Source organism: Salipiger sp. PrR003 (assembly GCF_010500785.1).
GTDB lineage: Bacteria > Pseudomonadota > Alphaproteobacteria > Rhodobacterales > Rhodobacteraceae > Salipiger > Salipiger pacificus_A.
The window spans coordinates 1-113,260 of sequence record NZ_JAAGOV010000010.1 but is presented as its reverse complement, the minus strand read 5'-3'; the positions used below and the strand labels follow the sequence as shown (position 1 = coordinate 113,260).

101 protein-coding genes and 5 tRNA genes (1 of these 106 cut by a window edge) are annotated in these 113,260 nt (G+C 66.7%); 46 read left to right on the top strand and 60 right to left on the bottom strand.

The features are described from left to right. Positions 1–2,759, bottom strand: partial view of a pyruvate carboxylase gene (locus G0D83_RS00620; RefSeq protein ID WP_164188669.1) — the 5' portion only. The gene continues 685 nt to the left of window position 1, outside the view; 2,759 of the gene's 3,444 nt are visible here — the first part of the coding sequence; its start codon is at positions 2,757–2,759; its stop codon lies off the left edge, out of view. A gap of 347 nt (positions 2,760–3,106) precedes the next feature. Between G0D83_RS00620 and G0D83_RS00615 the strand changes: the two genes are divergently transcribed. From G0D83_RS00615 to G0D83_RS00605, 3 genes are all read left to right on the top strand, one after another. Then, entirely contained in the window at positions 3,107–5,554 is a 2,448-nt protein-coding gene (locus tag G0D83_RS00615) for an ATP-dependent helicase (RefSeq protein ID WP_164188667.1), read from the top strand. Positions 5,555–5,845: 291 nt separating this feature from the next. Then, positions 5,846–5,920, top strand: a tRNA-Gly gene (locus G0D83_RS00610). Positions 5,921–6,005: 85 nt separating this feature from the next. Beyond that, a tRNA-Gly gene (locus tag G0D83_RS00605) sits at positions 6,006–6,080 on the top strand. 164 nt (positions 6,081–6,244) lie between these two features. Here G0D83_RS00605 and G0D83_RS00600 read toward each other — a convergent pair. Next, positions 6,245–6,484, bottom strand: coding sequence for an Lrp/AsnC ligand binding domain-containing protein (locus G0D83_RS00600; protein WP_108964664.1), 240 nt, complete (start codon positions 6,482–6,484; stop codon positions 6,245–6,247). Positions 6,485–6,628: 144 nt separating this feature from the next. Here G0D83_RS00600 and hisB point away from each other — a divergent pair, with 144 nt between their 5' ends. From hisB to G0D83_RS00580, 4 genes are all read left to right on the top strand, one after another. Then, a complete protein-coding gene (gene hisB, locus G0D83_RS00595) occupies positions 6,629–7,216 on the top strand; it encodes an imidazoleglycerol-phosphate dehydratase HisB (RefSeq protein ID WP_164188665.1) in 588 nt (195 codons plus the stop codon). Positions 7,217–7,326: 110 nt separating this feature from the next. After that, complete coding sequence (hisH, locus tag G0D83_RS00590) at positions 7,327–7,962, top strand: imidazole glycerol phosphate synthase subunit HisH (protein WP_164188663.1); 636 nt, start codon at positions 7,327–7,329, stop codon at positions 7,960–7,962. 102 nt (positions 7,963–8,064) lie between these two features. After that, positions 8,065–8,787: a 1-(5-phosphoribosyl)-5-[(5-phosphoribosylamino)methylideneamino]imidazole-4-carboxamide isomerase gene (gene hisA / locus G0D83_RS00585; protein ID WP_164188661.1), complete on the top strand. Its 723-nt coding sequence runs from the start codon at positions 8,065–8,067 to the stop codon at positions 8,785–8,787. Beyond that, positions 8,784–9,080: a hypothetical protein gene (locus tag G0D83_RS00580; RefSeq protein WP_164188659.1), complete on the top strand. Its 297-nt coding sequence runs from the start codon at positions 8,784–8,786 to the stop codon at positions 9,078–9,080. The genes hisA and G0D83_RS00580 overlap by 4 nt, the downstream gene beginning before the upstream one ends. On the opposite strand, the gene G0D83_RS00575 is transcribed toward G0D83_RS00580, so the two are convergent. From G0D83_RS00575 to G0D83_RS00560, 4 genes are read right to left on the bottom strand one after another with little or no spacing between them, the layout of a single operon-like run. Then, a complete protein-coding gene (locus tag G0D83_RS00575; protein WP_164188657.1) occupies positions 9,059–10,162 on the bottom strand; it encodes a class I SAM-dependent RNA methyltransferase in 1,104 nt (367 codons plus the stop codon). The two genes, G0D83_RS00580 and G0D83_RS00575, sit on opposite strands and share 22 nt — an antisense overlap. 11 nt (positions 10,163–10,173) lie before the next feature. Next, on the bottom strand, positions 10,174–10,512 hold the full coding sequence (gene arsC, locus G0D83_RS00570) for an arsenate reductase (glutaredoxin) (protein ID WP_164188655.1): 339 nt from the start codon (positions 10,510–10,512) through the stop codon (positions 10,174–10,176). After that, a complete protein-coding gene (locus G0D83_RS00565) occupies positions 10,509–11,567 on the bottom strand; it encodes a quinone-dependent dihydroorotate dehydrogenase (protein ID WP_164188780.1) in 1,059 nt (352 codons plus the stop codon). The genes arsC and G0D83_RS00565 overlap by 4 nt, the downstream gene beginning before the upstream one ends. Further along, positions 11,567–11,908 carry a DUF952 domain-containing protein gene (locus G0D83_RS00560; protein WP_164188653.1) on the bottom strand — a complete coding sequence of 114 codons (342 nt, stop codon included), beginning with the start codon at positions 11,906–11,908 and terminating at the stop codon, positions 11,567–11,569. The genes G0D83_RS00565 and G0D83_RS00560 overlap by 1 nt, the downstream gene beginning before the upstream one ends. 348 nt (positions 11,909–12,256) lie before the next feature. Here G0D83_RS00560 and G0D83_RS00555 point away from each other — a divergent pair, with 348 nt between their 5' ends. The 3 genes from G0D83_RS00555 (at position 12,257) to G0D83_RS00545 (ending at position 15,054) form a co-directional block, all read left to right on the top strand. Next, entirely contained in the window at positions 12,257–13,816 is a 1,560-nt protein-coding gene (locus G0D83_RS00555; protein WP_164188651.1) for a bifunctional UDP-sugar hydrolase/5'-nucleotidase, read from the top strand. 144 nt (positions 13,817–13,960) lie between these two features. Further along, positions 13,961–14,719: an imidazole glycerol phosphate synthase subunit HisF gene (gene hisF, locus G0D83_RS00550; RefSeq protein WP_164188649.1), complete on the top strand. Its 759-nt coding sequence runs from the start codon at positions 13,961–13,963 to the stop codon at positions 14,717–14,719. A 20-nt stretch (positions 14,720–14,739) separates the two neighbouring features. Continuing rightward, positions 14,740–15,054: a phosphoribosyl-ATP diphosphatase gene (locus tag G0D83_RS00545; RefSeq protein ID WP_164188778.1), complete on the top strand. Its 315-nt coding sequence runs from the start codon at positions 14,740–14,742 to the stop codon at positions 15,052–15,054. A 171-nt stretch (positions 15,055–15,225) separates the two neighbouring features. Here G0D83_RS00545 and G0D83_RS00540 read toward each other — a convergent pair whose 3' ends face one another. The 3 genes from G0D83_RS00540 to G0D83_RS00530 all read right to left on the bottom strand — a co-directional run bounded on the left by G0D83_RS00540 (position 15,226) and on the right by G0D83_RS00530 (position 19,432). After that, positions 15,226–15,678 carry a CoA-binding protein gene (locus tag G0D83_RS00540; RefSeq protein ID WP_108967508.1) on the bottom strand — a complete coding sequence of 151 codons (453 nt, stop codon included), beginning with the start codon at positions 15,676–15,678 and terminating at the stop codon, positions 15,226–15,228. 253 nt (positions 15,679–15,931) lie between these two features. Further along, entirely contained in the window at positions 15,932–18,223 is a 2,292-nt protein-coding gene (locus G0D83_RS00535) for a xanthine dehydrogenase family protein molybdopterin-binding subunit (RefSeq protein ID WP_164188647.1), read from the bottom strand. 81 nt (positions 18,224–18,304) lie between these two features. Continuing rightward, positions 18,305–19,432 carry a type III PLP-dependent enzyme gene (locus G0D83_RS00530; protein ID WP_164188645.1) on the bottom strand — a complete coding sequence of 376 codons (1,128 nt, stop codon included), beginning with the start codon at positions 19,430–19,432 and terminating at the stop codon, positions 18,305–18,307. 87 nt (positions 19,433–19,519) lie between these two features. Between G0D83_RS00530 and G0D83_RS00525 the strand changes: the two genes are divergently transcribed. Beyond that, entirely contained in the window at positions 19,520–19,978 is a 459-nt protein-coding gene (locus G0D83_RS00525) for an Lrp/AsnC family transcriptional regulator (protein WP_203595011.1), read from the top strand. Positions 19,979–19,998: 20 nt separating this feature from the next. On the opposite strand, the gene G0D83_RS00520 is transcribed toward G0D83_RS00525, so the two are convergent. Then, positions 19,999–22,188, bottom strand: a complete 2,190-nt coding sequence (locus tag G0D83_RS00520; RefSeq protein WP_164188643.1) for a primosomal protein N' — start codon at positions 22,186–22,188, stop codon at positions 19,999–20,001. A gap of 107 nt (positions 22,189–22,295) precedes the next feature. Here G0D83_RS00520 and fsa point away from each other — a divergent pair, with 107 nt between their 5' ends. Continuing rightward, entirely contained in the window at positions 22,296–22,949 is a 654-nt protein-coding gene (gene fsa, locus G0D83_RS00515) for a fructose-6-phosphate aldolase (protein WP_108964650.1), read from the top strand. A gap of 175 nt (positions 22,950–23,124) precedes the next feature. Here the strand turns inward: fsa and G0D83_RS00510 are convergent, their stop codons facing one another. Together G0D83_RS00510 and parA are read right to left on the bottom strand one after the other, a co-directional pair. Continuing rightward, the gene (locus G0D83_RS00510) at positions 23,125–23,976 is read right to left on the bottom strand and encodes a DUF6206 family protein (RefSeq protein WP_370457112.1); all 852 of its coding nucleotides are present in this window, start codon (positions 23,974–23,976) and stop codon (positions 23,125–23,127) included. A 20-nt stretch (positions 23,977–23,996) separates the two neighbouring features. Next, on the bottom strand, positions 23,997–24,638 hold the full coding sequence (gene parA / locus G0D83_RS00505) for a ParA family partition ATPase (protein WP_164188641.1): 642 nt from the start codon (positions 24,636–24,638) through the stop codon (positions 23,997–23,999). 184 nt (positions 24,639–24,822) lie between these two features. Between parA and G0D83_RS00500 the strand changes: the two genes are divergently transcribed. After that, complete coding sequence (locus G0D83_RS00500; RefSeq protein ID WP_164188639.1) at positions 24,823–25,491, top strand: hypothetical protein; 669 nt, start codon at positions 24,823–24,825, stop codon at positions 25,489–25,491. A 57-nt stretch (positions 25,492–25,548) separates the two neighbouring features. Here the strand turns inward: G0D83_RS00500 and G0D83_RS00495 are convergent, their stop codons facing one another. Continuing rightward, positions 25,549–27,837, bottom strand: coding sequence for a right-handed parallel beta-helix repeat-containing protein (locus G0D83_RS00495; RefSeq protein ID WP_164188637.1), 2,289 nt, complete (start codon positions 27,835–27,837; stop codon positions 25,549–25,551). A 187-nt stretch (positions 27,838–28,024) separates the two neighbouring features. Continuing rightward, positions 28,025–29,602: a lysine--tRNA ligase gene (locus tag G0D83_RS00490; protein WP_164188634.1), complete on the bottom strand. Its 1,578-nt coding sequence runs from the start codon at positions 29,600–29,602 to the stop codon at positions 28,025–28,027. A 121-nt stretch (positions 29,603–29,723) separates the two neighbouring features. On the opposite strand from G0D83_RS00490, the gene G0D83_RS00485 reads away from it, so the two are divergent. Beyond that, a complete protein-coding gene (locus G0D83_RS00485) occupies positions 29,724–30,149 on the top strand; it encodes a tellurite resistance TerB family protein (RefSeq protein WP_092423805.1) in 426 nt (141 codons plus the stop codon). 31 nt (positions 30,150–30,180) lie between these two features. On the opposite strand, the gene dacB is transcribed toward G0D83_RS00485, so the two are convergent. Together dacB and G0D83_RS00475 are read right to left on the bottom strand one after the other, a co-directional pair. Further along, the gene (gene dacB / locus G0D83_RS00480) at positions 30,181–31,779 is read right to left on the bottom strand and encodes a D-alanyl-D-alanine carboxypeptidase/D-alanyl-D-alanine-endopeptidase (protein ID WP_164188633.1); all 1,599 of its coding nucleotides are present in this window, start codon (positions 31,777–31,779) and stop codon (positions 30,181–30,183) included. Between the two features lie 58 nt (positions 31,780–31,837). Beyond that, on the bottom strand, positions 31,838–32,473 hold the full coding sequence (locus G0D83_RS00475) for a nicotinate-nucleotide adenylyltransferase (RefSeq protein ID WP_164188631.1): 636 nt from the start codon (positions 32,471–32,473) through the stop codon (positions 31,838–31,840). Positions 32,474–32,646: 173 nt separating this feature from the next. Between G0D83_RS00475 and ettA the strand changes: the two genes are divergently transcribed. After that, positions 32,647–34,302: an energy-dependent translational throttle protein EttA gene (gene ettA, locus G0D83_RS00470; RefSeq protein ID WP_108964642.1), complete on the top strand. Its 1,656-nt coding sequence runs from the start codon at positions 32,647–32,649 to the stop codon at positions 34,300–34,302. A gap of 266 nt (positions 34,303–34,568) precedes the next feature. On the opposite strand, the gene G0D83_RS00465 is transcribed toward ettA, so the two are convergent. Next, positions 34,569–35,045, bottom strand: coding sequence for a DUF2938 family protein (locus tag G0D83_RS00465; protein ID WP_164188629.1), 477 nt, complete (start codon positions 35,043–35,045; stop codon positions 34,569–34,571). Positions 35,046–35,391: 346 nt separating this feature from the next. Between G0D83_RS00465 and G0D83_RS00460 the strand changes: the two genes are divergently transcribed. Beyond that, positions 35,392–35,598, top strand: coding sequence for a cold-shock protein (locus G0D83_RS00460; RefSeq protein WP_066104551.1), 207 nt, complete (start codon positions 35,392–35,394; stop codon positions 35,596–35,598). Positions 35,599–35,827: 229 nt separating this feature from the next. Here the strand turns inward: G0D83_RS00460 and G0D83_RS00455 are convergent, their stop codons facing one another. The 8 genes from G0D83_RS00455 to G0D83_RS00420 form a co-directional block, all read right to left on the bottom strand. Further along, positions 35,828–36,433 (bottom strand): CDP-alcohol phosphatidyltransferase family protein, encoded by a 606-nt coding sequence (locus G0D83_RS00455; protein WP_164188627.1) that lies wholly within the window; start codon positions 36,431–36,433, stop codon positions 35,828–35,830. 61 nt (positions 36,434–36,494) lie between these two features. After that, positions 36,495–37,196 (bottom strand): glycosyltransferase family 2 protein, encoded by a 702-nt coding sequence (locus G0D83_RS00450; protein WP_164188625.1) that lies wholly within the window; start codon positions 37,194–37,196, stop codon positions 36,495–36,497. Continuing rightward, positions 37,193–37,801: a VTT domain-containing protein gene (locus tag G0D83_RS00445; protein ID WP_164188623.1), complete on the bottom strand. Its 609-nt coding sequence runs from the start codon at positions 37,799–37,801 to the stop codon at positions 37,193–37,195. Before G0D83_RS00445 ends, G0D83_RS00450 begins: the two co-directional genes overlap by 4 nt. A gap of 4 nt (positions 37,802–37,805) precedes the next feature. Next, the gene (locus G0D83_RS00440) at positions 37,806–38,963 is read right to left on the bottom strand and encodes a ceramide glucosyltransferase (RefSeq protein ID WP_164188621.1); all 1,158 of its coding nucleotides are present in this window, start codon (positions 38,961–38,963) and stop codon (positions 37,806–37,808) included. Next, the gene (locus tag G0D83_RS00435; protein WP_164188619.1) at positions 38,963–39,799 is read right to left on the bottom strand and encodes a UDP-2,3-diacylglucosamine diphosphatase; all 837 of its coding nucleotides are present in this window, start codon (positions 39,797–39,799) and stop codon (positions 38,963–38,965) included. Before G0D83_RS00435 ends, G0D83_RS00440 begins: the two co-directional genes overlap by 1 nt. A 209-nt stretch (positions 39,800–40,008) precedes the next feature. Next, positions 40,009–40,809, bottom strand: a complete 801-nt coding sequence (locus G0D83_RS00430; protein WP_108964635.1) for a hypothetical protein — start codon at positions 40,807–40,809, stop codon at positions 40,009–40,011. A 223-nt stretch (positions 40,810–41,032) separates the two neighbouring features. Further along, a tRNA-Trp gene (locus tag G0D83_RS00425) sits at positions 41,033–41,108 on the bottom strand. Between the two features lie 112 nt (positions 41,109–41,220). Next, positions 41,221–41,412: a DUF3329 domain-containing protein gene (locus G0D83_RS00420; RefSeq protein ID WP_164188617.1), complete on the bottom strand. Its 192-nt coding sequence runs from the start codon at positions 41,410–41,412 to the stop codon at positions 41,221–41,223. Between the two features lie 137 nt (positions 41,413–41,549). Here G0D83_RS00420 and G0D83_RS00415 point away from each other — a divergent pair, with 137 nt between their 5' ends. After that, entirely contained in the window at positions 41,550–41,987 is a 438-nt protein-coding gene (locus tag G0D83_RS00415; protein ID WP_108964633.1) for a PPC domain-containing DNA-binding protein, read from the top strand. An 84-nt stretch (positions 41,988–42,071) separates the two neighbouring features. Here the strand turns inward: G0D83_RS00415 and G0D83_RS00410 are convergent, their stop codons facing one another. After that, positions 42,072–42,842: a sulfite exporter TauE/SafE family protein gene (locus G0D83_RS00410; protein WP_108964632.1), complete on the bottom strand. Its 771-nt coding sequence runs from the start codon at positions 42,840–42,842 to the stop codon at positions 42,072–42,074. A 146-nt stretch (positions 42,843–42,988) separates the two neighbouring features. Between G0D83_RS00410 and G0D83_RS00405 the strand changes: the two genes are divergently transcribed. Further along, positions 42,989–44,677 carry an acyl-CoA dehydrogenase family protein gene (locus G0D83_RS00405; RefSeq protein ID WP_164188615.1) on the top strand — a complete coding sequence of 563 codons (1,689 nt, stop codon included), beginning with the start codon at positions 42,989–42,991 and terminating at the stop codon, positions 44,675–44,677. Positions 44,678–44,773: 96 nt separating this feature from the next. On the opposite strand, the gene pheT is transcribed toward G0D83_RS00405, so the two are convergent. Further along, entirely contained in the window at positions 44,774–47,170 is a 2,397-nt protein-coding gene (gene pheT / locus G0D83_RS00400; RefSeq protein WP_164188613.1) for a phenylalanine--tRNA ligase subunit beta, read from the bottom strand. A gap of 202 nt (positions 47,171–47,372) precedes the next feature. After that, complete coding sequence (locus G0D83_RS00395) at positions 47,373–47,978, bottom strand: malonic semialdehyde reductase (protein ID WP_164188611.1); 606 nt, start codon at positions 47,976–47,978, stop codon at positions 47,373–47,375. A 387-nt stretch (positions 47,979–48,365) separates the two neighbouring features. Between G0D83_RS00395 and G0D83_RS00390 the strand changes: the two genes are divergently transcribed. Continuing rightward, positions 48,366–48,857: a flavin reductase family protein gene (locus G0D83_RS00390; protein ID WP_164188609.1), complete on the top strand. Its 492-nt coding sequence runs from the start codon at positions 48,366–48,368 to the stop codon at positions 48,855–48,857. A gap of 31 nt (positions 48,858–48,888) precedes the next feature. Here the strand turns inward: G0D83_RS00390 and G0D83_RS00385 are convergent, their stop codons facing one another. After that, the gene (locus tag G0D83_RS00385; RefSeq protein WP_164188607.1) at positions 48,889–49,761 is read right to left on the bottom strand and encodes an MBL fold metallo-hydrolase; all 873 of its coding nucleotides are present in this window, start codon (positions 49,759–49,761) and stop codon (positions 48,889–48,891) included. Between the two features lie 105 nt (positions 49,762–49,866). Continuing rightward, a complete protein-coding gene (locus G0D83_RS00380; protein WP_235940126.1) occupies positions 49,867–50,298 on the bottom strand; it encodes a MarR family winged helix-turn-helix transcriptional regulator in 432 nt (143 codons plus the stop codon). Positions 50,299–50,399: 101 nt separating this feature from the next. Here G0D83_RS00380 and G0D83_RS00375 point away from each other — a divergent pair, with 101 nt between their 5' ends. From G0D83_RS00375 to G0D83_RS00325, 11 genes are all read left to right on the top strand, one after another. Next, positions 50,400–52,259, top strand: coding sequence for an FAD-dependent monooxygenase (locus tag G0D83_RS00375; protein ID WP_164188605.1), 1,860 nt, complete (start codon positions 50,400–50,402; stop codon positions 52,257–52,259). A gap of 110 nt (positions 52,260–52,369) precedes the next feature. Further along, positions 52,370–52,843 (top strand): MarR family winged helix-turn-helix transcriptional regulator, encoded by a 474-nt coding sequence (locus G0D83_RS00370; protein WP_164188603.1) that lies wholly within the window; start codon positions 52,370–52,372, stop codon positions 52,841–52,843. 57 nt (positions 52,844–52,900) lie between these two features. Beyond that, positions 52,901–54,004 carry a C4-dicarboxylate TRAP transporter substrate-binding protein gene (locus tag G0D83_RS00365; protein ID WP_108964622.1) on the top strand — a complete coding sequence of 368 codons (1,104 nt, stop codon included), beginning with the start codon at positions 52,901–52,903 and terminating at the stop codon, positions 54,002–54,004. A 75-nt stretch (positions 54,005–54,079) separates the two neighbouring features. Further along, the gene (locus tag G0D83_RS00360) at positions 54,080–54,628 is read left to right on the top strand and encodes a TRAP transporter small permease (protein WP_164188601.1); all 549 of its coding nucleotides are present in this window, start codon (positions 54,080–54,082) and stop codon (positions 54,626–54,628) included. Beyond that, entirely contained in the window at positions 54,628–55,908 is a 1,281-nt protein-coding gene (locus G0D83_RS00355; RefSeq protein ID WP_164188599.1) for a TRAP transporter large permease, read from the top strand. The genes G0D83_RS00360 and G0D83_RS00355 overlap by 1 nt, the downstream gene beginning before the upstream one ends. An 11-nt stretch (positions 55,909–55,919) precedes the next feature. Next, entirely contained in the window at positions 55,920–56,684 is a 765-nt protein-coding gene (locus tag G0D83_RS00350; RefSeq protein ID WP_164188597.1) for an SDR family NAD(P)-dependent oxidoreductase, read from the top strand. Between the two features lie 32 nt (positions 56,685–56,716). Beyond that, a complete protein-coding gene (locus tag G0D83_RS00345) occupies positions 56,717–57,490 on the top strand; it encodes a crotonase/enoyl-CoA hydratase family protein (RefSeq protein WP_108964618.1) in 774 nt (257 codons plus the stop codon). A 26-nt stretch (positions 57,491–57,516) separates the two neighbouring features. After that, positions 57,517–59,385, top strand: coding sequence for a feruloyl-CoA synthase (locus G0D83_RS00340; protein ID WP_235940123.1), 1,869 nt, complete (start codon positions 57,517–57,519; stop codon positions 59,383–59,385). A gap of 10 nt (positions 59,386–59,395) precedes the next feature. Then, the gene (locus G0D83_RS00335; protein ID WP_164188593.1) at positions 59,396–60,271 is read left to right on the top strand and encodes an amidohydrolase family protein; all 876 of its coding nucleotides are present in this window, start codon (positions 59,396–59,398) and stop codon (positions 60,269–60,271) included. A gap of 113 nt (positions 60,272–60,384) precedes the next feature. After that, complete coding sequence (locus G0D83_RS00330) at positions 60,385–61,872, top strand: acyl-CoA dehydrogenase family protein (protein ID WP_164188591.1); 1,488 nt, start codon at positions 60,385–60,387, stop codon at positions 61,870–61,872. Between the two features lie 95 nt (positions 61,873–61,967). Further along, entirely contained in the window at positions 61,968–62,906 is a 939-nt protein-coding gene (locus tag G0D83_RS00325) for an MYG1 family protein (RefSeq protein WP_164188589.1), read from the top strand. 16 nt (positions 62,907–62,922) lie between these two features. Here G0D83_RS00325 and G0D83_RS00320 read toward each other — a convergent pair whose 3' ends face one another. The 11 genes from G0D83_RS00320 to G0D83_RS00270 all read right to left on the bottom strand — a co-directional run bounded on the left by G0D83_RS00320 (position 62,923) and on the right by G0D83_RS00270 (position 80,843). Beyond that, positions 62,923–64,098: a polysaccharide biosynthesis/export family protein gene (locus G0D83_RS00320; protein WP_164188587.1), complete on the bottom strand. Its 1,176-nt coding sequence runs from the start codon at positions 64,096–64,098 to the stop codon at positions 62,923–62,925. A 12-nt stretch (positions 64,099–64,110) separates the two neighbouring features. Next, entirely contained in the window at positions 64,111–65,271 is a 1,161-nt protein-coding gene (locus G0D83_RS00315; protein WP_164188585.1) for a glycosyltransferase, read from the bottom strand. Next, entirely contained in the window at positions 65,268–66,389 is a 1,122-nt protein-coding gene (locus tag G0D83_RS32685; RefSeq protein ID WP_164188583.1) for a glycosyltransferase family 4 protein, read from the bottom strand. Before G0D83_RS32685 ends, G0D83_RS00315 begins: the two co-directional genes overlap by 4 nt. A 49-nt stretch (positions 66,390–66,438) precedes the next feature. After that, positions 66,439–72,597, bottom strand: coding sequence for a malectin domain-containing carbohydrate-binding protein (locus G0D83_RS00305; protein ID WP_164188581.1), 6,159 nt, complete (start codon positions 72,595–72,597; stop codon positions 66,439–66,441). 140 nt (positions 72,598–72,737) lie between these two features. After that, complete coding sequence (locus G0D83_RS00300) at positions 72,738–73,826, bottom strand: sugar transferase (protein ID WP_164188579.1); 1,089 nt, start codon at positions 73,824–73,826, stop codon at positions 72,738–72,740. Positions 73,827–74,357: 531 nt separating this feature from the next. Further along, the gene (locus G0D83_RS00295; protein ID WP_164188577.1) at positions 74,358–75,560 is read right to left on the bottom strand and encodes a polysaccharide lyase family 1 protein; all 1,203 of its coding nucleotides are present in this window, start codon (positions 75,558–75,560) and stop codon (positions 74,358–74,360) included. 101 nt (positions 75,561–75,661) lie between these two features. Next, complete coding sequence (locus tag G0D83_RS00290) at positions 75,662–76,651, bottom strand: UDP-glucuronic acid decarboxylase family protein (protein ID WP_203595009.1); 990 nt, start codon at positions 76,649–76,651, stop codon at positions 75,662–75,664. Positions 76,652–76,712: 61 nt separating this feature from the next. After that, positions 76,713–77,705: a sulfotransferase gene (locus G0D83_RS00285; protein WP_164188575.1), complete on the bottom strand. Its 993-nt coding sequence runs from the start codon at positions 77,703–77,705 to the stop codon at positions 76,713–76,715. A 142-nt stretch (positions 77,706–77,847) separates the two neighbouring features. Next, positions 77,848–78,129 (bottom strand): hypothetical protein, encoded by a 282-nt coding sequence (locus tag G0D83_RS00280; protein ID WP_159099537.1) that lies wholly within the window; start codon positions 78,127–78,129, stop codon positions 77,848–77,850. A gap of 240 nt (positions 78,130–78,369) precedes the next feature. Then, positions 78,370–79,614, bottom strand: coding sequence for a glycosyltransferase (locus G0D83_RS00275; RefSeq protein WP_164188573.1), 1,245 nt, complete (start codon positions 79,612–79,614; stop codon positions 78,370–78,372). Positions 79,615–79,676: 62 nt separating this feature from the next. Further along, positions 79,677–80,843, bottom strand: coding sequence for a hypothetical protein (locus G0D83_RS00270; RefSeq protein WP_159099536.1), 1,167 nt, complete (start codon positions 80,841–80,843; stop codon positions 79,677–79,679). Positions 80,844–81,165: 322 nt separating this feature from the next. Here G0D83_RS00270 and G0D83_RS00265 point away from each other — a divergent pair, with 322 nt between their 5' ends. After that, a complete protein-coding gene (locus G0D83_RS00265) occupies positions 81,166–82,611 on the top strand; it encodes a lipopolysaccharide biosynthesis protein (protein ID WP_164188571.1) in 1,446 nt (481 codons plus the stop codon). A 199-nt stretch (positions 82,612–82,810) separates the two neighbouring features. Beyond that, entirely contained in the window at positions 82,811–84,289 is a 1,479-nt protein-coding gene (locus G0D83_RS00260; protein WP_164188569.1) for an O-antigen ligase, read from the top strand. 230 nt (positions 84,290–84,519) lie between these two features. Here G0D83_RS00260 and G0D83_RS00255 read toward each other — a convergent pair. Next, a tRNA-Lys gene (locus G0D83_RS00255) sits at positions 84,520–84,595 on the bottom strand. A gap of 23 nt (positions 84,596–84,618) precedes the next feature. Then, a tRNA-Lys gene (locus tag G0D83_RS00250) sits at positions 84,619–84,694 on the bottom strand. 179 nt (positions 84,695–84,873) lie between these two features. On the opposite strand from G0D83_RS00250, the gene dapF reads away from it, so the two are divergent. The 4 genes from dapF to G0D83_RS00230 are packed head-to-tail and all read left to right on the top strand — an operon-like array spanning position 84,874 to position 88,341. Then, positions 84,874–85,707 (top strand): diaminopimelate epimerase, encoded by an 834-nt coding sequence (dapF, locus tag G0D83_RS00245; protein ID WP_164188567.1) that lies wholly within the window; start codon positions 84,874–84,876, stop codon positions 85,705–85,707. After that, on the top strand, positions 85,704–86,966 hold the full coding sequence (mtaB, locus tag G0D83_RS00240; protein WP_164188565.1) for a tRNA (N(6)-L-threonylcarbamoyladenosine(37)-C(2))-methylthiotransferase MtaB: 1,263 nt from the start codon (positions 85,704–85,706) through the stop codon (positions 86,964–86,966). Before dapF ends, mtaB begins: the two co-directional genes overlap by 4 nt. A gap of 4 nt (positions 86,967–86,970) precedes the next feature. Next, positions 86,971–87,597, top strand: a complete 627-nt coding sequence (locus tag G0D83_RS00235) for an FMN-binding negative transcriptional regulator (protein WP_164188563.1) — start codon at positions 86,971–86,973, stop codon at positions 87,595–87,597. A gap of 39 nt (positions 87,598–87,636) precedes the next feature. Then, entirely contained in the window at positions 87,637–88,341 is a 705-nt protein-coding gene (locus tag G0D83_RS00230; protein ID WP_108967501.1) for a phosphatidylcholine/phosphatidylserine synthase, read from the top strand. An 82-nt stretch (positions 88,342–88,423) separates the two neighbouring features. On the opposite strand, the gene G0D83_RS00225 is transcribed toward G0D83_RS00230, so the two are convergent. Next, positions 88,424–89,233 (bottom strand): ABC transporter permease, encoded by an 810-nt coding sequence (locus G0D83_RS00225; RefSeq protein WP_164188561.1) that lies wholly within the window; start codon positions 89,231–89,233, stop codon positions 88,424–88,426. Positions 89,234–89,356: 123 nt separating this feature from the next. Here G0D83_RS00225 and G0D83_RS00220 point away from each other — a divergent pair, with 123 nt between their 5' ends. The 3 genes from G0D83_RS00220 (at position 89,357) to rimO (ending at position 93,482) form a co-directional block, all read left to right on the top strand. Then, on the top strand, positions 89,357–89,962 hold the full coding sequence (locus G0D83_RS00220; RefSeq protein ID WP_164188559.1) for a GcrA family cell cycle regulator: 606 nt from the start codon (positions 89,357–89,359) through the stop codon (positions 89,960–89,962). A gap of 178 nt (positions 89,963–90,140) precedes the next feature. Then, the gene (locus tag G0D83_RS00215) at positions 90,141–91,922 is read left to right on the top strand and encodes an SLC13 family permease (RefSeq protein WP_164188557.1); all 1,782 of its coding nucleotides are present in this window, start codon (positions 90,141–90,143) and stop codon (positions 91,920–91,922) included. 195 nt (positions 91,923–92,117) lie between these two features. Further along, positions 92,118–93,482, top strand: a complete 1,365-nt coding sequence (gene rimO / locus G0D83_RS00210; protein WP_164188555.1) for a 30S ribosomal protein S12 methylthiotransferase RimO — start codon at positions 92,118–92,120, stop codon at positions 93,480–93,482. Positions 93,483–93,485: 3 nt separating this feature from the next. Here rimO and G0D83_RS00205 read toward each other — a convergent pair whose 3' ends face one another. Further along, complete coding sequence (locus G0D83_RS00205; RefSeq protein WP_164188552.1) at positions 93,486–94,382, bottom strand: hypothetical protein; 897 nt, start codon at positions 94,380–94,382, stop codon at positions 93,486–93,488. Here G0D83_RS00205 and G0D83_RS00200 point away from each other — a divergent pair. Then, a complete protein-coding gene (locus G0D83_RS00200; RefSeq protein WP_370457108.1) occupies positions 94,279–95,373 on the top strand; it encodes a glycosyltransferase family 32 protein in 1,095 nt (364 codons plus the stop codon). The genes G0D83_RS00205 and G0D83_RS00200 overlap by 104 nt on opposite strands. Positions 95,374–95,411: 38 nt before the next feature. Continuing rightward, a complete protein-coding gene (locus tag G0D83_RS00195) occupies positions 95,412–95,999 on the top strand; it encodes a thymidine kinase (protein ID WP_164188549.1) in 588 nt (195 codons plus the stop codon). 37 nt (positions 96,000–96,036) lie between these two features. Here the strand turns inward: G0D83_RS00195 and G0D83_RS00190 are convergent, their stop codons facing one another. The 4 genes from G0D83_RS00190 to G0D83_RS00175 all read right to left on the bottom strand — a co-directional run bounded on the left by G0D83_RS00190 (position 96,037) and on the right by G0D83_RS00175 (position 98,585). Further along, positions 96,037–96,990: a D-glycerate dehydrogenase gene (locus G0D83_RS00190; protein ID WP_164188547.1), complete on the bottom strand. Its 954-nt coding sequence runs from the start codon at positions 96,988–96,990 to the stop codon at positions 96,037–96,039. After that, positions 96,987–97,325 (bottom strand): tRNA-binding protein, encoded by a 339-nt coding sequence (locus tag G0D83_RS00185; protein WP_164188545.1) that lies wholly within the window; start codon positions 97,323–97,325, stop codon positions 96,987–96,989. Before G0D83_RS00185 ends, G0D83_RS00190 begins: the two co-directional genes overlap by 4 nt. Further along, positions 97,318–98,133 (bottom strand): pyrroline-5-carboxylate reductase, encoded by an 816-nt coding sequence (gene proC, locus G0D83_RS00180; RefSeq protein ID WP_164188543.1) that lies wholly within the window; start codon positions 98,131–98,133, stop codon positions 97,318–97,320. Before proC ends, G0D83_RS00185 begins: the two co-directional genes overlap by 8 nt. A gap of 227 nt (positions 98,134–98,360) precedes the next feature. After that, complete coding sequence (locus G0D83_RS00175) at positions 98,361–98,585, bottom strand: YdcH family protein (protein WP_092423670.1); 225 nt, start codon at positions 98,583–98,585, stop codon at positions 98,361–98,363. Positions 98,586–98,744: 159 nt separating this feature from the next. Between G0D83_RS00175 and G0D83_RS00170 the strand changes: the two genes are divergently transcribed. Genes G0D83_RS00170 through G0D83_RS00160 form a run of 3 tightly spaced genes read left to right on the top strand, consistent with a single transcriptional unit; the run spans position 98,745 to position 100,293 of the window. After that, on the top strand, positions 98,745–99,155 hold the full coding sequence (locus G0D83_RS00170) for an Hsp20 family protein (RefSeq protein WP_066104369.1): 411 nt from the start codon (positions 98,745–98,747) through the stop codon (positions 99,153–99,155). A 3-nt stretch (positions 99,156–99,158) separates the two neighbouring features. Continuing rightward, positions 99,159–99,386 carry a DUF1150 family protein gene (locus G0D83_RS00165; RefSeq protein ID WP_164188541.1) on the top strand — a complete coding sequence of 76 codons (228 nt, stop codon included), beginning with the start codon at positions 99,159–99,161 and terminating at the stop codon, positions 99,384–99,386. A gap of 22 nt (positions 99,387–99,408) precedes the next feature. Continuing rightward, on the top strand, positions 99,409–100,293 hold the full coding sequence (locus G0D83_RS00160; protein WP_164188539.1) for a PhzF family phenazine biosynthesis protein: 885 nt from the start codon (positions 99,409–99,411) through the stop codon (positions 100,291–100,293). An 18-nt stretch (positions 100,294–100,311) separates the two neighbouring features. Here G0D83_RS00160 and G0D83_RS00155 read toward each other — a convergent pair whose 3' ends face one another. Together G0D83_RS00155 and trxB are read right to left on the bottom strand one after the other, a co-directional pair. Continuing rightward, positions 100,312–101,220, bottom strand: a complete 909-nt coding sequence (locus tag G0D83_RS00155) for an autotransporter domain-containing protein (protein ID WP_164188537.1) — start codon at positions 101,218–101,220, stop codon at positions 100,312–100,314. Between the two features lie 290 nt (positions 101,221–101,510). Further along, positions 101,511–102,515 (bottom strand): thioredoxin-disulfide reductase, encoded by a 1,005-nt coding sequence (gene trxB, locus G0D83_RS00150; protein WP_164188535.1) that lies wholly within the window; start codon positions 102,513–102,515, stop codon positions 101,511–101,513. Positions 102,516–102,706: 191 nt separating this feature from the next. Between trxB and G0D83_RS00145 the strand changes: the two genes are divergently transcribed. Next, entirely contained in the window at positions 102,707–103,207 is a 501-nt protein-coding gene (locus G0D83_RS00145; RefSeq protein ID WP_095881146.1) for an Lrp/AsnC family transcriptional regulator, read from the top strand. Positions 103,208–103,237: 30 nt separating this feature from the next. Here the strand turns inward: G0D83_RS00145 and G0D83_RS00140 are convergent, their stop codons facing one another. The 4 genes from G0D83_RS00140 to lgt form a co-directional block, all read right to left on the bottom strand. Further along, the gene (locus G0D83_RS00140; protein WP_164188533.1) at positions 103,238–103,918 is read right to left on the bottom strand and encodes a Hint domain-containing protein; all 681 of its coding nucleotides are present in this window, start codon (positions 103,916–103,918) and stop codon (positions 103,238–103,240) included. 363 nt (positions 103,919–104,281) lie between these two features. After that, a complete protein-coding gene (gene pgeF, locus G0D83_RS00135) occupies positions 104,282–105,037 on the bottom strand; it encodes a peptidoglycan editing factor PgeF (RefSeq protein WP_164188531.1) in 756 nt (251 codons plus the stop codon). Then, positions 105,034–106,098, bottom strand: a complete 1,065-nt coding sequence (locus tag G0D83_RS00130) for a class I SAM-dependent methyltransferase (protein ID WP_164188529.1) — start codon at positions 106,096–106,098, stop codon at positions 105,034–105,036. The genes pgeF and G0D83_RS00130 overlap by 4 nt, the downstream gene beginning before the upstream one ends. Beyond that, entirely contained in the window at positions 106,095–106,982 is an 888-nt protein-coding gene (lgt, locus tag G0D83_RS00125) for a prolipoprotein diacylglyceryl transferase (protein ID WP_164188527.1), read from the bottom strand. Before lgt ends, G0D83_RS00130 begins: the two co-directional genes overlap by 4 nt. Before the next feature lie 94 nt (positions 106,983–107,076). Between lgt and G0D83_RS00120 the strand changes: the two genes are divergently transcribed. Further along, positions 107,077–107,322 carry an accessory factor UbiK family protein gene (locus G0D83_RS00120; protein WP_066104340.1) on the top strand — a complete coding sequence of 82 codons (246 nt, stop codon included), beginning with the start codon at positions 107,077–107,079 and terminating at the stop codon, positions 107,320–107,322. Between the two features lie 88 nt (positions 107,323–107,410). Here G0D83_RS00120 and G0D83_RS00115 read toward each other — a convergent pair whose 3' ends face one another. From G0D83_RS00115 to G0D83_RS00095, 5 genes are all read right to left on the bottom strand, one after another. Then, positions 107,411–108,649 carry an efflux RND transporter periplasmic adaptor subunit gene (locus G0D83_RS00115; protein WP_164188526.1) on the bottom strand — a complete coding sequence of 413 codons (1,239 nt, stop codon included), beginning with the start codon at positions 108,647–108,649 and terminating at the stop codon, positions 107,411–107,413. Between the two features lie 4 nt (positions 108,650–108,653). Further along, positions 108,654–111,014 (bottom strand): ABC transporter permease, encoded by a 2,361-nt coding sequence (locus G0D83_RS00110; RefSeq protein WP_164188524.1) that lies wholly within the window; start codon positions 111,012–111,014, stop codon positions 108,654–108,656. Positions 111,015–111,018: 4 nt separating this feature from the next. Next, positions 111,019–111,732: an ABC transporter ATP-binding protein gene (locus tag G0D83_RS00105; RefSeq protein ID WP_164188522.1), complete on the bottom strand. Its 714-nt coding sequence runs from the start codon at positions 111,730–111,732 to the stop codon at positions 111,019–111,021. Positions 111,733–111,806: 74 nt separating this feature from the next. After that, a complete protein-coding gene (locus G0D83_RS00100; protein ID WP_164188520.1) occupies positions 111,807–112,694 on the bottom strand; it encodes a LysR family transcriptional regulator in 888 nt (295 codons plus the stop codon). A 6-nt stretch (positions 112,695–112,700) separates the two neighbouring features. Next, a partial coding sequence (locus tag G0D83_RS00095; protein WP_203595557.1) for a hypothetical protein occupies positions 112,701–113,260 on the bottom strand: 560 nt, incomplete at its 5' end.

The window sequence follows — 113,260 nt, the reverse complement described above, 5'->3', positions numbered from 1 at the left end:
AGGTTGCCGCGCATCATGTCGATCACCGAGTCGGGGAAGCTGACGTCGCTTTTCGGGTCCTCGACCTGCGCCCGGGTGAGCCCCTGGCTGACCATCATCAGCGCCATGTCGCCCACGACCTTCGACGAGGGCGTCACCTTCACGATGTCTCCGAACATCATGTTCACGTCGGCATAGGTCTTGGCGACCTCGTGCCAGCGCTCTTCGAGCCCCAGCGAGCGCGCCTGCGCCTTGAGGTTGGTGAACTGCCCGCCCGGCATCTCGTGCAGATAGACCTCGGACGCCGGGGCCTGCATGCCCGATTCAAACGCCGCGTATTGCCCGCGCACCGCCTCCCAGTAGTTCGAGACCTCGCGGATCACATCGACGTCGAGCCCGGTGTCGCGATCGGTGTGGCGCAGCGCCTCGACGATCGAGCCCAATGTGGGCTGCGAGGTGTTGCCCGAGAGCGCGTCCATCGCCGCGTCGACCGCGTCGACGCCCGCTTTCGAGGCCTCCATGATGGTGGCGATGGCGGCGCCCGAGGTGTCATGGGTGTGGAAGTGGATCGGCAGGCCGACCTCTTCCTTCAGCGCCTTGATCAGCGCGCCGGCGGCGGAGGGTTTCAGCAGGCCCGCCATGTCCTTCAGGCCCAGCACATGCGCGCCGGCGGCCTTCAGCTCCTTGCCCATCTCGACGTAGTACTTGAGGTCGTACTTGGCGCGCGCCGGGTCGAGGATGTCCCCGGTGTAGCAGACGGTGCCCTCGCAGATCTTGCCGCTCTCGATCACCGCATCCATGGCGACGCGCATGTTCTCGACCCAGTTGAGCGAGTCGAAGACGCGGAAGACGTCGACGCCGCTCTCGGCCGCCTGCGCCACGAAGCTCTGCACCACGTTGTCGGGGTAGTTCGTGTAGCCGACGCCGTTCGAGGCGCGCAGCAGCATCTGCGTCAGGATGTTGGGCATCTTGGCGCGGATGTCGCGCAGCCGCTGCCACGGGCATTCCTGCAAGAAGCGATAGGCCACGTCGAAGGTCGCCCCGCCCCAGCATTCCACCGAGAAGAGCCCGGGCAGGTTCGCCGCATAGGCCGGGGCCACCTTGATCATGTCGATCGAGCGCATCCGGGTCGCCAGCAGCGACTGGTGACCGTCGCGCATGGTGGTGTCGGTGATCAAAAGCTGCTTTTGCGCCGCCATCCAGTCGGCCACCGCCTGCGCCCCCTTCTCTTCCAGCAGCGTGCGGGTGCCCGGCGGCGGCGTCTCGGCGCGCAGTTCGGGCGCGCGGGCGGGCTTCAGCTCGGCATGCGGCTTGGGCCGGCCCTGCACCTCGGGGTGCCCGTTGACGGTGATGTCGGCGATGTAGGTCAGCACCTTGGTGCCGCGGTCGCGGCGCTTCTTGAAGTCGAAGAGCTCGGGCGTCGTGTCGATGAACTTGGTGGTGTACTGGTTGCTCAGGAAGGTCGGGTGCTTGAGCAGGTTGATCACGAAGTCGATGTTCGTGCTCACGCCGCGGATGCGGAACTCACGCAGGGCGCGGTCCATGCGGGCGATGGCCTTCTCCGGCGTCGGCGCCTTGGCGGTGACCTTGACCAGCAGCGAATCGTAATAGCGGGTGATCACCCCGCCCGCGTAGGCAGTGCCGCCGTCGAGCCGGATGCCCATGCCGGTGGCCGAGCGGTAGGCGGTGATCCGGCCGTAGTCGGGGATGAAGTTGTTGGTCGGATCCTCGGTGGTGATCCGGGTCTGCAGCGCGTGGCCGGTGAGGCGGATATCGTACTGGCTGGCCTTGCCGGTGGCCTCGGCGAGGCTCTTGCCTTCGGCGATCATGATCTGCGCCTGCACGATGTCGATGCCGGTCACCTCTTCGGTGACGGTGTGCTCGACCTGCACGCGCGGGTTCACTTCGATGAAGTAGAACTTGCCGCTGTCCATATCCATCAGGAACTCGACGGTGCCGGCGCACTCATAGTTCACATGGGCGCAAATCTTGCGGCCAAGCTCGCAGATCTCCTCGCGCTGCGCTTCGCTGAGATAGGGCGCGGGGGCGCGTTCGACGACCTTCTGGTTGCGGCGCTGCACCGAGCAATCGCGCTCGTAGAGGTGGTAGATATTGCCCATCTTGTCGCCGAGGATCTGCACCTCGACGTGGCGGGCGCGGGTGATCATCTTCTCGAGATAGCCCTCGCCGTTGCCAAAGGCCGCCTCGGCCTCGCGCCGGCCCTCGAGCACCTTCTCCTTCAGCTCCTTCGGCCCCTCGATCGGACGCATGCCGCGCCCGCCGCCGCCCCAGGACGCCTTGAGCATCAGCGGGTAGCCGATTTCTTCGGCCTCCTTGGCGATGGCCTTGAAGTCGTCGCCCAGCACCTCGGTCGCGGGGATGACCGGCACGCCGGCCTCGATGGCCACCTTGCGGGCGCTGGCCTTGTCGCCGAGCGCGCGCATGGTCGCCGCCCTGGGGCCGATGAAGGTGATGCCCGCCGCATCGCAGGCATCGACGAACTCGGGGTTCTCCGACAGCAGCCCGTAGCCCGGGTGAATCGCGTCGGCGCCCGACTCCTTGGCCACGCGGATGATCTCGGGGATCGAGAGGTAAGCCGCGACCGGGCCCAGCCCCTCGCCGATGCGATAGGCCTCGTCGGCCTTGAAGCGGTGGAGCCCCAGCTTGTCCTCTTCGGCGTAGACGGCAACGGTCTTCTTTCCCATCTCGTTCGCCGCACGCATGATGCGGATCGCGATCTCGCCACGGTTGGCGATGAGGATCTTCTGGAACTCGGGCATCAAATCTTCCTCCTTTGAATGCGAAATGCCGCTCCCGGAGGCATCGCATTCCGAACTCAAGGGCATGCCGCGCTGCAGCGCAAGAGGCTTTGCAAATTATGCTAATGTTAGCGCATGATTTGCAAAGTTGACTTGATCGACGCGGCGGGGCCGCGACCTTTTCCCAGGCTTCTGCGACTTTCTCCGGGGTGTGATCTTGCTGTCGAGGGACGCGAATCCCCACGACGTGGCACGCCGAGGGCCGGTATCAGGCCGCGGAGGGCGAGAGGGGTGGCCGCGCGATCAATTTGATGAACAAACAAAGAACGCACCTTTCGCAGCGCCCTGTGCCGCGCTAAGTTTGGCGCATGAGCAGTTTCGACGACATGGATGCATTCGAGGGGGCCTCGCTGTCGGCGCGGGCCATGGCGGCGCGTCCCGCGCCCTATCTCGACGATCTCAACCCGGCGCAGCGCGAGGCGGTGGAGCGGCTGGACGGCCCCGTGCTGATGCTCGCGGGGGCGGGCACCGGCAAGACCAAGGCGCTCACCTCCCGCATCGCGCACCTGCTGACCACCGGCCGGGCGCGGCCAAACGAGATCCTCTCGGTGACCTTCACCAACAAGGCCGCGCGCGAGATGAAGGAGCGGGTCGGCCGCCTGCTCGGCCACGCGGTCGAAGGCATGCCCTGGATGGGGACCTTCCACTCGATCTGCGTCAAGCTGCTGCGCCGCCATGCCGAGCTGGTCGGGCTGAAGTCGAACTTCACCATCCTCGACACCGACGACCAGATCCGCCTGCTGAAGCAGGTGATCGCGGCCAACAACATTGATGAAAAGCGCTGGCCCGCGCGGCAGCTTTCGGGGCTGATCGACAACTGGAAGAACCGCGCCTGGACGCCCGACCGGGTGCCCGCTGCCGAGGCTTCGGCCTTCAACAACCGCGGCACCGAGCTTTACGACCAGTACCAGACCCGCCTGCGCGAGCTGAACGCCTGCGATTTCGGGGATCTCTTGCTGCATGTGGTGACGATCTTCCAGCAGCACGCCGATGTGCTCGAGCAATACCAGCGATGGTTCCGCTTCATCCTGGTGGACGAGTATCAGGATACCAACGTCGCCCAGTACCTCTGGCTACGGCTCCTGGCGCAGGGGCATACCAACATCTGCTGCGTCGGCGACGACGACCAGTCGATCTACGGCTGGCGCGGCGCCGAGGTGGGCAACATCCTGCGCTTCGAAAAAGACTTCCCCGGCGCCCACGTGGTGCGGCTGGAACAGAACTACCGCTCGACCGCGCATATCCTCGCCGCCGCCTCCTCGGTGATCCGCGGCAACGAGAACCGGCTCGGCAAGGAGCTGTGGACCGAAGCGCAGGGCGGCGAGAAGGTCCGCCTCATCGGCCATTGGGACGGCGAGGAAGAAGCCCGCTGGATTGGCGAGGAGATCGAGGCGGCGCAGCGCGGCTCGCGCGGGATGCACGCCTTCTCGCTCGACGACATGGCGATCCTCGTGCGCGCGTCGCACCAGATGCGCGCCTTCGAGGACCGCTTCCTGACCATCGGCCTGCCCTACCGGGTGATCGGTGGCCCGCGCTTCTACGAGCGGCTCGAGATTCGCGATGCCATGGCCTATTTCCGGCTGGTGGTCTCGCCCGAGGACGATCTTGCCTTCGAGCGCATCGTCAACACCCCGAAACGCGGCCTCGGCGACAAGGCGCAGCAGAAGATCCAGCTCAAAGCGCGCGAGCATGGCGTGCCGCTGCTGGTGGGCGCGCGGCTGCTGCTGCGCGACAAGGAGATCACCGGCAAAGGCGCGGCCAAGCTTGCCACCTTCGTCGATCAGATCGAGCGCTGGCACGAGGTGGCCCGGCAGCAGCTCGGCCTGCCCTCGGAGGTGCAGCAGGACGACGACGACCTTGTGTTGATCGACGAGGACAAGCCGCTGAGCAAGGTGGTCAGCCACATGGAACTGGCCGAGACCATGCTCGACGAAAGCGGCTACACCGAGATGTGGCAGCTCGACAAGAACCCCGACTCGCCGGGACGGCTCGAGAACCTCAAGGAACTGGTGAAAGCGCTGGAAAGCTTCGACAACCTGCAGGGTTTCCTCGAGCACGTCGCGCTGATCATGGACAACGAGACCGAGGAGACCGGCGCCAAGGTCTCGATCATGACGCTGCACGCGGCCAAGGGGCTCGAGTTCCCGGCGGTCTTCCTGCCGGGCTGGGAGGACGGGCTCTTCCCCTCGCAGCGCTCGATGGACGAAAGCGGCCTCAAGGGCCTCGAAGAGGAGCGGCGCCTCGCCTATGTGGGCATCACCCGCGCCGAGGAGCTCTGCACCATCTCCTTTGCGGCGAACCGCCGGGTCTTCGGACAGTGGCAATCCGCCCTGCCCTCGCGATTCATCGACGAGCTGCCCGAGGCACATGTCGAGATTCTCACGCCGCCCGGGCTCTACGGCGGTGGCTACGGCGCGGCCGGCATGAGCGGCGGCTTTGGCGGCGGCTCCGGGCTCGAAACCCGTGCAGCCGAGGCCAATGTCTACAATTCGCCGGGTTGGAAGCGGCTGCAGGAGCGCTCATCGAGCGCGCGCCCAGTCAGCCAGCCGCGCGAGAGCCGCAACACGGTGATCGACCTGCAAGCGGTCTCGGCCTTCGAGATGGGCGAGCGGGTCTTCCACCAGAAGTTTGGCTACGGCGAGATCATCGGCCTCGAGGGCGACAAGCTTGAGATCAGCTTCGAGAAAGCCGGGGTGAAGAAGGTGGTGGCGCGTTTCGTCACGGCGGCGGATTCGGCGGGCGACGTGCCCTTCTGATCCGATCGCCCGCTTTCGGGGCTCTGTCCCCGCCGCCGCAACCCCTCCGCCGCGACATCCGACCCTAGAAGAAGGCCCGGGGCAGCGCCCTCCGGGCTTTCTTTTTTGGCAAATGCGGCCGCCGCCTCGTCGCACCTCTCCTCTGCCGTTAAGGGGATCGCGGCGCGGCGGTTGGGTTTCCGTCGCGTCTTATTGGGTTTTTTCGCCGCGCGGGAAATTTCCCGGAAAAAGGTCATTTTTCCTCTTGCGGAGGTCCGCGGGAAACTCTAAATCGCCCACACCAACAAGGAAGCGGGCGTAGCTCAGGGGTAGAGCATTACCTTGCCAAGGTAAGGGTCGGGCGTTCGAATCGCCTCGCCCGCTCCAGTTGGACCTCCGGCGCAAGTCGGACCGGTGAGAGGCCGGCTGGCTGAAAGGCCAAGGGTCGAAAGACCCACATGATGAATGGTATGCGGGCGTAGCTCAGGGGTAGAGCATTACCTTGCCAAGGTAAGGGTCGGGCGTTCGAATCGCCTCGCCCGCTCCATTCACCACTTTCCCTCCGAAAGATCTCTTCAAGATACGACACGCGATTGTCCGGCCGCGGTGACGCGACGCCGGGTGTTTCGCGTCTGCGCGAATGCGCGCACTCCGCCCAAGGCACAGGGCGACCCTAGGCAGAGGGCGACCCTCAGGCCGCCCGGCTCCGGCTCAGAAGGCCTTGAAGGTCAGCGTGGTCAGCGTGCGCTCGATTCCCGGCACCGTGAGAAGGTTCTCGTTGATGAAATGCCCCACGTCGGCACCCTCGGGGATATAAAGCTTGAGCAGCAGGTCCCACTCGCCCGACGTCGAATAGAGCTCGGAGTGGATCTCCCGGAGCGCGATCTGGTCGGCCACCTCATAGGTGGCACCGGGCTTGCAGCGGATCTGGACGAAGACGCAGGTGGTCATGGCGGGCCTCTCGATGATATGCGCGCAAGCTGTCACAGCGCTCCCGCCGCCGCAAGCGCGCCCGGCCTCTCACGCGCGCGCGGGGCTTGGCCTGCGCCCTGCCCCGCCCTATAAGCCCCTGCGAGACATCGAGGAGTATGGTCCATGCGCAAGGCCGAGGTGAGCCGCAGCACCGCCGAGACGAAGATCGAGGTCGCCCTCGATCTCGACGGCACCGGCAGCTACGACATGAAGACCGGCGTGGGGTTCTTCGACCACATGCTGGACCAGCTGGCGCGCCATTCGCTGATCGACATGGTGGTGCGCGCCGAGGGCGACCTGCACATCGACGACCACCACACCGTCGAGGACACCGGCATCGCCATCGGCCAGGCGCTGGCCAAGGCGCTTGGAGACAAGCGCGGCATCCGCCGCTACGGCGCCTGCCTCTTGCCGATGGATGACGCGCTGGTGCGCGCGGCGCTCGACCTCTCGGCGCGGCCCTTCCTCGTCTGGAAAGTCGATCTGCCCACCGAGAAGATCGGCTCCTTCGATTGCGAGCTGGTGCGCGAGTTCTTCCAGGCGCTGGCGACTCACGGCGGCATCACCCTGCACATCGAGGCCATCGACGGCGTCAACTCGCACCACATCGTCGAGGCGGCCTTCAAGGCCGTGGCCCGCGCCCTGCGCGAGGCGGTCGAGCCCGACCCGCGCAAGGGCGACGCGATCCCCTCGACCAAGGGCGCGCTCTGAGAGCTTACGACCGAGCCGAGGGGCCAACCCCTCGCGCTCACCGGGGTCTTTGATCCCACTAGACACACCCATGACACTTGGGCGGACCCGCCGCCCGGACAGGAGGCGAGATGCTGACGGCGATCATCGATTACGAGAGCGGCAACCTGCATTCCGCCGAAAAAGCCTTTCAGCGCATGGCGCGCGAGCTGGGCGCGGGCGACGTCGTGGTCACCGACGCGCCCGAGGTGGTCGCCAAGGCGGACCGGATCGTGCTGCCCGGCGACGGCGCTTTTCCCGCCTGCGCAAAGGCCCTGCGGCTCTCGGGCTGTTTCGACGCCATGGTCGAGGCGGTGACCGTCAAGGGCCGGCCCTTCCTCGGGATCTGCGTCGGCATGCAGCTGATGGCCCGTGTCGGCCACGAATACGAAGAAACGCCCGGCCTCGGCTGGGTCGACGGCGAGGTCGAGAAGATCCTGCCCTCGGACACGTCGCTGAAGGTGCCGCACATGGGCTGGAACGAGCTGGTCATCGACCGCGCGCACCCGGTGCTGGACGGCGTGAAGACCGGCGATCACGCGTATTTCGTGCATTCTTACCAGATGCGCATGCTGACCCCCGAGCACCGTCTGGCGCATGTCGATTACGGCGGCACGATCACCGCCGTCGTCGGGCAGGGCAACATGCTCGGCTTCCAGTTCCACCCCGAAAAGAGCGCCGACACCGGCCTGCGGATGATTGGCAACTTCCTCACCTGGGCGCCGTAAGCGCGGTGCCCGGAACGCACCCTCGCATCGGGGCGGCGCGCATTGCAAAGCGCGCCCCGGCGCGGCTATAGGGGGCCGTCACAGAATTTGCGGAGCCGCGCCATGATCCTCTACCCCGCCATCGACCTCAAGGACGGCAAGGCCGTGCGCCTGCTGCGCGGCGACATGGAGAAGGCCACGGTCTTCAACGACGATCCCGCCGCGCAGGCGATGGAATTCGTCGAGGCGGGCTGCGACTGGCTGCACCTTGTGGATCTCAACGGCGCCTTCGCCGGAGAGCCGGTGAACGCCGCGGCGGTCGAGGCGATCCTTGCCCGCACCAAGGTTCCGGCGCAGCTCGGCGGCGGCATCCGCGACATGGCGACCATCGAGCGCTGGCTCGACAAGGGCCTCGCGCGGGTCATCCTCGGCACGGTGGCAGTCGAGAACCCCGCACTGGTGCGCGAGGCGGCAAAGGCCTTCCCCGGGAAGGTCGCCGTGGGCATCGATGCACGTGACGGGCGCGTGGCGACCAAGGGCTGGGCCGAGGTGACCGATGTCGATGCGGTGGATCTCGCGCGCAGCTTCGAGGACGACGGCGTGGCGGCGATCATCTACACCGACATCAACCGCGACGGCGCCATGCAGGGCCCGAACATCGAGTACACCGCCGCCATGGCGCGCGCCGTGTCGATTCCGGTGATCGCCTCGGGCGGCGTGTCGAAGCTGGCGGACCTCATTGCGCTGCGCGACTGCGGCGCCGAGCTCAATGGCGCGATCTCGGGCCGGGCGCTCTACGACGGGGCGATCGACCTGAAAGAGGCGCTGACCGCGCTGAAGGGGTGAGCCGCGCGCTCACCCTGATCCTGCTTGGGGCACTGCTGATCTGCCTGCTGCCCGTCGCGGGCGTTCTCGTGTCCACGGCCATCGCCGAATTGGCAGGCTGCCGCCTCGACGAGGCCGGCGGCTATCCCTGCGTCGTGCTCGGCCATGACCTCGGCGGGCCGCTCAGCACACTTTTCGTGTCGGGCTGGTTCGCGCTGCTCACCCTGCCCTTTGCCGGGCTCATCGTGATGGTGCTGGGGGCGCTCTGGCTGGTCCGGCGGATCCGGCGCCGTCAGAGCGGCTCGGTGCGGTAGAGCTTCACCTTCAGACTGCCATGCGCCACCGGCGCGCCGGTCGGCAGGAAGCGCAGGCCGGTCGCCTTGGCCAGCCCCGGCTCGGTGGTGATGATGCCGACGCGCCAGCCCGCGAACCTCTCCTTCAGCACCGTGCCGAGCGAGGCGTGCAGCGCGTGCAGCGGGCCCTTCTCGCCGATCCGCGCGCCGTAGGGCGGATTGACCATGACAAGACCCGGAGGCCCCTCGGGGCGTTCCAGATCGGCCACCGGGCGGCAGTCGAAGCGGGTCCAGTCGGTGACGCCCGCGCGCGCGGCGTTCTCGGTGGCAAAGCGCACCGCGCCCGCGTCCCGGTCCGAACCATAGTAGCGCGAGCCGGGTGCCCGCAGAGGCTCCTGCCGCTTCAGGCCCTTGAGGTCGGCGGGCGCGAAGACCGCCAGACGCTCGAAATCGAAGGCGCGCGCCCGGCCCGGCAGCAGGCCGGCGGCGATCTCGGCGGCCTCGATCGGGAAGGTCCCCGAGCCGCACATGGGATCGAGCACCGGCTCGCTGCCATCGTAGCCGCAGGCGCGCAGGAAGAGCGAGGCCAGCGTTTCGCGCATCGGCGCCTTGCTGACCGCCTGCTTGAGCCCGCGCCGGTGCAGCGGCTGGCCCGAAGTGTCGACGGAGAACGACACGAGATTGTCCTCGATCCGCGCGAGGATGCGCACGCCATCGTCGGCGAGCGGCGCGCCAAGCTCCTCGGTGATGGCGCGCTCGATCCGCTGCTTGGCGGCCCCGGCGTGGTAGATCTTCGACTTGCGGCTCAGCGCCTCGACCCTCACCGGCACGTCGGGCCGCAGGACATCGCCCCAGGGGAACTTGCGCGCCCGCTTGTCGAGCTGCGCCAGATGCACCGCCGGGAAGCCGCCGATGCGCGCCAGCACCCGAGCCGCGCCGCGCAGCTCGAGGTTGGCGCGCGCCACTTGGGGCCAGCCGCCCTGGAACGACACGCCGCCCTGTTCGGGCTTCAGCGGACCGAAGCCGAGCGACTTTGCCTCGGCCACCAGAACGGGCTCCAGCCCCGGCGCGCAGGCCAGGAAAATCTCGAAGGTCTTGTCCATCACATGTCCCGTCAGAGCAGCTCGAGCACGCGCTCGGGCGGTCGGCCGATCACCGCGCGCCCGCTGGCAAAGGCCACCGGACGCTCGATCAGCTTCGGCGTTTCGGCCATGGCGCGCAGCAACGTCTCGTCGTCGCTATCCCTGCTCAGCCCCGCCGCCTTGAACTCGGCTTCCTTTGTGCGGACCATCTCGATCGCCGGAACGCCGAGCGCGGCCTGCGCCGCCTTCAACTCATCGACACTCGGCGCGTCCTCGAGGTAGCGCCTCACCTCCGGCTCGATGTCCTTGGCCTGCAGCAGGGCCAGCGCCTCGCGCGACTTGCTGCAGCGCGGGTTGTGCCAAAGGATCATGTCCAGTCTCCGCGCCCGGTGCCGACGGCTTCCTCGACCGAGGCGAAGCCGTCCCGCGCCAAGAGCGCGTCCAGCCCCTCGGCGATGTCCTGCACCAGCGACAGCCCACCAAAGACCAGCGCCGTGTAGACCTGCACCGCAGAGGCCCCCGCGCGTATCTTCTGGTAGGCCTGCTCGGCCGAGCCGATGCCACCGACGCCGACCAGTGGCATCTGGCCCCCGGTCAGCTCCGAGAGCTTGGCCAGGACGCGGGTGGATTTCTCGAACAAGGGCTGGCCTGACATGCCGCCCGCCTCGGACGAGAAGGGCGAGGAAAGCCCCTCGCGCGAGAGAGTGGTGTTGGTGGCGATCACCGCGTCGACCTTGGAGGCCATGGCGACCTCGGCGACGTCCTTGAGACCCTGCTCATCGAGATCGGGCGCGATCTTGAGGAACACCGGGATGCGGTCGTCGAGATGCGCGCGCGCGTCCATGACCCCGCCCAGCAGCGCCGCCAGCGCGTCCTTGCCCTGCAGGTCGCGCAGCCGCTCGGTGTTGGGCGAGCTGACGTTGACGGTGGCGAAATCCAGATGCTCGCCGCAGCGCGACAGCACCTTGGCGAAATCCGCCGCGCGGTCCTCGCTGTCCTTGTTGGCGCCGAGGTTGAGCCCCAGCACCATGCCGCTCGGGCGCTGGACCAGCCGCTGCGCGACGACCTCCATACCCTCGTTGTTGAAGCCGAAACGGTTGATCGCCGCGCGGTCCTCGGTCAGGCGAAAGAGCCGCGGCTTGGGGTTGCCCGGCTGCGGGCGCGGGGTGACCGCGCCGACCTCGACGAAGCCGAAGCCGGCCCGCGACAGGCCCTGCAACGCGGCGGCGTTCTTGTCGAAGCCGGCAGCCAGCCCGATCGGGTTGGGCAGCTTCAGCCCCGCCAGCTCGCAGCGCAGGCGGTCCGAGGTGATCAGCCCCGGCGCCGGGGCCATGCCCATCTTCAGCGCCATGATCGCCAGCCCGTGCGCCTGCTCGGGGTCGACCTTGTGCAAGAGCGGCAGACCCGCCTTTTCAAGAAATCTCATCATGCCAGATCGTCCGGAAACTCATGCGCCCCGCCCTCGCCCACCGGCAGCGGACGCGACCACAGTAGCCCGGCCAGCGGCAGCGCGGAATAGAGATGCGGGAAGAGCGCCCCGCCACGCGACGGCTCCCAGGTGATCCTGTCGCCGAAATCCTCGACCTCGTAGCAGAGCAGGTACAGCCCCTCGACACCGGCGAAGTGCTTCGCCGCCGTCTCCCGCACCTGCTCGGCGGTGGAGAAATGGATGTAGCCATCGGCCACGTCGATCGGCGCACCGGCGGTCTCGCCCTGCGCCTGCAGCGCCGCCCATTCGTCGGCCCGGAGGATTTTGTAGATCAGCATGCAGGGCTGATGCCGCGGAACCCCGTCCCGGTCAATCCCCGCAGTCAACCCTCATTGGGCGAAACCGCGCTCAGCGTCGGCCCCGGCAGCGCCCCCGGGACATACGTGGCAGTCATCCGGGTCACCGTTTGGGCTGTGAGCAAGACCCGCGGCAGGTCGCGGACAGAAGGGGGCGCGGCGACAGTTTGACCGCCGGCCCTCCGGAATATGCGTGGGTCCATGGACACTTGCCCGCGTTCTGATCCATCGCCGGGCATTGCGCCAAATTTTCGCCCAACGTGTTTTGACAGCCCGTAAAACCCGTTGCAGGATCGGGAGATAAGAAAAAACCCGACAGAGAGGATTCCCATGTCGCTTCGTCTTCTGACCAGCGCCGCCGCGCTCGCCCTGACCGCCGGCGCCGCCAGCGCGGACTATTCGATTACCATCCTGCACACCAACGACTTCCACGCGCGGTTCGAGCCGATCAGCAAGTACGATTCCACCTGCGGCGAGGAAGACAACACCGAGGGCAATTGCTTCGGCGGCTCGCCCCGCCTGCAGACCGCGATCACCGAGGCCAAGGAGCGCGCCGGGAACTACCTGCTCGTGGATGGCGGCGACCAGTTCCAGGGCACGCTCTTCTACACCTACTACAAGGGCAAGCTCGCCGCCGAGATGATGAACCAGATGGGTTACGACGCGATGACCGTGGGCAACCACGAGTTCGACGACGGCCCCGAGGTGCTGCGCGGCTTCGTCGATTCCGTCGACTTCCCGGTGCTGATGTCCAACGCCGACCTCTCCGGTGAGGACTTGCTGAAGGGTGAGATCCAGAAATCGACCATCATCGAGAAGGACGGCGAGAAGATCGGCCTCATCGGCCTCACCCCGCAGGATACCGACGAGCTTTCGAGCCCCGGCAAGAACGTGATCTTCACCAATCCGGTCGACGCCGTGCAGAGCGAGGTCGACAAGCTGACCGAAGAGGGCGTGAACAAGATCGTCGTGTTGTCGCACTCGGGCTACAACGTCGACCTCAAGGTCGCAGAAGAGACCACCGGCGTCGACGTGATCGTCGGCGGCCACTCCAACACGCTGCTCGGCGACATGGACGGCGCCGAGGGCCCCTATCCGACCATGGTCAAGGACACCGCCATCGTCTCGGCCTATGCCTATGGCAAGTTCCTCGGCGAGTTGAACGTCACTTTCGACGACGAGGGCAACATCACCGAGGCCTCGGGCGCGCCGCTAATCATGGATGCCGCGGTGACCGAGGATGCCGCCACCAAGGAGCGCATCTCGGAGGCCGCCAAGCCGCTCGACGAGATCCGCAACAAAGTGATTGGCGAATCGACCGACGAGATCAACGGTAGCCGCGACATGTGCCGCGCCGAGGAATGCCCGATGGGCAACCTCGTGGCCGACGCCATGCTCGACCGGGTCAAGGACCAGGGAATCGAGATCGCGATCACCAACGGCGGCGGGCTGCGCGCCTCGATCGACTCGGGCGAGGTGACCATGGGCGAGGTGCTGACCGTGCTGCCCTTCCAGAACACGCTTTCGACCTTCCAGGTCACCGGCGCGGTGATCAAGGAAGCGCTGGAGAATGGCGTCAGCGAGATGGAGGAAGGCGGCGGCCGCTTCCCGCAGGTCTCGGGGATCAGCTTCACCGTGACCCCCTCCGCAGAAGTCGGCAGCCGGATTTCCGACGTGATGGTCGGCGACGCCGCGCTCGACGAGGCCAAGACCTACGGCGTGGTCTCGAACAACTTCGTGCGCAACGGCGGCGACGGCTACAAGATGTTCATCTCCGCCAAGCAGGCCTACGACTTCGGGCCCGACCTCGCCGACGTGGCCGCAGAGTTCATCGCCGCCAACACGCCCTACACGCCCGCCACCGACGGCCGGATCACCATTTCCGAGTGATCCGCTCCGAGGGCAACAGGACGCGGGGGCGTGCCGGAGACGGCGCGCCCCTTTTCACACCGGGGTTCACGCCGGGGTCCACACCGGGGATCGTCTCCGCAACATCCTCTTCCCCCCGGGGAAATTCCGCACTATCAGGGCCTCATGCTGAAGACGCGCATCATCCCCTGCCTCGACGTGGCCGATGGCCGCGTGGTCAAGGGCGTCAACTTCGTCGACCTGCGCGATGCGGGCGACCCGGTCGACGCTGCCCGAGCCTATGACGCCGCCGGCGCCGACGAGATCTGCTTCCTCGATATCCACGCCACGCATGAAAACCGCGGCACGATGTTCGACGTGGTCACCCGTACCGCCGAGCAATGCTTCATCCCGCTCACCGTGGGCGGGGGCGTGCGCACCGTCGGCGACGTGCGGGCGCTGCTGCTGGCCGGGGCCGACAAGGTGTCGTTCAACTCCGCCGCCGTCGCCAATCCCGACGTGGTGGCCGAGGCCGCCGATCACTTCGGCAGCCAGTGCATCGTCTGCGCCATAGACGCCAAGACCGTCGCGCCCGGTCGCTGGGAGATCTTCACCCATGGCGGCCGCCGCCCCACCGGCATCGACGCCGTTGAATTTGCCGTCACCATGGCGCGCAAGGGCGCGGGGGAAATCCTGCTCACCTCGATGGACCGCGACGGCACCAAGGCGGGGTTCAACCTGCCGCTCACCCGCGCCATCGCCGATGCGGTGCCGATCCCGGTGATCGCCTCGGGTGGCGTCGGCACGCTCGACCATCTGGTCGAGGGCGTGACCGAGGGCCATGCCTCGGCGGTGCTCGCCGCGTCGATCTTCCACTTCGGCACCTACACCATCGCCGAGGCCAAGGCCCATATGGCCGCCTCCGGCGTTCCGGTGCGGCTCTGAGAGGCCCTGACATGACCGAGATGACGCTCGAGAAACTCGAAGAGGTGGTCGCCGCCCGCGCCGCCGCCTCGCCCGACGAGAGCTGGACCGCCAAGCTGCTCGCCAAGGGTCCGGAGAAATGCGCCGAGAAATTCGGCGAGGAAGCCATCGAGGCGATCATCGAGGCGGTCAAGGGCGACCGCGAGAAGTTCGCCTCCGAGGCCGCCGACGTGCTCTTCCACTTCCTCGTGATGCTGCGCGCCCGCGAGCTGCCGCTGTCTGAGGTCATGGCCGAGCTGCAGCGCCGCCAAAGCCGCTCCGGCCTCGCCGAAAAGGCCGCCCGCCCCAAGGACTGATCCCCGCGCACTGGGGCGCTGCCCCTCGCCGTTGCGCGGCGCATCCCTGGCGTATTTACAAAGAGACGAAAAGCGCTGCGCTGCGGCGGATCCTGTTCCACCTGCCATCTGAACAAGAATAGTCGGAGGGGAACACGCGCAGCGCGGCGGGGCCAGCGCCCCCTACCGAGGTCAGCCGCCGGTCACCTCGGCCAGCGGCACGGCTGCGCCGAGGAGCCGTTCGTATTCGATCTTGGTGCAGCGGTCCTGCACCACGTCAACGCCCTTGCCCTCGGCCTTCGCTGCGGCCTCGGCATGCGCGACGCCGAGCTGCATCCAGATGGTGCGCAGCTGCGGCAGGTGTGACAGCGCCGCGCCGACCACCGAGGGCACCGCGTCGTGACGGCGGAAGATATCCACCATGTCCACCGGTGCGTCGATCTCCGAGAGCCCGGCGCGGAACTCCTCGCCGAAGATTGTCTGGCCCACATGCGCCGGGTTGACCGGGATGATCCGATAGCCGCGCTGGTGCAGGAACCGCGAGACGTAGTGGCTCGGCCGCACCGGGTTGGTCGAGATCCCGACCACGGCGATGACCCGGGTGCGGGTCAGGATGTCTTTGAGGAAGGTGTCGGAGTAGCTCATGAACCTCAGCCTGTCACAGCGCCGCGGGAAGAGGAAGGCACGAAGCGCGGGCGCGGCGCGGCCTCCCACAAAAAGAAAAAGCGTCCGGGTAAAACCCGGACGCAAGTTACGGAACGAGGGACAGTGAAGGGGTCGCGGAGGTTCCAGTTCCGCGCCTCTGCATCAGAGATAGGCGAAAATGACACAGATTGAAGGGTCCTCGCGATCATGTGATGAATAATTCTTGACCTTCCGTCCGCGACGTGCTGGCGCATCATTCTGCGGCAATCGCCTCATTGGTCAACATCTGCCACACCCGGTGCGGGGTGAAGGGCATGTCGGCCTGACGAATCCCTCTCTCCCAGAGCGCATCCTGCACGGCATTGGACACGGCGGCCATCGAGCCGACGGTACCGGCCTCGCCGCAGCCCTTCATGCCCATGGGGTTGCCGGTCGACGGCACCGGCTCGACATCGAAGGCGATCCACGGCGAATCCTTGGCGCGCGGCATCGCGTAATCCATGAAGGTCGCAGTCAGCAGCTGGCCGTCCTCGTCGTAGACCGTGTGCTCGGTCAGCGCCTGGCCCAACCCCTGCACCACCCCGCCATGCACCTGTCCCTCGGCCAGCATCGGATTGATGAGATTGCCGAAATCATCGACCACCGTATATTTCACCACCTGCGTGACGCCGGTCTCGGGGTCGATCTCGACCTCGCAGAAATGCGCGCCATTGGGATAGGAGCGGGCGTCGATCGCTGTGCGGGCCGACCAGCTCAGCAGATCCTCGCGGCCCTTCTCGCGCGCCAGCGCGGCGGCCTCGAGCATGGTCGGGTGCAGGTTCGAGCCATCCGCGCGGAACTGCTCGTCGTCGAATCGCACCTCGTCGGGATCGACCCCCATCTCGCCCGCAAGAAACTCCGAAAAGCCCGCGATCATGTCGCGCACCGCGGTGAGCGTCACCGTCGCCTGCGTGGTCACCGAGCGCGAGCCCCCCGTACCGCCGCCGCGCGGGATCAGGTCGCTGTCACCCTGCACGAAGCCGATCTTCTCGGCCGGGATGCCGGTGTGATCCGACAGGAACTTGGCAAACACCGTCTCGTGCCCCTGCCCGTTCGACTGGGTACCGACATAGATGGTTGCACCGCCATCCTCGGTGAACTCGACCTTCACGTCCTCGGCGGGATCGCCGAGGATGCTCTCGATGTAATAGCACAGCCCCAGCCCGCGCAGCTTGCCCTGCGCCTCCGACGCGGCCTTGCGGGCGGGGTAGCCCTTGATGTCGGCATCCTCCTCGGCATGCGCCAGCACGCGGGAAAAATCGCCCACGTCGTAATTCTCGCCCGTGACGGTCTTGTAAGGGAACTCCTGTACGAAGTTGATCCGGCGCAGCTCCATCGGATCGACGCCGAGCTCGCGCGCCGCGCGGTCCATGATCCGCTCGAGCGTGTAGATCGCCTCGGGGCGGCCCGCTCCGCGATAGGCGTCGACCTGCGTGGTGTTGGTGTAGAAGCCCTCGACCCGCATGTAGGCGGCCTTGATGTCATAGGTGCCGGTGAGCACCTTGGCGTAAAGCGCGGTCTGGATCGCCTGCCCGAAGTTCGAGTTGTAGGCACCGAGGTTGCAGCGGGTGTGGTTGCGGTAGCCGAGGATGCGGTTGTCCGCGTCGAAGGCCAGCTCGGCCAGCGTCACCAGGTCGCGCCCGGCGTGGTCCGAGAGCATCGCCTCGGTGCGGTCCGACATCCAGCGCACCGGGCGGCCGAGCTCCTTGGCGGCAAAGGCGATGGCGAAATACTCGGGATAGCCCGGGGCCTTCATGCCAAAGCCGCCGCCGACGTCGGGATTGGTGACGCGGATCTGCTCGACCGGCAGGCCGAAGGCCTGTGCCAGCTCGGATTTCAGCGCCCAGACACCCTGCCCGTTGAAGGCGACGTGCAGTTTCTCGCCGTCCCATTCGGCGTAGGCGCCGCGCGGCTCCATGGCGTTGACGATGACGCGGTTGTCTCCGACCTCGAGGCTGACCACCTTGGCTGCCTTGGCAAAGGCCTCCTCGGTTTCGGCCTCGTTGCCGAGCCCGAAGTCGAAGGCGCGGTTGTCGGGTGCCTCGGGGTGGATCGCGTCGCCACCCGCCTCCAGCGCCATGTGGACTGGCAGTTCGTCGAAGTCGAAGACGATGGCCTCGGCGGCATCCTTGGCCTCGATCATCGTCTCGGCGACGATCAGCGCCACCGGCTCGCCGACGTGGCGCACGCGCCCCTGCGCCAGGATCGGGCGCAGCGGATCGGCGGCCTTGCTGCCGTCGCGGTTCTTGATCACCGTGCCGCCCATCGAGATGTCCATGCCCGAGGCGACCAGGTCCTCGACCGTCGCCACCATGTGCACCCCCGGCATCTCGCGCGCGTCCGACACGTCGAGCTTGGCGATCTCCGCATGGGCGACCGGCGAGCGCAGCACATAGGCATGCAGCGCCCCGTCAGGTGCGATATCATCGACATAACGGCCATGCCCGGTGAGGAAACGTACGTCCTCGCTGCGCTTAAACGACTGGCTCTTGCCGAATTTTTCCATCTGACTGATCCTCCCGCGACGGCGTATTTGTCGCGACTGTAGAGGCCGCAGCCGCAGAGTCCAGCGCCCGGGACTGTGATCTCAGTCCTGATTTTCGATTTCCACGACTCTGCGCACGCCGTAGCCATTGAACCCGGTGACGAGCGCCCGGGAATAGGCTCCCATGCCCTCGAAGAGCAGGTAGTCGCCTTCCGTGAGGTCGCATGGCAGTGGCAGCAATTCGGGCAGCCGGTCGATGCTGTCGCAGGTCGGGCCGAAGACCACGCGGCGGGTTTGTGCTCCGGTCAGGGGGGCGCCGCTGCGGCTGACCGCGCGGACCCGGTCCATCGGCGCGATGTCGCGCCATTCGGCCAGACCGCCGTAGACGCCGTCGTTGAGAAAGACCGCCTCGTCGTGCACCCCCTTGACGCGCGTGGCCAGCGTCAGCGCCTCGGCGGCCAGCGCGCGCCCCGGCTCGCAGACCAATTCCGGCGGACTGTCGAAGGCGCCCTGCGCCGCCTCGCGGATGGTGTCGAAGATGGCCTGCAGGTCGGGCTTGCCCGTGTCGCGGTGCGCGGGGAAGCCGCCGCCGACGTTGAGCCGGTGCAGCGTGACCCCGGCCGAGCGCGCCACCGCGGCAGCCTCGTTGATGTAACGTCCCCAAGGCGCGGGGCTGGTGCATTGCGTGCCCGGGTGGAAGGTGATCGACGGGGTGAACCCCAGCGCCTCCACCCGCCGCAGCAACTGCACGGCCTGCTCGGGCGTGGCTCCGAACTTGGCGCCGAAGTCATAGGCCGCCCCAGCCACAGGCAGCTTGAGCCTCACGGCGATCTCGGTGCCGCGCGGCAGGCCCGCCAACTTCTCCAGTTCGGCCATCCGGTCCACCGACCACGAGACGCAACCCGCCTCCAGACCCGCCACGATTTCCGCCGCCGAGCGCACCGGGTTGTGGTAGTGCAAGATCGCCCCCGGCGCCTCGGCCCGGACCAGCGCCATCTCGGCGGGCGAGGCCACGTCGAAGGCGGTGATGCCCGCCGCATGCAAGACGCGGATCATCTCGGGCGCGGGATTGGCCTTGACCGCATAGGTCACGAGACCCGGAAAGCCGGTCAGGAACTCGCGGGCAACCTCCGCAAGCCTCCCCGGGTGGAAGAGGAACACCGGTTCGTCTGGGGCATTGGCCGCGAGCCAGGATTCCGGGGTCGGGGAAAGGGTGGGATCGATCCGCATGGGCACTGCCTCCTGTCGCTTTTCTTCCCAGACTGACGCAGAAAACGCTCGGATTCGCGTGGCAGATGGCACAGAATGTCAGGCGTGATGCGACAGATTGACGAAAAGACCATTCAGATTGACGAAACCGACCGGCAGCTCATCGCGCTGCTCGAGGCGGATGCACGGCTGCCGGTGGCCGATCTCGCCCGAAAGCTGGGGCTGGCGCGGACCACGGTTCAGGCGCGCATCGATCGGCTGCTGGCACGCGGCATCATCGCCGGCTTCACCCTGCGCCGCGGTGCCGCGCTAATGGCGCCGATCCGCGCCACGGTCCTCGTGTGCATCGAGCCGCGCAGCCAGCCCGAAGTGCTCGCCCGGCTGCGCCAGATGCCGGCGGTCGAGGCGGCGCATACGACCTCGGGGCGGGTCGACCTGCTGGTGCAGGTGAGCGCCCGCAGCACCGAGGAGCTGGATGCCACGCTCGACAAGATCGCAGAGGCGCGCGGGGTAAGAAGCTCCGAGAGCCTGATCCATCTCAGCACGAAGCTGAACCGGGCGGGCTAGCGGCGCGCGCTGCCCTGCCTTCAGAAAAAGCTCTGCGGGTCGATGTCGATCGCCATGCGCAACTCGCCCTTCAGACGGAACTGCCCGGCCCATTCGGCGAGCGCCGCTTGCAGCGCCACGCCCTTCGGCGCCTTGACCAGCAACCGCACCCGGTGCCGCCCGCGCACGCGGGCGATGGGCGCCGGCGCCGGCCCGTAGACCTGCGCTCCGATGCGCCGCAGCGGCCCGTCCTGCCGTGCCATCGCCGCGCCGAGATCAAAGACCTCCTGCACCTCGGTCGAGGACAGGATCACCCCAGCCAGACGGCCATAGGGCGGCATCCCGGCGGCGCGGCGCTCGTCGGCCTCGGCCTTCCAGAACCCCTCCTCGTCGCCCGAGAGGATCGCCCGGATCACCGGGTGCTCGGGCTGGAAGGTCTGCAGAAGCGCCGTGCCCGGCTTCTCGGCCCGACCGGCACGCCCGGCCACCTGCCGCATCAGTTGGAAGGTCCGCTCCGCCGCCCGCAGGTCCGAGCCCTGCAGCCCGAGGTCGGCGTCGATCACCCCCACCAGCGTAAGGTTGGGAAAGTTATGCCCCTTGGCGACAAGCTGCGTGCCGATGACGATGTCGGCCCCGCCCATGGCGATCTTCTCGATCTCGGCCTTGAGCTGCCGCGCCGAGCCGAAGAGGTCCGACGACAGCACCGCCAGCCGGGCGTCGGGAAAGACCTCGGCTGCCTCCTCGGCCAGCCGCTCGACCCCCGGCCCCACCGCCGCCAGCTTGCCCTCGACCTCGCAGGAGGGGCATTTTTCGGGCTTCGGCGTGCTCTCGCCGCATTGGTGGCAGATCAGCCGCTGCTGGAAGCGGTGCTCGACCATGCGCGCGTCGCAATGCGGGCAGGCGATCTGGTGGCCGCAGGCGCGGCAGATGGTGACCGGGGCATAGCCGCGCCGGTTGAGAAACAGCAGCGACTGTTCACCCTGCGCGATCCGCCGCTTCACCGCCGACTGCAAGGAGGGCGAGATCCAGCGGCTGCCCGGCAGATCCTCGCCGCGCATGTCGAGCGCCCGCATCTGCGGCATCACCGCCGGACCGAAGCGCGAGACCAGATCGAGCCGCTGGTACTTGCCCGCGTCGGCATTGGCCCAACTTTCCAGCGAGGGCGTGGCCGAGGCCAGCACCACCCGCCCCGCGCAGATCGAGGCGCGCAGCACCGCCATGTCGCGGGCGTTGTAAAGCACGCCCTCCTCCTGCTTGTAGGAGGTGTCGTGCTCCTCATCGACGACCGTCAGGCCCAGGTCGCGGAACGGCAGGAAGAGCGCCGAACGCGCGCCCACCACCAGCTGCGCGCCGCCCTCGGCCACCTGCCGCCAGACCCGCCGGCGCTCGGTCACCGTGACGCCCGAGTGCCACTCGGCAGGGCGCGCGCCGAAGCGGGCCTCGACCCGGGTGAGGAACTCAGAGGTGAGCGCGATCTCGGGCAGCAGCACCAGCGCCTGTCGGCCCCTGCGCAGGCATTCGGCCACGGCTTCAAGGTAGACCTCGGTCTTGCCCGAGCCGGTCACCCCCTTCAGAAGCACCGTACCATAGCTGCCTGAACGCACACCGTCGCGCAGCACCTCGGCGGCGGCGGCCTGATCCTCGGTCAGCGCCTTGCCGCCGTAGTCGGGATCGAGCCGGGCAAAGGCGGTGTCGCGCGGCGCCTCCTCCTCGCGCACCGCCCCCTGCTTGGCGAGACCCTTGACCACCGAAGATGTCACCCCGGCGGCATCGGCCAGCTCCTTGAGCGTCAGCGACAGGCCGCCCATCTCGTCGAGCACCTCCAGCACCCGGCGCCGGGCATCGGTCATCCGGTCGGGCTCGGCGTCGCCGCGTCGGTAGATCTTGCGCATCGCCGGCCCGTCGCCGAGCCCCGGCGCGCGGGTGGCAAGGCGCAGCATGGCGGTGCGCGGGGTCAGCGTGTAATCGGCGGCACGCTCGAGAAACTCGCGCAGCTCGGCACGCATGGGGGGCGCATCGAGCACCCGGAAGGCGGCGCGGACCTTGGCCGGATCGAACCCACCCTGCCCCGGCCCCCAGACCACGCCCAGCACCTTGCGCGGCCCCAGCGGCACCTCGACATAGGACCCCTGCGCGCAGCCCCCCACCGGCGCCTTGTAGTCCAGCAGCCGGTCAAGGGGCTGCGTGGTCAGCACCGAGATCAGCGTGCCTTCGTCGTAGAAGTCATCCATTGAGGGCAGGTCCGTTAGCGCTATTTCCAAGGGGGTTTTCGCCCCTCACTGCATGAGGTAAGACAGGCGCGACCGAATGCCAAGCCAAGCCTGGAGGGCTTACTCAGATGAAATTCTTTGTCGATACCGCTGACGTCGACGCAATCCGCGAGCTTCACGAGCTCGGCATGGTGGATGGCGTCACCACCAACCCCTCTCTGATCGCCAAGTCCGGCCGTGACATCCTCGAGGTCACTAAGGAAATCTGCGAACTGGTCCCCGGCCCGGTCTCTGCGGAAGTGGTCGCAATCGACGCCGAGGCGATGATCGAGGAAGGCCGCAAGCTGGCCGAGATCGCGCCGAACATCGCCGTGAAGGTGCCGCTGACCTGGGACGGGCTCAAGGCCTGCAAGGTGCTCTCGGAAGAGGGCAACATGGTCAACGTGACGCTCTGCTTCTCGGCCAACCAGGCGCTGCTCGCCGCCAAGGCCGGCGCGACCTTCATCTCGCCGTTCATCGGCCGCCTCGATGACCTGAACCTCGACGGTCTGCAGCTGATCGCCGACATCCGCGCGATCTATGACAACTACGGCTACGAGACCCAGGTGCTGGCCGCCTCGATCCGCTCGGCCAACCACATGTCGGAATGTGCCAAGATCGGTGCCGACGTCTGCACCGCGCCGCCCTCGGTGATCAAGGCCATGGCGAACCACGTGCTGACCGACAAGGGCCTCTCCGCCTTCCTCGCCGACGCCGAGAAGGCCGGAATCAAGATCGTCTGATTCGGCAAACCCGGACATCAGGGCCCGTCTCTTCGGAGGCGGGCCTTTTTCTTTGCACCCACTCCTGCCCTGCGCGGGGCTCCTCGTCTTGCGGTCATCGGCTCGCGAGCCTCTACCGCGCGGTCAACCTGCGCGCAGATTGGTTAATTAATGGTTAGTAGGGCCGGCGGCGCGCTCAGAGGTTGGGCTCACCCTGCAGGCCCAGCAGCTTGCGGAAGCCGGTCCAGTAGCCCGGCAGGCGCGGCGGCTGCGACAGCCCCTCGAGCGCCTCCTCGGCGAAGCGCGGCATGGCGCGCGGGGCGAAGTCGCGGCCCCAGTCGAGATAGGCATCGGCGTGCTCGGGGCGCAGCCGGCAGGCCGAGCCGACGAGGCCGACGAGCGTCTCGGGGGCCGAGTACCATTCGTCCTGGATGCCGGTCACCTTGGACTTGAGGAAAGGCCCGACCCAGCGCATCAGGCGCTTTTCGGAGAACTGCAGCAGCAGCTCGCCCATCTCGTCGCGGCTGTAGCCGATCAGCGGCGGGAAGGTGTCGTAGAAGATCGCCTGCCCCTCCACCACCGCGAAGTTGCGGATCGAGGGATGAAAGCCGATGCGGCCCTCGATCTGGTCGGCGTTGTTCCAGAACTGCGCGATCACCTGCCCGGCGCTTTCCATCATCGCCAGCGTCGAGGCCAGATCCTCGCGCTGCATGCGCGGGCGCATCAGCGCGCTCTCGGGCAGCGCCTCCTGCAGGATCACCGGCACCCGGCCCTGCTCGCTTTCCATCAGCAGGAACTCGGTCTGCGGCAACGGCACGCCGGTTTGCTGCAGCGCGGCGACATAGGCATCATGCGCCCGCGCCAGCCGCTCCAGCGCCGCGCCGTCGGGCAGGCCCCGGTAGACCTTGACCACCTTGTCGGCGAAGGGGCCGTCCACCGGCCGGAAGGGGGCGCAGAAATACCCAAGGCGCGAGATCGGCTGACCCTGCCCCTGCTGGTGGCGGCGGATGGTCTCGGCGAGCGCGGCGTGATCGGTCATCTGGGTCATGTCTCCTGTTGCCGCCCGCTTTACCCGTTTGCCAGCGCCTCCGCCACCTCTGCGGTCAGGGCGGCGATCTCGGCGCGGGCCGGGGTCTTGCGGCCCTCGGCGGCGCTCTGGCCGCGGCCGAAGGCCTCGGCATAGCCCACCCGGTTGGCCAGCTGCGCAGCGGCGATGGGCACTTCCATGGCCTTCACAGCCTCGGCGATCTCGCCCGACAGCCGGGTGCCGGGCCGGGTGCGGTTGAGCACCACAAGCGCCGCGCGATTCTCCCGGCGGGCGAGGTCGAGCACCCCCTCGGTGGCCCAGAGGTCGAGATGGCTCATCGAAACGGGCACCACCACCAGGTCGGCGGCGCGCAGCGCCGGGCGCAGATCGCTGTCGGCCTTCGGCGGGGTGTCGACGATCACCACGTCGTGGCTCGCCGCCAGCTTGCGGCATTCGTAGGTCACCCCCCAGGCCGAAGATGTGGCGAACTCCAGCGTCCCGAGCGCGCCGGGGTCGCGCTCCAGCCGGGTCATGAACCAGCGCCCGAGGCTGCCCTGCGGGTCAATGTCGACCAAGGCCACGGATTTGCCCTGCGCAAGGAAGCCGATGGCGAGATTGGCCGAGAGCGTGGTCTTGCCCGAGCCCCCCTTCTGCTGCGCGACGGTGATCACCGATCCGGTCATGAAAGCCCCCCATGCGATGCGACGGCCCGCGCCGGGCCATTTCGCACCTGCAGCATAGCCGAAGACGGCCCCCCGTCCAGTGGCCAGATGACGCGGGGTGAGGCGTTCTGCCGGAGCGCTTCGGCGCAGGGATTCACCCGACCTTAAGGACAATTCCGCCATGCTGCCTGGCAGGAGGCTTCTGATGCGGCACCTGCTCTTGCACGCCCTGATCTGCACGCTGCTCGGCACCGCCGCCACGCCGCTGCGCGCCGGAGCCTGGCTGCAGCCGCCGGGGCGCGGATTTGCCAGCACGACCACCCGGCTCTCCTGGGCGCAGGATCAGCCAGTGCAGAACTGGCCGCGCGCCGAGATGCGCTATGACACGTTCTATCTCGAATACGGGGCCAGCCGCCGGCTGACCTTCGGCACCGATCTGGGGCGTGCGATCTCGGGCGGCGGCAAGGCCGTGGCCTTCGTGCGGTTTCCCCTGCTCGGCACGGGTCCGCTGCGCGTCGCCGGCGAACTGGGGCTGGGCCAGATCGAGGGCGTGCGGGCCCTGCGACCGGGGCTCTCGGTTGGCTTCGGGCTGGAGCAGGGCTGGCTCAACGCCGATCTGCTGGCGGAGATTCGCGAGGCCGAGGGGACCGACTACAAACTCGACCTCACACTGGGGCTGCGCCTGCCGCGCAAAGCGCGGCTCATCCTGCAAATCCAGAGCGGCGCGCAGCAGGGAGACGAAGCCTTTGCGCGCTTGGCCCCCTCGCTGGTTCTGCCCCTGCGCAGACGCCTGCAGATCGAGATCGGCGCCAACCAGGGGCTGACCGGCGATGACAGCTCGGGAATCTTCATGGGACTCTGGAGCGAGTTCTGAAGGGCGGGAGGCCGGCGCACCGCGGCACCGGCCCGCCCGTCTGCATCGCGGCACGGCTCAGTAGTCCATCCGCACCATCATCGTCAGATCGCCCCGCAGCGGCTCGGGCCAGACCACATGCACCTCGTCCTTTGCGCTGCCGCCCTCGGTGACAGCATAGGGTGTGACAAAGGTGCTGGCATCGCCCGCATCGCGCGGGCGCGAGCGCAGCACGAGGCTCTGCACCTCGCGCGTCTGCCCGCCAAAGGGCAGCCGGTTGCCGGTCTCGACGACCCATGTGCTTGCGTGGCTGTTCTGCGCATGGGCGACCTGCAGCGGGTTCTCGGTCTGCAGTTCGACATTGTGAAAGGTGTTCGCGCTGAAAAAGACCCGCCGCATCGCATTCAGGTTCAGGGGGGCGAAGGAGGTGTCGACCCGGTCCACCCGCACGATCGTCCCGCCGACGCAGCGAAAGAGGTTCCCCGACAGGGTGAGCCCGTTGACCATGTGGCCCGCGCCATAGGGCTTCACCACCAGAAAGGAGAACCACTCGGCGACATCCGAGCAGAGCATGACATTGCCGGTCAGCGACAGGCCCGCGAAACCGAAGCCGCCGGTAAAATCGGGCTCCGGCTCGCGCTCGTTGGTCCATTCGATAAAGCAGTTGTCGATGTAATTTCCGGTGATCGTCGTGTTGCAGGCGCGCAGGCAAAGCACGATCCCCGCCGAGCGAATGCCCACGCCGCTGTCGTCGCCCTGGAAGAAATGATTGCCCGAGATCACCGCATGCGCCCCCGAAACCACCGCGAAATGCCGGAACTGCGAGGCGCGATTGTTGCGGATCTTCACGTCGTTGGCGTTGGTGTTGATCGCCACTGACTGGCGGCTCGTGGTGGCAAGATCGGCCTCGGCGCTCAGGAACTGGTTGTGATCGACCAGCAGCCCCTGACAGCCGTCGCCCGGCGAGGTGATGCCGCGGTGACCGGGACGGTTGAAGACGCAGCTGCGGATGACGTTGACCGTGCCTGCGGGCGGCAGCATCACCCCGCTCGCCACTTCAGAGCACTGGAATTCCACGCCCTCGATCTCGAATTTCTCGAGCTTGGTGAAGCCCGAGAAATCGAGCAGGTAGCGGAAGCGGGTGAAGGTATAGCTCTGCGTGCCGATGGCGTCCGAGAGCGGCTGCGACAGGGTGATCGTCGCGGCGCCGACGTTCTTGTCCTTCACGTAGATCTCGCGCCCCACCCCGGCGCCGGTCACCAGGCTGCCCACCTCGATATTTGCGACGTTCGACACATTGGTCAGCTGCCAAGGGTTGGCGGCCGCGTAGGTCGCGGTTCCGGTGACGCTGGCCGGGTCCCAGCCTCCGCCCGCCTCGGCACGGAGCTGACCGTTGCGCAGAACCCGGCGCTGGGAATAGGTGTCGCGATTGTTGACTGCCGCCCGCACGTCGAGCGGCGCGCTCAGCGACACCCGTCGCCCGCAGAGATCGAAGCTCTCGTGGTCGGCGTTGTTGAGCAGCGACTGCAGCCCCTTGGCCAGCGCCAACGCCTCGTCGCAGCCGAAGGCCGCGAGATAGGCGGAGAAGTGGAAGTCCCGGGTCAACGACAGGATCGCCGAGGCGGGCATGCTCACCTGCCCCTCGAAGCGCACGGGGTTCTCCAGCGTCACCGAACTGGCGAGCCGGTAGGTCCCCGCGGGCACCACGATCTGCCGCCCGTCGGCCGCGGCGTCGGCAGCCTCGAAGGCCGCGCTGTCGTCGGTGCTGCCATCGCCGCGTGCGCCGTAGTCCCGCACATCGACGCTGGCCATCATGCCGCGCAGGAAGTCCCCGGTCACATCCTCGATCCGAAGGTCGTCGATCCGCACCACCCCGCCGCTGAGCCCGGTCAGGTCGAGCCCGAAGTGGCCATAGCTTGGCGCCATGCCCCAGGCCATGTCGACGCCGCCGCGCGATCCGGTTCCGACGATGGCCGAGACCTCGACCACCTCGCCGTAGCTGGTCAGCGCGACCGAAGGCCCAAGCATCGGCAGGCCGGTCACCTCGACATCGCTGCCGCTGCCCGCCCAGCCTGCGATACGCACCGAGGGCAGGTTGCCCGAGACCGCCTTCACCCGTGCAGTGATCCGCAGGTACACCCCGGGCAGGATCGGCGTCTGCCCCATGTAGCGCAGCTTCTGCGTCGGCTCGGCCTTCTGCAGTTCGAGACAGCCACCGAAATCCGCATCCGCCGGGACAAAGGCCGCCGAGGGATAGGAGGCATAGGTGTCTGATCCGGGCCGCCCGTCACCCCGCGACCAGACACCCAGCCCTTCGGAAAAGGGCGTGGGGGTCAGCACCACCCCGTCGGTCACCGCAATGTTCATGGCTTGCACCTCTGCTCTCTGTCGCCTCGCGGGGTCGTGCCGATCCCACGGAAGACAAGGCTGACGGGCAGAGGTTAAAGCGCTCTGGCAGTACCGTGCCCTGCCCGCGCAACGGCGGGGCCAAGCAATGCAAAAGGGCCTCCCCGATCGCTCGGGAAGGCCCTTTCAACTCATGCTGTCAGAAACTTCAGCCCAGCTCGCCCGCCAGACCCTTGCGGATCAGTGCGGCGGTCTCGGTGACGCCGTAAAGCGCGATGAACCCGCCAAAGCGCGGCCCCTGGCTCTGACCCAGCAAGACCTCGTAGAGCGCCTGGAACCATGCGCGCAGGTTCTCGAAGCCGTGCTCCTTGCCGACCGAGAAGACCAGCGTCTGCAGCGCCTCGTCGTCGACCGCGCCGTCGTAGCCCTCGAGCTGCGCCGCGAGGTCCTCCATCGCCGCCCGCTCCTGGTCGGTGGGCGCGCGGAACTGCTTGGTCGGCTTCACGAAGTCGTTGAAGTAGCGCACCGCAAAGCCCGCTGCGGCGTCGAGATCCGGGTGGGTCTTCGGCGCGGCGTCGGGCGCGTAGCGGCGAATGAAGCCCCACATCGCATCCTTGTCCTCGGCACCTGCGGCCGAGGCGAGGTTGAGCAGCATCGAGAAGGGCACGACCATCTTCGATTCGGGCACATCGCCGCCGTGGATATGCCACACCGGGTTGGCGAGCTGCGCCTTCACGTCCTGCGTCGGGTAGGCGCGGAGCTGCTGGTGGTACTCGTCCATCGCCTTGGGGATCACGTCCCACCAGAGCCGCTTCGCGGTCTTCGGCTTTTGGAACATGAAGTAGGACAGCGACTCCGAAGAGGCATAGGTCAGCCACTCGTCGATCGACAGCCCGTTGCCCTTGGACTTCGAGATCTTCTCGCCGTTCTCGTCGAGGAAAAGCTCGTAGGTGAAATGCTCGGGCGCGCGCACGCCCAGCGTGCGGCAGATGCCGTCGTAGATCGGCGTGTTGGTCGAGTGATCCTTGCCGTACATCTCGAAGTCGACGCCGAGCGCCGCCCAGCGGGCGCCGAAGTCGGGCTTCCACTGCAGCTTCACGTTGCCGCCGGTCACCGGGACTGTCCACTCCTTGCCGTCGTCATCGTCAAAGGTGATGGTGCCCTCGGCAGCGTCGACGTGTTTCACCGGCACGTAGAGCACGCGGCCGGTCTCGGGGTGGATGGGCAGGAAGATCGAATAGGTCGAGGCCCGCTCCTCGCGCAGCGATTTGAGCATGATCTTCATCAGATCATCGTATCTCTCGCAGCAGCGCAGCAGGATCTCGTCGAACTGGCCGGACTTGTAGAAATCGGTGGCCGAATAGAACTCGTACTCGAACCCGAAGGTATCGAGGAAGCGGCGCAGCATGGCGTTGTTGTGATGACCGAAGCTCTCGAACTCCTCGAAGGGGTCCGGCACCGAGGTCAGCGGGCGCTGCAGGTTCTCCTGCAAGAGCGCCTGGTTCGGCACGTTCTCGGGCACCTTGCGCATCCCGTCCATGTCGTCCGAGAAACAGATCAGCCGGGTCGGAATGTCCGAGATCACCTCGAAGGCGCGGCGGATCATCGTCGTGCGCGCAACCTCGCCGAAGGTGCCGATATGCGGCAGCCCCGATGGACCGTAGCCGGTCTCGAACAGCACGTATCCCTTCTCGGGCGGCGTCTTCTCGTAGCGTTTCAGCACCCGGCGCGCCTCTTCAAAGGGCCAGGCCTTCGAGCTCATTGCTGCGTCGCGCAGTTCGGACATGAGAAAACACTCCTTAGGGGAAGAAACGCCCACGATCACGGGGCAGTGCGCCAGCCTCCTATTGCAGGCGGGGCACGGGGTCAATAAATTGCCCGTAGCATGATTTTTCCGGAGTATTCCAGTGCCCGACGCCGCCCCGCACCCGATGACACCGCAAGACTGTCTTGTCGCGCTGATGATCGCCGTCTCGGCCTCTGACGAGAACATGCGCACCGCAGAGCTGGTGAAGATCGAATCCGCCGTCAACATGCTGCCGATCTTCAGCGATTATGACATCGACCGCATGCGGGTGATCACCGATCTGGTGTTCGACCTCTTCGAGCAGGAAGACGGGCTCGACGCGCTCTTCGGCCTGCTGCGAGACAACCTGCCGGAACGGCTGAACGAGACCGCCTACGCGCTGGCCTGCGACGTGGCCGCCGCGGATGGCACGCTGCGCGAGGAAGAGCTGCGGCTGCTCGAGGAAATCCGTTACGAGCTCGACATCGACCGGCTTCATGCCGCCGCCATCGAGCGCGGCGCCCGGGCGCGTCACCTGCGCGCCTGACGCCGGCCCGGCTGACAAAAGCCTTCGGGCGTCAGGGCTCCGCGGTTCCCGTGAAGGCCATGGCGCCCGACGAGGTCTGCGTGGTCGGAGTCACCCCGGGCAGCCCCACGGCCTCGAGCCCCTTGCCCTCGGGGAAAAGGTCGCCCCAGCGCCGGATCAGATCCTGCTGCAGCATCTTGGCGCGGGTGTTCCACTCCATCATGCCCGGCGGGCGCTCGCGCGCCTCGATCGGGATCGCGTCACGACGCGGCACGTCCCCGCAGAAGATCGCAAAGACCAGTTCCTCGCCACTCGGCAGATCGACATAGCCCGCCAGCCCGCTGACGAAGTTGAGCGTGCCTGTCTTGGCGTGGACCTTGAGCGAGGTGTCTTTCACCGGGCGACCGCGCTTGTCGAGCACGGTGATCGGCTTCATCAGCGGTTTCAGGTTCAGTCGCCGCTCGGCCTGCAGCACAGCCAAGGCCACATCCGCGGCGGCCACACGGCTGTCGCCGCCCAGACCCGAGTGATCGACCATCGCCACATGGGTCAGCCCCATGCTCTCGCGCGCCCAGGTGTTCATCTCTTCTGCCGACTGCTTGATCGACAACGCATGACCGAGCCGCTTGCGTGTGGCTGTCAGCCCCACCAGCTCGGCGGTGAGGTTGGTCGAGTACTTCAGCATATCCTTGAGCACGACGTGCAGCGGCTCGCTCTCGACGCGGCCGATGAAGTCCACCCGCTCGACCCCGTGCTCGATCACCGGCTCGGGAAGCTGCAGCCCCTTCGAGCCGGCCAGCGCCTGGAAGACCTCGCCCACGTAGAGCTCGGGCTTGCGCACCGGCAGCCAGCGCGAGCCCCCCTTGCCGAGCGCATGTTTCGCCACGCTCCACGCGTCGCGGCCGTTGAGATCGTCATAGGTGTAGATCGGCCCGTTGCGGTCGGCGACCGCCATATGCGCCATGCGCACCGCCTGTCGCCCCGCCATCGAGGGGGCGTCCATGCTGACCTCGTAGCCGTCGCCGGCCTTCTCCCACTCGAAGCTGACGCGGTTGTAGTTGAGGTTGATGCCCGCGACGGCGGGGTTGTAGGCGACATGCACCGGCTGCTCGGTGTCGATGACCGGCGAATAGGGCAGCACGCCACCGTCCACGATGAAGCGCCCGGTGATCGACTTGATCCCCACTTCCTCGAGGCTGCGCGCCAGCTTGGCCAGCCCATCGGTGTCCAGCGTGGGATCGCCGCCCCCCACCAGCACCAGATCGCCCTTCAGCTCACCGCCGACGATGGCGCCGGTCGTCCAGAGTTCTGTCGAGAAACGGTAGTCCGGCCCCAGCAGGTCGAGCCCGTAGGCGGCGGTCAGCGACTTGGCGACGCTGGCCGGCGGAAGGCCGAGCGTGCCGCGATGGCTTTCGAGCAGCTTGCCGGTGGCGGCGCTGAGCACGGCATAGCCCACGATCCCGTCACCGAGCCGCGCCTTGGCGATCAGCTCCTCCGGGGTGTCGAGGGTGCGCACGGCGACGTTGTCGCCGCGCCCCAGCGGCCTTAGCGAGCGTTCGGGCGCCTCCGCCAAAGCCGGGGCAGCAGCCGAGGCAAGCCCCGATGCAGCAAGGGAGAGCAGGAAGTGACGACGAGAGAGACCGCGGTTCATTCCGCCGATCTAACCGATGCACACAGAGCGCAGCAAGCGTGCAGGCGCTCGGATCGCTTCACATTTCCGCCGGTTCCGCGCTCGCTCGTCGCGGTGCACGCGCCCGCAGGGCGGTCGAGCTGAGATCTGACATCGGCAGGTTGACGAAGCACCAGCTTGGCGGCGCGCTGAGCGGCAGCAGCGGCGCGGCGCTGCCCGGCAGGCGGGCGTGGCGGAAGACCGAGGCCGCCACCGAGCCCTGCGCGGCAAGCCGGCTGCCGGGGCGCGCCAGCACGCCCACGGGCACGCGGCGCATGATCTCGCGCCAGTCCTCCCAGCGATGCAGCTGTGCAAGGTTGTCCGCGCCCATCAGCCAGACGAAGCGCACGCCGGGGTGGCCCTTCTGCAGCAGCTCCAAGGTGCGGGCGGTGTGACGGGTGCCGGCCAGAGCCTCGAAGCCGCTGATGCGCACCCGCGGATGCTGCATCAGATCGCGGGCGGCGGCGATGCGCGCCTCGAGCGGCGCGGGGCCCTTTGGTTTCAGCGGGTTGCCAGGACTGACCAACCAGAGGACGCGGTCGAGCCGGAAGCGTTTCAGCGCCTCGAGGGTGATGCGGACATGGCCCTCGTGCGGCGGGTCGAACGATCCGCCGAGCAATCCGATCCTCTGCCCGGGTGCCAGATGAAACCCGGTCTGATGCGCATTCCAGAGCATCCCGCCCCTTCCTTCAGGAATGAATGCCCAAAGGCACAGGATTTTGCTCAGGGATCAACCGGATTTTTCCGGCTGCCGCCCGCCAGCCCCCTCGGCTCCTGCAAAACAAGGCATTTGCTTTCCCCCCTTGCGGTGCCATACACGCCCGCAAAGCTTTTTCACCGGAGGAACCGATGGCCAGCTATCAGTACGTCTACCACATGGACGGCGTCTCCAAGACCTATCCCGGCGGCAAGAAGTGCTTCGAGAACATCCGTCTCAGCTTTTTGCCCGGGGTGAAAATCGGTGTCGTCGGCGTCAACGGCGCCGGTAAATCGACCCTGCTCCGCATCATGGCGGGCATCGACAAGGACTTCTCGGGCGAGGCCTGGGCCGCCGAGGGCGCCAAGGTCGGCTACCTGCCGCAGGAGCCCGTGCTCGACCCGTCGCTCGACGTGCGCGGTAACGTCATGCTCGGCGTCGCGGCCAAGAAGGCCAAGCTCGACCGGTTCAACGAACTGGCGATGAACTACAGCGACGAGACCGCCGACGAGATGGCGCAATTGCAGGACGAGATCGATTCGCAGAACCTGTGGGATCTCGACAGCCAGATCGACGTCGCCATGGAAGCCCTGCGCTGCCCGCCGGACGATGCGGATGTCAGCACTCTCTCGGGCGGTGAGAAGCGCCGCGTCGCGCTCTGCAAGCTGCTGCTCGAAGCGCCCGAGATGCTGCTGCTCGACGAACCGACCAACCACCTCGACGCCGAGACCATCGCCTGGCTGCAGAACCACCTCATCGAGTACAAGGGCACGATCCTCTGCGTCACGCACGACCGTTACTTCCTCGACGACATCACCGGCTGGATCCTCGAGCTCGACCGCGGCCGCGGCATCCCCTACGAGGGCAACTACTCGAGCTGGCTCGAGCAGAAGGCCAAGCGCCTCGAGCACGAGGCCCGCGAAGACAAGGCCAAGCAAAAGACCCTCGAGCGCGAACTCGAGTGGATGCGCCAGGGTGCCAAGGCGCGCCAGGCGAAGTCCAAGGCCCGTATCGCGGCCTACGAGGAAATGGCAGGCCAGTCCGAGCGCGAGAAGGTCGGCAAGGCGCAGATCATCATCCCCAACGGCCCGCGCCTTGGCAGCAAGGTGATCGAGGTCGAGGGCCTGAAGAAGGCCATGGGCGACAAGCTTCTGATCGAGGATCTGGACTTCTCGCTGCCGCCGGGTGGCATCGTCGGTGTCATCGGCCCGAACGGCGCCGGTAAATCGACGCTGTTCAAGATGCTCACCGGGCAGGAACAGCCGGACGAGGGCTCTGTGAGCTACGGCGACACGGTCAAGCTGTCGTACGTCGATCAGTCGCGCGACGATCTCGCCAGCGACGCCACGGTCTGGGAAGCAATCTCCGGCGGTGCCGAGATCATCCAGCTCGGCGACGCGCAGATCAACAGCCGCGCCTATTGCGGGGCGTTCAACTTCAAGGGCGGCGACCAGCAGAAGAAGGTCGGCCTGCTCTCGGGTGGTGAGCGCAACCGCGTGCACATGGCGCGTCTGCTGAAAGAGGGTGGCAACGTCCTGCTGCTCGACGAACCGACCAACGACCTCGACGTGGAGACCCTCCGCGCGCTTGAGGACGCGCTTGTCGACTTCGCCGGCTGCGCCGTGGTGATTTCGCACGACCGCTTCTTCCTCGACCGTATCTGCACGCACATCCTGGCCTTCGAGGGCGAGGCGCATGTGGAATGGTTCGAAGGCAACTTCGAGGACTACGAGGAAGACAAGAAGCGCCGCCTCGGCGCCGCAGCGCTCGAGCCGACCCGCGTGAAGTTCAAGAAATTCGCGCGCTGAGCCGGTTTCCGCCGCTCGAACTTCACGAAGCGATCAGCCCCACGCACGTCACCGTGCGTGGGGTCTTTCGTTTCCCCCGACGACGGATTACCTGCCCCGCCACGGGAGAGGCGATGACTCGCAAGCTCCCGGGCAAACAGCAATGAGTCTGAGAATTTGATATGAGCACGCAGTCCGCACAGGCATCGCAGCAGACGGCCCGCAAGCAACCGGAGCCCCAGCAACAGCCGGAGTTCCGCTTCACCGACTGGGCGATGATCTGACGCTCAGGTGGCGAGCAGCGCCACCGCCCACATGCCCAGGCCGAACACCGTGTGGGCCAGCAGACCCAGCGCCCGCCCCTTCCAGGGGGTGGGCGTTTTCGACAGCGCCCAGCCAAGCCCCATGCCCGGCTGCATCAGGAACCATCCCGCGCCGATGGTGACCAGCGCGAAGAGCCACAGCGGCAAGAAGCGCGGCGCCTCCAGCCATCCCGGCCCCGCGAGGACCATGAAGATCACCCCATAGGCGATGCCCACCGCGTAGTGGAAACTCCATCCGATGGCGCTCTCATTCGGAATCCGGGGAGTCGCGGTGATGTCGTCGTGGAAGACATTGCCCCCGAGCGCGCGGAGCACCCAGCGCCCCTGGTTATGCCACGCGGGCTTTGGGGTCCCCTGCAGAAGATGAAGAAGCAGCGCCCAGAGGTCCATGGCGACGGTTCCCCCCAGCCCCATGGCAATCCCGACAAACACTTGCTGCATCACGTCCCTCCCTTGGCGCGACAGGCTTGCCGCAGGGGCAGCCGGAGCGCAAGGGCCGAAGCGCCGGGGGGCTCTGATCCGTGCCACCGTACCCTGAGTGCGCAGCCGCCGCGCGGAAAAACCTCGAGAGCCGCAGTGGCTATCCGGCACTGCCGCTGGCGGAGACCCGCGCCACCAAACTCGAATCCCCTTGATTTTCGGGCCTAAACATGGCAATTTGCTGCCCGCTTAGGCTTCTATTCGACGACCCAGTTCCGACCCGGCACGCAGTCTATCGATACAGACGTTTCTACGCCGGGCTGCCGCAGTTCCGTGGGCAGCAGATTGACAGGAAGGGGTTTATCCCATGGCAACTGGTACCGTGAAGTGGTTCAACACCACCAAGGGTTATGGCTTCATCGCTCCCGATGGCGGCTCCAAGGACGTTTTCGTCCACATCTCTGCAGTCGAGCGTTCGGGCCTCACTGGCCTCGCCGACAACCAGAAGGTGACCTACGAGCTGCAAGCTGGCCGTGACGGCCGCGAAAGCGCCGTGAACATCCAGCTCGCCTGAGCACCGGATTTCGCGGGGGCCTTCCCCCGCAACGCGAAGGGGCGGCCCGTCTGGGACCGCCCCTTTTGCTTGCCTGCTTCTATTGTTTGGTTGCCCGCTTGGCCGCCGGTCAGGCGCTTGCTCAAGACGGCGCCGCACGATCTGCCCACCGCTTGCGAAAGACGCGCGCGGCAAAGGGCAATCCAGCCGACGTCGCACCCAGACTGGACGATCGGATGTTGCCAGCGCGTCAGCCGAACAGCCGCCAGCCCGCCACCATCCGCGTCGCAGTGGTTATGGCGCAGGCCGCAGAAAAGACCCAGGCGAGCGGCACAAAAGCCGAGGGGACGAGGCAGAAGGCTGCGAAAAGCAGGATGGTCTCCGCCCCCTCGGTCAGCCCGCCGAGGTAATATATGCCCTTGCTCGGGTAGTCTTCCGCCGTCATCTTGCGCCGCTCGGCGATCAGCGAGAAGGCGAGGAACGAAGACCCGGTGCCGATGAAACTGGCGATCAGCGCCGCCGCGGCGAGCGCATTGGCCTGCGGGTCGGCCAACGCGAAGCCGAGCGGGAAGAGCGCGTAGAAGAGGAAATCGAGCGCGATGTCGAGAAACGCGCCGCGGTCCGTCGGCCCGGCGCGCCGGGCGATCTCGCCGTCGAGCCCGTCTGCCAGCCGGTTCGCCGCCAGCCCGGCCAGCGCCAGCCCGAAGGCGCCGCAGGCCGCGGCCCCTGCCCCCGCGAGGCCGCAGGCGAAGCCCGCCAACGTGACCCAGTCGGCCTTGATGCCCCGCTCGTGCAGTGCGCGGGCGATGGGATGCAGCACGCGGCGCTGCAACGGCAGGAGGTAAGCGTCGATCATGACGGCAAGTCTTGGACCGGCTTTGCGCGGGGTTCAAGCGCTCGCAAACAGCGCAGCGCGGTCAGGAGACCCGGCGCGCCCGCAAGGCCAGCACCTGCCGCAGCGCCTCGTCCGGACGCACGGTGCGGAAGATGTCGCCCATCATCGCCGCATCCGCGCGCAGCCCGGCGATCCAGCCGCCGCGCTTGTCGTGCTTCCACGGGCTTTCCACCTCGGGCCAGCGCACCACGGCGACACGCAGCCCGGCCTCGATCCACAGGCGGTTCATGTAGACCTCGAGCCCGAAGCGCGGCAATGCGTGCAGCGCCTCCAACTGCGCGGCCAGCACCGCGCGGGGCATGACCCTCTCGCCCGAGATGTAGTCGATGCCGATCACCCGCCACAGCAGCGGCGCATTGCGACGGAGGCTCATGGCAGCATCGGCGCGGCCTTCGAGCACCGGCCTGGCCAGCGCGGTCAGGTGCCCCTCGCCCAGCCCCAAAAGATCGCTGTCCAGCAGCAGCACATGCCCACCCCGAGCCGCGGCAATGCCTCGGGCCACGGCGCGGGTCTTGCCGCCGTTCTGCGACTGGCGCAGCACGCGCAGCTTGGCGTGTCCCTGCCCCGCCGCCTCGGCCACCTCGGCGGTGCCGTCCGACGAGCCGTCGTCGACGACCACCACCTCGCCGATCAGCGGGTGATCCAGCACCACGGAGAGCACCGCCGCGATGCGAGGTGCCTCGTTGTAGGCGGGGATGATGCAGCTGAGCGCGCAGGTCGTCACGGTCTGCCTCCGATCCTGAGACCCGTCTTCCAACCGCCCTTCACGCCCCGGCGCAGCACCCAGCCAAGGCCGAAGAGCACCAGCCCGCCCAGCAGCACAAGCGAGGCGCGTGCAATCCAGTTGTCAATCTGGCTATAGGCCGAGCCCAGCGTATAGCCGAGCGCGACGAAGAACAGGCTCTTGGGAATGGTCGCCAGCGTGTTGACCCAGAAAAAGCGCCAGATCGACATATGTGCGAGACCCGCCGCCACGAGGATCGGCGCCCCGGCGCTGTGGGTGATCTTGCCGATCACCAGCGTGCGTCCGCCCTTGTGGTGGAAATGCCCGGCCAGCGCCGAGAGCCGGGCGCGGTTGAGACCCATCTTCATCAGCCAGCCCTGCGGCAGACGGTTCAGCCCCCAGCGTCCGATGGCGTAGTATAGCATGTCACCGGCGATGTCGGCGGCGATCACCACCAGCGTCACGCTCCAGATGTCCAGCAAGCCTCGGCTCGCCAGCCAGGCAGCGATCACGGTGACGATCGGCCCCTCTAGCATGGCAATGGGCGCGAGGATCGCCAGGCCTTCCTTGGCGATGAGGGCTGTTACGGTTTCCAGTCCGATCACGTCTTTACTCCGCGGCCCCCGCAGTCGATTTCGCAGCGTTGCCAGACGCCATGCCTGGGACCATGTCTGGGGCCATGTCCGTTCCGCGCCAAGAGATGCCGCGCCCCACCCATGTGGCCACCCAGATCGCCGGGAGCAAGAGGTCGCGGACCAGCATGGCGGCGATATCCCGCGGCGCGGCGGGCCAGCCCGCCACGCGGCAGAGCGCCCATTCCACAGCATACCACAGCGCCAGGAGCAGCGGCAGCGTCCAGAAGCTCGCGACGCCGACGGAGACGAGCCCTGCGAGGCCGACCAGCGACAGCAGCGGGCCCTGCACGATTTCCCCCATGAAGAGCCCGGGGAAGCCGTCACGCCGCACCCGCGACCAGCGCAGCTGCCGGTCCCAGACCGCGCGGGCCTGCCGCTTGCCGATGGGCTGCGCGAAGAGCCGTCGCGCCAGCCGCACCTTCAGCCCCTGCGCGCGCACCAGCTTGGTGGAGGCCACATCCTCGGCGAGGTTGCGCCCCAGCGCCTCGAGCCCGCCACCGGACTCGAGCACCGCGCGCTTCCAGAAAAGCGTCTTGCCCTGTGCAAAGCCGAGACCCAGGCTGTCCGCCGCCAACTGCCAGCGTCCCTGCGAGCTGTTCAGGAAGGCGCATTCCACCGCCCCCCAGAAGTTGCCCGGGCGGCTGCCCACGGGCGGCGCCGAGACGAGGCCGGTGTCCTCGCGCCAAGTGGCCACCAAGCGGGTCAGGTAGTCGCGGTCCAGCAGCAGGTTGCTGTCGGTCATCACCAACCCGTCGCTCTGTACAGCGGCTATGCCCTTGAAAAGGTTGTTGAGCTTGGGATTGCCGGTGAGCCGCGTCTCGCCGATCAGCAGCTGCGCGGGCACATGCGGATGCTCGGCGATCAGCCGACGCAGCAGCGGCACCGCCGGGTCCGTTTCGCGGGCGGCGCAAAAGATCACCTCATAGGCCGGATAGGCCTGTTGGAAGGACGAGCGCAAGGTCTCCTCGTCGAAGGCGTCGCGCCCGCACACCGGGCGGATCAGCGACAGGAAGGGTTTCCCCCTGCGTGTCGGCTGCGGGCCCGGGGTGACATAGCGCCAACCGGCCAGCGCCGCGCTGGCAAGATGGATCGCCAGCGGCACCAGCAGCAGCGCGAGAAGCCCCAGCACCATCACATCGCCCCCTCGGCCAAGGCGCCCGCCTCGGCCTTGCCTTCGGCAGGACGCGCCGGGCGTGGCATCGCCGCGGGCACGGGCGCGCGCTCGTAGCTGAGCAGGCGCATCTTGCCGTCGAAATCCTCGGCCAGCGCGGTCAGGCTATCGACCCAGTCGCCGCAATTGCCGTAGACCACACCGTTGTGACGTCGCAGGCCGGGCTTGTGCGAATGACCGCAGATCACCCCCACTGCCCCGGCCGCCCCGGCCAGCCTGGTCAGCTTGCGCTCGAAGCGGTCGCCCATGGCCAGCAGGGTGTTGGCCGCCGAGAGCATCCGGTCGACGAAGCTCTGTTCCCATTCGGTCAGCCCCGCTCGGCGGCGCAGGTGGCCGTCGAACTGGCGCAGCAGCGCGTCGGCGCGGCTGCCGAGCCGGGTCATCAAATGCCAACGCAGGATGCGGGGATCGCATTGGTCTCCGTGCAGCACGAGGTAGCGCCGCCCGTCAGCCGCCGTGTGAATCACCGCCTCGCGCAGCTCCCATCCCTCGATTGCCGCACCCGGATCGCGCATCCTCGCATCGTGGTTGCCGGGCAGGTAGACCACCCGCGTGCCCGCCTTCGCCCGCGCGCGAAGCTCGGCCATGATCGCGTCATGCGCCGCCGCCCAGTGCAACCGCCCGCCGTGCCAGAGATCGAAGATGTCGCCGACGAGGTAGATGGTCTCCGCCTCGACGCCGCGCAGGAAGTCAAGGATGGGGCCGGTCCGGCAGGCGCGCGCGCCCAGGTGCAAGTCGGAGATGAACAGGCTGCGATAAGAGGTGCGGGCGCTCCGGCCATCGGAAAATGTCGGCATCCGGGCATGTTCCTTCACTGTTCGCCCGCCTTATGGCGAATCGATGTATCGTCCGTGTGACGCTCCACCGGCCAGAACACGCAGATGCCGCCACTGGTTCCCGCTCGACCCAAAAATACTGTTCTTCTTCCGACGCTTGGGCGGCCTCATGCCGCCCAGGTCCGGCTGCAGTGCCCTGTCGACGCCTGATCGCGTGAGGGCGCGCCGCATCACTTCGGGAAGAGAAGCGTCACGCCGAAGCGCGCGCCCCAGCCTTCCGGCCCGTTCGGAGCGGAATCCGCGTAGTAGCGCACCCCGCCCTGCCAGCTCACCGGCTGGCCGCCGATACTGCCGAGCTTGGACGCAAGCAGGCCGATCGGCGCGGAGTCGGTGTCGTTGACCCAATCATGCGTCCATTCTGCCTGCAGCGTCGCGGTCCAACCGTTGTCGTAGGCATAGGCGAGGAACGGCTGGGTGAAGGTCGAGTCGATTTCCACAGGCCCGTCCCAGTCCCAGAGGTGATTGGCCAGCACCCCCAGCGTCCAGGGCCCGTTCTGCTTGAGAACCACGCCCGTCACCCCCGCGGCAAAGGTATCGAGCCCGAGGGTGTCCTCGGTCGCGGTCGGGAACAAGAAGGCAGGGCCGACGCCCCAGATCAGCCCGCCCGCGCTCGCGGCCGGCGAGAAGAAGAAACTCTGCGTGGTATCGCCAAGCCCCCAGTCGTCCTGGCCCTGCGAGGGAAGGTTATATTGCGACACGACGGGCACGATGGTCCGCGAGATCAGATTCCAGCCGCCTCCGAGATCGAAGGGGATGACGGGCTGGATGTTCATCGTCCAGCGTTCGCCCTTGCCCTTCGGGCCGATATTGTCATCGAAGTTGAACTGGAACGGCACCGAAATCAGCGACGCGACTGGATTCGAGAGCTGCTTTTGCAGTTCCGCCGCGTCGGACGATGCTTGTGCAAAGAGCGGGGTCGCAAGCAGCGTTGCGGCGACGCCAGGCAAAAAGGCTAGGGAGAATTTGGTCATGGGAGCGCTCCAATCAAATGTCATGCAGAAAAAGGGACCGAGATCACGCTACTGCGAAGCCTAGGCGCATTCGCCCGTTCCACGAAACAACTTTTCCGCGCATGAGGTTGACCCAGCGGAAACTGGACAATTTCGCCACGGAAGAATGCAGCCGCAACAGGGCCAAGGGCCAAGGCGGCATCGAATTATAATGTCGGGAAAGGCGCATCCGTCGAAAGATGCTTGGCAGGGGCAGCAGGGTTCGAACCCGCGACCTACGGTTTTGGAGACCGTCGCTCTACCAGCTGAGCTATACCCCTGTGGTGCTGCGCTAATTAGAAGGTTCTGTTGGCAGGGTCAACAGGGGAACAGCGGGAAAATCCGCTTCCCTCGCGACGCCCGCTGCCGCCGGCGGAGGGTGGCCTGCTATTGTCATTCCCCGCCGCTCGGTGGCTGGTAGGTCAGCAGCAGCTTGTAGCCACAGATCGCCCCCAGCCCAAGAAAGACCACCGCCCAGCCGGGCGATCCGATCTGCGTCTCCAACAGCCCCCAGCCGAGGCAGACGAGGGTGATCGCCACGCGCAGCCAGAGCGGCCGGAAGAAAGGATGCGAGAAATCGAACACGGCAGGCTCCTGGCGCTGAAGGTGCCGTTTCCTAGCAGCCGGCGCGCCGCCGCGTCACCCCTGAAACGCCGCCCCTTGCCGCAAAGGGGACGCAAAGCGCTTGGGGGAGTGGCCCGCGCTGTGGCATCCTGAACGTCATGGACCCCAAGCTGGACGCCGCACTGAAATCCACCTGGCCCGGCGCTGCCACGCGCTTTCTCGCCCTGCGCCTTTTGCCGGGCGCTGATCTGCGGCAAGCTCTGGAGCAGGCCTTTGCCGCCGAGCGCGAGCATGCGGGATTCATCGTCGCCTGCGTCGGCAGCCTGTCGAAGGTCAGCCTGCGCCCGGCCGGCCTCGACTCGCCGCTGGCGCTGGAGGTCACGCTGGAAATCGTCTCGCTCTCTGGCACCTTCTCGGAGCATGGCCCGCACCTGCACATCGCCGTGTCGGATTCCAGCGGCGCGATGCTTGGCGGTCACCTGCTCGAGGGCTCTCTGGTGCGCACCACCGTCGAGGTGGTGATCGGCCTCGCCCCGGTGCACTTCCGGCGCATGATCGATCCACGCACCGGCTACCCCGAGCTGCAGTTCGATTGACCCGCGCGCTTTGCTTTAGACAGCAACATACCGTGTCGAGCCCGCCAGAGGCGGACGGGGGCAGGAGCCCCTCCAGCAAGGATCTCAGCCGAAGAACGCCCGCCGCAGCAGGTTCAGCGCCGCCACCAGCAGAACGATCAACGTCAGCTTGCGGAACATCGCCTGGTCGATGCGGTCGTGGATGCGCCGACCCAGCCACATGCCGCCCATGGCCGGGACCAGCATCGCCGCCGAGAAGGGCGCCGTCTGGGCGTTGAACACGCCCGACACCCAATGCGCGGCGGTGAGCGAGATCGCCCCCAGCCCGTAGGCGACGCCCTGCACCCGGATCTGATCGCGCTTTTCCGTGCCGATCGCCGTGAGGTACGCCACGAAAGGCGGCCCCCAGACGCCGGACATGCCGCCGATGAACCCGGCCACGCCGCCCACCGCCGCCTCGATCCTCGGGGTCGGCCCGTTCGGCAGGTTCGGCCGCCAGCCCGCCAGCTGCATCAGGCAAAAGACAAAGACCGGCCCGCCGATCATCGCCAGCAGCACCTGCACCGGCAGCACCCGCACCAGCTGCGCCGAGAGCGCCAGCATGACGAAGGCGACGATGAGGAAGACCTTGAAGCGCTTGACCGTCTCCCAGGCGGCGCCCGGTCCCTCGCCGAAGGCCTGAAAGGCGTTGGTGGCCAGTGTCGGCAAGATCAGCCCGGCGAGCGCAAGCTCGGGTGAGACCACCGAGCCCAGGCCCGAGATCATGATCATCGGCATGGCGAAACCGACCATGCCCTTGACCATCCCCGCCAGTGCTGCAACGGCGAAAGCGAGCGCCAGCATCGGCGGCGATACAAGGGTCAAGAGCGCGTCCATAAGTCGCTCATATCATGCGCGGAACGCCCAGACAGCCACAATCAACAAGGTAATATTAGAACCATATAATCGTTCCATTGGTATTTTTGTTGCGCTGCGGTTGCAAAATCGTTATCTCGATCTTCGGCAGCAGGAGGAGATGATTCATGGCTCATGACGGACAGGGTGGCGCGGCGGAACAGGGCGTCGTGCTTGCAAACCTCCTGGAACTGACCGGCGCGGCAATTACCCCGGTCGAGCAGATCTTCGACGCGGCCCGCGCTGCCGTCCGCGCGCGCGTCGAGGAGCATGGCCGCGTCTCGGGCACACTGATCGAGGCCCACCAGTTCGCCGCCCACGGCCTTGCATGGCTCGCCACCTACGCCGAGTCGCTGCGCCAGATGCATGGCTGGGCCGAGCGGTTGGAGGCCGAAGGCACCTTCGGCGAAGTCGAGCAACTCCTCTTGCAGATCGCCTTTGGCGAATACCTGAGCCAGATCGCTGGCGGCATCCAGATGAACCAGGGCGAAATGGTGCGCCTCACCGACCTCGGCCTGCCCGCCTCTGCCGCCGCGCCACTTCACGAGGGCGCCGCAGGGACGCTTGCCGCCAGCGGCAACTCTCAGTCCGCCCGCAGCCGTCTAGTCGCGCTCATGGAGGAGCGCAGCGCCGAGATCACCGTCGGCCGCACCGGCCTCGACGACGAGCTTGAGATGATCCGCGAGCAGTTCCGCCGCTACGCCGTCGAGAAGGTCGAGCCCGTTGCCCATGAGTGGCACCTCAAGGACGACTACATCCCGATGGAGGTGATCGAGGAACTGGCCGAGATGGGCGTCTTCGGCTTGACTATCCCCGAGGAATTCGGCGGTTTCGGCCTGTCGAAGGCCTCGATGTGCGTCGTCTCCGAGGAGCTTTCGCGCGGCTATATCGGCGTCGGCTCCCTCGGCACCCGCTCGGAGATTGCGGCAGAGCTGATCCTCGCCGGCGGCACCGAAGAGCAGAAAGCCAAATGGCTGCCGCAGATCGCGAGCGGCGAAAAGCTCCCGACGGCGGTTTTCACCGAGCCCAACACCGGCTCCGACCTCGGCTCTCTGCGCACTCGGGCGGTGAAGGATGAACAGGGCGACTACATGGTCACCGGCAACAAGACCTGGATCACCCATGCCGCCCGCGCCCATGTGATGACCCTGCTCGCGCGCACCGATCCCGGCAGCTCCGACTACAAGGGCCTGTCGATGTTCCTCGCCGAGAAGACCCCCGGCGACGACGAGACCCCCTTCCCCACCACCGGCATGACGGGCGGCGAGATCGAGGTGCTCGGCTATCGCGGCATGAAGGAGTTCGAGCTTGGCTTCGACGGCTTCAAGGTGAAGGGCGAGAACCTGCTCGGCGGGGAGGAGGGCAAGGGCTTCAAGCAGCTCATGGAGACCTTCGAGAGCGCCCGCATCCAGACCGCCGCCCGCGCCATCGGCGTCGCGCAATCGGCGCTCGACGTCGGGATGCGCTACGCGCAGGAGCGCAAGCAGTTCGGCAAATCGCTGATCGCCTTCCCGCGCGTATCGGGCAAGCTGGCGATGATGGCCGTCGAGATCATGATCGCCCGCCAGCTCACCTATTTCTCGGCCCGCGAAAAGGACGAGGGCATCCGCTGCGACCTCGAAGCCGGGATGGCCAAGCTGCTCGGCGCGCGCGTGGCATGGGCCAATGCCGACAATGCGCTGCAGATCCACGGCGGCAACGGGTTCGCGCTGGAATATTCGATCAGCCGCATCCTGTGCGACGCGCGCATCCTCAACATCTTCGAGGGGGCGGCGGAGATCCAGGCCCAGGTGATCGCGCGACGTCTGCTCGGCTGAGCAGCCTTCCTCCGATGCACAAAAAGGCCCCCTGATTAAGAAAAAAGGCCCCGGCGGAACGCTCCGCCGGGGCCTTTGTCATCATACGAACCGGGCTCAGCCGCGCAGCGTGCCGCCGGTAGCCTTCTCGACCTTGGCGACGATCTTGGCCGCAACCGCCTCGATGTCCTTTTCCTTCAGCGTCGCGTCGCTCGGCTGCAGGCGCACGGTGATGGCGAGCGACTTCTTGCCCTCCCCGAGGCTGCCGCCGATGAACTCGTCGAACACGCGCACATCCTCGATCAGCGCCTTGTCGGCACCGGCAGCGGCGTTCACCAGGTCGAGAGCCGCCACATCCGCATCCACCACGAAGGCGAAGTCGCGCTCGACAGCCTGCAGGTCGTTCAGCTTCAGCGCCGGACGCGCACCGCCTGCGTTGCGCGGCAGCGGGATCTCCTGCGGGTAGAGGGTGAAGGCCACGACCGGCCCCTTCACGTCCATCGCCTGCAGCACCTTGGGGTGCAGCTCTCCGAAGACGCCCAGCACCTTCTTCGGGCCAAGGCAGAGCTTGCCATGACGGCCCGGGTGCCACCACTCTTCGGCGCCGCGCAGGATCTGCATCTTGGCGGGCGCGCCCAGGGCGGCAAGGATCGCCTCGGCGTCGGCCTTGGCATCGAACACATCCACCGGGCGCGAGGCACCGTGCACGTCCTTGGGACCAGTGCGGCCGACGAGAATGCCGGAGACCTGCGTGGCCTGCTCGCCCGGCTCACCGCCTGCGAAGGCGGGCCCGCACTCGAAGAGCGCCATGTCGGCAAATCCGCGCGCCTGGTTGCGCGCCGCAGCCTGCAGCAGCCCCGGCAGCAGCGAGGGGCGCATGTGGCTCATCTCAGAGCTGATCGGGTTGGCCAGCATGGTCGCATCGGTGCCGCCGCCGAAAATCTCGGCCGAGGCCTGATCGACGAAGCTATAGGTGACGCACTCGTTGTAGCCGAGCTCCGCCGTGGTGCGGCGCGCGACCTGCTCGCGCTTCTGAAGCGGCGAAAGGATCGGCTTCGGCACGCCCGGCTGGGCACGGCGCATCGGCTGGCCCTGCAGCTTGGTGAGCGAGGCGACGCGGGCCACCTCTTCCACCAGATCGGCCTCGCCCATCACGTCGGGACGCCAGCTCGGGACATTTGCCATGTCACCGTCGAAGGTGAAGCCGAGCGCGGTCAGCGTGGCGCGCTGTTCGTCCGCCGGGATCTCCATGCCCACGAGGCTGATCACCCGATCGGTGTCGAGCTTGTACGCGCGGCTGACGTCCGGCGTGGCGCCCGCGACGACAACGTCCGAAGCCTCGCCACCGGCGATCTCGAGGATCATCTGGGTGGCCGCCTCGATGCCCGGAGCGGCAGAGGCCGGGTCGATGCCGCGCTCGAAGCGGTAGCGGGCGTCGGAGTTGATCTTCAGCGCGCGGCCCGTGTAGGCGGTGCGGACGGTCTGGAAATACGCGGCCTCGAGGAAGACGTCGACGGTCTCGTCCGACACGCCCGTGGGCTCGCCGCCCATCACGCCGCCAAGGCTTTCCACGGTGTCACCCGCCGAGATCACCACCATGCCGGGCTCGAGCGTGTAGGTGCGCTCGTCCAGCGCCTCCAGCGTCTCGCCGCCCTTGGCGCGGTGCACGCGCAGATCGCCTGTTACCTTGCCGGCGTCGAAGACGTGGAGCGGGCGGTTGCGGTCGAAGGTGAAATAGTTGGTCACATCGACGAGGAAGCTGATCGGGCGCAGGCCGATGGCCTTCAGCCGGTCCTGCAGCCACTCAGGCGAGGGGCCGTTCTTCACGCCGCGGATGACACGGCCGTAGAACACCGGGCAGTCGTCCAGCGTGTCTTCGTCGATGGTCACGCTGATCGGCGAGGCGAAGCTGCCGGGCACGGTGACCTCGGGCAGCGGCTTCAGCGTGCCGAGGCCGCGCGCCGCAAGGTCGCGGGCGATGCCATGCACGCCGAGCGCGTCGGGGCGGTTCGGGGTGATGGCGATCTCGATCACCGGGTCGACCTTGGCCGGATCGTTGGACGCCAGCCAGTCGATGAAGCGCTCGCCGACCTCGCCCGAGGGCAGCTCGATGATGCCGTCATGCTCTTCCGAGAGCTCCATCTCGCGCTCGGAGCACATCATGCCGAAGCTCTCGATGCCGCGGATCTTGCCGACCTGAATGGTGGTGTCGATGCCGGGCACATAGGTGCCGGGCTTGGCGACGACGACGGTGATCCCCTCGCGCGCGTTGGGGGCGCCGCAGATGATCTGGCTCTCACCCTCGTCCGTCATGACCGTGCAGACGCGCAGCTTGTCGGCGTCGGGGTGTTTCTCGGCCTTGAGCACCTTGCCGATGGTAAAGGCCGACAGGCGGTCGGCGGGGTTCTCGACCCCTTCGACTTCCAGCCCCAGATCGGTCAGTGCCTCGGTGATTTCCTCCACCGTGGCGGAGGTGTCGAGGTGGTCTTTCAACCAGGAAAGCGTGAATTTCATCTCTCGGCCCGGCTTGGTTTCGCTTGGCTCCGGTCCTTAGCGGAATGAGGCGGGAGGGGAAAGGGGGTTGGCCCGGAGAGGTCCCCGGGCCCGGACGGAGAGAGCAAGCGATGCCTCTCTTGGCCTGCGACCAAGTCACCCGCGGGATATTGGGAAAGAGACGGAGAAAGGCTCCGGTGGCGCGCGCCGGAGCAGGCACGCGTCAGAGCAGCTTGCAGGCGTCTTCCATCTTCAGGCGCGGCAGGCGTCCGAAGACCTGCGAGGGATCACCGTAGCCGAGGTTCACCATGAAGTTCACTTTCCAACTGGTGCCGGCGAGGAACGTCTGCTCGACCAGATTGGCATCGAAGCCCGACATCGGACCACAGTCGAGACCAAGCGCACGGGCCGCCATGATCAGGTAGCCGCCCTGAAGCGAGGAATTGCGGAAGGCAGTCTCGGAGATCATCGCCTCGGAGCCGGTGAACCAGGGCTTCGCATCGACATGCGGGAAGAGTTCTCCGAGCTTGTCGTAGAACGCCATGTCCTGACAGACGATGACGGTGACCGGGGCCGACATGGTCTTGTCGCGGTTGCCGCTCGACAGGGCGGGGGCGAGCAGTTCCTTGGCCTCCCGGCTGCGGATGAAGACGAAGCGCGCGGGGGAACAGTTGGCCGAGGTCGGGCCCATCTTTACCAGATCATAGAGCTGTTCGAGGGTCTCCTCGGGGATGTCCTTGTCCTGCCAGGCGTTCTGGCTGCGGGCCTCGAGGAAAAGCGTGTCGAGCGCCTCGGCGTCGAGCGCGCCGGTGGGGAGGAGGTCTTTCATCTATCTTGCCTTTCAGTCGTCATTCGGGCGTCGGGGGCGGGGCGCCGCTCGATGACTTCCCCCGCCCGGAGAGCGGGTGCAAGAGCGACGGGCCTTCGCCCCGGAGCGGAGGCTCCCCGGGGCGCCATGTCACGCACCGGGTGCCCAAGATCCGGGCACCCGGCGGCACCCGCGGCCTCTCGCAAATGACAGGGCGCTTTCGTGACGCCGGGGCCGGCCCAGCCTTTCGAAGGTCGATGTGCTCTGGACGGCGGCGCCGGTGCCCTGCATTCATGGACCAGCAGTCCCGGACCCGCCGCCGCTCGGCCCGCAGCGCGGCGTGCCCCCCGGATTGCCCCGGCGCTGGCTTCCTCCCGGCCCGCCGTGACCGAAGGAAAGGATGACTGAATGGATCCCAACGATTTCAAATCCGGCATGCGCCGCCTTGCCGCCGGCGTTTCGCTGGTCACCTGCGAGGCAGGCAATGCGCGGCACGGGCTGATCGCCACCGCCGTCACCTCGCTCAGCGCCGAGCCGCCGAGCCTGCTGATCTGCGTCAACGCCTCGGCCTCGATCCACGAGCACCTGAGCGAGGCCCGGTCATTCTGCGTCAACGTGCTGTCGCGCGACCAGAAAGACGTGGCCATGCGCTTCGCCACCCCCAGGGACCGCGAGACCCGCTTCGAAATGGGCGAGTGGTCGGCGCTGGAAACCGGCGCCCCTGCCCTGCGTGGCGCACAGGTGAGCTTCGACTGCCGCCCGGCGCAGAAGAGCAGCTTCGGCACCCACACGATCTTCATCGGCGAGGTGGTCGCGGTCACCGATTGGGGCAGCCCCTCGGATCCGCTGCTCTACCACGACGGGAAGTTCGCGGGCCTTACCGGGGCCGAGCACGCCTGAGACGGTCAGCGCGGCGGGCGGCACGGCGTCCTTACCGCGGCTCGAAGTGGTTCAGCGGGATCTTGAGGTAGCTGCGGCCGTTCTCCTCGGCCTCGGGCAGGCGCCCGCCGCGGATGTTCACCTGCAGCGCCGCAAGCATCAGCTTGGGAAGCGGCAATGTCGCGTCGCGCTCGTCGCGCACCGCGCGGTACTCGGCCTCTGTCGGGGCGCCTTTGAGATGGATGTTGCGCGCCTTGTGCTCGGCCACCGTGGCGCAGCATTGCGCCTCGCGGCCGTCGGGGGCGTAGTCGTGGCCGACGTAGAGCCGCGTCTCGTCCGGCAGGGAGAGGATCCTCATCAGGCTCTCGTAGAGGTCCGCCGAGCTGCCTCCCGGGAAGTCCGCCCGCGAGGTGCCGCTGTCGGGCATCATGAAGGTGTCATGCACGAAGGCCGCGTCGCCCGCCACATAGGTGATCGAGGCCAGCGTGTGGCCAGGGCTGAAGATCACCTGCACCGGGATGTCGCCGACCAAGAACGCGTCGCCGTCGGCATAGAGCACGTCCCATTGCGCACAGTCGGTCGGCAGGTCGGGCAGGTTGTAGATGTCCTGCCAGAGCTTCTGCACCTTGGTCACGTGTTCGCCAATGGCGGTGGTGCCACCGATCTTTGACTTAATGTAGGGCGCGGCCGAGAAATGGTCGGCGTGGGGGTGCGTGTCGAGGATGTGGGTGATCTCGATCCCGGCCTCGCGCACGTAGGCAATGATCGCATCGGCGTTATGGGTCCGCGTCGCAGCGGCCAGCGGGTCAAAGTCCAGCACCGGGTCGACGATGGCGCCCTTCAGGGTCCGCGGGTCATGGAAAACGTATTGCCAGCTGCCGGTGGGCTCGTCCCAGAACGACTTAACGACGGGGCTTGGGGTCATCTTTGTCTCCTTGCGGTCAAGCAGGTCGGACCGTCCGATCACATTCTACACAGTGAATGTATTTAGCCCGCTCACGAAGTCACCCCCCGGGGCGGAAAAAACCCTTCAGGCTTCCACCGCCTTGCGCAGGAGCTCCATGAACTGCGTTCTTTCGTCCTCATCGAGATTGCCAAGTATCTCTGCCTGCAGCGCCGCGACCATCGGGGCGACCTGCGCGAGGGCGATCTCGCCCGCTGCGGTCAGGCGCAGGCTGCGGGCGCGCCGATCCTCCTCGTTCACCTGCCGCGCCACCAGCTCCTTTCTCTCGAGCCGCTTCACCACCTCGCCGATCGTCGCCCGGTCATAGGCGATGAGCGCTGCAAGCCGGGCCTGGTCGATCCCCGGCTCGCGCGCCAGCACGTCGAGCGCGGCATATTGCACCGAGGTCAGCTCCACAGGTGCCGATTTCAACCGCTCCGAGAAAACCGCGGTCGAGCGCTGGTTCAGCCTGCGGATCAGGTGGCCGGGCATCCTGTTAAGATCGTCCCGTGACGTCATGGGGTAGGCTCCGATAGATGATACGTGAACTTACCATATTGACTCGACGCCCGACCACAGGATTATAATATGTACACTTACTAAATGGGGAGGATTGGACCATGCAGTTTCACCTGAACGGATTTCGCAGCGGGGATCCCGCCGTCGCCCCTGCCCTGCCCGGCGCAGATCACAAGGCGCAGGACGTCGATGTGCTGATTGTCGGCTGCGGCCCGGCCGGGCTCACGCTGGCCGCCCAGCTCTCGGCCTTCCCGGAAATCACGGTGCGCATCGCCGAGCGCAAGCCCGGCCCGCTCGAGGTTGGACAGGCCGATGGCATCGCCTGCCGTTCGGTGGAGATGTTCGAGGCCTTTGGCTTTGCCGAAAAGGTCATGAAAGAGGGCTACTGGGTCAACGAGGTCGCCTTCTGGCGCCCGGACACGGACGGCACCCTGCACCGCGCCGACCGCATCCAGGATGTCGCGGATGATCTGTCCGAGATGCCGCATGTGATCCTCAATCAGGCCCGCGTGCATGATTTCTATCTGGAGATCATGCGCAATTCTCCACGCCGCCTGACACCGGACTACAACCGCGAGTTGGTGGCGCTGTCCAAGAGCGACGATGCCGACCACCCGATGCAGGCCACGTTCAACCGGCGCGACGGCAAGGGCACCGAGACCATCCGCGCCCGTTACGTCGTCGGCTGTGACGGCGCGCGCAGCACCGTGCGCGGCGCGATGGGCCATGCGCTCAAGGGCGAGTCGGCGCGCCAGCTCTGGGGCGTGATGGATGTACTGCCGGTGACGGATTTCCCTGACATCCGGCTCAAGGCGGCGATCCAGTCCGAGGGTCAGGGCAGCGTGCTGATCATCCCGCGCGAAGGCGGCTACATGGTGCGCCTCTACATCGAATTGGGCGACCTGCGCGGCGACGAACGCGCCGCCGACCGCGATGTGAGCGCCGCGCTGCTGATCGCCAAGGCGCAGGCGATTCTGTCTCCTTACACGCTCGAGGTAAAGGAAGTCGCCTGGTGGTCCGCCTACGAGATCGGCCAGCGCGTCTGCGATGCCTTCGACGACGTACCCGAGGACGCGCGCGGCACCCGCAGCCCGCGCGTCTTCATCGCCGGGGACGCCTGCCACACCCACAGCCCCAAGGCCGGGCAAGGCATGAACGTCAGCATGGCCGATACGTTCAACCTCGGCTGGAAGCTCGCTGCCGTGCTGCGCGGACGCGCCGCCCCTGCCCTGCTCGACACCTACTCCGAAGAGCGCCGCGCCAAGGCCAAGGAGCTGATCGACTTCGACCGCGACATGGCGCGGCTGTTCAGCGCCAAGCCGAAGGACGATGCCGAGGCCGCTCAGTTCCAACGCTATTTCAAGCAGCACGGGCGCTACACCGCCGGGGTCGAAACGCGCTACGATGCCTCGCTGATCACCGGCGGCACCGAGCACCAGGCACTGGCGGCAGGGCAAGTGGTCGGCGAGCGCTTCCATTCAGCGCCGGTGGTACGGCTGGCGGATGCGAAGCCGATGCAGCTCGGCCATGCGTTCAAGGCCGACGGACGCTGGCGGGTGCTGGCCTTCGCGCCCCAAGGCGACAGCGGCCAGCCGGGCGGCGCCATCGCTCGGCTCTGCGACGCGTTGGTGCCGGTGATCGCGCGGTTCACGCCGAAGGGCGCGGATCCAGACAGCGTCATCGACCTGCGTGCGGTCTTCCAGACCCCGCACCGCGCGATGCGACTCGAGGCACTGCCCCCCGCGCTGCTGCCGAAGAAGGGCAGACATGGGCTGACCGACTTTGAAAAAGCCTTCTGCCCGGCGCCCAACGGCCCCGATATCTTCGACCTTCGCGGCATCGACAGGTCGCGCGGGGCGCTGATTGTCCTGCGTCCGGACCAGTATGTCGCGCAGGTTCTCCCACTCGACGCAGAGGATGAAATTTCTATTTACTTCAATGGCTTTCTGCTCCCAGCTTAGCTCGGTGGACGCCTTCGGCCCGCCGCCCCGCCATGGGCGGCAAAGCGCCTGCGGAAATAGTTATTGACTATAACTATTATCCTACATACCGTTTTGCGAAGGAGGAGCCCATGCCGCAGACTGACGACCTTTCCGAAGACCGTGGCGGGCCGACTGTGGAGGATACGGTGCTTGGCGAGCTGATCGGATACCGGCTGAAACGCGCCTACATGCAGATTCAGCCCGAGGCGCAGCGTGCGCTGGCCGAGGACGACCTGCGCGTGGTCAGCTTTTCGTGCCTGTCGATCATCGCCGACAACGCCGGGATCGTGCAGTCGGAGCTTGCGGACGCCTTGCAGATGGAGCGCTCGAACCTTGTCGTGATCATCGACGAGCTGGAACAGCGCGGCCTCATCACCCGCAAGAAGGTTCCCACCGACCGTCGGCGCTACGCGCTGGCGGCAACGCTGCGTGGACGCCGCCTGCGCGACCGTGCCGCTCAGAAGGTGAGAACGGCCGAGGACCAGATCATCGGCCGGCTCGACGAAAAGGACCGCGCGCACCTGATGGCCGTCTTGCAGCGGCTCGAGGACAATACGCGCTGAACGAAGGGCGCGGGCGGCAGAGGAGTCCGGCCGCGAACTGTCACAGGGAGGATAACCATGAAGATGCATTTTGCAGCGAGCCTGCTCGCCTGCTCGATTTCCGCGCTTGCCGTCAGCGCTTCGGCGGACACCATCCGCGCCACCAGTGGCTTCGGCCCCAACCACGCCGTCGCCAAGGACGTCTATCCGACGATGTTCAAAAAGCTCGAAGAGCTGACGGACGGGCGCTGGACAGGTCAGGACACGCCCTCGGGGCTGGTCGCCCCGAACGAGATGTCCACCGGCCTGCGCGACGGCGTGACCGAGTTCGGCGCGCTGCTCATGCCCTATTTCGTCGCCGAGTACCCCGAGAGCGTGCTCGTGTCGGAACTTTCGATGCTGGGCTCCAGCGCCGCGGTCGTCAGCTCTGCGGTGACCGAGTACATCGCCACCTGCGAGCCCTGCCAGGCCGAGTTCACCCGTAACGGGCAGATCTACCTCGGCTCGGACACCACGCCGCTCTATGACCTGCTGTCGACAAAGCCGGTGAAGACCTTGGACGACATGAAGGGCCTCAAGGTCCGTTCGGGGTCGCCCTTCTACGCGGCCTTCATCGAAAGTGTCGGCGGTGCACCGGTGCAGATGCCCTCGTCCGAGCTCTTCGAGAGCCTCAGCCAGGGCGTGATCGACGCGACCTTCTCTTCGCCGCACGAGATCATCGCCAACCGCCTCGGCGACGTGGTCGACTACGTGACCGAGATCGAGCAGGGCGTGTTCAACGGCGCCGCGATCACCACCGCGAGCACGATGCTCTGGGACCGCATGGATGCCGACGACCGCATGGCGCTGGCCACCGCAGCGCAATACGGCATCGCGACCGGCATGGCCGCCTTTGATCGGCAGATCGAGGAGGTCCGCGCCGGCGACATGGTCGAGTTCATCGAGCCCGACCAGAGCCTGATCGACGCCCGCGACAGCTTCAACGAGGAGCGCCTCGCGAATGCGGCCTCGATCCTCGAGGAGCGTGGCGTGAGCGACGCCCAGACGAAGATCGACCGCTACATGGCGCTTATCGAAAAGTGGGAAGGACTGGTCACCCCCGGCATGTCCCCCGAAGATCTGGGCGCGCTGCGCACCGAGGAAATCTGGTCGAAGATCGACCTGACCTCCTACGGCAGCTAAGCCTGCCAAGCGTGCGCCGGCGCTCTCCCGGCGCGCGCCTTCCAGAGTTTTCCCTCTCACCCCCCGGAGGATCGGATGCTTGCTCCGATTGAGACCGCCGTGGCGCGGATCAGTATGATATTGGGCGGCCTCGTGCTGCTGGCGATGATGCTGCAGGTCGTGGTGGACGTCTTCATGCGCGCCTTTCTCGGCGCCGGTTTCCCCGCCACCGCTGATCTTGTCGGCAAGTATTACATGGTCGCCGTCAGCGTTCTGCCGCTCGCGCTGACCGAGCTGAAGCGCCGCCACATCGAGGCGACGGTGTTCACCCAGACGCTCACCGGCACGCCGTTGAAACTGGTGCAGCTGCTCGGGTTCGGCATCTTCGCGGCGGTGCTGGCGGTGCTGACCTATGGCTCCTGCCTCGAGGCGATGCGCCAGATGTCGCGCGGCGCCTATATCGAGGCCGGCACGCTGCGCTTCGTCACCTGGCCGAGCTACTGGATCCTGCCCATTTCCTTCGGCCTCGCCCTGCTGATCATGTCGATCCGCATCTACGAGGTGCTGACCGGACGCTTCGGCGCGCATGACCACGATCCCGTCGGCGCCCTCGAAGACACGTCCAATTCCGGAGAGGACATCTGATGGATCCCGTCACCATCGGCATTCTGGCGCTCGTCGCCCTGCTCATCCTGATCGGCCTGCGCGTGCCCATCGCCGCCAGCCTGATCCTCGTTTCCTTCCTCGGCATCTGGGCCGTCGCGGGCCTCCGCCCGGCGCTGTCGATGCTCTCGACCATCCCCTACACGACCTCGGCCAGCTGGACGCTCAGCTCGATCCCGATGTTCCTGCTGATGGGATACATCGCCTATCACTCGGGCCTGACACGCGGCCTGTTCGAGGCGGCGCGGGTCTGGTGGGGCTGGCTGCCCGGCGGGCTGGCCATCGCCTCTCTCGCGGGCGCCTCGGGCTTTGCTGCGGTCTCGGGCTCGTCGGTTGCCTGTTCCGCCGCCATCGGCCGCATCGCGGTGCCCGAGATGGCGCGGCAGAAGTACGACCTGCGCATCGCCACCGGCGCGGTCGCGGCGGGCGGCACCATCGGCGCGCTGATCCCGCCCTCGATCATCCTGATCCTCTTCGGCATCCAGGCCGAGATCTCGATCAACGACCTCTTCCTCGGCGGGCTCTTCGTCGGCCTTGCCTCGCTGGCCTTCTACATCTGCGCCGTGCTGATCGTCTGGTGGCGCAATCCCGAAAGCCTGCCCCGCGCCGAGCCCTACACCATGGGCGACCGCTGGCAGAAGACCGCCGAGATCTGGCCCGTGCTGCTGCTCATCGGCGCGGTGTTCGGCGGGCTCTTCACCGGCTTCTTCACCGCCACCGAGGCGGGCGCCTTCGGCAGCTTCGTCGCGCTGCTGCTCGGTATCGCCCGCCGCTCGCTGAGCTGGGCCGACTTCAAGGAAAGCCTGATCGACACGCTGCTTTCGTCGGGGGCGCTCTTCATCATCACCATCGGCGCCAACCTCTTCACCCGGCTCGTGGCCATGTCCGGCCTGTCGATGCAGATGGGCATGTTCGTCGAGGGGCTCGGCCTTGGCACCTTTGCGCTGTTGCTGGTGATCGTGGTGATCTACCTGATCCTCGGCATGTTCCTCGAGCCGATCGGGGCGCTGCTGCTGACCCTGCCGCTGTTCCTGCCGATCCTTGCACAGCACGGCGTCGACAAGCTGTGGTTCGGCCTGCTTGTCGCCAAGCTGCTGGAGATCGGGATGATCACGCCGCCGGTGGGGCTCAACGTCTTCGTCATCCATTCCGTCGCCCGCGACTACGTGCGGCTGGAGCAGGTCTTCGCGGGGATCGTGCCCTTCATCCTCGCCGACCTCGTGTTGGTCGGCGGCATGCTCGCCCTGCGCGGCTTCTTCTGAGGAGGTCTTTCATGGACATAAAAGGAACCATCGCCCTCGTCACCGGCGCCGGAAGCGGCCTTGGAGAGGCCACCGCGCGGCGGCTGGCGGCGGCAGGTGCGACGGTGGCCGTGCTGGACCTTTCACCCGAGGCCGGTCAACGCGTCGCTGGCGACATCGGCGGCATGGCCCTGGCGGTCGACGTCTCGGACGCAGCGGCGGTGGAAGCCGCCTTTGCCGAGGTCATCGGAAAGATCGGCACGCCCCGCATCACGGTCAATTGCGCCGGTATCGGCACCGCCACCCGCATCCTGCCCCGCGACGGTTCACTGCCCATCGAGGCCTTCGAGCGCACGCTGAAGATCAACACGCTCGGCAGCTACATCGTGCTCAGCCACGCCGCCCGCGCCATGTCGGGACTTGATCCGGTCGATGCGGATGGTGCGCGGGGGATCATCCTCAACACCGCCTCGGTCGCCTACCAGGACGGGCAGATCGGACAGGCCGCCTATGCCGCCTCTAAGGGCGGAATCGCCTCGCTCACCCTGCCCGCCGCACGCGAGCTTGCCCGTTTCGGCATCCGCGTGATGACCATCGCCCCGGGCCTCTTCGAGACCGCGATGAGCGCCGGGCTCCCGCCGGACGCCCGCGCCGCGCTCGAGGCCGGACTGCCCTTCCCCTCGCGCATGGGAAAGCCCGACGAGTTTGCCCTGCTGGTGCAGCAGATCATCGAGAACCCGCTGCTGAACGGCGAGGTCATCCGCCTCGACAGTGCCGCCCGGCTCGCCCCCAAATGACCCTACTCCAAGACGTCCCCAAGGAGACCGCCATGTCCGACCACGCCAAGTACCTGACCACCGAGGTGGACGGCCAGATCGCCACCCTCACCATGATCCGCACCGACAAGCGCAATGCCATGAGCGACGGGCTGATCGCGGCGCTGGAGAATGCCTACGCGACGCTCCCGAAAGAGGTGCGCGTGGTGATCCTGACCGGCGCGGGCGGGCATTTCTGCTCGGGGCTTGATCTGTCGGAGCACGTCTCGCGCAGCGCCGAGGACGGCGTCTACCACTCGCGCAACTGGCACCGGGTGATGGAGATGATCCAGTTCGGCGGCAAGGTCACGGTCTCCGCCATGCAAGGCGCGGTGATCGGCGGCGGGCTGGAGCTGGCGGCCTCGACCCATGTGCGCATCGCCGAGCCCTCGGTGATCTTCCAGCTGCCCGAGGGGCGGCGCGGCATCTTCGTCGGCGGTGGGGCCTCGGTGCGCGTCGGGCGCATCCTCGGAGCGGACCGGATGGTCGAGATGATGCTCACCGGGCGCAAATACAATGCCGAGGAAGGGTTGCGGCTAGGACTGACCCACTACAGCGTCGGAGAGGGCGAGGCGCTGCCGCTGGCGCGCAAGCTGGCGGAGCAGATCGCCGGGAACGCGCCGATGTCGAATTACTTCATGGTGCAGGCGCTGAGCCGGATCAACGACATGTCGCGCAACGACGGGCTCTTCACCGAGAGCCTCTGCGCCGCGCTGGTGCAGACAACGCCGGATGCCGAAGAGGGGCTGAACGCCTTCCTCGAGAAGCGCGCGCCCGTGTTCCGCTGAGCCGGACGGAGGGAGGAGGAATGGACATGACCATCGTAGAAAGCGCCCCGACCGGACACGAGGCCCGCGCCGACTGGGCCAGACGACACACGCTGACCCGCTACGTGCCGCACAAGGTGATCCGCGAGGACCGCGAGGACGGCACGATCCTGCTGCGCTCGGGCTACGAGCTGCCCGAGGCTGTGGAGAATACCGGCGCCTGGCTGCACGAATGGGCCGTCAAGGCACCCTACCGCGTCGCCGTCTCGGAGCGCCCCACCGAAGGCCCCGGCTGGCGCAACGTGACTTATCTCGAGCTCTTGCAGCAGGTGCGCGCCATCGCCTCGGCGCTGATGGCGCGCGGGCTGGGACAGGGCGACACCATCGCCATGCTGTCCGGCAACGGGCTCGACCACTTGCTGGTCTCGCTGGCGGCGCAATACATCGGCGTGCCGGTGGTGCCGCTGGCTGAGCAGTATTCGCTGATCCCCGAGGCGCATGGCCGCCTCACCTACGTGCTCGACAAGGTGACCCCGAAGCTCGCCTTCGTCGATGACGCGACGCGCTACGCCTCTGCGCTCGCCCTGCCGCATCTCGCCGAGGTCGAGATCGTGGCCGCGCGCGGCGAGGCCGGGCGCCCGGTGACCCCGATGGCCGAGCTTCTCGCCACCGAGGAAAGCCCCGAGCTTGACGCGGTGCACGCCACTGTCGGGCCGGAGACTCTGGCGAAGATCCTTTTCACCTCGGGTTCAAGCTCCGATCCCAAAGGGGTGCTGACCACGCACCGCATGATGTGCGTCAACCAGGTGCAGATGCAGGTCGCCCTGCCCTTCCTGATGGACCACGCGCCGCGCATCACCGACTGGCTGCCGTGGAACCACGTCTTTGGCGGCTCGCACAACGTGAACATGATGCTCGCCCATGGCGGCACGCTGACCATCGACAGCGGCAAGCCCACCGGCAAGGGCTTCGCCACGACGCTCAAGAACCGCACCGACCGCCCCGGTACGCTGGCCTTCAACGTCCCGGTTGGCTGGAACATGCTCGTGGAGGCGATCAAGGATGATCCGGCGCTGCAGGAGCATCTCTTCAAGGACCAGCAGCTGCTGTTCTATGCCGGCGCCTCGCTGCCGCAGGACGTGTGGGAGGCGCTCGAGCAGTTCTGCATCCACGCCCGCGGCGGGCTGCCGATGATGATCTCGAGCTGGGGCCTGACCGAGACCGCCCCCGCCTGCCTCATGGTGCATGAGCCCATCGGCCGCTCGGGGGTGATCGGCGTGCCGCTGCCCGGCGTCGAGGTCAAGCTGATCCCCGACGAGGACATGCGCTGCGAGATCCGGGTGAAGGGCCCCAACGTGATGCAGGGCTACTTCAATGACCCCGAGAAGACCGCCGCGGCCTTCGACGAGGAAGGCTATTTCATCACCGGCGACGCGGTGCGTTTCGTCGATCCCGAGGACGCCAACCGCGGCCTCGTCTTCGACGGACGCGTGTCCGAGGACTTCAAGCTCGACACCGGCACTTGGGTGCAGGCGGGCAACCTGCGCATGAGCGCGCTGAAGGAACTGGCCGGCCTGGCGCAGGACGTGGTGATCTGCGGCCATGACCGGGGCGAGGTGGGGCTCTTCGTCTTCCCCGCCGCCGGTGCGGCCAAGCCGGGCGAGATCACCCAGGGCGCCGTCACGGACGCGGAGCTGATGACCAAGATCGAGCTGCGGCTGCGCGAGATGAACGCGCATGTGACGGGCTCGGCCAAGCGCGTCACCCGCGCGCTGGTGCTTGCCGAGCCGCCCTCGCTGGAGCATCACGAGATCACCGACAAGGGCTCGCTCAACATCAAGAAGATCCTGACCCGCCGCGCCGACCTGCTGGAGCGGCTCTACGACAACGAAGACCCGGCACTTATCCGCGTCTGAGGAGGCAACCATGATCGACTTCGCCAAGATCCGCGCGATCGATTTCCATACCCACGCCGAGGAAGCCTGCGGCTGTCATACCGACGACGGCTACGACGAGCTGCAATCGACGATGGCCAAGTATTTCGGCGCGCCCTGGGCGCATCCCCCGACCATCGACGAGACCGCCGCGCATTACCGCGAAATGAACATCGCGGCTGTGATCTTCCCCGTCGATAGCGAGCGCGAGACCGGCTACCGGCGCTACGACAACTACGAGGTCGCCGACGCCTGCGCCAAGAACGACGACATCCTCATCCCCTTCGCCTCGATCGACCCGGCGAAGGGCAAGCTCGGAGCGCGCGAGGCCCGCGATCTGGTGGAGAACCACGGCATCAAGGGTTTCAAGTTCCACCCCACGATGCAGGGCTTCTACCCCAACGACCGCATGGCCTACCCGCTTTACGAGGCGATCGCGGAGGCCGGGGTGCCCGCGCTCTTCCACACCGGCCAGACCGGCGTCGGCTCGGGCATGCGCGGTGGCAATGGCATGCGGTTGAAGTATTCGAACCCGATGTACATGGATGACCTGGCGGTGGATTTCCCCGATATGCCGATCATCCTCGCGCATCCCTCTTTCCCCTGGCAGGAAGAGGCGCTTTCCGTCGCCCAGCACAAGCCCAACGTCTACATCGACCTCTCGGGCTGGTCGCCGAAGTACTTCCCGAAGATCCTCGTGCAGTACGCCAACTCGATCCTGAAGAAGAAGATGCTCTTCGGCTCGGATTGGCCGATGATCGCGCCCGAGAAGTGGCTCAACGCCTTCGATCAGGTCGAGTTCAAGGAGGAGGTGCGCCCGTTGATCCTCAAACAGAACGCGATGCGCCTGCTGGGCATCGAGGCCTGACCTTCTTCCGCGCGTTCCGGCGCGCGGACCTTCCTCCTTTATGCGCGGAGCCGGTCCCGGCTCTACGGCGGTGCTCCTGCGCCGCCCTGTTTCCCCTTGCGAGCGAGGCACAGATGATCCCCTTCCAGGCCCCCACCGACGAGATCTTCCACAGCCTACATATCTTTGCCGGCAATGCCCCCGGCTGGGATGCCGAGCTCTCGCAGGAGATCACCCAGCATTTCGCCGCCTTCGCCGAGGGCGTGCTCGCCCCGCTCAACGAACCCGGAGACCGGCAAGGGTGCCGGCTGGAGAATGGCCGTGTGCGGATGCCCGAAGGCTTCGCCGCGGCCTATTCCGAACTGGCCGAGAGTGGCTGGCAGGGGCTCACCGCCCCCGAGGCGTTCGGCGGTCAGGCGCTCGATCATCTGACGGCGGCGGCGGTTTCCGAGATCTTCTCGGGCGCCAATCACGCGCTGCAGATGGTGACGGGGCTGGTACCTGGCGCGATCTCGACCCTGCTCGCCCATGGCACGGCCGAGCAACAGGCAGCCTATATCCCGCGCCTCACCTCCGGTGCGTGGCTCTCGACCATGTGCCTGACCGAGGCCGGGGCGGGATCGGATCTGTCGCGCATCCGCTGCAAGGCGACACGGGATGCGGATGGGTGGACGATCGAGGGGCAGAAGATCTTCATCTCGGGCGGCGATCAGGACATGTCGCAGGGCATCTTGCATCTCGTCCTCGCCCGCACCGGAACGGCAGAGGACGGGGTGAAGGGCCTGTCGCTGTTCCTTTGCGCCTCGGAAATCGATGGCCTGCGCAACGCCATCACCGTCACCCGCATCGAGGAAAAGCTCGGCCTGCACGCCTCGCCGACCTGCCAGATGGAATTCGACGGTGCCAAGGCCGAGCTCGTCGGCGGCGAGGGGCGCGGCCTGGTGGCGATGTTCACCATGATGAACCACGCGCGGCTCGACGTCGCTCTGCAGGGTGTTGCGCATGCAACCCGCGCCTGCGCAATCGCCAGCGCCTATGCCGCGGAGCGCACGCAAGGCCGCACCATCGAGGGCGCTCCGGCGCTGCTCACCGACCACCCCGACGTGCGACGCATGCTTGACGAACAGCAGGATCTCGCCCGCACCGCCCGCGGCATGTGCCATCTCGCGCTGGCCGAGCTTGAAACGGGCGAGACACCTGCCTTGATCGAGTTCCTGACGCCGCTGTGCAAGATCTACGCCACCGAGGCGGGCATCCGCGCGGCGGATCTCGGCATCCAGATTCTCGGCGGCTACGGTTATCTGGAAGAATACGGCATGGCGCAGGTCTGGCGCGATGCGCGGATCACCTCGATCTACGAGGGGGCGAATGGCATCCACGCGCTGACGCTGGCGACACGCGGGCTGAAGCTGGAGGGCGGCGCGGCCATCGGTCAGTTCGCGGCACTGGTGACGCGGCTCGGCGGCGCAGAGCCCAGTCTGGTTGTGGCCTGCGAGGCTTGGCAGGCTCGCGCATCAGGCCTTGCCGAAAGCCCGGACGTCCGCGCCGAGGCGCACGGCTTTGCGCAGGAAACTGCGGCTCTGCTGGCCCGGGCAGTGCGGCTGAGGCTAGCGGCGGGCTGACCCGCACCCGGACCGGCGCCTGCGCCTGACCGCTCGCGCCTTGGCAGCAGGGCGCTCCCGCGATATGGGGGCGCCGAGCAATCCAGAGGCCGACGATGCAGATCACCCACCTTGTCACCCATTCCGGCGGCTTCCATGCCGACGAGCTGCTGTCGTCGGTGATCCTCACCCGGCTCCACCCCGAGGCCGAGATCCTCCGCACCCGCGACGCGGCATGGATCACGCCCGGAGCGGACAAGATCATCTACGACGTGGGCCGCGCATACGACCACGCGCAGGGCATCTACGACCACCACCAGAAAGACGCACCGCTGCGCGATGACGGCCAGCCGTTCAGCTCCTTCGGGCTGATCTGGAAACACTATGGCCGCGACTACCTGCGCGCGCTGGAGGTGCCAGAGGCCGATCTCGAAGGCATCCACGCCAGCTTCGATTCGGGCTTCGTGCTGCCGGTCGACCTGATGGACAACGGCGCTCTCAGCCCGTCCGAGACTGGCCCGATGCTGTCGGATCTCACGCTGCCCATGCTGCTGGAAAGCCTCAAGCCGGTCTATGATGACAAGGCGCCCGAGGCCGAAGACATGGCATTTGCCGATGCGCTGCACATCGCGCGCGCCTTCGTCGAGGCGCAGATCCGCCGCAAGGCCGCCAAGCGCCGCGCCGAAGCGCAGGTGATGGCGGCGATCGAGACCGCCGGTGCGGGCCGCGTGCTGGAGCTGCCGCAGGGCATGCCCTTCCGCTCGGCAGTGGTGGCCGCGGGGGCCGATCACCTGCTCTTCGTGGTGCACCCGCGCGGCGAAGATTGGGCGCTCACCGGCATCCGCAAGAACGCCGACGGCTTCGAGCAGCGCGCCGATCTTCCCGCCGCCTGGGCCGGGCTGACCGACGCGGCGCTGGAAGAGGCAAGCGGCGTCGCGGGGGCAAAGTTCTGCCACAACGGGCGCTTCATCGCCGTGGCGGGCAGCCGCGAGGCAATCCTCGCGATGGCCGATCTGGCCGTGCGCGAGGCCGAGGCGGTGTCCGGGACCGCCTGAGCCGCGCTCGCGCGTTTCACTGCATCACCGCCTCGAAGCTGATGTTCAGCACGTCCTCGGGGCCGAGCAGCGCCGTCGGCGCCACCCGCTCGGGCGTATCCGAACCGTTGCGGAAGACTTCGTAGACGGTCTCGACTGCCTCGCCCAACTCGGCGGCGGCGGCGGGACTGGCACGGCGCAGGAAATTCAGCGCCATCTGCACCTCGGTACGCTCCTGCGCCACGCGCTGCTCGGCCTCGATCTTGTCCTGCAGCAGGTTCAGCCGGTACTCGGTCTGGGCCTCCTGGATGTCGCTCTCGGCATTGGCACGGGTCTGCTTGGCGCGCGAGACGAAGGCGGCGACCTCGAGCAGGTCGGCGTTGTATTCGGAGAGGTCAATCTTCAGCCCCAGCGTCTGCTCCTTGCGAGCGAGACCGCGGGCCTCAAGTTCCTGCATGCTCTCGAGCTGCTCCTGCGTGGCGTCGAGCCGCTCGTTGATCAGTTCCCGGCGCTGGTCGAGCATCCCGGCTTCCTCGTCGGCAAGCGTGCTGCGCATGGTGGCGCCTTCCATCAGGTCCTGCATCAGCGAGCGGCGCAGGCCGACGAGCTGTTCCTGTTCCTGGTCGAGACGGGCCTCGGGCACCTGGGCCTCGGTGGTCACCCCGTCGAGCCGGGCCAGTTCCCGCGCCAGGGCGTCGCGCTCGGACTGGGCAAAGGTCAGGCGGCTCTGCGCCTCGGCGAGGTTGTTGCGGGCGTTCTCGATGTCACGCTCGCTGCGCAGGTCTTCCTGAACGCGCTCGATGCCGCCCGCCATGGCGATGGCCTTCATCACCGTCAGCCCGGGGCGGAACTCGTAGGCGCCGGGCGTGTCGACCGCGCCGAGCACGAAGACATCGCGGTATTCGAGCATATCGACCACCACCGATTCTCGGCTGGAGAAGCGCTCGCGCGCCTCGGTCTCGATGCGCTCCTCGACCTGGCGCATGGTCAGCCCGGCCACATCGATCGGCCCCAGCAGGTGCATCGCGATCTGGCCGTCGGCGCGGACCTGGAAATTGCCCGACATCTCGGGCTTGCCATAGACCGAGATGGTCAGCCGGTCGCCCACGTCGACGTGGTAGTCGGGCGTGTCGGCCTTGGCCGGCCCGCCGGTCACGGCGAGGGCCAGGGCAAGCGCCGTGCAGGCGGCAAACTGGCGAAGATAAACAACCATTCTCGCTACTCCTCAGTTGGGACTGTCCAGCCGCGGCGCGCCGGGCTGGCGATGCGCGCCGGGGCGCGGACGGGTCTTGCTGTCGTAAAGGGCGAAGATGCGCTCGCGCATGACCTCGGCGCTGAACCGGGCAACCACGGTGTCGCGTGCCGCGCCGCCAAGCCGGGCGGCGGCGGCCGGATCGGCCAGCAGCCCGGCCACCGCCTGCGCCAGCGCCTCGGGATCATGCGCGGGCACGAGGCGTCCGGAGCGGCCATCTTCGAGCACATCGGGAATGCCGCCGACATCGGTCGAGGCGACGGCGCATTGCATCGCCATGCCCTCGAGCAGCACCATCGGCAGCCCTTCCCAGGCCGAAGAGACCACCATCACGTCGAGCGCCGCCAAGAGCTCGCGCATCCGGCTGATGGCCCCGGTCAGGATGAGCCTTTCCGGCCCCAGCCCAAGCCCGCGGGCCTGCGCCTCGATCTGCGGCCCCAATGGCCCCTCGCCCACGACGAGGAACACCGCCTGCGGGACGCGCTGCGCGAGGATGGCGGCGCTGCGCAGGAAATTCTCGTGGTCCTTCTGCGGCGTAAGGCTGCCGATCACCGCCACGACCTTCGCCCCCGGTTGCACGCCGTAGCGGGCCAGATCGAGCGGCTGGGTGCGCGCCGGGTCGAAGTGATGCAGGTCGATGCCGTTGACGATGGTCTCGATGCGTTCGGCGCGGAAGCCTCCGGTGCGGGCGACGTGGTTGGCCACCCGATCCGACACGCCGATACAGGCGTCGGCCCCAGCTGTGATTGTCCGATACATCAGGCTCTTGGCCTTCTTCTCGCGCCAAGGATCGGTGTTGTGCAAGGTTATGATGCGCGGCACGCCCGAGAGGCGCGCGGCCGTCTGGCCGACGAGATCGCTCTTGATCAGGTGGCTGTGCACGATGTCGGGCCGCCAGTCGCGGATCAGCTTCATGCAGCGTGCGAGCGCGCGCGGATCGCGCAGCCCCCTGGTGCTCAGCCGGGTCATGCCGACGTCGCGCTCGGCCACACGCGCCTCGAGCGGGCCAGGCGTGAAATAGGCCACATGCGCCTCGCAGCCACGGTCCCGCGCCGCATCCAGCAGGCCCAGCAGCAGCATCTCGGCGCCGCCGAACTTGAGGCTGTCGATTACGTAGAGAATGCGCTTGCTCACCAGGCCACCTCCAGTTCGGCGCGCGGCATGGCGGGCTCGCCCGGAAAATGCGCGGCGATCCGTTCCGCCACCGCGTCCCAGGTGAACTGCGTTGCACGTGCCTTGGCCGCCGTGCCGAGGCGCAGGGCGCGGTCGGGCATGGCGAGCGTCTGAAAGAGCGCTTCGGAAAGCGCCTCGGGGCTCCGCACCGGGACCACGTGGCCGGTCTCGCCCTCGACCACGATGGAGCCAATGTCGCCGACGTCGGTCGAGACCACCGGCAGGCCGAACTGCATGGCCTCGCAGAAGACCACGCCGAAGGGCTCGAGCCGCGAGGGCATGCAGAAGCAGGAAGCCTCGTGGAAATGTTCGGCGACCTCCTCCAGAGGCAGGCGCCCCAACACCTCGACCCCCTCGACCTGCAACTCGGGGCTGCAGCCGATCACGGTGAGTGTCGCATCCGGCAGCCGCGTGCGGAGCAGCTTGAAGGCATCGACCAACTCGGGCCCGCCCTTGCGCTCCCAGTCGACCCCGACAAAGAGGATGCGGCGTCGGGCGAAACGCTCGGTGCTCAGATCCACCGGCCGCTTGGGAAGCACCGAGGCCCCTGCCCCGATGGCCGAGCTCTTTTCCGGCGCGATGCGGTATTGCTCGGTGAGCATCCGGCGAATTTTGGGCCCGAAGGTGAAGACATGCCGGGCCTGAGTGTAGATCTCGCTCTCGCAGGCGAACCAACCGTCGCTGGGCGCCCCGAAGAGGCCCTGCAGGCTCGACATCCCCGCCCGCGCCACGTGGTCGGTATAGACGAAGTTGGGGATGCCGGGCAGTGCCGCGTTGAACAGCGACTGGGTCTGCAGGGTGAAGTCGTAGTCGGCGGGATCGAACCGATCCCGCACCATCTCGCTCACCGCCTGGTAGTACGTCCGCGAGCGCGCCAGGCGGTAGCGCAGCATGTCCTTGGAACTCCAGCTGGACAGCCCGTACTCGCGCTGCACCCCGAGGAGGCACCGCAGCTGGCTCAGCATGTTCTCCTTGAACTCCTTTCCGACGTCGATGACATCGAGATCGATCTCGGGGCGGACCCTGCGCAGGGCCGCCTCGAGTTGGGCATTGATGTGCGAGAAGCTCCCGCGGATCACGAACAATCCCCGCGACCGTGCGGGACCAACCATTGAAAAATCCTTCATCTCACCCAATGATCCCATCCACGTAAATGTAGTCCAGATAATCAATTCTGAGCGGCTCGCCGCCGTCCGAAATACCGGTGAGACTGACCACGTCGCCCGCCGCGAGTTCGACCCCGAAGGTGCTGTGCTCGGCAAAAGATGTGCCGTTCACGATCGCATCGCCCGCATCGAGGTTCCAGACGAAGCTGTCCACCACCACGCCGTTCACCTCGATGTCGAGCTGCGACTGACCATCGGACTCGTCAAAGTGACCCAAGGTAAGGTTATAGGTTCCGGTCGCATCCGCAAAGACGAAGCTTGCGCTCTGCACGCCCGCGTCGCCCGCCCTGATCAATTGATCCCCGGAGGCATGGCCATTGCTGCTGATGATGAAACCTTGGTCGAGCGAGAAAGTCTCGGCCTCGAGGCGCACCAGCTCGCCCGGGTTGGCAGGCGCACTGCCGCCGCCCGAGCCGCCGTCGAGCGGAGTGAAGTCGAGGTAGTCTATGCGCAGCGGCTCACCGCCGTTGGAGACGCCCGACAGCTCCAGGATATCGCCGGCCACCAGATCGAGTCCCGAAATGGTGCGTTCGGCTAGGGCGCCCGGGGTGACCGTCGTCCCGTCCGCATCGAGATCCCAGGTGAAACTGTCGATCACCGAGCCATTGAGCACGACGTTCAGCACCGACTGCCCATCGGATTCATCAAAATACCCGAGGGTGAGATCGAAGCTGCCAGACTGTGTCACGCTGTAGCTGGCAATCTGCGTGCCCGGATCCGTGGCCTGGATGAGCTGATCGCCCGAAGCATGCGGGTTGCCGAAGACCGCGAAACCTTGCACGAGGCTGAGGCTCTCGGCCTCGACGCGGAAGGTCTCGCCCGAGCTAGAGCCTCCGCCCGTGCCGCCACCCCCGGTGCCGCCAGTGCCGCCGCCGCCGGGACTACCCTCGACAGGGGTGAACTCGGCAAAGTCGATGCGCAGCGGCTCGCCGCCGTCGGACACGCCCGACAGTTGCAGGGTGTCGCCCACCTTCAACTCGACGCCCGAGATGATGTGCTCGGCAAAGGAGGACGGGGTGACCGTCGTCTCGGCCGCATCGAGATCCCAGGTAAAGCTGTCGATCACCGTGCCGTTGACCAGCACGTTCAGCACCGATTGACCGTCGGATTCGTCGAAATAGCCGATCTTGATGTCGAAGGTCCCGGCCGTGGCCACGGTGTAATTGGCGATCTGCGTGCCCGGGTCGGTGGCCTGGATCAGCTGGTCGCCCGAGGCGTGCGGGTTGCCGAAGACCGCGAAGCCCTGCACGAGGGTCATGTCCTCGGCCTCGACGATGAACGGATCGCCGATGGGCGTGCCGCCGCCTCCATTTCCGCCACCGCCATTGCCGCCGCCGCTCGAGCTGTCGGCGTCGTAGGTCAGGTAGATCGGCGACGTGGTCGGGCCCACAGGCAGGTTGCCGTTGCTCGGGTCGATCACCGCCGCGACGATGCCGAGCGGGAGCTGGTCTTCGCCGGTGAAGTCATAGGCCGCCACCCCCGAGAGGTCGAACATCGACGATATGTCCTGCACGCCGCCTGTCAGGGTAATGTCAACGGTCTGGAATTCCACGGCGTTATTGGCCGGGAAGTCCGATGCCGCCAGCGCTGCCAGCTGCGCATCGAGCTGCGGCGCATAGGCCTGCTCCGTGCTGGTGCCGGTCGAGAAGGCGTTGGTGGTGGGCTGGATCATGCCCTTCATCAGCACGACCCGCATGGTCGCCCCGGCCGGGCCGCTGACCATCATGCTGAAGTCGCTGTCGCTGTAGGTCCCGACGCCACCCTCGATAAGCCCGTTGACCACGATGCTGGCCTCGGTGCCGGCCGCAGACTGCGACGAAAGCCCCTTGGCGCCCGCTTGCGTGTCGGTGCCCTGCAGGTATCCCGTGCTGGTGGTGCCGTCGGCATAGGTCACGGTGAAGCTCGAGCCGATCAGCTCGGCCCCCGAGACCCCGCCCACGTCCCAATTGGGAGACGTGCCCGCATCGAGCGTCGACTTCTTTGCGCCGGCGATGGAGTTGGGGTCCATGTCGACCGAGAAGGTCACCGTCTCGCCGGATTGGAAGCCACCCGCAGTCGCCTGGTTGAAGGTCAGGACGATGCCTTCGTAGCCAGCAGTGCCGCCAGCGCCGACGTAGGTCGCATTGTTCGGATCGCTGGCATTGTTGTTCGGCGCGACCACGCCGGTATTGCCTGCGCTGTTGATGGTCAGCGCCTTGGCGACGGTATCCCCGGCGAGGCCGAAAGGATCGAAGACCGCGTCCTTCAGCACCGCCCCCGAGACATCGATCTCGACCTTGGTGACCACCTTGGTCCCGGTATTGCTGAGCACGAAGGAGCCGGAGTCGTAGTTCGACTTCTGTACGTTGTCGGCCGTCGGGGTAATCGCCAGTGTGACCGCGCCACCCCCTGACCCGGGCGTGCCGCTGTCGTTGTCAAGAATCGTTACCAAGCCGGTGTCCTCCCCGATGGTTGCATTGGCTCCGCTGACCCCGGTGATCACCACCTCGAACCTCTCGGCCCCCTCGACCAGCGTGTCGTTCAGAATATTGATCAGCACGCTGGTATCCGCCGCGCCGCCCGCGATCTGCCGGCTGCCGCTGTAGACGCCGGTCGCGGCGTTCAGCGTCGCATTGGCCACGGTGTAGTCGCTGCCCGCCGTCGCGGTGAGCGGACGCACCTCGAACTGCACGAGCACGGTGCTCTCGGAGGGCACGTAGTTGCTCGCCGAGAGCGCGACGGTGACCGAGCCGTCGGCCTCGCCGGCAATTGCGTCACCGACCGAGATCGACGGACCCGGCGCGACGTCGTCGATGGCGATGATCTCGATGGCGTTGATCAGCGGATTCTCCAGCACCGACGCGAAGTCGATGTCGGCGATCCCGTCGTTGATCTGGCCGGTCCATTGCACCATACCGCCGACGCCGCTGCCGAAAGCCGCCACGAGGTCGAAGTCGTTCAAGAAGAGTGAGCCCTCGATAGACACGTCGAAAATCCGCTCACCGACCTGGTCAGTGCCGTTGTAGCCGTTGCCCATGTAGAGGCGGATCGCGTAGCTGCCCGGATCCACGGCGAACTCATACTGCATGCCCTGGCCGGTGGGCTGCGCCCAGCGTTCCTGCGCGAAGACACCGAGCGGGGTGCTCGAGGGCACCGAGCTGTCAAGCGTTGCGAGGTTGAACGTCGACACCGACGTGGTGCCGGCCACCAGCACCGAGGTCGAGCTGCTCCAGTCCATGCCCCCATCGCTGGCCGCCACGTCGGAATTGCCGCCGACCCATCGGTGCACGACCTCGCCCTCCGAGGTGTTGGTGACCTCGATCCAGTCCCACGAGGCGGCAAAGCTGTCGTCCCCGGTGGGGGTCGAGGCAACCATGCCGACCACTGCGCCGGTGACCGAGCCGAGGTTGTCATACTCACCCTTCACCGCCTCGACGACGGCCGCCGGAAGCGCCAGCGTCGCGGTCGGCACCCAGTCCGTGTAGACGCCGTTGTTCACGTAGCGCGCCCGCGCGGTGGCGGTCTCGGCCCCGGAGGTCATGTCGAGGTCGATCGCCACCTCGAAGTTCGGATCGCCGACACCGAGGATATCCGGATCCTCGATCCCCGGCACCTCGACGAAGCTGCTGACATAGCTGTTGTTTTCCTCGACGATCAGTTGCACGCCGTATTTGATCGTGCCGCCCTCTTCGACGACGGCGATCGTGGCCTCGACGAAGGTGTCCTGATCGCCCGGCCCGACCATGAGGCCGACTTTCTCGCCGCCGTCCCAGGTCTTGGCCGGCGCGTCCTTGTTGAGCGAATAGGTGAAGATGTTGACCATCTCGCTGGTGATCGCGAGCTGCTGCGCCCCCGAGGACATGAAGCCGATGCCAAGCACGTCCTGCTGGGTGTTCGCCGCGCCGACAGCGGTGCCCGCATAGGCTTCGTCGATGCTGACAAAGCTCGAGGCGCCACCAAGGTTGAACACGCCGCCATTATAGAGACCCTGCGTCGGATCTCCGGCATTGTCGGTTGCCGGAAGCACGTTGTTGCGCCACACCGCGTTGACGCCTATGCCGCCCGCGATGCTGTCGCCGCTTGGCACGGCGCCGGGCGGAGTCGAGGCGGGGTTGTTCAATTCGAAGTCCCACTTGGCCGTCGAATTCGGCCCCACGTTGACGCCGGTGCCATCGGTCGGGTCGCCGACGTGGCTGTCGAGGATGTTATCCACCCCGTCGAGGTCGAGATCGTCGCTCGGATCGAGCGGCTCGCCGCCGGGGATGAAGATGGCGATATTGTCCTTGCCGTAGACACCGCTGACGATGAGCCCGGCGAAATCGTCCAGCCCATCCCCGTCATTGTCGATGAAGACCCCGAGCCCGTCGTCCCCCAGCGCCGTCACGGCCAGCGGCTGCGAGCCGAAGTTGCCCAGCTCGTAGACCACCGAGGCGGAATCCGTGCGGCCGTCACCGTCGGTGTCCTCGACCTTGACGAAATAGAGCGTGCCGTCGAAGCTGGCTGCGACGACGGTGTTCTGCAGCGCTCCGCCGAAGAATGTCGCGGTGTATTCCTCGAGCCCGTTGGTGGATTCCGGCAGCGTGAGCAGCGATCCGTCTTGGGTGTAATCGAGCAGCTGGGCTTCGGGCGAATGCGCCGTGCCATCCATCACTGAGGTGCCGTCGAAGAAATCCAGCACGTTGGCGATCGAACTTCCGGGATGCTCCCAGTCGTAGCCCGAGACCACGTCGAAGAAATCATCCGGCAGACCGGTGAGCGACGTCGTATCGACCCAGCTTCCCGCGGAATCCTGCGCGTAGATGATCAGCAGCTCGGACAGGAAATCGCGCGCCTGCGCCTCATTGGCAAAGAGCACCGCGCCATAGGCCATGATCGGTGAACCGGAGGTCGCCCCGGCATAGCTCCCGTCGCTTTTGAAGGCCAGCGACAGCGCTTCGGCCGCGGCGCGGATCGGGTTGGCATGGCCGCCGTAGGGGCCGTATTCGTCGGTGATCTCGCCAAGGTAATGCAGCTGGTCGCCGTAGCCCTTGCTGCCGTCTTCGCTGAAATGGTTGGTGGCGAATTCCGAGGTCCAGTCGTCAACGATCGCGCCATCGGAGTACGAGACTGCTTGGCCGCCCCAGCCACCGTTGGGACCGTTGTCAAAGGTGTAGACCTGGCCGTCCTCGGTCACCAGCACGTCAAAGGGATTGCGGAATCCCGGCGAATGGATGGTCAGCGGGTTGTCGACCAGCTTGAGCTGCCCATCCTCGCTGACCAGCACGTAGTCAGTGATCTTGGCCATGTTGAGGCCATTGTTCCCTCCCGCCCAATCGGGCCGCAGAACACCGCCGCTGCTGCCGTTGTTGTCGAGCGTGAAGTTGGGATCGAGATTCAGGTTCTCGATGTCCAGCGTGGTGAGATCGACGTTCGGACGCGCGGGATCGTCGAGCGTCGGCATGTCCAGAATGAAAAGGTTCCCGCTGGCGTCCGTGCGAATGTCGTAGGATTCCAGGTCGGTCAGGTTGATCTTAATGACCGAGGCCGAGTAGGCGAAATCCACCGTCCCGGCAAAGTTGTTGCCAGGCGCGCCCTTGTTGGTATTGCCGCCTATCGCGACCCACAGGTAGGTATCGCCGGTGTCGGGGTCCACCGACAGGTCGAGCCCATTGATCGAATGGTTCTCTTCCGAACGCGGCAGGCCGCGCACGATGGCGACATTGGAAAGCACCTCGCCGGTGTCCGGATCCAGCACGAGCCGATGAATCTGGCTCGAGTTGGTGTCAAGCCCGCTGTCTTCACCCACCGAGATGCGCCAGTCGGAGGAGGTGACGTAGAGCACGTCGTTGCCCTCCGCGTCGGTGGTCGCGACGAGGCCGGTCATTTGGCGGAACGTCTTGGAGTTCAGGGTTCCGTCATCGTTGAAGTTCTGGGTTTCGGCCGGAATGACGCCAATCGCCGTCGACGAGGTCACGACAAAGTCGGGGCTCGTGTCGGCATCCGCCCCATCCGGCTGCCGTTCGATTTCGTAGCGATAGATGGTGCCATTTTGCTGGGCGACAAAAAGCACCGGATTTCCCGTTTCGCTGAAATCCAGCGCCGTCGGGTTGGTGCTCTGTTCCCCGGAAAGATCAGTGACACCGAATGTAATGGTATCGGGCATAATAGAGTCCTCTGACGAGAGGGGTAAAATCAACTATGAAATCAGTTTTTATTTTTTGTTTTTAATTAATTACGGTTTTTTTGGCCTGCGCCGTGGCAGAGGAACTCGCGATTGCCGGAGGGGCTAAGCCCCGTCCGGCATCATGCCGCGGTCGAGCGGGTGAGCGCGCGTCGCAGCTTTGCGGAAAGGAACTCGGACCGGTGTGGCACAACAACTGCCTGGAACAGGTAGCGGCTTAGGATGTGTTCGGCGTATTCGCTTTTCGGCTTGTAACTGACCTGCACCCGGCCGTTCGGCGCCGTCGCCTGGACCGTGCTCAGTTCCACCGCCGCATTGCGGGTCTGACCGTCCGGAAGGAGCATGGTCAGCCGACCCAAGAGCGGCACGTTCAGCGCGTTCCCCTGGTCGAGGATAAGCTGGTCCTCGTCGACCCAGAACACCGCCCGCGACTGGCCGTCATCAGAAACGAAGCGCATGTCGTAGACCCGCGCACGCGCGGCCTCGATACGTTCTGACCGGCGACCGAAGACCGTCGCGCCGATCCGGGACACCGTCCGCGCAACCACGCAGGCCCCGACGATGAACACGAGGGAGATCTCGCCGAGATAAGACACCTCGGTGCGGCACAGCTTGTTGTTCAGCCGCGAGCGGATCGCCTTGGAGGTCCCGTGGCTCATGAAAGCCTGGGCCGGGCCTATCATCCCGGGCTTGACCCGGAACCGGCGTTCGTAGTCGGGGATCGTGGCGGCATATTGTGCCGCGATCTCCGGGCGCACGGGGCGCGGGCCGCACATGTTCATGTCGCCCTTGATCACGTTCAGAAGCTGCGGAATCTCGTCGAGACGGGTTTCACGCAGGAACAGTCCCATCGGCGTTTCGATGCCCGACCCCTTGGGCAGCACCTTGTCCTTGGTGATCATCGCCGCCTTGTTGCTGTCGAGGCTGCGGAACTTGAAAACGTCGAAGAGCTCGCCGTTCTCGCCGATACGCGGGCCGCGGTAGAAAATCGGTGCACCTTGGGTGAGGGCGAGAAGCGCGGTGATCACCAGGAACAGCGGCAGGACCATCAGAAAGAGCGTCATGGCGATGGCGAAATTGTAAGCCCGGTAAACAAACCGCGAGCGCGGCTGGAAGCCGACCGAGAACCGCGGCCAAATGGCGCGCCGGCCGCCCGACGGCCATGCCTCGGCTCCGGCGACCGCGCCGCTCGCATAGCCAGTGTCGCGCACGGATTGGGAGGAGAGCTCCGTGCGGTAGTGGGAGGATTGGAAATCGCTGAAGCGGGGGGAGGAGTCGTCTAAAGTTCTGTATGTATGCGGTTTTTCTAGTTCTTTTTGTGTTGAAAAATTCATCGGAAATATCCTCGGAAAACTCAAGGAGCCTGGGAAAAACCCTAGCCAAAAAGCAAAATGCAAACGGTGCCGCATAGACGCGCGGCGATCATGAAAACCTTCGTGATGCTCGGACTTCGGCCAGAAACTGCCTCAAATGTCCCCTGACCAATACGGGGACAGATCGTTTTGTATGTTAATTAAAGCGCATCATTCTGTCGAAAATACTAACTTTATGGGCCAGCGGTGCAAAGCTGTTTTTTGGGACCTAGACCGCAAACCCGGAACAACTAGGGACTTCGTGGGCTTGTCACGCAAAGGTTGCACGGACACTGTGCAGCACGTCGCAACAATAGCTTCTCCCACCAAATCAGGCGCCTCGCTGTCCAGCCCCATTTTTTCCCAAGTTTCGCCTTTAATGGCGGGGACTTAGTTCGAACTTTGTGCGGCCTCGCCCGCATTTCCTCCCGCCTTTCTCGGCAGGCGGCCCTGGATCACCTGCCGGGGCGAATCGATGATGTACCCGGTGCGTCCCCTCACCTCTTCGAGGAGCCGAAGATCAGTGGCATCAACCTGAGGGTGGCGCGCGCCCGCGTTGGCGAGCACGGCGTCCTCGACCTGCGCCGAGGGGATCACCGGCGCTCCGCTGCCTGCGAACGCCGGGGCTTTCGAGAGCGCGACCTCCGCATCGGCGCGGATCTCGCCCTCGGTGTCCGATACGTAGAAGTTCGGGCCGGGACGCCCCGCGTCCTGCAGGTGAAGTGGCGGCCGCTCGACGCTGTTCGGTCCGGGGATGTAGACATTGCCGATGATGTTGACCGTCGAACCGGTGCCCTGAAAGCCGCTCGGGCCCCAATTGTACACCAGGTTGTTGATGAACTCGATCTGCCGGCTGTCATCCTTGATGTTGGGGTTGCGATGCCGGTTATGCGCGAGAAGATTGCCGATCACGGTGATGCGCTTGGCCGAGCCGCCGCCGATAAGAAGCCCCATGCTGTGCCGCCCCTTGGGATGGATCGACTGGTCGAGCGCCTCGGCGATGATGTTGTTGGAGATGGTGACATCGGCCACGTTGCCCCAGACCGCGAGGTTCTCGTCGACCGCCCAGCTGATCGAATTGCCCTCGATCAGCACATTGCGGATCGGCTTGGATCCGTCCCCGATCGACAGCCCGTCGCGGTTGTCGGGCGCATCGCCCGGACCGTCGCCCGGGCGCAGGTGCATCCCGCGCACGATCACGTTGCTGCCCACCACCCGCAGCCGTCCGCCGGTGAGGGTGATCCCCCCCGGCGCGCTGCGACCATCGAGCGTGACGTCCGGTCCGATCTGGATCTGGTGCGACAGAGCTATGGTCCCCCCGACATCGAAGTGGATGATGCGCGGCCCCTGCTCCTGTTCGGCGGCCCAGCGGAGACTGCCCGGCCCGTCGTCGGCCAGCGTGGTCACGTGGATGGTGCGGCCATCACCGCCGCCACGGGTCAGGGCGCCGAAACCAGCCTGCTCCGGGTCATCCGCCGAGGAGGCGGTATCCGCCCGGACGAGGTCGACGGGCAGCGAAAATCCCGCCAAAGCGGTCGAGAGAATGAAACATGCCAGCACCATACGGCGCCGAGGAGACACAAAAAGGGTCATCACCTGCTCCCATGAAGAACAACGTCACACCCGGACGCCGGAGCGACCGGGCTCACTAGGGTCGGTCGGAGCACGCGCCGCCAGCGGCGCGCGCCTTCTGCTCAGGAGGTCGTCTGCATCTGGCGGGACTTCTTGCCGAGCAGGTCCTCGAAGTAGGCGATGGTCTTGGCGATGCCCTCGGAAAGCTCGATCGAAGGGCTCCAGCCGAGATGCTTGCGCGCGAGGGTGATGTCGGGGCGGCGCTGCACCGGATCGTCGCTGGGCAGTTCCCGCGACACCAGCTTCGACTTCGAGCCGGTTTGCGCCACGATCATCTCCGCAAGCTGCTTCACGGTGCATTCCTGCGGGTTGCCAAGATTCACCGGGCCGGTGAAGCCTTCGTCGGTGGCCATCATGCGCATCATGCCCTCGATCAACTCATCCATGTAGCAGAACGACCGGGTCTGGCTGCCATCGCCGTAGATGGTAATGTCCTCGTCGTAGAGCGCCTGCCGGATGAAGTTCGACACCACGCGGCCATCCTGCGGGTGCATGCGCGGACCGTAGGTGTTGAAGATGCGTACCACCTTGATCGGGAGGCCGTGCTGGCGGTTGTAGTCGAAGAACAGCGTCTCGGCGCAGCGCTTGCCCTCGTCGTAGCAGGAGCGCACGCCGATCGGGTTCACATTGCCCCAGTAGCCTTCGGCCTGCGGGCTGACCAGCGCGTCACCGTAAACTTCAGAGGTCGAAGCCTGCAGGATCGGGCATTTCAGCCGCCGCGCCAGCCCCAGCATGTTGATCGCGCCGTGCACCGAGGTCTTGGTCGTCTGCACCGGGTCGTGCTGGTAGTGGATCGGCGAGGCCGGACAGGCGAGATTATAGATCTCGTCCACCTCGACATAGAGAGGGATGGTCACGTCATGGCGCAGGAACTCGAAACGCGGATTGCCGAGCAGATGCTCGATATTGCGTTTCGTGCCGGTGAACAGGTTGTCGACGCACAGGACCTCTGCCCCGCGTTCCAGCAGCCGGTCGCACAGATGCGAGCCCAGAAAACCCGCCCCCCCAGTGACGAGGATGCGCTTTCGACTGTCGTAATTGCGCTTCAACATGGTGCTTCCTTTTCAAAAAAATGAATCAAATCAGTCACAAAAAAACATGTCGCCCAGGGGATCATCCCACCGCGGCGGATTTGGGCCGCGCCGGGTCCGGCATCGGCCAGCCCAGATCGGCGAGGTCACGTCCGACAAGCAGCTGGAGCAGCAGCATGTCCTCGGCGTAGGTTGCCGCGATCTCCTCGGCGAGGTCGGCGGGGACCGGCACCTTGGCGAGCTTGGCGGTATTGAGCGCATCCAGTTTTTTCAGCAGTCCCAGCGACTCGAGCCCGAAGGCGCGCTTGATCGGTCGTGACACGAGCTGGCGCGCGGGACCGGCCCGCGTCACCACGTAGCGCACCAGCTTCGAGCGCGCTCGCTTGGCCTCGTTGATCGAGGGGAAGTCCCGCCGCCCGTCGTCCTCGAGACCGAGGAACGCCAGAGTCCGGCGGTAGATGCCGGGCGTGTCCGCCCGCATGTCCTCTTGGAACAGCACCAAGACCCGATCGCGCGGCACCCGGGCGTAGAGCCGTGAGAGCATTTCTCCGAAAGCGGCGGTGCGCTTGTAGAGCAACGTTGACGGGGCGCGACAGCTGCGGGGGATGTTCTTGCCCGCAGCGCGCGCATCCGAGAGGTCCCAGGCCGTGCGGAAGTCCTCTTCGCTCTCGTCGAGCGCATGGATCAGCTGCCGATGCAACGAGGCCAGCATCTTCACCGGATTGCGCAACATGACGATGAATTTCGCATCGGGCCGCGCCTTGAGGATCTCGGTGATCGCGCTGTCCGAATAGAGATACCAGACCGATCCTTCCATCAGCACCTCGGCCTGCGGACCCGGCGCGAAGGTCGCGCGATAGGCTTCAAGGTCATCGCACAGGCACAGCCCGCGCAGGTCGCGCGAAAAGTAGTGCGGCTCCTTGGGGTTGCTGAAGCCCACCCCCGGGTGCCCCGCAAGATAGTGTCCCAACGCCGTCGTGCCGCATTTCGGCGCGCCGATCAGGTAGGCGGCGGGCGGAAAGAGGTCCGCCCGAGATATTGGTTCGGGATCAGACGGAAGGGAATGCGTCGACACAGGCAGCGTCTCCTACTGCGTCGCCGGTCGCCTCGGGCCACGGCGCCGCAGCGGCGCCAGAGTGAATTTCGGGATGATCGCACGGATCGAGGCCATAAATTGGCCGATTTGCGGGGCCGTTCGGAGCGCCCGGGTCAGACGATCAGAGGATGATCGACAGAAAGAACCCGGCAAGAGCGCCCAAAAATGCAATCCCGATCCAGGCAACCGCCCCAAGGCTGAAACCAACGATGAATGAAATAAGCCAAGCGTAAAAAATTGCGGTTAGCGCACAAGAAATAATGAGTATCGCCTGCCGGACATACTGGCGGTCTCGCCGCGGCGGCCGTTCAGCCTGCTTGTCCATGGGCGATGTTTGCGACGGGTCTGCAGAACCGCGACCGCGCGTGACACGTAGCCTCCTTTCTAGAGTGTTGAGTGGCATCTTCCAATCCTGACCAATCGGAGAAGATCCGAAGGTGTTTCAGCCGGGTTGGCAATGATGACCGACACTTGGTCCCCCTAAACATTTGGGACAAATTCCAAAAATATGGACCCGGACCAAAACCAGCGGCGGACCCGTTGCGCGTTACTATGCCCCGACGATACGCAACCGCCGGAAGACGCGTCAAGGAATTAAGACCTGCGCGCCGGGAGGCACACCGAAGAGTGACCGTTCTGCCCGTCACCGCGGCACCCGCCGAGGTTGCAGGCGGGGCGCGGGAACATCCGGCCGCGCCCTGTGCCAGTCGCTGCGGCGACCGGTCTCGGCGTAGATCGCCAAGAGCCGCTCAACCCAGGTGGCCACGCCGTAACGCCCCAGCGCCCGCTCGCGGACCGCATGGGCGGTGCGCTCCGCCAGGCCCTTCGTCTCGATCATCTCGAGAACGCCCCGCGCCAGTGCCTCCGGATCGCGTGGCCGCACGAGAATGGCGCCGGTCCCCTCCAGAACCAGCGCGTTCTCGCCCACATCGGTCACCACTGGCGGCAGCCCGTTGGCCATGGCCTCGAGCAGGGAGACCGGCGCCCCTTCCCAATGCGACGCGCTGACAAAAATGTCGCTGGCCGCCAGCACTTCGGGGATGTCGCTGCGCATGCCCAGGAAGCGCAGCTCGTCGCCAAGGCCGAGTTGTCCCGCTTGCGCGAGAAGGGCTTCGAAGCGCAGGGCGTCGCGGGCGTCGCCGACAAGCAGCAGAACCGCCTGCGGTGCCCGCGCGCGAATCGCGGCGAAGGCATCCAGAAGCACCTCATGCGCCTTCTGGCCGATGATGGCGCCGACGCAGACAAGCGCGACTTGCTCGTCGCCGAGGCCAAGCTCGCGGCGAAGCCGCGCCCGCGCGCCGAAGGGGGCCACCACGTTTTCGGAAACCGCATTCGGCACCACCCGGCAGCCAGCCGGCCCGATCTCGCCCGCCGCGGCCACGGCGACGGCCTCGCCGACAGCGATCTTGTTGACTCCGGGCAGGCGCATGGCGATGCCCTGCAACAGGCGCCGGCCGGGGCGAATTCTTCGCACCGAGGGTTTCACATTGTGGATCGTGGTGATGAAGGGGATCCCCAGCAGGCTCGCGGCATAGGCCCCGAGCGTGCTCGATGAGGCGAGATGCGCGTGCAGGTATTCGATCCGGTGGGCCCGCAGCGCCGCGACCAGCCGCCGGAAGCGCCCGAGGTCCACGAGATTGCGCCCCGGCAGCAACACCACCTTGGTGCCCGTGTCCCTCAGCCGCTGGAGGAACGGCGTCTCGAGATCGCTCAGCACGAACACCGTGAGGCTCATGTCCGCCCGCCCGCGCACCGCTTCGGCAAAGGTAAGCACAAGCCGCTCGGCGCCGCCAGTTAACAGGGTGTCGATCATGTAGCCGAGGCGCAACGGCGCCGGATCGTCCACGGCAAGCGCATGGCCTTGCAGATCAATCTTCGCAGCCTTCATGGGAAAGTCCGCCTTGCATAAGGGAGGCAACGCGCGGCCGGACCCGGTCGCGCGCGTCTTGCTCAGCGCGCCAGATGCGCCGGACGATCGTCGCCGCGCGGCGATTGCTTCATCACTGTCACCCCGGGCGCATGCAGATCTTCCTCTCGGGTCTTCTTGGGCCGCGAGGCCAGCAGGAAGGCGATCATGTAGGCTGCAAAGGCAGCGATCCCCGCAACGATGATCGCGATGGCGAACTGCGCCTTTGGCGACAGGCTGACCGGGTTTATCGGCGGCGTGCCCTCTTCGATCACCCGCACGTTGTCAAAGCCCGAGACCTCCACCGCCCGCGCATCGCGCAACCGCAGGTCAAGCTCGGCGATCCTTTCGGTCTGCGCTTCCTGACGTGCCTGCAGGAGCCGCGCCTTCGGCATCACCTCTGACAGGCCCGAAATATGAGATTGGGTGTTCTGGAACTCCTGCTCGAGATAGCTGATCCGGCTCTGCGCCTCCTCGATCTCCGTCTCCGCTTCCAGCGCATCCGCCTCGAAGCCCAGCCGGTTTTCCAAAGATGCCTTGCGCTGTTGCAGCGAGATCATGTTCAGCCGCGCCTCGCGCAACTCGGCATTGAGCGCGACCTCGTCGCGCACCGCGTTCTCGTATTCGATCTGCAGACCGGTCGCATCGGGTGCGCCGAGCAGAGCGATCAGCGCCGCGTCGATCTCTTCGGCTTCCTGCTGCGCCTTGTCCAACCGCGCCGTGATCGTGGAAAGCTCGCGCTCTGTGTACATGACCCGGCGGTGATCGAGGAAGGCCTCGACCAGCGCGTTCACCAGTTCCGCCGCGATCACCGGATTGCTGTGAAAGACCGACACCTTCACCACGTAGGATCCGGTGATCAGCTCAATCATCGTGCTTTCATCAAGCCAAATCGTCGCCTCGACGAGTCCCTCCGCGGTGTCGGGCATGTTGGGGTACACACGATTCAGACCCACCTTCTCGATCGCCTTGCGCACCAGCTTGGGGTTGTCGAGAAGCAGCATCTCGGCGTTCACAAAGCCCTGGAAGTCCCCGGCGTTGGGCGCACGGATATCCGTGAGGCTGGGGTCTGGCACGTAGACATATTCGCGCCCGAGAGCGAAGGACACCAGCGACCGCGCCTCGAACGTGGGGGTCGACTCCTTGATGGCGAAAAGCATGGGGGTGAGAGTTGCGCCGAACACGACAATAGCAAGAATGATGCGTTTCACGGTCAAACCAATCCATGGACACCATGCGGCGTCGGTAAAAAAGAAATAGAAATAGATCAAAAATGTAGTCTTCCGGGGAATGACTGTAGCACTCGCGCCGCCCTGCGGCAATATTTCGAACGGCTTGCGGCAGAGTTCACACGCAAGTGAGCGCCCTTTGGGTCCGAACGCGGCAATCTTGGGCAGCAGTCCGTCCAAGGCGGTTTAAAGCTTTGCCCTGCGCGGGGATGCCCTTAGACTGATCTCGATTCTCACGCCCGGCCACTGCATTTTTCAGGTCGGATTTTTCATTTTTCTCCTCATGTTTTCGAGGATTTGCTGCATGGTATTCTCTCCCGGCAAGGCCACCTCCAAGAACCTGTTCTGGGCCTACCTCTCTTTCATCTCCACCAAGCTTCTGAACTTCGTCGCGGTCATCATCATTGCCCGCTACGTCGATCCGGTCGAATTCGGCCTGATGGCGATCTGCCTCGCGATCATGGGCTATTTCGAGATCATCTCGAAGTTCGGCCTCGGCGCGGCGCTGATCTCGGTCAAGGATCGGCAAGAGGAGACCGCCAACGCGGTCTTCTACTGCGCGATCTTCACCTCGACCCTCATGGCGCTGCTGCTCTGGTGGGGCTCGGGCGCAATCTCCGGGCTCTTCGAATCGCCCGAACTGGAGCCACTTCTGGGCACCGTCTGCCTGGTGCTGGTGATCCGCGCGCTCGGCTCGGTGCACTACAGCCTGCTGTTCCGCGAGCTCAACCTGCGCAAGAAGCTGGTGCCCGACGTGGCGCAGGGCCTGGCAAAGGGGCTGATCTCGATCGCCCTCGCGATCCTGGGATACGGGGTGTGGTCACTGGTGATCGGCTACGTCGCCGGAGCGCTGGTCTCGACGCTGCTGCTCTTCTGGATCCGACCCTGGAAGCCCAGCGCCCTCCCAGACTGGCCAACCGTGCGTTACGTGATGAGCTTCGGCTCCTACCTGATCGGCGCCGAGACCATCAACGCCACGCCGCGTCTGCTTGACAACCTGCTTGTCGGCAAGTTCCTCGGGCCGGCGGCGCTGGGAATCTACGCCATCGCCTATCGAATCCCCGAGCTGGCGATCAAGAGCTTCACCTCTGTCGCGGGCACGGTGCTCCACCCCGTGATGTCGAAAATGCAGACCCACCCCGAGGATCTGGCGAAATACTACTACCAGGCGCTGCGCTACTGCGCGCTGCTGATGTTCGGCATCGGCGCGGCGATCGCTGTGCTCGCCGAGCCCACCGTGCATGTGCTCTACACCGAGAAATGGTACGGCATGGTCGCGCCGATGCAGTTCATCGCGGCCGCCCTCGCCGTCAGCACGCTGAACATGGTGCCCGGCGAGCTGCTCAAGGCGGTGAGCCGCACCGACCTCATGTTCCGCGCCGCGCTCTTCAACCTGCCAATCTTCATCCTGCTGCTGGCCGGAGCGATCCCTTTCGGCATCACCGCGGTCGCCGCGGCGCAGCTCGCGATGGCCTTCATCCGCTTCATCCCGATCTACTTGGCCACCAAGCGGGTGATGAACGTGACGATTGCCAAGATATTCGCCGCGCTGCGCCCGGCGCTGATCTGCGCCGCCAGCGCCTCGCTGGCCGCCTTTCTGGCGCTTCAGATGCACACCGGTTCCGAGCTGCTGCGCCTGATGGCTGGAGCCACGGCCTTCGCGGCGGTCTATCTCGTCGCGCTCCGGGTGATGCTGCCAGGAGCCTTCGCGGCCGGGCATCGCTTCATCCTAAAGCGGAGGCGCGCATGACACCGCCGAGACAGCCGCGGACCGCGGTGCAAGCCACTTCGAGTTTTGCCAGCTCCCGCCCCGGGCAGGGCCGGCGCGACCAAGCCGGCTGGGTGCCCCTGCACCATGCCATGCGCGAGATTCTCGGAAACGCCCGCTCGCGGCGCGGCGCAGCCACACCAGCCCCCTCCGAAGGCCGGACCCGCACGCGGAGGCCGGAATGAGCGACGCCACCCTCCCCCCACGCAAGGGCTTTGACTGGCGCGGTTCGGCGATAATCCTGGTCTGCGGTCTCTTTGCCATGGCGGCCAGCTTCGTGCTCCTCGGCCGTGACACCCTGCTGATCGCTTTCCCCTTCGCCCTGCTGATCTTTGCCGTCGGCATCCGCTTTCCGATGATCGCGCTGGCGGGTCTTCTGGTCCTGATCATGACCAACATGTCGGACAACCTGATCGAGTCCTTCGGGGCCCCTTCGCTCGCGAAGATCACCGCACCCGGTCTCTTCGTGCTGCTGGCCGCGCGCTACGCGGTCTACCGCGAGCTGCCCTATATACCGCGCATCGCGATCATCTTCCTGTCGATAATCTTTGCCATGAAGATGCTGAGCGCGACCTACGCCCTGCGCTGGGAGCTGAGCATCGCGCTCTCGATCGACTTCCTCAAGGAAGCCGCGGTGGCGATCCTGGCCCTTGCCTTCATGAACAACAAGCGCGGCTTCGAGACCGTGGCGCTGTCCACAGTGCTGCCCATCGTATTGATCTGCGGGCTTGGCCTTTACCAGCTGCTGGTCGACTACTCGCCCACCGGCTTTTTCGGCTTCTCGCGGTTCACCTATGGGTCCGGCCGGTTCTCGGGGATGCTGTTCGACCCCAACTTCTTCGGTGCGATCGTGGTCTTCGTCCTGCCGCTGGGACTTTTCCACCTGCTCAACGCGCGCAGCCCCACCAAGATGTTGCTCTGGACCCTGGCCTGCGGCATCCTGATCGCCGGGCTGCTCGCCACGCAGTCCCGCGGCGCGCTGATCGGGCTTGCCCTCGGACTGGTGGTTCTGAGCACCAGCTTCACCCGCAAGCAGTTCGTCGCCGCTGCGGCGATCGGCGGGCTGGTGGTGGTCTTGGCCGGTGTTTTCGCCGGCGACCGCTTTATCGACCGATTCACCAGCATATTCGACACCGCCGCCGCGGGAGCGGCGCAGGACACCAGCACCGAAGGCCGCCTTGCGAGCTGGACGGTGGCCTACAACCTCTTCAACGAGCATCCTTGGCTCGGAGTCGGCGTAGGCAACTTCAAGGTCCACTACCAGAACAACGCGCTCGAGGACGGGCTGATCTTCCGCGGCGAGGCCCGGGCGACTCACAGTCTTTACCTCGAGTTCCTCACCGAGCAGGGGCTGATCGGGCTGATGGTCTTTCTCGGCTTCGCCGCCTTCGGCGCTGTGAGTTTTTTCCGAGGCGCCGCGCTCGCGCGCAGCGTCGGGGACGAGCTGATGGCAAGGCGGCTGGTCGCCTTCTGCGCCGCCTTCGTCGGCTATCTGGCGGCAATGACCTTTCTTCAGGACGGAATCCCGCGATTCCTCTGGTATGTGGTCTCGCTCGCCGCCGAGTCGCTGATGATCATCCGCTGCATCTACGCCGATCACCCAGCACTCCAGTTCAGGACCCGCCGCGTGACCGAGCCCTATCCCGTCCGGACCCGCTGACCGATTCTGCGTCGCCCGGCGAGCACGGACGCGGCCGGAATCACGCCTCCCCGGGCCAGCCAACCAGGGGAATGTTCAGCCGTGGCCATTGCACGGTGCCCGCTGACCGGGCCGAGCGGCGCGCAGGAAACGGCGACGGATTCGCGCGCGGCCCCCGCGGGCCCGATCAAGCCGCAAGACCCCAACGGGGTAAGCGCCAAGTCTTTTTCATATCGGGAAACTTGCCAGAGTGGTGAGCCGTGCAGGATTCGAACCTGCGACCCACTGATTAAAAGTCAGTTGCTCTACCAACTGAGCTAACGGCCCACTCTCTCGGGACTTTGACACAGTGGTGAGCCGTGCAGGATTCGAACCTGCGACCCACTGATTAAAAGTCAGTTGCTCTACCAACTGAGCTAACGGCCCACTGTGTGTGGGCGGCTTCTAGGAACTGTGGCGTGGGGGGTCAAGCGGAAAAATGACAATCCTGCCGAACTTCTCCCGCGGCCCTGGCCCCGCCCTTCGCCGGCGCATGCATTCGCAGCAAGGCTGCCCCCCGCAACGTAGGCTGGAAACGTACCCTCAAGAAGCGTATATGCGCCCGGATGAAACACACGCGCGCACAAAACTTGCCCTTCATGAAAATGCACGGGCTCGGAAACGACTTCGTCGTGCTGGACGCGCGTGCGCGCTCCGTCGTCATGACCCCTGCCCTCGCCATGGCGATCGCCGACCGCCACCGCGGCGTCGGCTTCGACCAACTGGCGCTGATCGAGCAGGGCAGCGGCGATGCGCATCTGACCTTCTATAACGCCGACGGCTCGACCGCGGGCGCTTGCGGCAACGCCACGCGCTGCATCGCGCGCTTCCTGATGGACGAGACCGGCAAATCCGAGCTCACCCTCACCACCGAGCGCGGCACGCTCTTTGCCCGCGACGCTGGTGAGGGGCTAACGTCTGTGAACATGGGCCCGCCGCAGCTCGAGTGGCACGAGATCCCCCTCGCCTCCGAAATGGACACGCTGGAGCTGCCGATCGAGGGCAAGCCCACCGCCACCGGCATGGGCAACCCGCACTGCACCTTCTTCGTCGAGGATGCCGAGTCGGTGGACATCGAGAGCTTCGGCCCGGCACATGAACATCACCCGCTCTACCCGCAGCGCACCAATGTGCAGGTTGCGAGCCTGATCGGCCCTGACCACCTGCGGATGCGCGTGTGGGAGCGCGGCGCAGGGCTCACGCTGGCCTCGGGCTCGTCCTCCTGCGCCACCGCCGTTGCCGCGGCGCGCCGCGGCCTCACCGGGCGCAAGGTGACCATCGAGCTCGACGGTGGCACGCTGCAGGTCGACTGGCGCGAGGATGGCGTCTGGATGACCGGCCCCACCGCCCACGTCTTTGACGGGCATTTCACCCACGACTGGCTGGAGATGGTCTCGTGACAGGCGCACCCAAGTTCACCACCCTCGGCTGCCGTCTCAATGCCTATGAGACCGAGGCGATGAAGGATCTTGCCGCGCAGGCCGGCATGGAAAACGCGGTGATCGTGAACACCTGCGCCGTGACCTCCGAGGCGGTGCGCAAGGCGCGGCAGGAGATCCGCCGCCTCCGCCGCGAGAACCCCGATGCCAAGGTCATCGTCACCGGCTGCGCCGCGCAGATCGACCCCGACAGCTTTGCCGCGATGACCGAGGTCGACGCGGTCATCGGCAACACCGAGAAGATGGCTCCCGAGACCTGGTCGCGACTGTCGAACGGCTTTATCGGCGAGACCGAGCGGGTCATGGTCAACGACATCATGTCGGTGACCGAAACCGCCGGCCACCTGATCGACGGCTTCGGCACCCGGTCGCGCGCCTACGTGCAGGTGCAGAACGGCTGCGATCACCGCTGCACCTTCTGCATCATCCCCTATGGCCGCGGCAATTCCCGCTCGGTCCCCGCCGGTGTGGTCGTGGACCAGATCAAGCGGCTGGTGCAGCAGGGCTACAACGAGGTGGTGCTGACCGGCGTTGATCTCACCTCCTGGGGTGCCGACCTGCCGGGGACGCCGCGGCTTGGCGATCTGGTCATGCGCATCCTCAAGCTGATCCCCGATCTGCCGCGCCTGCGCATCTCGTCGATCGATTCCATCGAGGCCGACGAGAACCTGATGCAGGCCATCGCCACCGAACCGCGGCTGATGCCCCACCTGCACCTGTCCCTTCAGCACGGCGACGACCTGATCCTCAAGCGCATGAAGCGCCGCCACTTGCGCGACGATGCCATCCGATTCTGCGAGGAGGCGCGCAAGCTGCGCCCCGAGATGACCTTTGGCGCCGACATCATCGCCGGCTTCCCCACCGAGACCGAAGAGCATTTCGCCAACTCGCTGAAGCTGGTCGAGGACTGCGACCTGACCTGGCTGCACGTCTTCCCCTACTCCTCGCGCCCCGGCACCCCCGCCGCACGCATCCCGAGCAAGGTGAATGGCACCGTGATCAAGGAGCGCGCCGCCCGCCTGCGCGCCGCCGGAGACGCTGCCGTGGAGCGCCACCTCGCCGCCCAGCCCGGCCGCACCCATCACATCCTGATGGAGAGCCCGGTGATGGGCCGCACCGAGCAGTTCACCGAGGTGCTCTTCGACAGTCCGCAGACCGAAGGTGCCATCGTCACCGCGGCGATCACCGGCATCCGCGGCACCCAGCTGACGGCGGCCTGAGCCGGTGCACCCAAACTCGGTCTTTCGCCGCACTGAGAAGGCCCCGAGCCTCGAGCTGGTGCGCGACCGGGCCTTCGGCACGCTGGCGGTCAGCGCCGAGGGCGCGCCGCTGTTGTCACATGTGCCCTTCCTGCTGTCCGAGGATGGCTCCTACGCCGATCTGCACCTCGTTCGATCGAACCCGATCTGCCGCGCTGCCCGCGAGGGAACCCCGGCCAGGCTCGCGGTGAGCGGTCCTGATGGCTACATCTCGCCCGACTGGTACGGCGATCCCGGACAGGTGCCGACCTGGAACTACGTCGCCGTCCACCTCATCGGCCGCCTTGCACCGCTGCCACACGAGCAAATCGACCTGTTGCTCGCCGCGCAAAGCGCCGCCTTCGAAGGCAGGCTTGCCCCCAAGACCCCCTGGACCATGGACAAGATGGACCCTGAGGTCCGCAGCAGGCTTCAGCGCATGATCCTGCCTTTCCGCCTGCACATCGACGAGATCGACAGCACCTGGAAGCTCTCGCAGAACAAGACAGCGCAGATGCGCCTCTCCGCGGCCGCACACATCGAGACGGGCTTCGGCCAGGAGCTCGGCGGGCTGGCCACGCTCATGCAGGATCCTCCGCCAGACGAGGCGTGATGATTGCAAGGCGCGCGCAGATCGGTCATGTCAGGCGGCATGACCCTGAAAACCCGTGCTCTCATCGTTCACCTGCTGACCGCCACCGGCGCGGTCTTCGCCATGCTCGCCATGCTTGCCGCCGCGCAGGAGCAATGGTCGATCATGTTCCTCTGGCTGGTCGTGGCCTTCTTCGTCGACGGCGTCGACGGACCGCTGGCCCGCAAGTACGACGTGAAGTCGAACGCGCCGCGCTTTGATGGCGTGCTGCTCGACCTGATCATCGACTATCTGACTTACGTCTTCATCCCGGCGTTCGCGCTTTTCCATTCGGGCCTGCTGCCTGGCTGGACCGGCTGGATCGCGATCATCATCATCACCTTCGCCTCGGCGATGTACTTCGCCGACTGCAGAATGAAGACTTCGGACAATTCCTTCCACGGCTTTCCGGGCTGCTGGAACATGCTGGTGCTGGTGCTCTTCGCGCTGCAGCCGAACTTCTGGGTGATCCTCGCGCTGGTGAGCCTGCTTGCCGTGGCGATGTTCCTGCCGCTGAAGTTTATCCACCCCGTGCGCACCGAGCGCTGGCGCCCGCTGTCGCTGCCCATCGCCATTGCCTGGACGTTCTTCGCCGGCTGGGCCGCCTGGGTCGATTTCCACCCGCAGAGCTGGGCGCACTGGGGCCTCGTTGTCACCTCGGTCTACCTGCTGTTCGCCGGTATCGCGCAGCAGGTCGTGCCGCAGGCCGAAGCGAAGCGCGCCTGACGAGGCGTCTTTTCCGAGAGAGCACACGAACAAAAAAAGGGGGCCAAGGCCCCCTTTTCATCGCCTGCATCCCGCAGTCGGCTCAGGCCTTGAGCCGCCAGCCGGTGCGGAACAGCCCCCACGCCATCAGCGAGACCAGCAGCGTGGCGAAGATCGCCACCGCGGCGCCGAGCGCCGGATTGGCGTCGGAGACACCCAGCACGCCATAGCGTGCCCCGTCGATCAGGTAGAAAACGGGGTTGAAATGGGTGATCTCGTAGAGCCCCCGGGGCAACGCCTCGACCGAGTAGAAGGTGCCCGACAGGAAGGCGAGCGGCGTGACAATGAAGTTGGTGATCGCGGCCATCTGGTCAAACTTGTTGGCAAAGAGCCCCGCGACGATGCCCACCGCCGACAGGAAGGCCCCGCCAAGGAGGACGAAACCCAGCACGATCATTGGATGCGCCGGCACCAGCCCGGTGGTCACCCAGAGCCCCACCAGGATCGCGCAGGCCACCACCAGCCCGCGCGCGACTCCGCCCGCGAGATAGCCGATCACCAACTCGAAGGGCGCGAGCGGCGGCATCAGCGTGTCGACGATATTGCCCTGCACCTTGGAGATCACGATCGACGAGGAGGTATTGGCAAAGGCGTTCTGGATCACCGTCATCATCAGGATGCCCGGCGCGATGAACCGGGTGAAGGGCACCCCCATCACCTCGCCACGGCTCGGGCCTATCGCGATGGTGAAGATCACCAGGAACAGCCCCGCAGTGACCAGCGGCGCCAGCAGGGTCTGGGTCCAGACCGCGAGGAAGCGCTGGGTTTCCCTGCGGCAGAGGGTGGCGAGTCCGAGCCAGTTCACGGCACCGAACCGGCGCGCTCCGGGCTCATGGCGGGGTTGGCTGTCCATAAGGTCTCCTTTCCGTCTGGGTCCGGCTTGTAACTCGCCGGTTGATGACTACAATAGGCCCCCTGATGGAATTTTCAGGCGGCTCTGGATCACGGGCCGCTTTTTCTCAAGCAAGGATCGGACATGTCCTGGACGGATGAGCGCGTCGAGCTTCTCAAGAAGATGTGGGCCGAGGGCCAGTCGGCCAGCCAGATCGCCAAGGAACTTGGCGGCGTCACCCGCAACGCGGTGATCGGCAAGGTGCACCGGCTCGGCCTGTCGAACCGCACCGCCCCTGCGGGCGCGGCGGCCCCTGTCGCCCCGGCGGCCCCTGCCAAGGAAGCCAAGCCTGCGCCCAAAGAGGCCAAGGCCAAGCCCGCCCCGAAACCCGAACCGGCCGCAGCCTCCGAACCCGCGCGCGAGACCGCCACGGCAGTCGAGACGCGCCCGGCCCCGCTCGGCCCGTCGCGCAAGCCGATCGTGCCCGCGGGCCAGCCGCTGCCGCCGCAGCCCTCGGCCAACGAGATCAGCCCCGAGGCACTGGCCAAGGTCAGTGAGATCGAGAAGAAGGCGAAGAAGCTCTCGCTGATGGATCTCACCGAGCGGACCTGCAAGTGGCCCGTGGGCGACCCCGCGACCGACGACTTCTGGTTCTGCGGCCTGCCTGTGCAGCAGGGCAAACCCTACTGCGAGGCGCATGTGGGCGTGGCCTTCCAGCCGATGTCCTCGCGCCGCGACCGCCGCCGCTGAGCCGCTCCGCAAGACCATCAACCGCCCGAGCCCTCCCGGCCCGGGCGGTTTTTCTTTGCCGCTTCCCCGCCCTCCCCGCGCAATATCGTCTGCCCGCGCGATTTTTCCCCGAACGGCAGGGGGTTGCGCAACCTACTCGCGCACTCCAGCGTTATACGAGACGCAAGAGTGAGCAGAGATGACAGACTATTTTTCGCTGATCGCCGACTATGACGCCGTGATCGCATTGGGGTTGATCGTCGGTCTCTTCGTTATCTTCATGCTCGAGCTCTATCCGCCCGAGGTGCCCGCCGCCGGGCTCGCAGCCTTGTTCGTGGCCTTCGGCTACGTCACGTCGGACCAACTCCTTTCCGTCTTCTCCAATCCAGCGCCGTTGACCATCGCAGCGATGTTCGTGCTGTCCGGCGCGCTGGTACGCACAGGGGTGCTCGAAGCGATCTCGGATCTGGTGATCAGCCAGGCGAAGGAACGCCCCGGCCTCGCGTTGGGGGTGATCCTGAGCGTGACCTTGTTCGCCTCGGGCTTTGTCAACAACACGCCTGTGGTCCTGGTGCTGATCCCGGTGGTGATCCGCCTTGCCGCCGCGCTCGGCAAAGCGCCGACCCGGCTGCTGATCCCACTGAGCTACGTGGCGATTCTCGGCGGCACCTGCACGCTGATCGGCACCTCGACCAACCTGCTGGTCGACGGCGTGGCGCGCGGCCAGGGGCTAGAGCCCTTCGGCATATTCGAGATCACCCCGGTGGGGCTGATCGTGGCCCTCGCCGGCGGCGCCACCCTCGCCCTGCTCGGACCGCTCCTGTTGCCGGACCGAGAGGCGAGCGATCCCGAGCAGATGCTGGGAGAGACCACCTTCCTGTCGGAAGCGGCGCTGGCCGATGACACCTACGCGGGCAAGCCGCTCTCCGAGATCGCACCGCTTGCGCGCGGCGGGGTGCGGGTGACCGGTCTGCGGCGCAAGGGCAGTCCTTTGCCCGCGCCCCTCGAAGAGCAGGTGCTGCAGAAAGGCGACACGGTGATCCTGCGCGCGCCCACTTCCGAGCTGCTGACCCTGCACGACGATCCGGGGTTGAAAATCGGCCTGCGCCGCGGCGAGCCGCCCGAGGGCGAGCTGGTGACCGTCGAGGTGGTCGTCTCACCGCGCAAGTCCTCGCTCGGCCGCAGCCTGCGCAGCATGTCGCTGGGACGGCGCTTCGGCGTTCGGGTGCTGGGGGCGCATCGCCACGAGCACAACCCGGGCCCCGACCTCGGCTCCGTCCAGCTGCGCCCGGCCGACAAGCTGCTGCTCGAGGGGCCCGCCACCGCCTTCCAGACGCTGGAGGACGAGGCGCAGCTTGTCTCGGTCAGCCGCCCCACCGGCCGCGCTTTCCGCCGCGGTCGCGCGCCGCTCGTGCTGGCGGCACTGGCCGCCGTCGTCGCCCTTGGCGCCCTCGGGCTGATGGACATCGCGACGCTCTCGATCATCGCGGTCGCGGCGATCCTCCTGTTGCGCTGTATCGATGCCGATGAGGCCTGGGGGGCGATTGACGGCTCGGTGCTGGTGCTGATCTTCGCGATGCTTGTGGTCGGCCTCGGGCTGCAGAACACCGGCGCGATGGACCTGCTGGTCAGCTGGCTGGCGCCGCCGATCTCTGGGCTGCCGCCCTTCTTCGCGCTGCTGGCGGTCTACCTGCTGGCCTCGCTGCTCACCGAGACCGTCACCAACAATGCCGTCGCCGTGGTCTTCACCCCGATTGCCATCGGACTCGCCGAGAGCACCGGGCTCGATCCCCGCGCGCTGACGATGGCGGTGATGTTCGGCGCCTCGGCCAGCTTCGCCACGCCCATCGGCTACCAGACCAACACGTTGGTCTACGGCGCCGGGAACTACCGATTCTCCGACTTCCTGAAGATCGGGCTGGCGATGAACCTCGTCGCCGCGCTGGCCGCCTGCGGCGGGATCCTCTGGCTGTTCGGCTAAGGCAGCGAAGGGGCGATGCCCCTTCGGCGCTGCGCGTTCGACCCCTGCGTGACTGAAAAGAGAAGAAGTTTCGGGGGGCACTGGGGACTTCTTCGCCGCTCCAAGTACGCCTGCCCGTCCGCCCCCAGACGCACGGCGCCGCGGATTGACGCGCCGCGCGCGACCACCCTTTTCGCAGAGCGAGAGAGCGCGTATATGCCGCCCATGCAGAATCCGCCCGATCTTCGCCCCGACCTTGCCCGCGCCCGCGTCATGGAAACCCGCCGCGACGGCCAGCCGACCATCGGCATGGTCTCGCTTGGCTGCCCGAAGGCGCTGGTCGACAGCGAACGCATCCTCACCCGGCTGCGCGCCGAGGGCTATGGCATCTCGGCCGACTACGCCGGCGCCGACGCGGTGATCGTCAACACTTGCGGGTTTCTCGACAGCGCCAAGGCCGAAAGCCTCGAGGCGATCGGCGAGGCGTTGAAGGAAAACGGCCGGGTCATCGTCACCGGCTGTCTCGGCGCCGAACCCGAGTATATCACCGGCGTGCACCCCAAGGTGCTCGCGGTGACCGGCCCGCATCAATACGAGCAGGTGCTCGACGCGGTGCATGGCGCCGTGCCGCCGGTTCCCGATCCCTTTGTCGACCTGCTGCCGGCCTCGGGCGTGAAGCTCACGCCGCGCCACTACAGCTACCTGAAGATCTCCGAGGGCTGTAACCACAAGTGCAAGTTCTGCATCATCCCCGACATGCGCGGCCTGCTGACCTCGCGGCCGCAGCGCGCTGTTCTGCGCGAGGCCGAGAAGCTGGTCGAGGCGGGCGTGAAAGAGCTGCTGGTGATCTCGCAAGACACCTCAGCCTATGGCACCGACTGGAAGAATCGGGACGAGAAGTTCCCGATCCTCTCGCTGGCGCGTGAGCTGGGACAGCTCGGCGCCTGGGTGCGGATGCATTACGTCTATCCGTACCCGCATGTCCGCGAGCTCATTCCGGCGATGGCCGAAGGGCTGGTGCTCCCCTATCTCGACATCCCCTTCCAGCACGCCCATCCCGAGACGCTGAAGCGCATGGCCCGCCCCGCCGCCGCAGCGCGCACGCTCGACGAGATCGCCGCCTGGCGGTCGGACTGCCCGGACATCACCCTGCGCTCGACCTTCATCGTCGGCTACCCCGGCGAGACCGAGGATGAGTTCCAGACCCTGCTCGACTGGATGGACGAGGCGCAGCTCGACCGGGTCGGCTGCTTTAAATACGAGAATGTCGACGGCGCGCGCTCCAACGCGCTGCCCGATCACCTGCCCGAAGAGATCAAGCAGGAGCGCTGGGAGCGATTCATGGAGAAGGCGCAGGCCATCTCGGAAGCCAAGCTCGCGGCCAAGGTCGGCACGACGATGCAGGTGCTCGTGGACGAGGTCGACGAGGAGGCCGCCACCTGCCGCACCAAGGCCGATGCGCCGGAGATCGACGGCAACCTCTTCATCGACGAGGGCTTCGAACACCTCAAGCCCGGCGACATGGTCACCGTCGAGGTGGACGAGGCCGGCGAGTACGACCTCTGGGGCCGGCTGGTCTGAGACTCAGGCCGCGCCTTCGGGCGCGGCGATCTTCTTGCCAAGATACTTCTTGCGCGGCGGGGCCGGCAGGTCGACGATCGCCGGCTCGCCCTGCGCGAGGAAGGCAAAGGCAAGCTGACAGTCGATGCCGCAGGCAAGGATATCGTCGTACCAGCGCTCGTTCAGCGCCGCGATCCGCGGGTCTGCCATGTCGCGCAGGATGAAGTTGGTGGTGAAGAGCCGATCTGTCTCCAGCGTCTTGCCGGACTCCATCTGCGCCAGCGTGTAGCGCAGCATCTGGTGCGCCTGCTCGCGATAGCGGTCCTGGAACAGAGAGTCGGTGAACTCCCAGAGGATATTGCCCTCGATATGCGGGCTCAGCCTCAGCGCCATGGCGCCGCCCGCCTCGACCAGCTGGTCGCGGATGCCTTCGAGATCGCCGTGCGGGATACGCCGCTTGTCGTCCATGTAAGTCAGGAAGCGGTGCCGCGCGAGATCGGGGAAAAGATGCGGCAACGCCTTGGCCACCTTGGCCTGATGCGCGCTCAGCACCGGGTTCTTCGACACCGGCAGGTCGAGGAAGATCGGCTTCCACCCCAGCCCCTCGACGATCTCAAGCGCGCTTCGGTTGTTCGACACGAAGTAATGAGGCCAGGTCGTGGGCCGGTTGTTCTTGTCGTAGGTGAAGCTGCCGAGCGGGCCGCAGTAGGTCGAGTAGACCGCCATCTCGCTGCTCTCGCCCGCATGCACCGGCGCGCTGCCGATCAGCGGCAACAGGGCCTCGCGCTGCAGCGGCGCGCGGTCGAACTCGTTGGAGATGCCGCTGCTGTCATGCTCGATGCGGCGCACGGTTTTGCGCAGGGCGCGGGTCATCCGGCGGTACTTCACGATGGTGCGCAGCTTCATTAGGGCGAGGGACAAGGCTGTTCTCCATTCGTTGCGGCCGGGGGTCCGCCGCTTGCGCGGGGCCGGTGCCCGGGCTAAGCCGGGTGCGTTTCCTTTTGACCAAGTTGCGCAGTCTGCGCAACAGGGCGGACGTCAGGACCACGAGGCAGGCATGATACCAAGGCGCATTTCGATGTTCTGGGCGCAAGGCGAAGCCGCCGCCCCCGACCTGGTGAAACGCTGTTGGGACGCCTGGGCGCGGCTCAACCCGGGCTGGTCGCTGGAGATCGCCGACGAAAGCCACGCCGAGGCGTCGTTTCGCGATCTTGGGCTCACGCATGTCCCCACCACGCTGCAGGGCCGCGGCGACATCTTCCGCGTGCAAGATCTCGACCGCAACGGCGGGGTCTATGTCGATTGCGGTACCATCCCCTGCGCGCCGCTCGACGCGTGGCTGGAATCGCTGACCCATGCTGGTTTCTTCGCGTTCCACGACCCCTACCGGCACCGCCCGGTGGAGAACTGGTTCCTTGTCTCCGAGCCCGGCCATGCGATCACCCGCGGGTGGCTCGAGGCGATGCGCGGCTATTGGGACCGCCCCCGCCGCGCACAGAGCGCCCGGCGCGAGCTCGACCGCGGCGGCAAGGGGGCGCTCGCCTGCCGGCTTGCCGGGATGCGCGGCGGCGAGACGCGCAAGCGGGTGATCGAGCCGAAGGACCGCCTGTGGTCCGTGCAGTCCGGCGGTGGGGCCGAGCGCCCGGTGCACCCCTATTTCTGGCCGCACTACTTGTTCGATTTGCAACTTCACCGCAGCGAGCCCTTCCGCACCGCCTGGGCCGAGGTGCCGAAACGCCCCTCCTACCGGCACCTCATGGTGCGGCACTGGAAGCGCGACTACGCGCGGATGACCGACCAAGAGCTGCTCAGCCTGCTCGATGCGCCGATGCAGAAGCTCTCGCTGAAACGCGTGCCCTCCGAGAAGCAGCTGGACTTGATCTTCGGTCAGGCGGAGCGCGCAGCTCCCTGAGCCTTGCTCCCCCTTCCGGGCTGGTGCAAGAAACCGCCATGGCCAAGCTGCATTTCCACTACTCCACCATGAACGCCGGCAAATCGACCCTGCTGCTGCAGGCGGCGCACAACTACCGCGAACGGGGCATGGAGGTCTTCCTGCTAACTGCGCGGCTCGACACGCGCGCCGGTCATGGCCGCATCGGCTCGCGCATCGGTCTGGGACAGGATGCCGAGACCTTCGGCGGCGAGGACGATCTCTTCGCGGTGATCGCCGCGGCGCACCGCAAGACCCCGCTCGCCTGCGTGTTCATCGACGAGGCCCAGTTCCTCACCGAGAAGCAGGTCTGGCAGCTGGCGCGGGTGGTGGACGATCTTGGGCTGCCGGCCATGGCCTATGGGCTGCGGGTGGATTTCCGCGGTCAGCTCTTTCCCGGCTCGGCGGCGTTGCTGGCGCTCGCAGATTCGCTGCGCGAGGTGCGCACCATCTGCCATTGCGGGCGGAAGGCGACCATGGTGATCCGGCAGGACGAGACCGGCAAGGCGCTCAGCGATGGTGCTCAGGTGCAGATCGGCGGCAACGAGACCTATGTCTCGCTCTGCCGCAAGCACTGGCGCGCGGCGATGGGCGACACCCCCGCCTGAGCAGGTCCCGGGCGGGGACCGCCCGGGTCTGCGGGTCTCAGACCGGGTTCGGTACGGGCTCACCGGCGAAGAAGGCCCGCAGGTTGGCCACGGCCATGCGCCCCATGTCCTCGCGCACTTCCAGCGCCGCCGTGCCGAGATGCGGCAGCAGCACCACGCTCTCGAGATCGCGCAGAGCGTCGGGCACCCGGGGTTCGAACTCGTAGACGTCGAGCCCGGCGCCGGCGATCCGCTTCTGCTGCAGCGCCGCGATCAGCGCCGCCTCGTCGACCACGTCGCCGCGCGCAATGTTGACGAAATGCGCATGCGGGCGCATCGCCGCCAGAACGCTTTCGTTCACCGTGTGGTGCGTCTGGGCGCCGCCTGGCAGGGCGGTGACGAGGATGTCGACATTGGCCGCGAGGTCCTGGGGCGTGTCGTAGCGCGTGGCCGGATGATCGAGCGCTTTCTCGGAGCGGCTCATGTAGGCCACCTCCATGCCAAAGCCGTAGTGGCAGCGCCGGGCGATGGCCTGGCCGATGCGCCCCATGCCGAGGATCCCGACGGTCTTGCCGGTCACGTGCAGGCCGAGCATCTGCACCGGGTGCCAGCCCCGCCAATTGCCCATGCGCACAAGCCGCTCGCCCTCGCCCGCGCGGCGGCAGGACATCAGGATCAGCGTCATCGCAATGTCCGCGGTGGCATCGGTGACAGCGCCGGGCGTGTTCGTAACGGTGATCCCGGCGTGCTTGGCCACCTCGACGTCGATGTGGTTGAAGCCCACCCCGAAGTTGGCAAGGATCCTGGCCCGCGGCACCCCGGCGGCGGCGAAGACCTCGGCATTGTACTGGTCGCCCAGCGTCATCAGCACGCCGTCGTAGTCCGACAGCGAGGCCAGCATCTCGTCGCGGCTCATCGGGTCGGGCCGGTCGCGATAGGTCACGTCGAACGCGGCGCGGGCCTCGGCGACGACGCTCTCGGGTAGGTTTCGGGCGATCAGGATCTTGGTCAATGCAGGCGTCCTCCCGGCGGTACGGTCTTGTCGGGGGTCGCGAGCACGATCGCCCCGGTCTCGTCGGAGAAACCTAGAACAAGAACCTCGGACATGAAGGGCCCAATCTGCCGCGGCGGGAAATTCACCACCGCCATGACCGATTTGCCCACCAGCGCCTCGGGCGCATAATGGACTGTGATCTGCGCCGAGCTCTTCTTTTCGCCGAGCTCGGGGCCGAAATCGATCCAGAGCTTGATGGCGGGCTTGCGGGCCTCGGGGAAGGGCTCCGCGCGGGTCACCCGGCCCACGCGGATATCGACCTTGAGGAAGTCGTCGTAGCTGATCTCAGCCATTTGCCAGCTCTTGCGAGCGCCGCACGGCGGCAGAGACGGTGGCGCGGATCAGCGGCGGCAGGCCCTTGTCGTCGTCCATCAGCACGTCGAGCCCGGCCTGTGTGGTGCCGTTGGGCGAGGTCACGTTCTTGCGCAGCTGCGCCGGATCCTCGGCCGCCTGCATCGCCAGCGCGCCGGCCCCCGCGACGGTGGCCTTGGCGAGTTGCATGGCGAGCTCGGGGGCCAGACCCTCGGCTTCGCCGGCCTTGGCGAGGCATTCGATCATGTGGAAGACGTAAGCCGGGCCCGAGCCGCTGACGCCGGTGACCGCGTCCATCTGGCCCTCACCTTCGAGGCGCACGACCTCACCCACTGCCGAGAGCAGCTCCTCGGCCATGGCCATGTCCTCGGCGCGCGCGTTGGTGTTGCCGGAGATGGCCGTGATCCCCTGCCCCACGGCGGCGGGGGTGTTGGGCATGGCGCGGATGATCGGGGTCTTGTCGCCGAGCATCCGCTCGTAGGTGGCGATGGTCACACCCGCCGCCACCGACAGGAAGACCGTGTCGGCATTGCCGTAGCTCGCCAGCACCGGCAGCGCATCGGCCATCATCTGCGGCTTGACCGCGATGAGCACGATCGCCGGGCTTTCGGGCAGCACCTCGTTGAGACGCACGCCCTGCGCCTGCAGCCGCTCCGAGGGGTTCGGGTCGTTGACCCAGACCGACGCGGGCGGCAGCCCCCGTCCCAGCCAGCCCTCGAGCATGGCCGATCCCATCTTCCCGCATCCCAGCAACACCAAACCGCGCTGCGCCAGCTCACCGTCCTTCATGGCGATCCCTCCTGTCGACGTCGTGGCTGTGATACGCGGGCAAACCAGATCGCGCAACGCCCCGGTCGAAAAGGCGGAAATGTGGGCTCTAGTTTTGCTCTACGAAGGAAAATCGCCCGCAAAGCGGGCCTTCGCACGCCATAGCTTAGCCCGCGATCCCACAGGGGGCGGGCAGCAAGATGACACCGGCGCCGGGCGCCGGGCGCCCGGCGCGAACCCGCGCGGGGTCAGGCGATGATGTCGGGGGTCAGCCGGTCCTCGATCATCGCGATCTTGTCCTTGAGGAAGAGCTTCTTCTTCTTCAGCCGCTGCAGGGTCAGCTGATCGGCGGTGCCGCGCTCCTGCAAGGCAAGGATTGCCTCGTCGAGATCGCGGTGCTCGCGCCGGAAGACTTCCAGCTCAACACGCAACACCTCTTCCGTCTTCATCGAGATGTCTTGCGGCGCATTCATGAGGGTCTGTCCTTCGACGTCACGGGAAACATTAGACTACCAAGTCTTGCCGCGCCCGCAAAGCCCTTGCACTGCCCTTCGGCCCTTCCCATATTCCCTGATGTCGGGTTGCCGCTCACGGGGCCCGGCGGACGGTCGCTTCCCTGTCAAGGACATGTCATGAGCAAACTGACCCTGGGTTCCTATCCGCACATGCTCGGCTTCGAGCAACTCGAGCGCCTGCTCGAGCGCACGGCCAAGTCGAGCGAGGGATACCCCCCCTTCAACATCGAACAGACGTCGGATCACTCCTACCGGATCACGCTCGCCGTGGCCGGCTTCTCGGAGGCCGATCTCGCCATCACCGTCGAGGACCGCCAGCTGGTGATCCGCGGACGGCAGCGCGACGACGGGTCCGACCGGATCTTCCTGCACCGCGGCATCGCGGCGCGGCAGTTCCAGCGCAGCTTCGTGCTGGCCGATGGCGTCGAGGTGGGGGAAGCGGTCATGGAAAACGGTCTGCTGCACGTGGATCTGACCATGTCCCGTCCCGAGACGGTGGTGCAGACCATCAACATCAGAAAGGGTTGAGCCATGAACACGAAGTATGATTTCTCCGAGTTTGACGCAGAGCGCATCGTCTACGTCCGCTCGGTCGAGGTGAGCGAGTTGCCCGAGGACGTGCAGGAACAGGTCGGTGACCAGACCCGCCTCTACGCGGTACACCGCGCCGATGGCGAGCGGCTGGCGCTGGTCCGCGATCGCGGCCTCGCCTTTGCGCTGGCCCGGCAGAACGACCTCGCCCCTGTCACCGTCCACTAGGGGCGCGCCCGGAGAGCACCGCATGACCAAGCTGCCGCTTGACTGGGCCGACGCCTTCACGGACGTGCCCTTTGGCGGCAACGGCTGCGCCGTCCTGCATGGCGGGGCGGCGCTGGACGACGAGACCTGCATCCGCGTCGTGCGCGAGACATCACTGGTCGAATGCACCTTCACCGGCCCCTCCGAGGTGGCGGACGTGCGGGTGCGCTACTTCCTCGCCAGCGGCGAAATTCCCTTTGCCGGCCATCCCACCATCGCCACCGTCGCGGCGCTGGTGCACCGGGGACTGGTCACGGGCGACCGGCTGACCCTCGAGACCCTGGCCGGGCTCATCCCAGTCGAGATCGACCGCTCGGTGAGCCCGCCGCGCATCGTGATGACCCAGAAGTCCCCGGAGTTCGGTCCTTGCCCCGACAAGGCGCTGGTGGCTGACGCGGTCTCTCTCTCGCCGTCCGACATTCTCGGCCAGCCGCAACTGGTTTCGACCGGCCTGCCCTGCTGCGTGACCGTGCTGAAAGACCGCGCGGCGCTCGACCGCGCCCTGCTGGACCCCGAGGCGCTGAGCCGCCTCCACGTGGCGCTCGGCAGGGGCGAGGCAGAGTTCGCCGAGCCCTTCCTCGTCACCCTCGAAGGCGCGACAGACGCCGGCGCCACCTATGCGCGATTGCTGCTTCCGCCTCCGAACCCACCCGAAGATCCCTTCACCGGCTCGGCCACCGGCGCCATGGCAGCCTATCTCTGGTCGAAGGGGCTGATCGCAGCCCCCGTCTTCACAGCCGAGCAGGGCCATGGCATGGGCCGCCCGGGCCAGGCGCAGGTCGAGGTGCTCGGGCCGCCCGAGGCGATCACCGGCGTGCGGGTCGGCGGGCAGGCGCATGTGCTGATCTCTGGCGAGATCCACCTCTGAGCCGACATCCCTCCTTGCTCAGAAGCGGATGCTGTAGCGCGTGTTGAGCACAAGCGGCTGCACCGGGTCGAAGACCTGCGTGCCGATCAGGCTCAGCGTGAAGCTGCGCTTCTTGTGGGTCCAGCTCAGGCCGGTCTTGAGGCTGGGGGCATGGGTCTCGCCGGACTTGCCCGCATCGATCCAGCTGCCATAGTTGTAGCCCAGCTCGAAATAGGGGCGGAAGTTGCGCTCGAGCCGCAGCGTGGCGCGGGTGCGCAGCGAGGCCGAGAGCTTGCCCACCTGCCAGGTCGAGAGATCCCCGATGCCACTGCTGGTCTGCTGCGACAGCGACAGGCCGGCCGCCCCCGAAACATCCATGCGCCGAAGCTCGTAGCTGCCATTCGCGTTGAGCCCCGCGGCGGTGCGCCAAGCGCTGCGCGGCGAGTTGCCGAGCCGGTAGTCGGGCCGCGCCAGCGCCGCCCAGGCCTTGAGTCCGATATGGTCCGTCAGCGCGGTTTGCACGTAGGGCGCGAAGCTGAAGGTCTGGGTGCGGATGTCACGCCCGGTATCAAGATCTGCCACCCCGTAGCCGGTGGCAAAACCCAGCCGCGTGCCCGTTCCGATCGGCTTCTCGATCCCCAGCAGCATGTCGAATTTTCGGCCGAAGGTGCTGCCATGGTACTCGCGGGCCTCGAAGGCCCACCACATGCGCGGCGCAGATCCCGGTCCCGGCGTCGCCAGGAACAGCCCCTTGCTGTTCAGCCGCACCTTGCCATAGCCGTTCAGCGCATGACCCAGGACGCTGTCGAAGGCCCCGACCGAGGCGTTGAGGGTGGTCGAGACGCTGCTGCGATAAGCCGTGCGCAACTGGTCCGCCGCCAGCGCGGGCGCGGCGGGCAGAAGACAGGTCAGCAGCGCAAGCCTGCGCATCAGAAGTGCGGTCTTCATGGCGTCCTCCGGGGGAGAGGTCAGGGCGACATGGGGCCGGGCTGGAGGTTTGCAGCCGTGCGCCGCGAGGCGGCGCTGGGGCGAGGTCTGTGGTCTTGTGGCTTGGCCCAGACATAAGGGGCAGCGATTTGGCAGCAAAGTCCTCGGCGCCGCATCTGCACTCAATTTCGCGCGAGAGACGCAGCGTCGCACTGTCTCCGCGCAGATGTCCCGCGCTTTCAGCGCCGGCAAAGAAAAAGCGCGACGCCGGGTCCCGGCATCGCGCTCGCGTCGCACACTGTGGGCGAGGATCAGGAGGCCTGTTCGACCGGCGCCCCGTAGCCGAGCGGCTCGGAGGTGTCCTTGCCCGCGTCGAGCCCCTGCTCGGCGAGCCAGCGCTCGGCTTCCAGCGCCGCCATGCAGCCCATGCCCGCCGAGGTCACCGCCTGGCGGTAGGTGTGGTCGGTCAGGTCCCCCGCGGCAAAGACGCCGGGGATCGAGGTCTCGGTGGTGCCGGGCTTGGTCACCACGTAGCCGCCCATGTGGGTCTCGAGCTGGTCCTTCACCAGCTCCGATGCGGGCGCATGTCCGATGGCGACGAAGACACCCTTCGCGGGGATCTCGGTGATCTCGCCCGTGGTCACGTGCTTGACCTTTACGCCGGTGACGCCCTTGGGCATGTCCTCGCCGACCACTTCCTCGAGCTGATGGTGCCAGAGGGTCTCGATCTTGGGGTGGTTGAACAGGCGTTCCTGCAGGATCTTCTCGGCGCGCAGCTCGTCGCGGCGGTGGATCAGCGTGACCTTCGAGGCGAAGTTGGTCAGAAACAGCGCCTCTTCCACGGCGGTGTTGCCGCCGCCGATCACCACGATCTCCTGCCCGCGGTAGAAGAAGCCGTCACAGGTCGCGCAGGCGGAAACGCCGAAGCCCTTGAATTCTTCCTCGGTCGGCAGGCCCAGCCACTTCGCCCGCGCGCCGGTCGCGAGCACCACCGCGTCGGCGGTGTAGGTGGTGCCGCTGTCGCCCTTCGCAACGAAGGGGCGCTGGCCGAGGTCGAGATCGGTGATGATGTCGCCGACGATCTCGCACCCCATGGCGCGGGCATGGGCTTCCATCTTCACCATCAGGTCAGGGCCTTGAATCTCGGTTTCGCCGGGCCAGTTTTCGACCTCGGTGGTGGTGGTCAGCTGGCCGCCGGGCTCGAGGCCCTGCACGAGCAGCGGCGAAAGCATGGCGCGCGAGGCGTAGACTCCCGCGGTGTAGCCGGCCGGGCCGGAGCCGATGATGAGGAGCCGTGTGTGGCGGGTGTCAGACATATCGTGCCTCTCGCGAGCTATGGCATTCGGTTTGGGAATTGCATATAGCCACGCGCGGCGGCGACGCAAACCCCGTGCCTCCGCCATGTCCCCCGGAATCTCGTCCAGTTAATAATCTTTCACGAATATGAAAGATTATTGCGCTAACGTTCCGGCTGGTATAATAATCGCGAAAAGCTCAAGGAAGACGCATGCCCGCCCACAGGCTTGATCCCATCGATCGTAAGATTCTGGCAGAACTGCAGGCCGATGGCCGCATGACCAACGTCGAACTTGCCCGCCGCGTGGGCATTTCGGCCCCGCCCTGCCTCCGCCGCGTGCGCACACTCGAGGAGCAGGGCTTCATCAAGGGCTACCACGCCGAAGTCGATTCCCGCGAACTCGGCTTCGAGGTGCAGGTGTTTGCCAGCGTCGGTTTGCAGAGCCAGGCCGAGGCCGATCTGCGCGCCTTCGAGGACCGCTGCCGCAGCTGGCCGCTGGTGCGCGAGTGTCACATGCTCAACGGCGAGGTGGACTTCATCCTCAAGTGCGTGGCGCCCGATCTATCGACCTTCCAGGCCTTTCTGACCGAGAAACTGCTGACCGCGCCGAACGTCGCCTCGGTCAAGACCTCGCTGGTCATCCGCGGCGCCAAGGACGAGCCGGGCGTGCCCTTTGACGTGCTCGAGGAACGGCTGAACCGGACCGCCTGACGGCGGGCCGGTGCCGGCTTTGCGATCCGCTCAGCTGGCCAACAGGCTGTCGACCGCCTCGCGCGAGGAACGGGTCATAGACAGCTCGCCGAAGTCCTGAAGCTCCGACAGGTTGTCGAACATCGACAGGAACAGCGCGCGCATGTTCGGGCTGGTCAAGCTGTGCAGCATCTTGCCCGGGTGGTAGGTCTCCATCTCGAGCCCGCCGACCCTGATTGTCGCGTGGCGCTGTACCATCAGGTGGTAGAGTTGCACCCCGCCCGCCGGGGTCACCGGCACGATGCGATCCCAATCCGCCTCGTCGATGACCGGCACCAGCACGCTGTCCTGCCCGAGCAGCGCCCGGAAGCGGGCGCGGGTGACGACCATGCGGGCTGCCGGGCCAAGCAGAAGGTCGACGCCGGGACGGCCGAGACCGAAGGCCTCCGCGGTGACCCGGATGAGCGAGTCGAGCGCACTCTCGTCGGAATGCACCCCCGGCACATAGGTAGTCGAGCCGATCCAGGTGATCGACTGGGTGCCCCTGCTGGTCTCGATGTAATCACCCGGCAGAAGATCCTCGACGGCCACGGGGCCGCGCAGGGTCTGGATCAAGGTGCCGCGCGCAAAGGCAGAGCAGGCCTCTTCGAACAGCGGCAGCGCCGGCGCCACCTGCTGTTTCATCGAGATCGAGAGATCGGGCGACAGGGCAGCGACCTCGTACTTGCGCATGAGAGAAGTGGCGCGACGAGGCCGCCCGTTCCGGAGAGAAGCCGGAGGCCGCGGAGTATCTTGCGAAACGACACCGTCGTGGCCGCGGGCCACGTGATGAAAACTGGTCATATCAACATCCCTTGGCAGGCTGTCACATCCGTGCTGGCCCCCACCAACAACGACAGAAGGACGTCTAATCGACTGACACGATCTGGCCGAATTCGGGCATTTCTGTCAAAATTTCGATGAATTGACAGCGACTTATTCGCTCAATCCCAGCTGCAGATAGGGATTGTCCGAGATACGAGAACCACCTTGCCATATTTTGCCCAACACGCGGACGAATCGTGGCAGCGCCCTCGCTCCGGAACTGCGGCTGCGTCAGAGACGGATCGCCGAGATCAGCCGACCATAGTCGGCCTCGCGCAGGTGGGTCGCCCGGCGGAAGGAGTAGAAGCGGTCCGGGTCGGAATAGGTGCAGTGGCGGGTCCATTCTGCCGCGACCCCCGCGCTGCGCAGCCGGTGCAGCCCATAGGCCGGCAGGTCGAACTGCGCGCGATTGCCCTGCCCGCCCGCGAAGAAACGACCGTTGCCCGGGTCCTCCGCCATGAACTCCTCGAGGAATTCCGGCCCGACCTCGTAGGCGCGCTGGCTGATGGTCGGCCCGATCACCGCGCGGATGCCATCGCGGCTGGCGCCGAGGGCGATCATCGCGTCGATCGTCTCTTCCAGCACGCCGGCCTGCGCGCCGCGCCAGCCCGCGTGGGCGGCGCCGATCACCCCAGCCTCGGAGTCGGCAAAGAGCACCGGCTGGCAGTCGGCGGTGAGCACGGCGAGCGCGATGCCCGGCTCGCGGGTCACAAGCCCGTCGGCCTCGGGACGCGGGTTGGATAGCGGCCCGGTCACCGTGACCACTTTGGAGGAATGGACTTGGCTGACCGTGACCAGCGCTTCGTTGGGCACTTCCATGGCCTGCGCCACCCGGGCGCGGTTGATCGCAACGATCTCGCGCTGGTCCGACGAGCCCGGCCCGCAGTTGAGACCGGAAAACACCCCAGAGGACGCGCCTCCCTTGCGGGTGAAGAACCCGTGCCGGAGGGGGCTGAGTGACTCGGCGGTGATGATTTCCAGCGTCATATGTCCAATCCGGGCGGCGGCGGTGAGTGCGGCGCGTGCAGCGCCAGAACCTTGAACAAACTTCCCATTTCACCGGGGTGCGTCAACCGGCGATGTGCGGCGATGTGGCTTTCCAGTGCCGCACCCTGCAACCGGGCCGCGAGCGCGCGGGCGCGCTCGGTGATGCCGAGCCGTTCAAGGAAGACGCCCTGCGCGGTCAAAGGCGCGTGGGCTGCCGGGGCAGCCGCCTGTGCCAGTGCGCGAAAGTCCACATGGGCGGTCAGATCGGCCTCTCCGGGGGTCTCCAGCGGTGCCGTTCTTTCATGCGACCGCACCGCCTGAAGCGTGTCGCCTAGGCTGCCCCAGCTGCCGTAATCGATGACCAGCGCGGCGCCGCCATGGGCCGCGATTCGCCGTCCGACCTCTTGCACGAGGGCCTCGGCGGGGGCGCAGATTTCGACCATGTCGCCCTGCTCGGTGTCGGCCAGCCGGTGCTCGAGCGCGGCCTGTGGCGCGATGTCGGTGAGCCCGAAGGACAGCTGCCCCTCGTGCCAGCCCACCACGCGCTCGCGCCAGCCCTCTCCGTCGCGCAGGAACTGGCGCACCGGCAGCACGTCGAAGAACTCGTTGGCGAGCAGGAAGAGCGGCCCCTCGGGCAGGTCGGCCAGGCTGTCATGCCATCTGGGCGCAAAGCCGCCGAGCCGCTTGGCCTGTTCGGCGCGAAGTGCGGGCGAGGCCTCGACGAGATGCAGTTCTGCCGCCGCGATCAGTTCGGGCACCGCGCGCATGGCGCGCAGCGCGTCGGCCATCAGCGTGCCACGCCCGGGCCCCAGCTCGGCAAGGATGACCCGCTCCGGGCGCCCCTGATCCACCCAGCTCTGCGCCAGCGCCAGGCCCAGCAGCTCGCCGAACATCTGGCTGATCTCCGGCGCGGTGGTGAAATCGCCCTTGGCGCCAAGCGGATCGCGGGTGGTGTAATAGCCGTGCTGCGGATGCAGCAGGCACCACGTCATGTATTCGGCAACGCTCATCGGCCCCTCGGCCGCGATGCGCGCCTCGAGCAACGGGAGCAGCGCGCTCATGCGCGGCGCCGCGCCCAGAGGATCAGGCCGATCCCGACAAGCACCATCGGCAGCGACAGCATCTGTCCCATGGTGAGCCCGTAGCCCCCAAGGTGCCAGGCCAGCCCCAGGGGGTTGCCGGGCGAGACGAACTGCGCGTCGGGCTGGCGCACGAATTCCACGAGGAAGCGCGCGATGCCATAGCCGGCGAGAAACACGCCCGCCATCTGCCACGGCGTCTTCAGCCCGCCCTTGCGAAGCGCCAGCCAAAGCAGAAGACCGCCGAGCAATATGCCCTCGAGCGCCGCTTCGTAGAGCTGCGACGGGTGGCGGGCGCAAAACTCGCCCACCGCCTGTCCGCACGCCTGCGCCGCCTCGCCGGGGAAGATCACCCCCCAGGGCAGCTCGGTCGGGCGGCCCCAGAGCTCGGCGTTGACGAAATTGGCGATGCGGCCAAGCAGCAGTCCCGGCGGCACGGCGATCGCCAGCATATCGGCAGTGGACCCGATCCGGATGCGGTTCTTCAGGCAGAAACCGAGGAAGCCGATCAGCACCCCCAGGAAGCCGCCATGGAAGGACATGCCACCATGCCAGACCATCAGGATCTCGGCCGGGTGGCTCAGGTAGTAGGCGGGCTGGTAGAACAGCACAAATCCGAGCCGCCCGCCGAGGATGATACCGAGGATCACCCACGTCAGCAGCTGCTCGACCTGTGCCGGGCTCATCGGCGGCTGGTCGCCCGGCCAGAGGTGGACGCGTTTCACCGCGGCGACGGCGATGCGCCAGCCGATGACGATGCCCGCGATATAGGCAAGCGCGTACCAGCGCAGGGCGAAATCCATGCCGAAGACCGAGATCGAGAAGACCTCGGAGGACAGGGGCGGAAAAGGAATTGCGGCTTTCATGCGCGATGAGTGACGGGAGTTTCCGGGGGAAGTCAACCTTGTGACCCGGGGGCTCTCGGCCCATATAGGAGACAAGCATATGACGGAGAGCCCAATGCAGACGCGCAACAAGGTATTCGAAGATCTGTCGCAGCTCATGACCAACGCCATGGGCGTGGCGCAGGGCGCGAAGGATGAGGCCGAAACGGCGATGAAATCGATGATCGACCGCTGGCTGGCGGATCGCGATTTCGTGACCCGCGAGGAATTCGACGCGGTCCGCGCCATGGCGCAGAAGGCCCGCGAAGAGAACGAGGCCCTCAAGGCGCGCCTCGACGCGCTGGAAAAAGGTCAGGGCTGACCCGGAGCGGTCGGCGCGCCTGATCCTCGCTCCCATTCCCCGGGCCCAGTCGCGGGCCCGGGGCGACAAGCCCCGGGTCGCCTACGTTTCATCCGGCCCGCCGCTGCGCCACGAGACCGCCATCCAACAGATCCGCGGGCGGGTAGAGCACGATATGATCGCCCTCCTCCAGCCCCTCGAGCACCTGGACCTGCCGCCCATTCCCCTGCCCGAGCGTGACCGGCAGCTTCGCCGCGCGCCCGTCTTCGACGCGGAACACCGCCCAGCCCGCCCCCTCGCGGAAGGCCGCGCTCTGCGGGATCTGCAGCGTCTCCGCCTCCTCCCAGATCACGATCCTCGCCAGCATGCGGTAGCCATGCCCCAGCGCCGCGCGGGCCTCGGGGGGCGCCATGAACCGCAGGATCACCCGCACCCGCTGCTCCTCGACCCCCAGCGCCGAGATCTCGGTGGTGCCAAGCGGCGCGATCCGCTCGACCTGCGCCTCCAACGCGCCCGACCCGCCCCAGTCTTCCAGCATCACACGCGCGCCCGGCACCACCTGCACCGCGTCCGAGGAAATGAGGTCCACCGCCACCTGCAAGTCCTGCGCGATGTTGCCGATCTCGAGCACCGGCGCCCCCGCCGCCAGTGAGGTCTCGGACTCCTCGACCACCCGCAGGATGCGCCCGTCGACCGGGGCGCGCAGCGGGATGTCCGAGGCCCCGACCTCGGCCAGCGCCTCGGCCAGGCCCTGATCGTCAAAGCCGATGAGCTGGGCCTGCGCGTTGGCCAGCTCCGCCTCGCGCATGGCCACCGCCGCGCGCGCCGTCTCGAGCCGGGCCTGCGACGCCAGCGCCGCGGTCCGCGCCTGATCAAGCGCCGCGGTCGAGATCGTGCCCCGTGCCGCCAGCGCCTTGGCCCGGTCATGGTCCGAGACCGCCAGCTCCACGTCCGCCTGCGCCACGTTCACCTCGGCCTTGGCCTGCAGCAAGGCCGCCTGCGCCGCCGCCACCACCGCCCGCGCCTGCTCGCGCGTGCGCAGGTCGAGCACCGAGGGCGCGGCGGGGCGCATGTGCGCCACCACGTCGCCCTGCGTCACCGCGTCACCATCGATGGCCTGCACCCGCAAGAGCCGCCCGGCGACGGGCGTGGTCACCACGTAGACGTCGCGCACCTCGGTCTTGCCCTCCTCGTCAATGGTCACCACCAGCGGCCCGCGCGTCACCCGCCCGAGATCGACGAGCTCGGACCGTGGCCAGAAGGCGGCGGCCAGCGTCAGAACGAGCAGCAGCGCAAGACCGAGGCCAAGGACCAGCCGGGTGCGGTTGCGGGGTCGGTTGAGAGCCATGAGGTCAATCCCGTGTCTTGAGCGCGGCGACGAGGTCGGCGCGGTCCACGTCGCGTTTCACTAGCAGCCCCGAGAGGACCGCGCCCGCGATCACCACCAACGCGGCGAATCCGAAGGCGGCGGGCCGGAACACCACCGTGATCGTGTAGAGGTCCGAGGAATAGGCGGCGGCCAGCATATGCGCGATGCCCCAGCCGAGCAGCGCGCCGCAGGGCAGCGCCAGCAGCGTCACCAGCCCGAGTTCACCAAGCAGCACATAGGCAGCCTCGCCTTTGGAAAAGCCGATGACACGCAGGCTGGCGAGGTCGTGGGCGCGTTCGGCGAGCGCGATGCGCGCGGCGTTGTAGATGATGCCGAAGGTGATGGTGAAGGCCACCGCCGCCATGATGAAGCGCGTCGCGCCGGTGCCCTGGTTCATCACCCGCTCGAAGGCCGCGCGCGCCTCGGACTTGAGGCTCACCCCGGCCACCACCGGCTGGTCGCGCAGCCAGACCTGCACCGCCTCGGCCTGCGCCGGGTCGAGCCTCAGGGCGGCGCTGGAAATCCGGCCCGGCTCGAAGAGCGCCCGGTCCAGCGCCGCCAGCGCCATATAGGCAGGGGCGCCGAGCACGGTCTCCGAAACGCCTGTGACCGGCAGGCGCAGCACTGGCTGCGCGCCCTCGCGCACCTCGACGGTCAGCACGTCCCCCGCCTGCGCCTTCAGCTTGCGCGCCAGTGCCGTGCTCAGCACCAGCCCCGAGCCGTCGAGCGCGAGAGGGACAAAGTCGGGTGTCAATGCGCGGACCAACTCGGGCTTCGGCGGCAGCCCGGTGATCGCTCCCCGGTGGGTCAGGCGTCCATTGCGCAGCACCACCGCCACCGCACGTGAGCCCTCGGCCTGCAGCACGCCCGGGTGGCGCGCCAGCTCGAGCAGGGTCTTCTGCGACACGGCATGGGTAAAGGTCACGCTAGCCTCGGAGCGATCGAGCACGTCGAAGCTGAGCGCCACCGCCTGGTTGAACCCCGCGTGGATGGTCAGCATCCCCACCGAGAGCCCCATGCCGAAGGTGATCCCCACCACGGCACCGAGCATGCGAAAGGGCGTGCGGGTGAAGCGGCGCAGCACCATGCGGGTGGGCTGGTCAAGCGACTTCACCGCCCGCGCCCAGCGGCCGGCGCGGCGGTAGTCGGCGGGGGTGGGCGGGCGCATCGCCTCGGCCGGTTGCAGCGCGAAGATGCGGCGCAGCACCACCGCCCCTCCCGCCGCCGCCGCCAGCACGCTCACCACCAGCCCCAGAGCCAGCGCGCCCGGGTCGAGCCGGAAGACAAGGAAGGGAAACTTGTAGAACTGCAGGTAGAGCTGCACCATCCCGCGCCCCGCGAGGATGCCAAGCAGCGCGCCCAGCAGCGCTCCGGCCACGGCGATCGCCAGCACCAGCTTGAGGTAGTGCCCGCCGATCTCGGCACCGCGGTAGCCGAAGGCCTTGAGCAGGCCGATCTCCTCGCGCTCGGCCTGCACCATCCGGGCGATGACGATGTTCAGCAGGAAGGCGGCGATGCCGAGGAACACCGGCGGGATCGCCGCTGCCGTGTCGCGCAGCCCGCTGATCTCCTCCGAGACGAAGCGATGCGAGAACTGGTCCTCGCGGTCATAGGCCCCCGCCGCGCCCCAAGGCTTGAGAAGGTGATCGAGCGCCGCGATCACCCCACGCGGATCGGTGCCGCGGGTGAGCGTGACGAGAAACTCGGAATAGGCACCCTTCATGTCGAAGGCGGCGGCAAGCGAGGTCTGCGACATCCACAGCACGGCAAAGCGCGTATCGTCCGGCACCATCTCGCCCGGTGCCGCGGCGTAGAGAAATTCCGGCGAGCGCGCGAGCCCGGTGATCCGCAGACTGCGCCGCGCGCCGTTCATGACCACCTGCAGGCTGTCGCCGGGCCGCAGTCCATGCGCGGCGGCGAACGTGTCGAGCAGGACCACCTCCTCGGGCGCGCCGGGGTTGAAGAGCCGCCCCTGCTGCACCCTGATGGCGTTGAGCGCGGGTTCGGCGTGGTCGGGCAAGGACAGGGCCCGGGCCGCCACCGGGACCGCGTGGTCCGGCAGCTCGATCCGCGCCGCGCCGGAGATGCGCCCCTCGGCCCGCGCCACGCCTGGAAGTGCCGCAACCTGGTGCAGCAGGTGACCCGGCGCGCGGGTCACCGGGGCGAAGACCTCGGCGAAGCGGTAGCGCTCGTAGTAGCCCCGGCGGGTCTCGTCGAGCGTCACGACGAGACCGGCCATCATCACCTGCATCATCACGCCCAGCGCCATGACGACGGCAATCGCCGCCGCCTGCCCCTTCATCCGCCAAAGGTCGCGCGAGAGCTTGCGGTCGAGGCTACTCATGCGCTCACCACTCGATCTCGGCGGCGGCGCGCGGGGCGTCGTTGCGCTCGACCGTGCGGATCGCGCCGTCGGCGAAACGGATCACACGGTCGGCCATCTCGGCGGTCGCGGCGGCATGGGTGACGATCATCACCGTGGTCCCGAGGCTGCGGTTGAGATGCTGCAGCACCCCCAGCACCTCGCGACCGGTGGCGCTGTCGAGCGCCCCGGTCGGCTCGTCGCAGAGCAGCACGTCGGGCTGCTTGGCCACCGCACGAGCAATTGCGACGCGTTGCTGCTCGCCCCCCGAAAGCTGGCTCGGAAAGTGATCCTTTCGGCTGCCGAGGCCAACCAGCGCCAGTGCCTCCTCGGGGTCCATCGGATCGCGGGCAATCTCGGTGACGAGCTCGACGTTTTCCTCTGCAGTGAGCGAGGGCATGAGATTGTAGAACTGGAAGACGAAGCCGAGGTTGTCACGCCGGTAGCGGGTGAGCGCCCGGTCCGACATGGCGGTCAGATCCTCACCCCGGAACCAGGCACGGCCGTCGCTCGGCCGGTCGAGCCCGCCGAGAATGTTGAGCAAGGTCGACTTGCCGCTGCCCGAGGGGCCGAGCAGCACTGTGATCTCGCCCGGCGGCAGCTCCAGGTCGACCCCGCGCAGCGCATGCACGGCCGACGCCCCCTCGCCGTACACACGGGTGAGCCCTTCGACACGGTAGATCGGCGGCGGATGCGACATGGCAGGCCCTCCTCTGTTGCCACCCTAGGGCAGCGAGGCGCGGCCTGATTTGAGCCGGATCAAATGCTTCGGCGTCAGCCGGGGCGCGCAAGGGCCTTTGCCTCGTCGAGCAGCGCCTGCAGGACCGGCGTGTAGGGCTCCTGCCAAGGTGCGATAAGCCCGACCTCATGCGCGCGGCTGTCCGTCGCAAGCGGCACCAACGAAAGCGGTTTGCCTTCGGCAAGGAACTTCGCGAGGTCGGTCGGCAGGATCGTGACCCAGTCGCCTGTCAGCACGTTGCTCACCAGTACAACCGTGGAGTTTGATTCAATGGCCGAGACCGGCGCGACCCCGGCCTCCATGAATTGCCGGTTGATGATCCGGCGGTTCTGCATCTCGGGGGTCAGCAGGCAGAGCTTCAGGCTTCCGAGCTCGGCCCAATCCAGCATCTTTCGCCCGGCCAACGGATGATCCTTGCGGCAGACGAGTTGGTAAGCCTCTCGGTAGAGCGGGCGGGTGGTGACCCGGCCCAGCGGCTCGTTGTCGAGGTAGGAGATGCCGGCGTCAATCTCCAGATCGTCGAGCATCGAGAGGATCTCCGCCGAGGCACGCGAGAGCACGGTGAAGGTTACCCGCGGGTGACGCTCGATGAAGCGCGCCGTGAGCGTCGAGGCCCACGTCAACGCGGTGGGGATCACCGCAAGCCGCAGGTGACCGGCCAGACCCTCACGCGACGCACGCATCTCATCGCGCAGCCGCCGCGTGTCTCCGACGATCTGACGCGCCCAGACCAGCGCGCGCTGGCCCTCGGGCGTCAGCCCGCCAAAGCGCGAACCGCGCTGCACCAGCTTGACGCCGAGCTGCTCCTCGAGCTGGCGGATGCCGGTGGAGAGCGTTGGCTGGGTGATGCCGAGGCTGAGCGCCGCCCGACCAAAATGCTTCTCCCGAGCAAGCGCAATGAACATTTCCAGCTTGGCGATCATGAAGACCTATAGAAACACACGGTTTCGATCATGATCGCTCGCGAGATCGGCAAGGGCAATGCCGGATCGCCTGCGCGCGCGTCGCCTCGCGTTCGACCGTCCATTCCGGCGCGCAAAGCCCGTGAGGATCTTGGCAGCAAGCGTCCTTGTGCCAGAAAGGAGCACGAACAGGCCGCGCCATCCGTTCTGCGCGCTCGGGACCTCGCTCATGTGGAGCTCGCACATGTCGTCTTCGCGAAATCCCGCCGCGTCCCCGTCGAGCGTACAGGCGACGACCGAGGCGAAAACACGCGCGCCGGAAATATCCCGGAATCCCGAGGCGGGTCTGCCGACCTGCGCAGCAATCGAGAAGGCTCGGCATCGTCGAAACTCCGAATTCTGCATGATCAGACATGTGCGCTGTCCCGGAGCATCTGTGGAGCACCGAGACGAAAGTGAGACAAACGGTCGCGGCATAATGTTGTACGCGAGTTTGGAATATTTGGGACCATGAAATTTGGTGCGGATGGGACCGAGAAGATCGCCTCGCAGACCACGCAAGTTATTTGAGATTTTATGCAGATACG

What these genes read in the sequence shown, in the direction of transcription:
- G0D83_RS00615 (WP_164188667.1), top strand. Translation starts at nt 3,107, where the DNA reads ATGAGCAGTTTCGACGACATGGATGCATTCGAGGGGGCCTCGCTGTCG.
- G0D83_RS00600 (WP_108964664.1), bottom strand. Translation starts at nt 6,484, where the DNA reads ATGACCACCTGCGTCTTCGTCCAGATCCGCTGCAAGCCCGGTGCCACC.
- hisB (WP_164188665.1), top strand. Translation starts at nt 6,629, where the DNA reads ATGCGCAAGGCCGAGGTGAGCCGCAGCACCGCCGAGACGAAGATCGAG.
- hisH (WP_164188663.1), top strand. Translation starts at nt 7,327, where the DNA reads ATGCTGACGGCGATCATCGATTACGAGAGCGGCAACCTGCATTCCGCC.
- hisA (WP_164188661.1), top strand. Translation starts at nt 8,065, where the DNA reads ATGATCCTCTACCCCGCCATCGACCTCAAGGACGGCAAGGCCGTGCGC.
- G0D83_RS00575 (WP_164188657.1), bottom strand. Translation starts at nt 10,162, where the DNA reads ATGGACAAGACCTTCGAGATTTTCCTGGCCTGCGCGCCGGGGCTGGAG.
- arsC (WP_164188655.1), bottom strand. Translation starts at nt 10,512, where the DNA reads ATGATCCTTTGGCACAACCCGCGCTGCAGCAAGTCGCGCGAGGCGCTG.
- G0D83_RS00565 (WP_164188780.1), bottom strand. Translation starts at nt 11,567, where the DNA reads ATGAGATTTCTTGAAAAGGCGGGTCTGCCGCTCTTGCACAAGGTCGAC.
- G0D83_RS00560 (WP_164188653.1), bottom strand. Translation starts at nt 11,908, where the DNA reads ATGCTGATCTACAAAATCCTCCGGGCCGACGAATGGGCGGCGCTGCAG.
- G0D83_RS00555 (WP_164188651.1), top strand. Translation starts at nt 12,257, where the DNA reads ATGTCGCTTCGTCTTCTGACCAGCGCCGCCGCGCTCGCCCTGACCGCC.
- hisF (WP_164188649.1), top strand. Translation starts at nt 13,961, where the DNA reads ATGCTGAAGACGCGCATCATCCCCTGCCTCGACGTGGCCGATGGCCGC.
- G0D83_RS00545 (WP_164188778.1), top strand. Translation starts at nt 14,740, where the DNA reads ATGACGCTCGAGAAACTCGAAGAGGTGGTCGCCGCCCGCGCCGCCGCC.
- G0D83_RS00540 (WP_108967508.1), bottom strand. Translation starts at nt 15,678, where the DNA reads ATGAGCTACTCCGACACCTTCCTCAAAGACATCCTGACCCGCACCCGG.
- G0D83_RS00535 (WP_164188647.1), bottom strand. Translation starts at nt 18,223, where the DNA reads ATGGAAAAATTCGGCAAGAGCCAGTCGTTTAAGCGCAGCGAGGACGTA.
- G0D83_RS00530 (WP_164188645.1), bottom strand. Translation starts at nt 19,432, where the DNA reads ATGCGGATCGATCCCACCCTTTCCCCGACCCCGGAATCCTGGCTCGCG.
- G0D83_RS00525 (WP_203595011.1), top strand. Translation starts at nt 19,520, where the DNA reads ATGCGACAGATTGACGAAAAGACCATTCAGATTGACGAAACCGACCGG.
- G0D83_RS00520 (WP_164188643.1), bottom strand. Translation starts at nt 22,188, where the DNA reads ATGGATGACTTCTACGACGAAGGCACGCTGATCTCGGTGCTGACCACG.
- fsa (WP_108964650.1), top strand. Translation starts at nt 22,296, where the DNA reads ATGAAATTCTTTGTCGATACCGCTGACGTCGACGCAATCCGCGAGCTT.
- G0D83_RS00510 (WP_370457112.1), bottom strand. Translation starts at nt 23,976, where the DNA reads ATGACCCAGATGACCGATCACGCCGCGCTCGCCGAGACCATCCGCCGC.
- parA (WP_164188641.1), bottom strand. Translation starts at nt 24,638, where the DNA reads ATGACCGGATCGGTGATCACCGTCGCGCAGCAGAAGGGGGGCTCGGGC.
- G0D83_RS00500 (WP_164188639.1), top strand. Translation starts at nt 24,823, where the DNA reads ATGCGGCACCTGCTCTTGCACGCCCTGATCTGCACGCTGCTCGGCACC.
- G0D83_RS00495 (WP_164188637.1), bottom strand. Translation starts at nt 27,837, where the DNA reads ATGAACATTGCGGTGACCGACGGGGTGGTGCTGACCCCCACGCCCTTT.
- G0D83_RS00490 (WP_164188634.1), bottom strand. Translation starts at nt 29,602, where the DNA reads ATGTCCGAACTGCGCGACGCAGCAATGAGCTCGAAGGCCTGGCCCTTT.
- dacB (WP_164188633.1), bottom strand. Translation starts at nt 31,779, where the DNA reads ATGAACCGCGGTCTCTCTCGTCGTCACTTCCTGCTCTCCCTTGCTGCA.
- G0D83_RS00475 (WP_164188631.1), bottom strand. Translation starts at nt 32,473, where the DNA reads ATGCTCTGGAATGCGCATCAGACCGGGTTTCATCTGGCACCCGGGCAG.
- ettA (WP_108964642.1), top strand. Translation starts at nt 32,647, where the DNA reads ATGGCCAGCTATCAGTACGTCTACCACATGGACGGCGTCTCCAAGACC.
- G0D83_RS00465 (WP_164188629.1), bottom strand. Translation starts at nt 35,045, where the DNA reads ATGCAGCAAGTGTTTGTCGGGATTGCCATGGGGCTGGGGGGAACCGTC.
- G0D83_RS00460 (WP_066104551.1), top strand. Translation starts at nt 35,392, where the DNA reads ATGGCAACTGGTACCGTGAAGTGGTTCAACACCACCAAGGGTTATGGC.
- G0D83_RS00455 (WP_164188627.1), bottom strand. Translation starts at nt 36,433, where the DNA reads ATGATCGACGCTTACCTCCTGCCGTTGCAGCGCCGCGTGCTGCATCCC.
- G0D83_RS00440 (WP_164188621.1), bottom strand. Translation starts at nt 38,963, where the DNA reads ATGGTGCTGGGGCTTCTCGCGCTGCTGCTGGTGCCGCTGGCGATCCAT.
- G0D83_RS00435 (WP_164188619.1), bottom strand. Translation starts at nt 39,799, where the DNA reads ATGCCGACATTTTCCGATGGCCGGAGCGCCCGCACCTCTTATCGCAGC.
- G0D83_RS00430 (WP_108964635.1), bottom strand. Translation starts at nt 40,809, where the DNA reads ATGACCAAATTCTCCCTAGCCTTTTTGCCTGGCGTCGCCGCAACGCTG.
- G0D83_RS00415 (WP_108964633.1), top strand. Translation starts at nt 41,550, where the DNA reads ATGGACCCCAAGCTGGACGCCGCACTGAAATCCACCTGGCCCGGCGCT.
- G0D83_RS00410 (WP_108964632.1), bottom strand. Translation starts at nt 42,842, where the DNA reads ATGGACGCGCTCTTGACCCTTGTATCGCCGCCGATGCTGGCGCTCGCT.
- G0D83_RS00405 (WP_164188615.1), top strand. Translation starts at nt 42,989, where the DNA reads ATGGCTCATGACGGACAGGGTGGCGCGGCGGAACAGGGCGTCGTGCTT.
- pheT (WP_164188613.1), bottom strand. Translation starts at nt 47,170, where the DNA reads ATGAAATTCACGCTTTCCTGGTTGAAAGACCACCTCGACACCTCCGCC.
- G0D83_RS00395 (WP_164188611.1), bottom strand. Translation starts at nt 47,978, where the DNA reads ATGAAAGACCTCCTCCCCACCGGCGCGCTCGACGCCGAGGCGCTCGAC.
- G0D83_RS00390 (WP_164188609.1), top strand. Translation starts at nt 48,366, where the DNA reads ATGGATCCCAACGATTTCAAATCCGGCATGCGCCGCCTTGCCGCCGGC.
- G0D83_RS00385 (WP_164188607.1), bottom strand. Translation starts at nt 49,761, where the DNA reads ATGACCCCAAGCCCCGTCGTTAAGTCGTTCTGGGACGAGCCCACCGGC.
- G0D83_RS00380 (WP_235940126.1), bottom strand. Translation starts at nt 50,298, where the DNA reads ATGACGTCACGGGACGATCTTAACAGGATGCCCGGCCACCTGATCCGC.
- G0D83_RS00375 (WP_164188605.1), top strand. Translation starts at nt 50,400, where the DNA reads ATGCAGTTTCACCTGAACGGATTTCGCAGCGGGGATCCCGCCGTCGCC.
- G0D83_RS00370 (WP_164188603.1), top strand. Translation starts at nt 52,370, where the DNA reads ATGCCGCAGACTGACGACCTTTCCGAAGACCGTGGCGGGCCGACTGTG.
- G0D83_RS00365 (WP_108964622.1), top strand. Translation starts at nt 52,901, where the DNA reads ATGAAGATGCATTTTGCAGCGAGCCTGCTCGCCTGCTCGATTTCCGCG.
- G0D83_RS00360 (WP_164188601.1), top strand. Translation starts at nt 54,080, where the DNA reads ATGCTTGCTCCGATTGAGACCGCCGTGGCGCGGATCAGTATGATATTG.
- G0D83_RS00355 (WP_164188599.1), top strand. Translation starts at nt 54,628, where the DNA reads ATGGATCCCGTCACCATCGGCATTCTGGCGCTCGTCGCCCTGCTCATC.
- G0D83_RS00350 (WP_164188597.1), top strand. Translation starts at nt 55,920, where the DNA reads ATGGACATAAAAGGAACCATCGCCCTCGTCACCGGCGCCGGAAGCGGC.
- G0D83_RS00345 (WP_108964618.1), top strand. Translation starts at nt 56,717, where the DNA reads ATGTCCGACCACGCCAAGTACCTGACCACCGAGGTGGACGGCCAGATC.
- G0D83_RS00340 (WP_235940123.1), top strand. Translation starts at nt 57,517, where the DNA reads ATGACCATCGTAGAAAGCGCCCCGACCGGACACGAGGCCCGCGCCGAC.
- G0D83_RS00335 (WP_164188593.1), top strand. Translation starts at nt 59,396, where the DNA reads ATGATCGACTTCGCCAAGATCCGCGCGATCGATTTCCATACCCACGCC.
- G0D83_RS00330 (WP_164188591.1), top strand. Translation starts at nt 60,385, where the DNA reads ATGATCCCCTTCCAGGCCCCCACCGACGAGATCTTCCACAGCCTACAT.
- G0D83_RS00325 (WP_164188589.1), top strand. Translation starts at nt 61,968, where the DNA reads ATGCAGATCACCCACCTTGTCACCCATTCCGGCGGCTTCCATGCCGAC.
- G0D83_RS00320 (WP_164188587.1), bottom strand. Translation starts at nt 64,098, where the DNA reads ATGGTTGTTTATCTTCGCCAGTTTGCCGCCTGCACGGCGCTTGCCCTG.
- G0D83_RS00305 (WP_164188581.1), bottom strand. Translation starts at nt 72,597, where the DNA reads ATGCCCGATACCATTACATTCGGTGTCACTGATCTTTCCGGGGAACAG.
- G0D83_RS00295 (WP_164188577.1), bottom strand. Translation starts at nt 75,560, where the DNA reads ATGACCCTTTTTGTGTCTCCTCGGCGCCGTATGGTGCTGGCATGTTTC.
- G0D83_RS00290 (WP_203595009.1), bottom strand. Translation starts at nt 76,651, where the DNA reads ATGTTGAAGCGCAATTACGACAGTCGAAAGCGCATCCTCGTCACTGGG.
- G0D83_RS00280 (WP_159099537.1), bottom strand. Translation starts at nt 78,129, where the DNA reads ATGCCACTCAACACTCTAGAAAGGAGGCTACGTGTCACGCGCGGTCGC.
- G0D83_RS00275 (WP_164188573.1), bottom strand. Translation starts at nt 79,614, where the DNA reads ATGAAGGCTGCGAAGATTGATCTGCAAGGCCATGCGCTTGCCGTGGAC.
- G0D83_RS00265 (WP_164188571.1), top strand. Translation starts at nt 81,166, where the DNA reads ATGGTATTCTCTCCCGGCAAGGCCACCTCCAAGAACCTGTTCTGGGCC.
- G0D83_RS00260 (WP_164188569.1), top strand. Translation starts at nt 82,811, where the DNA reads ATGAGCGACGCCACCCTCCCCCCACGCAAGGGCTTTGACTGGCGCGGT.
- dapF (WP_164188567.1), top strand. Translation starts at nt 84,874, where the DNA reads ATGAAACACACGCGCGCACAAAACTTGCCCTTCATGAAAATGCACGGG.
- G0D83_RS00230 (WP_108967501.1), top strand. Translation starts at nt 87,637, where the DNA reads ATGACCCTGAAAACCCGTGCTCTCATCGTTCACCTGCTGACCGCCACC.
- G0D83_RS00225 (WP_164188561.1), bottom strand. Translation starts at nt 89,233, where the DNA reads ATGGACAGCCAACCCCGCCATGAGCCCGGAGCGCGCCGGTTCGGTGCC.
- G0D83_RS00220 (WP_164188559.1), top strand. Translation starts at nt 89,357, where the DNA reads ATGTCCTGGACGGATGAGCGCGTCGAGCTTCTCAAGAAGATGTGGGCC.
- G0D83_RS00215 (WP_164188557.1), top strand. Translation starts at nt 90,141, where the DNA reads ATGACAGACTATTTTTCGCTGATCGCCGACTATGACGCCGTGATCGCA.
- rimO (WP_164188555.1), top strand. Translation starts at nt 92,118, where the DNA reads ATGCCGCCCATGCAGAATCCGCCCGATCTTCGCCCCGACCTTGCCCGC.
- G0D83_RS00200 (WP_370457108.1), top strand. Translation starts at nt 94,279, where the DNA reads ATGCCGCTGCTGTCATGCTCGATGCGGCGCACGGTTTTGCGCAGGGCG.
- G0D83_RS00195 (WP_164188549.1), top strand. Translation starts at nt 95,412, where the DNA reads ATGGCCAAGCTGCATTTCCACTACTCCACCATGAACGCCGGCAAATCG.
- G0D83_RS00185 (WP_164188545.1), bottom strand. Translation starts at nt 97,325, where the DNA reads ATGGCTGAGATCAGCTACGACGACTTCCTCAAGGTCGATATCCGCGTG.
- proC (WP_164188543.1), bottom strand. Translation starts at nt 98,133, where the DNA reads ATGAAGGACGGTGAGCTGGCGCAGCGCGGTTTGGTGTTGCTGGGATGC.
- G0D83_RS00175 (WP_092423670.1), bottom strand. Translation starts at nt 98,585, where the DNA reads ATGAATGCGCCGCAAGACATCTCGATGAAGACGGAAGAGGTGTTGCGT.
- G0D83_RS00170 (WP_066104369.1), top strand. Translation starts at nt 98,745, where the DNA reads ATGAGCAAACTGACCCTGGGTTCCTATCCGCACATGCTCGGCTTCGAG.
- G0D83_RS00165 (WP_164188541.1), top strand. Translation starts at nt 99,159, where the DNA reads ATGAACACGAAGTATGATTTCTCCGAGTTTGACGCAGAGCGCATCGTC.
- G0D83_RS00160 (WP_164188539.1), top strand. Translation starts at nt 99,409, where the DNA reads ATGACCAAGCTGCCGCTTGACTGGGCCGACGCCTTCACGGACGTGCCC.
- G0D83_RS00155 (WP_164188537.1), bottom strand. Translation starts at nt 101,220, where the DNA reads ATGAAGACCGCACTTCTGATGCGCAGGCTTGCGCTGCTGACCTGTCTT.
- trxB (WP_164188535.1), bottom strand. Translation starts at nt 102,515, where the DNA reads ATGTCTGACACCCGCCACACACGGCTCCTCATCATCGGCTCCGGCCCG.
- G0D83_RS00145 (WP_095881146.1), top strand. Translation starts at nt 102,707, where the DNA reads ATGCCCGCCCACAGGCTTGATCCCATCGATCGTAAGATTCTGGCAGAA.
- G0D83_RS00140 (WP_164188533.1), bottom strand. Translation starts at nt 103,918, where the DNA reads ATGCGCAAGTACGAGGTCGCTGCCCTGTCGCCCGATCTCTCGATCTCG.
- pgeF (WP_164188531.1), bottom strand. Translation starts at nt 105,037, where the DNA reads ATGACGCTGGAAATCATCACCGCCGAGTCACTCAGCCCCCTCCGGCAC.
- G0D83_RS00130 (WP_164188529.1), bottom strand. Translation starts at nt 106,098, where the DNA reads ATGAGCGCGCTGCTCCCGTTGCTCGAGGCGCGCATCGCGGCCGAGGGG.
- lgt (WP_164188527.1), bottom strand. Translation starts at nt 106,982, where the DNA reads ATGAAAGCCGCAATTCCTTTTCCGCCCCTGTCCTCCGAGGTCTTCTCG.
- G0D83_RS00120 (WP_066104340.1), top strand. Translation starts at nt 107,077, where the DNA reads ATGCAGACGCGCAACAAGGTATTCGAAGATCTGTCGCAGCTCATGACC.
- G0D83_RS00115 (WP_164188526.1), bottom strand. Translation starts at nt 108,649, where the DNA reads ATGGCTCTCAACCGACCCCGCAACCGCACCCGGCTGGTCCTTGGCCTC.
- G0D83_RS00110 (WP_164188524.1), bottom strand. Translation starts at nt 111,014, where the DNA reads ATGAGTAGCCTCGACCGCAAGCTCTCGCGCGACCTTTGGCGGATGAAG.
- G0D83_RS00105 (WP_164188522.1), bottom strand. Translation starts at nt 111,732, where the DNA reads ATGTCGCATCCGCCGCCGATCTACCGTGTCGAAGGGCTCACCCGTGTG.
- G0D83_RS00100 (WP_164188520.1), bottom strand. Translation starts at nt 112,694, where the DNA reads ATGATCGCCAAGCTGGAAATGTTCATTGCGCTTGCTCGGGAGAAGCAT.